Genomic DNA, 115,343 nt, shown 5'->3' on the forward strand with positions numbered 1-115,343 from the left:
CTCCCCTGCTCCCATATCCACCCACCACAGGGGTGTGTCTTTGGAGAAGTATTGCTCGACTGTTGTGGCTAAATGGGCGAAATCTTGTTCTGGAAATAAATCCTGGTAAGTTCGTTGCATGAATTTTACCAGCAGCGATCGCTCTAGTGTTGAGCCGCGACGAATGTAATATCCAGGTAGCAGTTCCTCAGCCAAACTCAGGTTCTTTCACTCCTATGATTGTTGTGTCTCTCAGGACAGCAGAGAGAAAGATCCCATTGGAGGTTGCGAAAACGCAAATAATTCTGCTTCCCCATCGCCCCATCGCCCTATCTCCCCATTTTCTTCAATGGGTGCTGGTGCTGCCATATCGGAGGGGAGAAAAATCCGGGCGCTAACTGCTACTAAAGCAAATACAAATACTAATATTACAAGGAAGGGGAGAATGTACTGACGAAATATAGCCATAATTTTAATTGCCATCGGCTAGGATCTTTTTTAAGAACCCTAGCTGAAGATTTGTGAATTTTTCTTGACTTATTTTAGCGACTTTTGGGACATAGTTAACGTTGATCGCGTTCTAAGTCATCGAGTACTCGCTCGCAATACCAGTTTTCTGGCATCCCTGGATAGTTTTGCTGTGCCTGCTCAAGTAATCGCTCGGCTGCGGCGACATCTCCACCTAACTTAGCAATGAGTTTGTCTTTGAGATGGTTATCAGCTATTTGCTCGTTTACTGGCTCGAATCTTTCTTCTGGTACTACTGGCGCTGGTGATTGTTCTCTGCGTAACTGCCAAAATAAAACGTAATAAAGTGTACCAAAAATTAAAATGAGGCTAAATGTCCCTAAGAGAGTTAGGAGGTTAAACGAGAGAAACCCTAAAACTAACTGTGAGAGAACATAGCCGAGTAACAAGCCGGTGAGTAAGAGAATAAATGTGCCGACAATAATAACTACTTGGTTCCCCATAAATCCTCTTCATCTTCTTCTAGTCCTGGTCTGGATATTGCCACTGGTTTAGGATTCCAGGGGGCAAAGAATGGTAATAGGAGTAGTCCTGGGATAGCAGCAACCATACTGATAATGAAAAATAACGGCCAACCCGTGCTTTTTGCTAAAGAGCCAGCTGGCGCAACTAGAATATCACGACTGACAGCCATAAAACTGGAAAGTAACGCATACTGGGTGGCAGAAAAGCGCTGGTTACACATATTCATCAAAAAAGCCACAAAGGCGGCTGTTCCCAATCCACCACAAAAGTTTTCGATGTTGATGGTTAAGACTAGACCCTGGTAGTTTTGACCGGCTTGTGCCAGTAATAAATAAGCTAAGTTACTGACTGCTTGCAAACCACCAAATACCCAAAGTGAGCGATTAAGACCAATTTTACTTAAAATTGCGCCTCCGCACAAAGTCCCAATTATGGTGGCAATTAACCCCATACCACCTTGAATTGCCCCAATATCAGTTTGGGTAAATCCAGTTTGCAGTAAGAACGGTGTGGACATGTTGTTGACAAAGGAATCGCCCAGTTTGTAAAGGACGATGAATACCAAAATTAAAAAGGCTTGAACTACACCCTGGCGCTGGAAAAATTCCCCAAAAGGTAAAATGACCGCAGCAGCTAAAGATTCTGGTGGGGTGGTTTCTTTAGGTTCTGGTGCAAATAAGGTGGCAATAATCCCTATTACCATGCCGATGGCCATCAATAAGTAAACTGATGACCAAGAGATTCTATCAGCCAGAATTAATGCCAAAGACCCTGTAAGCAATAGTGCTACCCGATAACCTAAGACAAAAACGGCTGCACCTGCGCCTAATTCTAATTTTTCTAGAACATCAGTGCGGTAGGCATCAGCAGCAATATCTTGAGTGGCACTTAAAAAGGCGATCGCTACGGCGTTAATTGCTAAAAATTGTAGTGCTTGACTGGGTTTTTGTACAGCCATGAGAGCGATCGCTATCAATAACCCTATTTGAATGACAATTAACCAGCCGCGCCTTCTACCCAAAATCGGCACAGCGAATCTATCCAGCAAAGGCGACCAGAGAAATTTTAAGGAGTAGGGTAGACCTACCAAGCTAAATAACCCAATGGCTGTTAAATCCACGTTTTCTACGGTCATCCAAGCTTGCAAGGTTCGACTAGTTAAGAACAAAGGCAAACCCGATGAAAAACCGAGTAATAATAATGCTGCCATTTTCCGACTACCGAAAACTTGCAGCAGCGATCGCACTGGGTTCATTTTGTTAAAATTCCTCTCATATCAAAATTTGTTTAATTTAGGATATTTTCAATCCTCCAAGCTAGCAGCCTGGGGCTATACAAACATGACACGTAGCGTCTTCCCGAAAGGAAGGCAGCCTACGCAGGCTAAAATTTTCTTCTGTACTTAGCTGAACATAGAGTTTATCTGTTATCTCGCTTGGCAAGACACAATAGCATACACCGGATAAAAATATGGAAAAATTTCTCCCCCTACTCTCCCAAACTGTAAACTTGATGATCTCTAATCTCTACCCCGTGTACAGCCAGGCATTTTTCCCAACCAGTACGAGTACCGATTTCACTTTTGAGTTTGAGTAGTCCTAATTGCTGTTCTTGTTGCGTGAGTTTAGCAAATTCTGCGTAACGCGGATAGTTGCTAGTCACAAAAGTTTCCTTTCGATGTAATATTGGCGGATTTGCCCTATCTGCATAATCTCGGTGCGTAATATATAAAGTTTTTAAGTCAATGGTAATACTAGCTTTTAAAGCTGGATGGGGGTCATCATCGAAGTCTGGGTAAAACAAATAAGATATTTGTGGTTTGTCAGTATAGTATTTGATTAATGTAGCGCCATCGACACGCCCAATGGTACGGCTAGCACAGCCTTCATAAATTCGTAATAAGGGATCAAGTGCTGCTAATGCCGAAACATGGACATATAAAGCACCTTGTGTATGTTTGCCAATCTTACTTTTTTTACACGCAGTCTGGACAACTTGGGGATTACCTAAACTGAAAAGCTTTTGGTCAGCAACTTGACAAGCTTCTTGATAGCTACCAAAAAAGGCTTTGATATCGTGACGCATTTCTGGTGCTAGCTTTTGCCATGATGGACGTTGATCAAAATGAGTCAGAGCCAGATAAACTTGGATATCTAAAGAACGACGATAGGCGATCGCATCCCATTCGGCTTCATCGGTAGCTTGTAATATGACATTAAAGGCGCGGCGGAAGTTACCAAATTCACTGAGTAATTCTGGTTGATTTGCTAATTCACCCTTAACAGGTAATCTGCCCCGTTTGGTAAAAAAGTCCATCAGTGGTTCCAGTTGTTCTTGGTAATCTTCAAACCGCTTACTAGGTACACGAACTCTAGGTGTAGCAGTGCTAGAAAAGAAGCGAATGGCTTTAAAACTTTCTTTTTCAGCATCATCACGAAAAACAAAATATACACCTAAAGCTACTGGTACTGCATCTACATTGAGTACTTCATCTATGTAAGTTTTAAGTTCTTGTTGTTCGTAATATTTCTGAAAAGTATTGCGGCGAGTCACAATACCATCGCTGTAAGCTATTTGAGTTTTGCTGGAAGCATTAATTAATACTTGTGCGGCGACAATTAAAACTTTTTGGGTAAGTTCCCAGGCGTGAATGAGACTTTGACGGCGTTCCTCTTGGTCTTCGATGACGTTGAGGATATAACCCAAATTAACCACATCGGCGGCGGTGATAGATGCATGGGGAAAATAATACGGGTCCCAGCCAGCACTGGTGTAGCCTAAATTGCCTACTCGCTGCACATCACCACCGTAGCCGCAGCCGTAGTCAAAAAATGAGGTTTCCTGATTGAGGATCGTCCATTCTATTGCCAACCGCACCGGGCGAGATATATCATTGCGAGCGATCGCAGCTCTATGACGCTCAATTTCTAAAGCTTCGGCCATAATATTCAGTTAACAGCCAACAGTTAACTAATATCCTTTCAATTTTTCACCGCTAGTTCAACTAAATCTTCAATTTTCTTGATATTGGGATCACCTGCCAAGTAACCAATACCGCGATGCAAGTGTAGGCGAAATTGGGTGGCTAGGGTTTCTTTATCGGTGGGATAGCCATCATTATGACAGCGTTGCTTCAGTGCGACCAGAAGAATATCAGACATTTCGCCACCAAACACACGCCAAGTCATTTCGACATTACTATCCTGGAGAATGGGGACAGGAGAGGGTGCGGTTGCTTCTGCGAGGGAACGACAAAACGCCCAACGGCATAAGATATTCCATTGGTCAATTTTAGTGTTGCGTTTGAGTTTAAGAAGTTGGTCTTTGGCTGTTTGGGATAGACGAATACGTTCTATAGGTGATTCCATAATAATTAATACTTGAATAATGAGTTTCAAGCAACTTTTGGAGAATTTTTAGAGGATGGTTCTGCTAGAATTGGGTCAATATCTTGGCTTTTGTCTCGTTGGATAAATTCATCAAGTAATTGAAAAAAGTAATCAAATGCAGCTTTTTCATCAATACAAGTGAGTAAAATGATTTTATCCCAAGCGTTAACTGTATGGATAGATAAGCGATTTTGTAACCAAGGTTGAAAGTTTTTATAGAAGTCACTTTCAGCTTCAGTATTAGCAACACCTAATTCAGAACGCGAAAAACGATAACCAAGAATGAACATTCGTAAATTGGTAATTGATGCTGTACCTAAATACAAACTCGGTTTGGTTTTAATTTTTTCGAGTAGGTTAAATAATGCACTCATTGAATCTCATTCCATCAATAATTTTAAAATTCCTCAATAACTTCTACTATAAACTCATTAGATAAAGAGGTAAAATCCTTGAGCCATTCATCTGGTGATAGCCCTTGTTGGGCAAGGTTGTCGAAGATTTTGCCAAAAACTTCAACTCCATAATGTACACCATTTTCAGTAATAGTTTCAGAACAACCCTGTTCTTCCAGGCGATCGCTAAGAATAAAGTCTTCATGATCATACTTGGTTGATAGTCGCCAAAGCTTACCACGAATTTCGCGTTGTTTGAGCCACTGTTTGAGTGTTGTAGCACATTCTTCGCAATGAAGCAGTGGAAATCGAATGACAAGATTACCAATAGCTTCGTGAACTTCTGTAATACTTATATCATCTGAGAAATCATTCAGAAAATACACCTCCTGAAATCAAATACATAATTACCAAAAGTAACCAGATTGTATAGTTGTTTGGCGTTTAGCAGAGTCGTATTTGAGGAGATATTCACGGGCGATCGCTTCATTTTCTCGCAGTGTTTCCACTTCTTTTTTTCCAATCTCCGTATCAGTGGAAAGCAAAATTACTTGATGGCTAGCAGACGGAAAGTAGCGTTCAATGAGGTTTCCTCGGTGGGATGAGTCTAGTCTACCTAGTGGCGTATCGATTGCTACAGGTAGGCGGTGTCCAGAGACTTTGGCTAAACCCCAGAGAAAGGCGATCGCAAGTAGTTGTTTTTCCCCAGCCGAGAGGCGATGTTTAGGAACAGGTTTACCATTTACATCGTAAAGCAAAAGGCTAAAAGTCTTAGTATCAATGGTTATGCGATGCACTAAGTCTGATTTATGGAGGAGATAAAGGAAGCAATTTTTAACTTCTTCCTCTAATTTATTGAGTTTTCTCAATGTTAATTTTTCACGAAAAATCTTGAGTGTATTTTGAACTTTAGCTGCTGAGGTAATAATATGTTCGCTATTTTTATGTTTAATATTTTCTACAGTATAATCACTTAATTCTCTTTTGGTTTTGGCAATAATAGTTTCTAAATCAGCTAATCGACGGCGGATTGTTTCGTAATTTGCTTTAGCTTCAACAACTTGATTTTGTGCAGCTTCTAGTGCGTGACGCAGCTTTGTATAATCTTCTGGTGCTGCTGCTGTTTGCACTTGTCTTTCTAGAGTATGAATTTCTTCTTGTTTATTTTTGAGAATAGCTAATTTCTCTTTTGCAGAAAGTTTAGAATTTTGTAAGTGATAGATGAGATTATCTAGCTGACTTAAAGTTTCATCATCAGCTAATAACCAAGGTGCTTCTGTCTGGATAGTCTTTGCATATAAACTATCTACATCTTGAACTAAAAATGATTGAATTTTTTCAACTTGTGTCGGAGGAATTTCTACTTGATTTAGCCAAGTCAGTAAACGCTGATCTCGCTCAATCAACAAATTTTTGGAAATTTGTACCTGTTGATGACGAAATTCTTTTTCTCCTTGTGTTTGCGCTTGATTAAGCAAATTAGGAATTAATGCCAAAGGTAAAACATCAGCCGCCAATTCACACATTGACTGACGTAATTGTTCAATTTCAGCAGTTTTTGTATCCTGTTGTAATTCTAGTTGATTGCGTTCTGCTGCAATCTTCCCACCTTCAGAAATGAATTTATCAAAGGCTTCTTGCTGCTTTTGTTCTAATTCTTCTATTTGATTTTTGAGAATTTCTAATTTTTCTAATGTTGTTTGATAATCTTGTTGCTGTTGGGTTAGCCTAGTTTCAATTTCTTCTAGGTTTGCTAAATCTTTAATATTACCAACTTCTTTAAGTTTACGGTTAACTAAGATATCTAAATCAACTACTAAACGGTCTGCTAACTCTAAGCCTAAAAGTCCACGAATAGCATCTACTACAACTGGCGGTGGTGTTTCCTGTTCTGCAAGTTCTTTAACTTGTTCACCATCAAATAGAAATAAGTTGGAAATCCCTAATGGTAATAGATTTTCAATATATTCATCCCAGATATTAACTAAAGCATCAGGCCAGGTATCACTGTCACCTAAAATGCCTAATGTATCTTTACCGTCTTTAGGATTTTTTGTCCAACTACGCACAACACGGTATTTTATTGGCTTATCGTTTTCAATATGTTCAAAAAGTAATTCAATCCGCGTGTCTGCAACTGGATCTATTTTACTGTTAACACATTGATTGAGAAAATCGCCATAACTTAAATTACCACGGGTAGAACATTGGGCGCGAGCGCCATAAAGGGCGAGACGAATGGCATCCATCAGGGTAGTTTTTCCGCCGCCATTCATACCACCTAATAGGATAATTGGACGCGAGTTTTCCTCATCAGTTTTTGGGTTAAGATTGATTACTTGTTTGCCACTGTAGGGGCCAAAGTTTTGTAGAACGAGTTCAAGAAATATCATTAATCTGATTGTGGGTTTCTTAAGATACTGGATCGAATTAAAGTAGTTTATTAAATACCGGGCGAATAAAATTCGCGGCTACACAGGCAAAGTCCGCCTCCGCGGACTAAATTCTATACATAATTATTGGTTTACTTGGGAGTTAGTTCCCAGGTGGAAATCATTGATTTTTGGCTATGGTGGATAGCTTGGTTTCTGATGTAATTGGCTATATTATCAATGGCATCGTGACTAACCGTAAAAGCTCCATAGCTACCTTGCCATTTAAAAAACTCACCTGGCTTGATTTCGTGAGTAATAAAATGGGAAGAACTTCCCTTAATTTGTTTAATTACATCCGATATGCTGACAATTGGTGGAAAACCTATTAAGAGATGTACATGATCTTCAATACCACCAATTGCAATTACGGTACATTTTAATTGTTCACATTCCTGAACGATCGCAGCATAAACTAACTTCTGAATATCAGGCGTAATTAGAGGCAATCTATCCCACGTCGCCCAAACATAATGCACATACAATTGCGTAAAACTTGCTCTCATTTTCTTTAACCCACGAAGGTGGGTTTCGTCTGTGTAGCCGCGATTTCCAATCGCCCGGTATCCTATTCTTCTAAATCTTTCTTTTTAAATTTCCTACTTGCCCAAGTTACCTGTTCGTCATTTTCACTTTCACCTTCATCTACCTCATTGATTGCTGCAACATCACCCAAAGTTAACTGCTTAAACTTTTCCTTGAATTTTATAATGTCACCATCAGTAATTGCTTCTCTTAAATCGCGTTTTAAATGAGCATGATCAATTGCATCTTTTTGTGAGCGCGAACTCGTATCAAAACATTTTTCTAGTGTGTTGTATATTCCCGTGCGACGAGCTTTTTTGCGATATTGGTATTCTGTGTCTAATAGCTTTGCCATGAGTTCCAAGTGCATAATATCGCCTTCACAGATTTCTTCTAGTACTGCCCATTCATCTAAACCTAAGAGGCTATAGTCAGCACCAGGACGGGGATCTTGAAATTCTTCGCCAGTCACTTCTTGATAAATACGGGGTAAACTATCATCAAACTCGTGTCTTTCTTCTAGCCAAATGCGACGAATTTCACTCATTTCTTCTAAGGTAATTAGAGTGATGTCGCGCATATTTTCTGGCGCTGTTTGACGAATTTCTTTTTGAACTGTAAGCAGCTTTCTCAACCAATCCTCCCGCGCTTCTTTAATAAATGGGCCAGGAATAGGTTCAATAGATGTCCCATCTTCTAAGTTACGTTCATAAAGTTGGACACCACCATTTCTACGCCGGAAATCTCTTTTATCACGGGTTTCTTCAGCATCTAACTCTTTACGAAAATCAAGTAGAGGTTGCATCCACTCTTTCTCTTCGTCATTTTGAATCATCGCCGCGAGCGATTTATCTTGACTAACCAGCGTGCAAACCCAGCAACCAAAACGAGAGCTACCACAACTAGGGGTAGATGTATCGACAACTAAAGGACATTCATTATCAGCAGAAGCACCTCGATACATGGTAAATAAATCTTTATTGCTGTACCCCCAAGGGTTTTCCCACTGCATGAGATAAATCCAGACTTCATCATTTTGCCAGTCTTCAATGGGGCTATAGACCAAAGAATTTGGCAAGTTCATATTAGGACTGAGGCGATCGCGTACCCGTTGGGCTTCCAATTTCTTCATTCGGCTAGCACGTTTTGTACTTTCAGCTTTGCGAGTACCCAACACAACGATCGCTTCTCCACTAGCTCGGATCACATCACGAATAAAGCGGTTAGAGGGATTAATTTTGAGCCGTTCTGTACACCAGCGAAATTTTCCTCTGGGTGCTGGATAACCTTTACCAATCAAACCTACCCAAAATGTTTCTTTAAAATCTGGTTGTAGCAAATGGGGTTCAAATGGTAATCCTTGCGCTTGGGCTTCAGATTTCATCTGTTTTAGCGAATTGCGTACCCAAGCAGCAACAATAGGATTTTCTACCAGTGTGTCTGTGGTAATCACATATATTGTTTTCGTTCGCTTTTCAGGTGGTAGAGCTGCGATCGCATTCCAAACCAATTGCAGTACACATGAACTATCTTTACCACCTGAATAACCCACAACCCAAGGAATTTCATCCAAACAGTACAACTCTTGAATTTCCGTGGTGAGAGCTTGGATATCTTCCACTAAATCTGCTACAGTACGTTTTTCCTGACCTGTCTTCAAAAATTGCTCCTTTTGAGGAGATCCCAAGACTGCATTTTTCGCTTTATTCTCTGGTTGTTGTGCTGTAGCCATTTCTCTCTTCCCTATCCAAACAAGTATTTTCTTTAATTTTTTTATATAGACGACTGATAAACGCTCCTCAGACCAAAATTTACTGGCACACAAACAAAGTCCGCCAAAGCAGACTTTTTTGAGATTTTACCTGTATTATATATAACCGCAATAACTGAAATTTGCAGTTATTATTTGTTTGAGGATGGACTTTTTAGAATAGCATTTTTTAAAAATTCTTAAAAAATAAATATTCGTACCTAATACTTTAGACAATGTAAACTGCTTTATATTCTCTAGTTTTTAAAAATTAACATGAAAGACTCTAACCCAACGGCTGACATCGCTAGAGAGTACCTGGAACGAGAAAACAAGGAAAAACAGGTACTAGCTTTACTCCTAGAGAAGTTTTTAGGGAGAAAAGATCAGATTCTCGTTCAAAAAACCGAGATGGGTGGTACGGAGGCTTATGTTAGCTCTGTTACCTTGGAATGGTTTGCTGGTCGGGTTCACTTCGCCTCTGGCTTACCTTTGTTTCAAAAAAAGTATAATCCTGAAACTGATAATATCGAGATTGATGCGGATAGTATTGATGAAATTCAGCAGCGTCCCCTTGATTGGTCACGTCAAGCGCCGTTAGTGCAGTATTTAGCGGCTAGACACAACCATAAGTTTCCGCCAGTACTGGTAGTAATTAATCAACCGTGGGTGGATAATCCCAAAGCTGCTGAGTGGGATAGTGAAGGACGCGCCACAAAGTCTACTACTGATTTTATACCCTTAGATAAAGACGCTAAAGTAGGTCTGCTAAATATTTCTGAGGATGATGTAACTATTTATGCGCTAGATGGTCAACACCGATTAATGGGGGTTCAGGGGTTGATGGAGTTAATTAAAACTCGTAAACTCCAGCGCTATAAAAAAGATAAAGCTGCTGATGACAGTTTTATTACAGTCAATGATTTGATAGAAAAGTATCAAGTAGACCTTGCTTACTTGCAAAACTTACCCAAAGAAAAAATTGGTATTGAGTTCATCTGTGCGGTAGCGGCTGGGGAAACTCGCACCGAAGCGAGGCGGAGGGTGAGATCGATTTTTGTTCATGTCAACCTGATGGCTGCGCCTTTGACTAAAGGTCAACTAACACAGTTAAATGAAGATGATGGTTTTGCGATCGTTGCTAGAAAAATTGCAGTTACACATCCACTATTAGAACAACGACAAGAGCGTAAACCACGCGTTAATTGGAATAGTGCAACAGTGGCTTCCAATTCTACCGTTTTGACAACATTGCAAGCTCTGCAAGATATGTCTGAGCGATATTTGGGTCAAAAGTTCCCTCACTGGAAACCTTTGGAGAAAGGTTTAATTCCCATGCGTCCAGAAGATGAAGAACTTGAGCAAGGAATTGAGGAATTTAGCAAGTTATTTGATAATTTGGCTAGTCTTTCCAGTTACAAGATTTTAGAACATGAAGATACACCAGCCTTGCGGCGCTTCAGCTTTGAGAAAGATGGAGGTGAAGGAAATATGCTTTTCCGTCCAGTTGCTCAAGTTGCATTAGCGCAAGCTTTGGGAATTTTGGTATTTAAAAAAGGTTTTTCCTTAGCAGATATTTTTAAGAAACTGCGGAAGTTTGACCAGCAAGGTGGTTTTAGTGGTATGGAGTATCCCCAATCTCTTTGGTATGGGGTTTTGTATGACCCAAATAAAAAGCGAGTACAGGTTGTTGGAAGAGATTTGGCGGCGAAGTTATTGGTTTACATTCTGGGTGGAATTCAAGAACAGATGGAACGTGCTGAACTTCGTAAGGCTTTGGCGGATGCTAGAACTGTGGAAGATAAAACTATAAGTTTTGATGGCAAATTTGTTGAACCCAAGGAAGTAGGATTACCAAATATATTGAACTAGCAAACTTAAGTCAGAATTTTGCAGTGTGGTTTATACCGATGCTACAGTTCACAAGGGTTGCATATCATGTTTGCTAACATCTGCCAATTGGTATAAATATTTATATGGCTCAAACAAACGAGGATAGTAACAATAGTGTTTCGCCAGATATCAAAGCTAATTTTAGTAGCGTGGTTGCGCCACTTTTTTCGGAACATTATCTGGAGTCATGCTATCCAGGGTTGATTTTTCAGCAGGGAAAGCGGACTATGCTGCAAATAAATGTACCAGCTAAACACTTACCTATTCTTCTCCAAGAAAAATCTTCTATTAAAAATAATCCTGATTCAGGCAAGAATCGCCCACTGGTAACAGGTCATGCTCAGGAAATAAAAGATTATATTGTGGAACGCGCTAAAGGTAGCAAACCCTACGTTATAGGAACAATTACAGCCAATGTTGATGAGCAGCTAATTAAAATACACAATTTAGGCAGGGGATTTTGTATAGTCGTTATTCCTAGTGATATTAAATTAGATATTACGGATGGACAGCATAGGAAAAGAGCAATTCAAGAATTGATTTTTAGTGATGAAAGCTACTTAGTTGGTTATGACCAGGTTGCCATCACGCTGATTTTAGAGGGAAACCTGCGCCAGTGCCAAACTGACTTCCGAGATATGGCTCAAACGAAACAACTAGATAAGTCATTATTGTTATCATTCGGTGAGTTTGAAGGTAGAGTTGGTATCACTAAAAATTTGATAGAACAAGTAAGAATGTTTCAGGAAAAAACAAATAAGATTGGGAAAAATGCTAGTCAAAAGTTAATTTACACAACTAATTTTATAGCCCGGTTTGTCAGTTGTGTATTTGCTGAGAATACAAAAGATGAACTCAAAGGGTATGATGTTGATAAAGTTTCTGAAGTTTTATCTGATTCCTTGAATAGGTTTTTCTTAGAATGTAAAGACACAAAGGATATTTCGGAAACACAGACTGACAAGCTGACAATTCATCAAGCGGGTGCATTTAGAGAATCTTCTGTCTTAGGGGTGAGTGCTGGACTCGAAGTATTGGGGCGATTGCTACACTGCATTTATGACGAGGATAATAATTCTTTTGATGAACAAAAAGTTTCACAGCTAGCACAGCTAGACTGGTCACGAAAGAACAGTCTTTGGGAAAATAATCTAGTGAGGAAATCAGCTAGTGGTGACTACGAAATTTTAAATAAACCAACTCCCATATCGGATGCAGTCAAGACAGTAAAAATCAGGCTAGGGTGGATGTAAATCATTACTTACAAGTACCACTTAAAAATCAAGAGAGGAATTTAGTCAGATCAAATTCCTCATCTTGTTGCTCCGTGTGAGTTCGCTCATAACTGAGAAATAATAAAATGCGCTCTGAATAATCTACTGACCCACGCAACTCATTTTGCAATATTTCCAATCCACCATTAGCGTACTCTTCAAATATATGATTACGTTGTCTTTCATATTCTTCTTCGTTAAGCGATAGTGTTTTAATATCTTTAGTTTCATTAATTGCTAATAATTTTATTAAAATATCATTTCCCATTGAGGCAAAATACTCTATTCTGATTGGCGATGGTTCTCTTTTGGAAATTTCCCCCAAAGGAACACGCTTTTTATGCTTTGCACCCAAAGCTGCTGCAAACACAATCACATCAGCAAAAGTATTAAAAGGCCCTGTTCCACCATCTGAAGATGTTAAATCTTTAACCAATTGAGCTTTATCTTTAGCAACCCTGATTCTGCCAGTTTCCGCCATGATCTCAATATCAACATTGTGGCTATTTTAACCGAAAAACCCAAGCGATCGCACATCTTACTGCATTATTTTATACTAGTATGTGGGCGATCGCCTAAAAAAACAAATTATCCACTAACATAGTCCATCCTGGCACTGCGGGTTCAGCTTCAGCCACCTCACCACGGCGATACACTTGCGGTTCTTCAGGATTACTAGCGCGATACACTCTAATAACTTCCTCTTTGAGTACATCTACATCCCAGACTACCAACGTACTCGCTGCAAAATAATCACGGCGTTTACTAGCCATATCTTTCTCAGCCTTATCACCGTAGTCATTTTCACTTCGCACCTCAGCAGCAAACACAGGCGCACCATTAATAAACTTCCCGCCCGTAGGTTTGCCAGTATAAAACGCAGCATCAGGACTTAAAGAACGGCGGTTAGGGAGATTGACAATAAAACCGACATTATCAGGCAAAGCATAACCACTTTTTGTCAGACGTTCATAATCCCGTAGACTTGCATAAATTTCACCACCTGCACGTCCTGGTAAAAATCCAGTTGGAGACATTAGCACCAATTTTCCATTGATAATCTCTGCTTTGCAATTGTCGGGTAAATGGTACAAATCTTCAATAGTTGCTTCAGTTTTAATACTCATAAAACATCTTTTAATTAGTTAGCCATTATCTTGATTTTACGCTCTCTCTCCTCTCCACAGTCTCTGCGCCTCTGCGTTAGCCTGCGGCCGCTACGCGTCTACGGTTTTCCAAAACTTATATTGCAAACTGCACATCTTCGTAAACCAAAGAAATCGGAAAGCTAAAATCAACGCTAGTTAAATGCACTTCTTCCCCTGCTTCATAAGGATGTAACTCCCATAAACCTTTCTCATTTAAACGAAAGCACTCCAAACTCACTTTACTAGCATCAATTAGCACATACTCTTGTAAAGTCACAATTCGGCGATACTGCATAAACTTACCACCCCTGTCATAAGCCTCAGTACTAGGGGAAAGCACCTCAACAATTAAACAAGGATACTGAATAAAATTAATCGCTTGCTTATCTTGGGGATGACAAATTACCATTACATCGGGGTAATGAAAAGGCCCATTTTCCGATACACCTAACTTTGCATCTGCCATAAAAGTACGACACTTACCCCCCCGTAACTGAGTTTTTAACGCCGAAGCTAAATTCAGGGCAATAGTAGTATGGGGAATAGTCCCCCCAGTCATAGCAAACACTTCACCATTAATATATTCGTGCTTAACCTCCTGTCTCTCCTCCCATTCCAAATACTCCTGGGGAGACATATAATTTTGTTCTGGACTTGCAACCATAACCCCACCTCAACAAATACTCACCCATCTCAACTGTACCTAAAAAACCTCCGCGCCTTTGCGCCTCTGCGCCTTGGCGTGAGACATTCACCCCTCCGTCCGCACAGTCAAAACCTGCGGTGGAGTAGCATCAGGAGGATACAAAAAATCCACCTGAACTTGTCGCGTCTCCCCTGCTTGCATCTGCAACCTCACCAAAGGTTCACCCGTTTGTCCCCGTCGCTGTACCAAATGCACATAACGCGTCCTCTCCACACCATTATCATCCGCATAACGCACCCTTACCGTTCCCCGAAAAAAGACCTGTTCCACCCGTGGCCATAAAAACAGTAACCTATCACTACCTCCCTCATCCTTCACAGGAGTTTGCATTGATACACTTACAGTCCGAGTTTGATTGCTAAAATTACGTAAAGGCAAACTCAGATTGTATTCCACACCGTAATTACTGTGAGCAAAATAAGCCGTATCAGCATAGCGTTTCAACATGGTTGCACTTTGAATTTGCCCTGTACTGAGGGTAACTAAATGTATAGTTGCCAAAGGATAAGAAAATTCCTGCCCTGGTTGTGCTATAGTCAAATGCGACACATTGGGATTATCTGTAATTTGGGCTTGCCATTGCGTTCCTTGAGAAACACCAGCCACACGACTAAATACCGTTGGTTCTCTGGGAGGATCGAGAGGAGTCGGAATAGGATCGCGCTTTCCTGCTAAACTGCCATTATCTAGTAATCTTTGCCACTCAGCTAAACTAGGCGGATTGTTACTATTTTGAGATAATTTTGCCAGATAAACTGGGCGATCGCTCTCCAATCGCATCATAGTACTACGGCCGCTAGATGATGGTGCTGGCACCGGAATAGCTAAGTTCGCTAATATTTGGCTGTTTCCTGGTTGTATCACCAATTTTTCTGGAAAACTTGCTTGTCTTATTCCCCGTAAAACATCATTCATTGTTCGACTACCAGGGCCAGCGTAAACTGTACCTTGGGGATTATCTACCATGTCAGGCAAATTAATAAACGGTGCTTCCCTCGTCAGGTAACTAGCAGCTTGTAATACTTGTAAAGTTGCAGGTTCATTTCCGGGATTATGGACAATGATACCTTGGTAAACCGTGCGACTTTGGGCTGGTGTTTCTGCCCTGACAATATGATGGGCGAATATATCAAATCTGCCTTGAAAGGGATAATTTAAATGTGCTTCCGGCGCTTGTTTGCCATGTGGGGGGAAAGTTGATAGCAAAATGCCATCGCTTGTCACTAGTTCTGGACTATTACTATTAAAGGTGGGAATAGTATTGAGTCTTCCTGGTAAACGCCGCACCTCTTGGGGATGTACTGTGATTCCCGCTATATATTGGGGCGGAACAGCATAGATATTTAACGCCCGACACATTAATGCTGCAACTTCCCCTCTAGTAGCACTTTGCTGAGGTTTTAGCTGTTTGACGTGGGGATAATTAACCACAATACTATTGATGGCTGCTTGAGCGATCGCATTTTGGGCATAGTGAGGAATTTGGGCTGCATCATCAAAATACTGTTGTAATGTCTGCACTGGGTTAGACACAGAACTATAATTTTTCGCCCCAGCTAAAACACCGACGATTTGCGCCCTGGGAATTGGCTGATGAGGTTGAAAAATGGCCCCTGGATAACCAGCAAAAAATCCCTTTTGATAAGCACTAGCAATGGCTTGATTTGCCCAATGATTGCTGGGTACATCTTTAAAGTTGATGGCGTTACGCTGCACAGATGCATCGGGGAACGCATTTAACATTAAAACAGCTGCTTCGGCGCGGGTGACAGTTGCATTGGGGCGAAAACTGCCATCCGGGTAGCCTGTAATTAATTTACGTTCTGCCAATTGCTGAAGACAATGATTTGCCCAATGATTTTGGGTGTCAGAAAAGGCCATCGCCCTGGATGGGGATAAAGTTAAAAGTATTGCAAGTATTAGCAGATGCCAAGAAAAAGACTTATCACAACTGTATTGCATCACATTAAATATCTCCCTGTTGGTTCTGAGTTGGGGAAAAAATCGGTAAAGTGATAACAAATTCAGTTCCTTCACCAAGTGTAGAATTTACAGCCAGTGAACCATGATGTTTTTCTACGACAATTTGCCGAGCGATCGCTAGTCCTAAGCCTGTGCCTTTACCAACAATTTTAGTAGTAAATAAATGGTCAAATATTTTTTGTTTAACTTGTTCATTCATCCCAATACCGTTATCAGTAATGGTAATTTGTACTTGGTTGTTGGTGCTTAAAGTTTTAATAGAAATTTGCGGGGGATTAGCTTGGATTACTGCAAAACTGCGTCCGTTGTTCGATTCTTCTAATGCATCAATGGCATTGGCGAGAATATTCATAAATACCTGGTTTAATTGCCCAGGGAAACATTCAATAAGTGGTAAATCACCATATTTTTTGATGACTTCAATGGCTGGATGCTTTTCATTTGCCTTGAGACGGTGTTTCAAAATTAAAATTGTGCTGTCAATACCTTCGTGAATCTTAAATAGCACTTTATAGTCTTTATCGGCGCGGGAAAAAGTGCGGAGACTGGTACTGATATTTTTCAGGCGATCGCAAGCCATTACCATTGAGTCAATCATCTGGGGAAAATCGTCTAAACTATAATCCAAGTCAATTTCTTCGGCATGTTCTAAAATTTCTTCTCCAGGATTAGTTAAAGTTTTCTGATATATTTTTAGGTGATTAACAATATCAGAAAAAGTAGGTTTAGCTTGTTTGAGACTTGCCGAAATAAAACCGAGGGGATTATTCATTTCATGGGCTATCCCTGTAACTAAGTTACCCAGAGCCGACATTTTTTCGCTTTGGACAATTTGCAATTGTGCTTGTTGTAAATCTTGTAATGCTTGTTGGGCTTGTTGGTAAAGTCTGGCATTCTCTAGAGATATTGCAGCTTGCGATGATAGTAAGTTAATTACTTGCAACCCTTCTTGGGTAAATACTCCAGAAGTGATTTGATTTTCCAGATATAAGATACCTACTAAATGCCCTTGGTTCACAATTGGTGTACATAAAACACTTTTTGGTTGATATTTGAGCATATATTCGGCAATTAACCCAGGAATCTCTGTTTGCAAATTGTCAATGACAACTGTTTCTTGGGTATTCTTGACGTAATTAATGATTTTTCTGGGTATATATTCACAAGTATCAATTAATTCTGAAGTTAAAATATTTTGAATTGTACCTTGGGGGTTATTGTCATGACTAATAAAAGTAATTGCTCGTACTTGCCAAGTATTAACTGACAGTAAATCTCGCTTGAGAGTATTCTTTTCTTGGGGAAGAATTAAGATAGTTTTTTTCGCTCCAGAGGTTTCTAGAATTATTTTGGTGAGGTTAGTAATTAATTCATCTAATTCGATACTACTAGATATGGCTTGAGCAGCTTTAAGGACAGAAGTAAAATCAAGAATATTGGAAATACTGCTGCTACCTTGGCTGGAAGTGTCAGTTGTTCTAACCAGAAAAGTCTGGGTAACATTCGCAATAGTTTCTAATGGATTGAGGTTGGTTCGTCGTTGTTGCAGAATGGGTTTGAGAAGTAGGGGATAGCGTTTTTCTAAGACATCTATTTTGGCTTTAGCTCCCCATCGAGCATAGGAATAGTATGCTTCTTGCATATATGTTTGGGCAATTTTTTCTTTACCCCAGTCAAGGTAAAACTTAGCTGCAAGTTCATTGGCTAAGGCTTCTTCTTGGATATAACTATTTTCTTTAGCGTTAGAAATAGCCAGATCATAAAATTCTATCGCCTCAATTTTTCGCTCTAAAACTCGATGTAGTTCGGCTGCAATTAAATAAAATTTGTGCAATTGATTAGCTGGAGCATGATCAGCCCACTTTTTCATCTTTTCTTGATTGGTAGTTACCCGTTCAAGAATGCGTTGTTGTTCTATTTTTGCAACTTGGGAATAAATAGCTAAATTTGCCAGAGAATCATAGGTGTAAAAGACGGGAATTAAAGACAATCCTGTAGCTGCACCTAAGCATGTTTCTAGTGTGCTAGCAGTGGCGATCGCCTGATCAATTTGCCCAAATAGATAACACAGAACTAGTTTACTGACATTAAAGTAGCATAGTGCTGTTTGATTCCCCGCCGCCAAAAAAAGCGGTAGATGCTCTACTTCATTAAAAGTATCACCAGCAAACTGCCAAGCTTCCGAAGAATTACTTAACAAATTTAAAATGGCTTGTTGAAAAATTGCTCCCTGCTTAGATATTGTTTCTTGTTTGAGTTGCACAAATTGGGTACAAATAGCCGCACCCTCTCGACTCAGATCATTCAGTTCTTTGCCGGCAAACCAAGCGTGCATCAGGTAAAGAACGGCACAAATGCCATTCCCAATAGCCGTGGTGACGATTAAATGTAATGTGTCCATCGTCGTGCAATGCTTTGAGAAACTGTGTAATAAAAAAGGGATTACCTTGGGTTTTGCGGTCAATTAATTGCGTTAAGGGATGCGATCGCTCGGTGGCACAATGTAAAGTATCAGCAACTAACTGATTCGTCTCACTCACGGCTAGGGGGGCGAGGGTAATGGTATTAACAGTTTTCCCGGTTTGCTTTAAATCCTCCACCGTCAACATCAAAGGATGTGCAGGCGAAACCTCATTATCTCGATAAGCCCCCAACAACAGCAGATAATTCTGATCCTCCATTAAGAGTTTAATCAAATGCAGCGAAGCCAAATCTGCCCACTGTAAGTCATCGAGAAACATGACTAATGGATGTTCTGCGGTGGTAAAGACGGCAATAAACTTTTGGAATAATAAGTTAAAGCGATTCTGTGCTGCTGTTCCTGATATTTCTGGTGTCGGGGGTTGTTTGCCAATAATTCTTTCTAGTTCCGGAATGACTTCAATCAGCACCTGTCCATTGTCTCCCACCGCTGCGAGAATCTTGGCTCGCCATTGCCCCAATTGCGCGTCAGACTCTGACAACAATTGCCCCATTAAATCCCGCAGGGCTTGGACAAAGGCTGATAAGGGAATATTGCGATTGAATTGGTCAAATTTACCTTTAATAAAATACCCTTGCTGCCGGGTAATTGGTTTGTGGACTTCATTAACAACAGCAGTTTTACCAATGCCGGAAAATCCCGCAATCAGCATCATTTCGGATATGCCATTGGCAGCGCGCTCAAAAGCTTGCAGCAAGGTGGCAACTTCTGGTTCCCGCCCATAGAGTTTTTCGGGAATGAGGAAGCGATCGCACAAATCCCGCTGACCAATGGTAAAGTCTGTAATTTCGCTATTATGTTTTAATTGAGATAAACAATGTTCTAAATCGTGCTTTAATCCCAAAGCACTCTGATACCGATCTTCGGCATTCTTCGCCATGAGTTTCATGACGATATCTGACAATACTTGGGGAATCTTGGCCTTATTACCCAATGCCATCGGTGTTTTGGCAATATGCCAATGTACCAACTCCATCGGATCATCAGAGATAAATGGCAACTCACCGGTTAATAATTCGTAAAATGTCACACCCAGAGAATAAAAATCGCTGCGGTAGTCAATTCCTCGGTTCATTCTGCCAGTTTGTTCTGGGGAAATATAAGCGAGAGTACCTTCTAAAACATTCGGACTTTTAATTTCTGGGGTTTCTTTGGGAAGTAACGAAGCAATACTAAAGTCAATTAGTTGGACTTGTTTGGTTTCTGGATGAATCAGGATATTCGCAGGTTTAATGTCTTTGTGGAGCAGACAATTATGGTGTAAATCGTAGAGAATGTGGCTTAATTGGATGGCGATCGCTAAAAATTCGTCTAGGTGGAGAGTAGTGGTTTTAATATATTCTCGTAAAGAAATTCCCCCGATATCTTCCATCACTAAAATGTAAGCATTACCATAGGTTTCTAATGATAATGGATGAATAATTCCGGGAATATGGAGATTTTTACTAATGGTATATTGGTTACGAAATTGCAATAATTCGTGAAAGCTGGGATATTCACAAATCAAAAGTTTAATCACCACTGCCAGTGTATCTTGTTCTCGGATAGCTCGATATACTCTGGTTCTGGAGCCTGCATACAGTTGAGATGTAATTTGATATCCGGGAATCATGGGGTAAGAATTTAGGGTAGCCATTTATACATACCTCATCTATAAGTTTGTTTTTGCTTGACAAAACTAGTATTCCCATCAAATAGATGTTTACTAACGAAAGGAAATGAGCGTAAATGTGCTGAACAATGGGAGAAGAACTAAGAACTTTACTTACTTATGAATTTCCGTGAAGAATTTAAACTACTACTGCGCGCCCGCTACCCTTTAATTTATATTCCCACTTACGAAGAAGAGCGGGTAGAAACGGCGATTCGGGAAGAAGCCGCCAACCAAGGTAATCGCCCCGTTTACACATGGGATTTTGTGGACGGTTATCAGGGAAACCCCAATGATACTGGTTTTGGTAAACGTAATCCTTTACAAGCTTTAGAATTTATCGAAAAATTACCAGCTTCCGCCCCAGCAGTCTTGATTTTACGAGATTATCACCGCTTCTTAGAAGATGTGGCCATCGCCCGTAAACTCCGCAACTTAGCTAGACTCTTAAAATCCCAGCCGAAAAATATAGTATTGCTATCGCCACGCATTGCGATTCCTGACGATTTAACCGAAGTGCTGACAATTGTAGAGTTTCCCTTACCCGCAGCTTCAGAAATTAAAATTGAAATCGAACGTTTACTGCAAGCTACTGGCAATAACTCCCTTTCTGGCAAGATTTTGGATGACTTGGTGCGCTCTTGTCAAGGTCTATCTATGGAACGCATTCGCCGGGTTTTAGCCAGGGCGATCGCCTCCCACGGAGAATTGCAACCAGAAGACGTAGACTTGGTTTTGGAGGAAAAACGCCAAACTATTCGCCAAACCCAAATCCTGGATTTTTATCCGGCTACTGAGCAAATATCTGATATCGGGGGGTTAGATAACCTCAAAGATTGGTTAATTCGTCGCGGAGGTTCATTTACAGAACGTGCGCGTCAGTATGGATTACCTCATCCCCGTGGTTTAATGTTGGTGGGTATTCAAGGTACTGGTAAATCGTTAACAGCAAAAGCGATCGCCCATCATTGGCATTTACCCCTACTACGTTTAGATGTCGGACGATTATTTGGCGGTTTAGTCGGTGAATCAGAATCCCGCACGCGCCAAATGATTCAAGTAGCTGAAGCCCTCGCCCCCTGTGTATTGTGGATTGATGAAATAGATAAAGCCTTTTCGGGACTGGGTAGCAAAGGTGATGCTGGTACAACTAGCCGCGTATTTGGGACATTTATTAACTGGCTAGCGGAAAAAACCTCACCTGTATTTGTAGTCTCCACTGCTAACAACATCCAAGCCCTACCACCGGAAATGTTACGCAAAGGGCGATTTGATGAAATTTTCTTTGTCGGTTTACCTACCCAAGAAGAGAGAAAAGCCATTTTTAACGTGCATTTATCCCGACTGCGCCCCCATAACTTGAAAGGATATGATATTGAGCGGCTAGCTTATGAAACACCAGACTTTTCTGGCGCCGAAATTGAGCAAACTTTGATTGAAGCAATGCACATTGGATTTAGCCAAAACCGGGATTTCACTACCGATGATATTTTAGAATCAGCCAGTCAAATTATCCCTTTGGCACGAACAGCTGTAGAGCAAATCCAGGAGTTGCAAGAATGGGCTGCGGCTGGAAGGGCGCGTTTAGCCTCAAAACACAGTCCCTTAAGCAATGCTTTCGGTAAACTCAGCTAACGCATCCAGCAATAGCTACAATCAAGAAGTAATTAATCATTCTTACTTATGTCAATAGTCAATTTTTAATCATGAATTATTATTGACTATTGACTACTGGTGATCAGGTTTTAATTATGCTTTCTGGTTTACTAAAGTTTATACTTGGCGTTTTCTTAGCGATCGCAGTTTTAGCCGGTAGCGGTGTTGCAGTTGCACTTTATTTCATGAATCGCAGTTCTACACCACCTCCTAGGCCTCTTTTTGCCAACGATACTCCCTCTTTGGAAATCGCCGCACCCAAAGCCACGGAGGTACAGGCTAGCCCAACCCCCTCTCCTGCTGCTACTCCAACGCCTACCCCCACTCCTACCCCTACAGAAACATTGCCACCAGGAGCTTACCGAGGACGTGTTACTTGGTCTCAAGGCTTAAGTGTGCGCGCTGAACCCAACCAAGATGCTCAACGTGTCGCTGGCGTTGCTTTTGATGAAGAAGTTATTGTCTTAGAAGAAAGTCCAGATAAAAGCTGGCAAAAAATTCGCCTCCAAGGTCAACAAGAAGGTTGGGTAAGAACAGGTAATACTCAACGAATTAATGACTAACTCGTAATCAAGAGGAAACAGGAGTCATGAGAAAGGTTTTCGGCTTGTGTGCAAAACCTTCTCCCTATCTCCCCACCTCTTCCCGATTATGGGGTGCATCAAAATCAATCACCGGGCCTTTGGGTACAATGAGCGTAGGATTCACCTGAGGATGGCTCCTGTAATAATGCCGTTTAATATGGTCAAAATTACAAGTCGCTTTTACCCCTGGCAATTGATAAAGTTCTTTCAAATAATTCCACAAATTAGGATATTCTACAATTCGGTGTAAGTTGCATTTAAAATGCACATAATAAACTGTATCAAACCGCAACAAAGTAGTGAACATACACCAGTCGGCTTCAGTAATTTGATCGCCACAAAGATAGCGTTGTTTTCCTAAAATATTTTCCCAGTCATCAAGAGCCGCAAATAATTCTGTGACTGCTTCATCATAAGCCGACTGAGTAGTGGCAAATCCCGCCCGGTATACACCGTTATTTATTGGTTGATAAATTGCGTCAATAGTCTCGTCAATTATTGTTTGTAAATGTTCTGGATAAAAATTGATATCCTGTTTAGCGAAATCATCAAATTCGGTATCAAACATCCGCATAATTTCACGGGATTCATTATTGACAATTGTCCCTTTTTGCTTATCCCATAATACTGGTACTGTTACCCGTCCACTGTATTTGGAGTCAGCTTTGAGATACAGTTGCCACAGATATTGAGTACCGTTAACCGTATCAGGAATCGCCCCTGGCTCGTCGTTAAATTCCCAACTGTTTTGATCAATTTCTGCTGCAACTACCGATAGCCCAATGACATCTTCTAGTCCCTTTAATTGGCGGATAATTGCCGTCCGACAAGCCCACGGACAAGCCCAAGAAATATACAAATGATAGCGCCCAGGCTCTGCGGGAAAACCACTAGAACCATCGGCAGTAATTTGCTCACGAAAGGTTGTTGATGGACGAATAAATTTACCTTCTGAATCTTCTTGTTCCCTTCTAGATATCCATTGACCATCCTTGAGGATTCCCAAACCCATATCTATACTCCTTTATAAAATGGGGAATTCATGCCGATACTAGCTTCTTGGGTTGTGTAACCATCGAATAGCCTAACAGTGAGATTGCCATTAACCTGTTTAGCAAATGGAATCAATAAATTATAAATATAATTTTGGGCATTTTCTAGAGAATCAAATTCATAGAAACCACCCACAGTATTAGTATTTAACCCACTTAACCAAGTTTTAGATTGTAATCCTGGAAATTTTTTCATTTCTACATTGATAGAAAGCCAATCAATTTCACAAAAAGGAATCGATACTTGATACTCGGCGTATACGAATACTTGACTCATGGCTATGATTCATCTGATCCTAAATTTTGCGGCAATTATCCCTACTCATTGCTGTTAAGGATTTTTGGAACTTTAAAAAATTCGCCTTCTTGTTCAGGCGCACTATTCAGAATGGCTTCTCGCTCAGGATATGGTTGCAACTCATCTTCTCTAGTGACATTGCTGACATCAATTGCCCTTGTTGTTGGGGCCACATCACTAACATCGACTGCATTCAACTGTTCGATATAATCTAAAATACTGCCTAATTGCGTGGTAAATTGCTCTTCTTCTTGTGGTGTTAATTCTAACCGGGCAAGAAGGGCTACTTTGCGGACTTGTTCACGATCAATCATGGTTTTTTCGTTATTAGTGATCAATTATCAGTTATCAGTGGCCAGATATTTTCAGTTTACTGTTCACCGATAACTGACCACTGACTAAAAGAATACGTCAATTTGCATCCGTCCAGTAGTTTTCAGCCAGTTTTGGGCTTCAATGTAGTTATTGGGAGCCATGCGAATAGCTCTAATCCAATAATCGGCGGCTTTGTCAAATAGGGCTTCGCCAGCATCGTTATCCCCTTCTTCCTTAGCTTTTTCGCCTTGATAATGGTAGATGACGGCGATGTTGTTTAAGGCTTGTGGTAACCGGGGGTTAAATTCAATTGCTTGGTGATACATTTCTAATGCCGTTATATGATCACCGTTACTGGCATAGATCAACCCCATATTGTAGAGAATATAACTGCGATCGTAGGTGTCTTCTTCTAGCGTTAGGGCTTCTTCGTAGTAATCCAATGCTTCAGCGTATTCTCCTTCCGCCTGCGCTGACATGCCATCTCGGTAATAGACAAATGCTTCTTTCGCTTTTCTGTTGGCTGGCAGGAGTTTCAGGATGAGATCCGCCATTACTGTAAAGGATTTGTCAACAAAGTTATCGTTTTTTTGTGTTCTTGGCATATTTGCTTCTATGGTTGTGCGGCTATGGATTAATAGTTGGCAATCATTATGCTCAATAGCTAATTTAACTGATTTAGAGGACTGGGGAACTCAGGAATCGGTACGAGCGAAAAAACTTTGCCCCTACTCACCACCCCCCATTTCCCACTCCCTAATACATTCAGGCGTATTATGCCGAGGGTTGTTGACTATAGTACTAACTGGGTATGCCGTCATTGCTTGAGATGGATAAGAACACAATAGCGGCTGTAGTGTTTCACGTGTTTGCATTTGGGGATTTAACCACAAATCGTAATCTTGGGGAGCCAAAATCACTGGCATCCGTTCATGTATGGGTTGCAGTAATTCGTTAGCTGCCGTTGTCAAAATTGTACAAGATGTGATTTCTTCACCTTCAGGCGATCGCCATTTTTCCCACAAACCTGCAAAGCCGAAGGGTTGTCCATCCACAAGACGAAAATAAAACGGCTGTTTTTTACCATTTTGTCTTTGCCATTCAAAAAAGCCATCAGCTAGCACTAAGCAGCGTCGGTGCTTGAAAGCTGAACGAAAAGCTGGTTTTTCGGCAACTGTTTCTGCTCTAGCATTAATTAGCTTCGCTCCCATGCTGGCATCTTTTGCCCATGAAGGAATCAATCCCCAACGTAACTGCTGAAATTCATTGCTACCACTTTCTGGATTATGTAGCACTGTTGCCACTCTTTGCGTAGGTGCAATGTTATATTGGGCGGCTAAATTGGGAATTGACTTTACCTGAAAAAATTCGGCTAATGCTGCTGATGACTGGTTTAAAGTAAATCTTCCACACATAGTTTTATTTTGAAATACTGAATAACCTGAAGTCTTTAAATACAGGCTATAGATAATACTATTGTTTTTTATTTTCTCAGATAATTCTATCTCGTACGTAGACCCATAAAATAAATTAAAATTATCCTGTTTTGTTCAATAAAATCTGTAAAATATTGTAATTTTAGACCATAAGTTATTTCCACTTATTATACTTTTTGATATGGAAACACTACGACTGTATGATTTTTTACCCTCAGGTAATGGCTACAAGATACGTCTTTTATTGACACAAATGGGTATGCCTTTTGAGAGAGTAAATATTAATATTTTAAAGGGAGAAAGTCGAACATCAGAATTTTTAAGTAAAAATCCCAACGGTAAAATACCAGTTTTGGAAATCGAAACAGGTCAATATTTGGCAGAGTCAAATGCCATTTTAGTATATTTGAGTGAATGCACAGAATTTTTACCCTATGATCGTTTTTTAAGGGCGCAAGTATTACAGTGGTTATTTTTTGAACAATATAGCCATGAACCTTTTATTGCTACATCAAGGTTTTGGATTTCTATTTTAGGTAAAGCTGAAGAATATCGCAGAGCCATAGAGCAAAAACGTGAACCAGGTTATGCAGCCTTGAGTGTAATGGAAAACCATTTAATGAAGCACAATTTCTTTGTCGGTGAGCGTTATACTATTGCTGATATTGCGTTATTTGCCTATACTCACGTTGCTGATGAAGGTGGATTTGATTTAACAAAATTTCCGGCTATTCAAGCATGGATAGAACAAGTTAAATCTCAGCCTAGATATATTAGTATTACTCAAGAAAGCAGTTTGATTTACTGAATAGAATATTGGTGTATTTTTAACTGGTGTCTTTTAGGAAAGATTAGCGATCGCTTGATTCAAGAGTTGAGAAAATAATTCACAATCAGGGGAAGAAATACCGTGCATTGCTTCTGCGCGCACTGCTGCGGCAATGGGGGGTAAAGTTGTTTCTAGTTCTCTTCCCGCATCTGTTAGCCATATCCGCCATATCCGGCGATCGTGGAGATCACGTTCTCGACGCACTAGGCCGCGTTCTTCCATGCGATCTAATACACCTGTTAAAGTACCTCCTACCTGTTTGAGTCTGTCGCTAATACTAGACGTAGGTAAACCATCTTCTTGCCACAAACAGCATAATACCAACCAGTGAAATGGCGTGAGTCCAAAGGGTTCTAGCTTTTCAGTAAAATTGCGTCCTAGCAGTTGTGATAACAATTTGATTCTATAACTCAAGTTATGGGGTGCGAGATTATGCTGCCACGACTCTAAATCAGGATCATGATTTGATTGAGACACTGTTTCAGTAATTATTTAGTATACGTAATATTACTATAAGCAGAGTTATCTAACTTGACAATTTCCCTGTTTAATTACTTTACAAGCGATATTCTTGGTGGCATAAACTCTGGAAATTTTATGTTTATTCGCAAAAATTTGCCGGATATACTGAGTTATATTGAGGAGAATCGGCAAGCTTTTACGAAAACGAGGATTTCCACATCACCTGATTGGGAGTGAATTTATGGAACCAGTGACGCTGACGGCCGTTGTAACTGCGATCGCAGCGATCGCAACGACACTTTCGACCAAAGTTTTGGAGAAAACAGGCGAAAATATTGGTGATGCTTTATGGAATTTAATCGAACAGCTCCGTCAGAAGAATAAATTACCATCACTCACCAATGGGTTGGAGGGAAATGAAGCGCAGCGTTTAGATTATGGTCAAGCAGTGTTGGAACTGACAGAAGCAGCGCAAGACCCAGAAATTGCTCAAGCAGTTACGGGAGTGGAAGCAGCAGTGAATCAAGATGAATCTGAGACTGCTAAGGAAATAAAAAACAAAGCAGTAGAAATCTACTCGCACCCTTCAGTTGTCAACAATGCAAAGTTAGCAGATGAGATTAAGAATGTCTTTCAAGGCAATCAATTTAACGCCCCAGTAACTTTTAACTGACTGGAGTCGTCCCCCAGGGAAGATGGGACAAAGTTAACTCCCGATGACTGGCGTGAAATCTGCCGCGAAATACTAACAGAACGGCGTAAGCTGACTACAAATCTTCTGACATCAATAGAAGGAGTCAACCTGCAAGTTGATGATGTTTACGTACCACTGGGATTAGTTGAGCGTAAAAAAGTATCCAAGCGTCAAGGTGATGTTTCTCCAGAACAGGGGTCAGAACTGTACAAGGAGACAGAAATCACCAAAACATTCGAGCATGATGCTTTTCTAGAAGAAGTTCTTAAACAGAAGAACACGCCCAAAAGTCAAGGTAAGCGAATCGCTATCATTGGCGAACCAGGCGCAGGAAAAACAACATTATTACAGCAGATTGCTGATTGGGTATCTCGTGAGATTGAGCAGTCGATTGTCATTTGGGTATCTTTAGCAGATTTGCGAGAGAAAGAACTAAAATCTTATCTGTTTGAGAGTTGGTTGACTCAAGTTGCTGAAAAAACAGGTAAAGCTGAAGCCACCAAGCAACTGAAGGATGATTTTGTTGCTCTGTTTAATCAAAATAATGTGTGGCTACTGCTAGATGGATTAGATGAAATGTCTGCATCTTCAGGTAATCCTCTAACAGAAATTGCCCGACAATTCCGTGAAGCAGGGTTAATTTCTCAAACGCGAATTGTGCTGACCTGTAGGGTTAATCTGTGGGATGGCAGCATTAATAAACTTGATAATTTTGATATCTATCGCACCTTAGATTTTTCTTATCCAAAAGACGTAGAGAAATTTATTGATAAATGGTTCAATAAAGTTGAAATTCCCGAAATTGGGAAGAAGTTATGCACAGCTTTGAAAGAACCGGGGAAAGAACGGATTCAAGATTTAGTAAAAAATCCTCTACGGTTGACGCTGTTATGCTTGAATTGGCAATCAGAAGATGGCAAATTACCCGATACTCAAGCGGGACTCTATCAGCAATTTGTTGATGACTTCTACAAGTGGAAAAAAGAAGAATTTGCTACAAACTCTCACCAGCGTCAGCAACTCAATATCAAATTGGGAGAATTGGCTAAAGAAGCAATAGACAGAGAAGCAACCCGTTTTCGCTTGCGGCAAGATTTTGTTAGTAAGTTTTTGGGCGATGCTGATAATAAAAATTCGCTGTTCAAATTAGCACTAAATCGCGGCTGGTTAAATCAGGTAGGCATAGATATAAATAGAAAACCTGTTTACGCTTTCTTTCATGCGTCATTTCAAGAATACTTTGCTGCTACAGCAATTGATGACTGGCATTTCTTTCTCAACCACATTCTTCACAATTCCAGTCAAGGAATTTATCGCATTTTTGAACCGCAATGGAAACAAACAATATTACTTTGGTTAGGTCGCTCAGAAGAAAATTTAAAACACCAAAAGCAACAGTTTATCGATGCTTTAGTGAACTTCAAAGACGGATTTCTTGAGTGGAATCAAAACTATCTACCCAAAGGATTTTATGGATATCGCGCTTATTTTTTAGCAGCCGCAGGTATTGCTGAGTTTAGAGGTTATTCTAGAGCCGATGAAATAGTAGCGCAAATTGTCAAGTGGCACTTTAGATGGCAGTTTATAGTACCTACTCTGATTAAACAGGAAGCTTGGTCAGCACTGCAACAAACAGACCGTACAAAAGCGATCGCAGCTTTAGTGCAACTACTGCAACCAAAAGATGTTCCCCTTTTAAAAAAACCGATCGCGGCCTTGTTACAAATGCGGCGATTTAAGAATCTGGATAGCAACATCCTTTGGGAAGTAACCCAAAGCTTGGGGGAAATTGGTACAGGTAATGAAATTGCGATTACTGCCTTAGAACAACTGCTGCAATCCAAAAATGTGTATCAATCCACTCGTTTAGATGCGGCAACAAATTTAGTGCTAATCGACCCCAGCAATGAAAATGCAATTGTTACTTTAGTGGAACTGGCGCTATCCCAAAGTATTACACATTATGAGGAGGCAAAAATCTTTCGCGAAATGAAACCCAATAGTGAAAAAGCATTTGCTGCCTTATTACCACTGCTACAATCCCAAGATGTGAAGTATCGTATCCGTTTGTTTTCAGCAGAAAGCTTAGAGAATATTGATACTAGTAACAAAAAAGCGAGACCTTTTTTATTGGAACTTCTGCAATCCAATGTTCAGCAAGACTATACCCATTGGCAAGCGGCAAAAAACTTATTGCGAATAGACCCAGGTCATGAAACAGCTATTACTACTTTATTTCACTTATTATTATCTGAAGATGTAAATTTGGAGGCGGCAGAACTTTTAAGCGAAATCCAATCAGAGAAAGAAAAGGCGATCACTGCTTTATTACAATTCCTGCAATCCCAACATGAGGATGACTACGGCCGTACCTTAGCGGCAGGAAGCTTAGGAAAAATTGATCCTGGTAATAAAATTGCGATTGCAGCCTTAGTACAACTGTTGAATCATGAGGATGGCTACATTCAACTTGGGGCAGCATCTAACTTAAGAAAAATCGCTACAGGAAATGAATTTGCGATTAATAGCTTAGAGCAAGTACTAAAATCTCAAAACTTAAACATCTATACTCGTTGGCTGACAGCAAAAACTTTAGGGCAAATTGACCTAAGAAATGAAAATGCGATCGCTACGTTATTGCAACTTCTAAAATCCCAAGACTCCAATGACTATAATCGTTGGCAGGTAGCAGAAAGTTTGGTGGAAATTGACCCAGGCAATGAAAATGCGAACGCTACTTTATTGCAAGTCCTCAAATCTCTAGATGAGGGTGGTTCTATCAGTAATAGAGCATTACTTAGTATATGCGACTTATGCAAAGGCAATCAAAAATTGATTGCTCAGTTATCCCAAAATTTACACCAATATCCCATTGGTAAGGTGATAGAAATTTTAGGAGACATTGGCACAGGCAATGAAAATGCGATCGCTGCCTTGCTTCAACTACTGCAATCCAAAGATGTTGATGACAGTGGGCATCAGCTGGCGGCATCACAATTATGCAAAATCGGCATAGGCAATGAAAATGCGATCACTGCTTTAGTACAAATGCTGCAATCAACAGATGTGAATAACAGCACTCTTTTGTGGGCAAACATTAGCTTAGAAAAAATTCTACAGGATAACAAGCATTGCTTTGCAGTTGCCAAAGCTTTAAGTAATTATTGGCGAGATGGTAAGTACTATAATATAGCCTTGAAATGCTCCCAGAATATGACTTACTCCGATTTCTATCGAGATTGGCACCAGCAGAATGTTGCTACTCGTGCGATGCGAAGCTTAAATAAAATCCTCTTCACAAGAATAATTTAAGTAATTTTGCACTGCGGTAAGTAACGACAGTTTGCCCCTTCGTTACTCAAACCAATCTTGACCTCCTGGTAATTTCGCTAAGTGATCATCAATAATATCTGGTAGTTCTTTAATTTGATATTTATAAGTTGAATTTAAAATATTTTTCGCAAAAACAATTAATCTTTCCTGATTCAGCCTTTGGATGATTTGACTAGGTTTTAATGTACCTTCATATATTTCTGCACTGGCTGGTCTAATTGCCATTGCTAAGGCTTCTTCTAAATATGTTTGCCATTCATCAGCTTTTATATAGTGGGATGTTTGATTACCTTTAAGATTTAATTTGGCAATTTGAATGATAGAGTCAGAAATAGAAGCAATCCATGAATTGGTTAACCGTTGTTCGATTTGATTTTTAATGAGATGAATAAATAATCTAACTAAAAAAGCTTCTATTTTCCTTAATATTGCCTGTTTACTCATTTCCTCCAAATCATCAATAATCTCTAAGGCATCATCATAACGACCTGCCAATATACTTTGTCTTAATTCTATTAATTCTTGTGTCATACATTAAGATATTTAGCGTACTAATAAAAATTAAATGCCTAATTCAAACTGATCAATAGCTTGAATGTCATCAGAAATATGGACACATTTTTCTAATAAAGCAATATTGAGTCCAGGTAATAATTCACTAGATTGAATCTGTTCATAACCATAAGTATCTATAAATATAGATGGTGTTTCTTCTCGTAAATGATAAAGTTTAAGCCGATTGATTTGCCAAACCCAAACTTCAGTCACTCCTAAGCGGCGGTAAATTTCTAACTTGTCAATGCTACCACTGGTAATGATTACCTCTACAGCTAAGTCTGGGATATCTTTCTTCTCGCCAATGGCGTAGCATTCATCTGGTTCAACTCCAGCTTGCTTGAGTTGTTTTCTAATAGTAGAAATTTCCATTGGATTGAAGCGAATGCGCCTTGAGTAAAGATAGCGTTCTATTAAAATAGCCAAACGTTTTTTGATATTTTCATCTCTGATAGATGGTGACACAATTTCTAAAATTCCATCTAAGTAAGTGACACGGTAGTGAGAGTTATCTTCTAGTTTGGCTAATAAAGCTTCATACTTTTGCCAACTAACGCCACTTGTCACAAATTTTTCCTTTAGGTCACCAGTGGATGCAAATTCTGCATCGTTTAAAAGTTCTTTCAGGCTGCTGACCATGATTTTCTTTCTCCTGGTAAGGCTATGCTGGTTTTTTCGGTCATGCCTTTGGTTTGTTAGTTTAATTATAAATTCAAATTCCCAGTCCACCGCGACTTCTATGCGCCAGGGCTTTTATAATGCTGTTATCCTCGTAACGATACACACAGAACGCCCCTGAAAGACTCATCGCCATGCTTCAGTATCCGAATCTCGAACAAGCGCTGAAATATCACTTCGGTTATGATAACTTTCGCCCTGGACAACGACAAATTATCGAAGATGCGCTGCAAAATCGAGATTTAATGGTGGTGATGCCTACGGGTGGGGGAAAATCTTTGTGTTTTCAGTTACCAGCTTTAATTAAGAAGGGTTTAACGGTGGTGGTGTCGCCGTTAATTGCTTTGATGCAAGACCAGGTGGAATCACTGCGAAATAATAATATTTCGGCAACTTTTCTTAATAGTAGTTTGAATGCCTATAAGGTGCGATCGCGTGAGGAAGCTATTCTTCAGGGTAAGGTAAGATTACTCTACGTTGCGCCCGAACGTCTCTTAAGTGAAAGGTTTCTGCCATTTCTAGATTTAGTCCATCACCAAATTGGCATTTCTACCTTTGCTATTGACGAAGCGCACTGTGTTTCTGAGTGGGGACACGATTTCCGTCCAGAATATCGTCAGTTGAAATCTCTGCGGAAACGTTATGCAGATGTCCCGCTTACTGCCCTCACTGCCACAGCTACAGATCGCGTCCGGAGTGATATCATCCAACAATTGGGATTAAAGCAACCTAGTATTCACATTGCTAGCTTTAATCGACAAAATCTTTATTACGAAGTTCGGACTAAATCTAAGTCTGCTTACGCGGAATTATTAGAACTTGTGAGGGAAATTGATGGTTCGGCAATTATTTATTGTCTAACTCGGAAAAAGGTTGATGAACTCACCTTTAAACTCCAAAATGATAAAGTTGGGGCTTTGTCTTATCATGCTGGTTTAAGTGACGAAGAACGTTCCCAAAACCAAACTCGCTTTATTCGTGATGATGTGCGTGTGATGGTGGCAACAATTGCCTTTGGTATGGGAATTAATAAGCCAGATGTGCGGCTAGTAGTTCATTTTGATTTACCACGTAATTTAGAAAGTTATTATCAAGAATCAGGTAGGGCGGGTAGGGATAGTGAACCTTCGCGTTGTACATTATTTTTCAATTTTAGTGATATTAAAACTATCGAATGGAGTATTAACCAAAAAACTGACCCCCAAGAACAGTTAATCGCCAAGCAACAATTACGTCAGGTAATTGATTACGCTGAAGGTACAGATTGTCGGCGGACAATTCAGCTTGGTTATTTTGGTGAAAGATTCCCGGGTAATTGTGGTAATTGTGATAATTGCCGTTATCCCAAACCAGTACAAGACTGGACAATTGAAGCCATGAAGTTTCTATCTTGTGTGGCGCGTTGTCAGGAAAGATTTGGGATGCTACACATTATTGAGGTGTTGCGGGGTGCAAAAACTCAGAAAATTCTGCAAAATAAACATGATCAACTTTCTACTTACGGTATCGGCAAAGATAGAAGTTTAGATGAATGGCGAATGTTGGGGCGTTCTCTGCTACATCAAGGGTTATTGGAACAAACCAGCGATGGTTACTCGGTTTTGAAACTTAACGCTTTGAGTTGGGAAGTGATGCGAAAACAACGTACAGTTTCCCTTGCTGTTCCCATCGCCCAAAAAATGAGTTTGGTAGAGGGAAGTGAAAAAGCTATTGAGGCAGAAATATTATTGCAGAGGTTGCGATCGCTCCGCAAACAATTGGCCGATGCACAGTCTGTTCCGCCTTATGTTGTGTTTCCCGATTCTACCCTGAAGTTGATGGCCCAGGCACAACCGCAATCTTTAAATGAGTTTGCTAAACTTTCTGGGGTGGGTAGTCACAAACTCGCCCAATATGGGAAGAAGTTTCTCACAGAAATCAAAGCATACCGTCAAGAACAAGGTAAGCCGCAAGTAAAAGAATATTCTACAGATTCTATAGCTTTTAAGAATTTACCTACTGACACTGAGTTGGTGACGTTAAGGTTGCATCAAGAAGGTTTGAGTATTGCCGAAATTGCCCACAAACGTAATCTTAGTCCTTCAACGATTCTCAATCACCTTTCTAAGTTAATGGAGAAAAATCAGGCTGTAGATTTAAATCAGTTGGTTCCGTTAGAACATCAACAAAAAATTTGGCAAGTTTTAGAAGTTCTGGGTGATATTTCTCTAACTCCTGTTAAAGAACAATTGGGTGAAAATTATACTTTTGATGAGATTCGGCTAGTTAGGGAAAAGTGGCGGCGGGAAAATCGCAGTTGATGGCTTTGTTGTTGATGGGGTGAATATCTCACGCAAAGACGCACCAGCGAAGCGTTCGCGGAGCGTGCCGTAGGCTCTAGCACGAAGTGCGTTAGGCGCGAATAAGAAGAAGGAGTTGAAAATGGGCGATCGCCTACACTAAAAGTATATTCTAGGGAACAAGGTCAATTTCTGTTGGCAGTGACTTTTAACCTATTGTTCCCTTTTTTAAGTTTTGCTAAGAATGAGTTGCTGTTTACAGATTTATGATCATGCTGAAAATAAGCGATCGCACGAAGTGCAGCGCCGTAGGCGATCGCCTTTGACAGATGTTAAGCAGCATCCATTACACCAGGGATTTCACTGCTAGACTCTGATGATTGAATTGCCGCCTCTTTAGGTGCTTCGCTTGTAGATTTAGCAGCCATCACAGATAACACTTTAGGTAGGCAAAGACAAACGACTGTATTTAGTAGGGTCAACAATAGACCATCCATGAAATTCATAGATATTATCCTCTTTTTCAAAACAAGCTTTTACTATTTCTTAGTTTGAAGCATAATTGGGCCAACAATTATATATGTAATTTTAATTATCTTTTAGACTATATAAGCGAGATAAATATTATTGATTAATAATATCTATATAGTAACTATCAACTCGAAACATGAAAAAATGGTATCATGAATTTACCGTGTTCAATCATCTAACTACAGTTATAAAACTGTCTATCAAGTAATAAAAAATAAGTAATAGGCAAGCACCTATTACCTATTAACCATATAATCATAGATTAGTCTTCGATTAGCAGATTTATACACTAATCTACCAATGGTTAGATATCTGACAAAAATTTAGTGCCACTAAAAAGCAGCACTATTGAATTAGTTCGTTGGCATATATTTTTCTGGCTGCAAGACAAGTAAGAAGTCGGTACGAATTATGCAGAGATTAGTACCTTCGGGCAACAAACTAACTCGGCGAACATTTGGAACAGAATTGAGGACTGAACTTACAAAATTGGTTACCTGTCAATATGTAAGTCGTACAATAGGGGAAACTGGTAGCTTCGATTTTGTTTGTGCCTGATGCCGAACTTTTTGGCGACGCTTTCGCCGGCTTGGGTTGACGTACCAGAATCATCGAGAGGAATTTGGGCAATGCTAAACAGGCGACAGCATTGACTAGGGTCAGTAGTAAAGCATCCACTAAATTCATAGGTAATCACCCCCGTTGAAAAATAGGTGGTCTCTGTTTTTTGGTTCGCAAAACTTAAGCAACTAAATTATTAGTTAATCTATTGCTCACAGTTTATATAACTTTACTTTAACATAAATTTTTATCAATACAACCGTTGGAGTTGTGAAGTACCTTACACATTCGGCTATGTAGATAATGAGGAGAAGTATTATAGCCTAATAGCAGAAAAATCTGTTAACAATTTAGTTTACTACATTTAGGTGATGTGTTATGACCAACATCCAACCTGCCTCTTCTTATTTATCTAATATTACCAAGCGAGAAAGCCAAGAATTACAGCGTTTGGTAGATTACAGCAATGTGGTTTCACTACCAGAAATTTGGCCCTTGGCAGCCAAGCGATTTGGTGATGTTGTGGCCCTGCATAATCCCCACACTAAACCAGAGGTAAAAATTACTTATGCCCAGCTAGTGGAGCAAATTCAACAATTTGCGGCTGGGTTGCAAGCGTCCGGAGTCCAAGCAGGCGATCGCATTTCTTTAATTGCCGATAATAGTCCCCGATGGTTTATTGCCGATCAAGGTATGATGACGGCTGGGGCGGTGAATGCGGTGCGTAGTTCCCAAGCCGAACGCGAAGAATTACTGTTTATCGTGGCCAATAGCGGTAGTACGGCATTGGTAGTGCAGGATTTAAGCACCCTAGATAAACTGCGTGAACGCCTAGATGATCTGCCCATTCAACTGATTGTCTTACTTTCCGATGAAGCGCCACCAGCAGAAGCTACTCCCAAAGTTGTTAATTTTCCTCAATTGCTAGAAATTGGTGCTAATCATACTCTGGTGCGAGTGCCACAAAAAGCCGATACTTTAGCTACTTTAATTTATACATCAGGCACTACAGGCAAGCCCAAGGGGGTGATGCTGTCTCATAGCAACTTATTACACCAAGTCAAAACCCTGGGTACCATAGTACAACCCCAAGCAGGAGACATCGTTCTCAGTATCCTTCCTTCTTGGCACAGTTACGAACGCAGCGGTGAGTATTTCTTACTTTCTCAAGGTTGTACACAAATTTATACCAACTTGCGTTATGTCAAACAAGATTTAAAAGAATTTAAACCGCATTACATGATAGCTGTCCCGCGTCTCTGGGAATCGATTTATGAAGGCGTGCAAAAGCAGTTCCGCGAACAACCAGCAAGCAAGCAACGCCTGATTAAGTTTTTGTTGGGCATGAGTGAGAAATATGTCAAAGCGCGCAGCATTGCCCACGGATTAAATTTAAATCATCTTCATGCCTCAGGATTGGAGCGATTAACCGCGAATATACTCACATTTGTCTTTTTACCCTTTCATGCACTAGGAGAACGCCTGGTTTATGCCAAAGTGCGCGAAGCCACTGGCGGACGCATCAAGCAAGTAATTAGTGGTGGTGGGGCGTTACCAAGGCACATAGATAACTTTTTTGAAATTATTAATGTCGAGATTTTGCAGGGTTATGGTTTAACAGAAACCTCTCCTGTGACAAATGCGCGGCGTCCTTGGCATAATATGCGGGGTTCATCCGGTCAACCAATTGCCGGCACAGAAGTGAAAATTGTCGATCCGGAAACGAAAACGCCTTTACCTATGGGACAACGCGGTTTGGTGCTATTGAAGGGGCCACAAATCATGCAAGGCTATTACCAGAATCTTGAAGCCACAGCGAAAGTAATTGATCCTGAAGGCTGGTTTAATAGCGGCGATTTGGGTTGGGTCACACCACACAATGATTTAGTGCTGACTGGTAGAGCAAAAGATACAATTGTTTTGACCAACGGGGAAAACATCGAACCGCAACCAATTGAAGATGCCTGTTTGCGATCGCCCTACGTTGATCAAATCATGCTCGTTGGACAAGACCAGCGCAGCATTGGTGCTTTAATTGTGCCTAATATTGAAGCCCTAGAAAAATGGGCAGAAAGTCAAAATCTGCAACTGCGTCCACCAGAAGAAAAACCCTCAGGTTCCAGCACATCTGTTGACCTGGAGAGTAAAATGATCCAGGACTTGTTTCGGCAAGAATTGAATCGGGAAGTGCAAAATCGTCCAGGTTACCGCCCGGATGACCGCATAGGGCCCTTCAGGCTGATTCAAGAGCCGTTTTCTATGGAAAATGGCTTGATGACACAAACACTGAAAATCCGGCGGCACGTGGTTGCAGAACGCTATCGCGATACTATTGACGGAATGTTTACCCGATAATTATTCCACTTGCCAACTATTAGAGTGAACGTGAAACTTTATGGATGTCTCCAACCCTCAACTACTTTTAAAGCGCGTCGTTAACGTCAAAGTCATTGTCACTCCCCTATGGAAAGAGGAAGTACAACAGCAATTGCAAGGCCAGATCAATCAAAGTGATCAGCAACTGCAACAGCTAGATTCTGAAGGACAAAGAGCAATTTCCGCAATTCAAAAGCAGAGTTTACAACCACCCGGCCCCCAAACTCTCCAACAAATTGACAATATCCAACTCCAAGTCAATCAAAAGAAAAGTGAACTGCTAGAGCAAAAAAATCAACTGCTGCAAAACCTCCAGCAAGTACAGTTTCTCGAATTGGATCAAGAAGTCAATCAATTTCAAATGGAAGGCTTTTTCCGGGTGGAAAAGGGTGATAACTTGATTAGCAAAATGCAAGTCGAAATCGTGCTGCGCGATGGCGTTGTCGAAGATATTCGCGGCGATATTTAACAGTTAATTCCTCACACCAACTTGCCTACTGGCAACTTTGAGTTAACCCTTGATAAAGGCGACTCCCAGGGCGACATTGTATCTGGGAGCCAGCCCACACAATTTGCCAGATAGGCGGTGAACTGACTAAGAGCGATCGCCCAAAAGTTGTCATTTCTATGCGATATTTAATTGTATCAACTGCATCGTTTTCATCAGTAGAAGTTTGCGTAATTTTCACTAAAACTTGATTTTGCTCTGGATAAACTACTTCTACCTTACGCTTTCTGTCCGCTGATATTTTATCTTCAACAGCGTTCACGGCTAGGGTAGCCGGATCACTACCATGAAGAGTAGATTTGATGGTTTCTAAAGGTATGTTTTTATACTGATAACGCTCCGGGTGTGTTTTCACATCTTGAGAATGTTGCACAATCGCAACTTGCTGTTGTTGACCATTGCCATTTTCCCCAATCTCGACAGATTGTTGGTGCTGATTGAAATAAAAGTTAGTACCAGCAGTGGCAAAGATACTCAGTACCAGAATTAAAAAAAACTTCCACTTTACTGAAGTCATAAGACTAAACAGAAATTTCCAACGGGTCAAATAAACATTTATAGCAATCCTATTGAAGTTTGGAAAAATTGCGATCGCTATTGCATAGTCAAACACAAATGTTTACAATAGGGGTTTGACAAAAAATGTATATTGTCATAATTAAAGACCTTAATCATATTTTGAAGGTTCCAAGGGTCATTTGTTAATCATCCTTTGGAGAGATGAGGACTATTGGTTGGTCATTGAAAAATTTATTTCCCCCAATCCCCAGTCCACTAAAATAGAAAATCTCAACCCTAAAACTCCTCAGCCGAGATACAATTCGATCTGGCAAAAGCTGTTAAAGTCCATAAACCATTGATTCTAGAACCACCATATGAGCATTCACGAAGTATTTATGCCGGCGCTGAGTTCCACAATGACCGAAGGAAAAATCGTTTCCTGGGTGAAATCGCCAGGCGATAAAGTGGAAAAAGGCGAAACCGTGGTGGTTGTGGAGTCAGATAAGGCAGATATGGATGTGGAATCCTTCTACGAGGGATATCTGGCTCACATCATAGTAGATGCTGGTGACACTGCGCCTGTAGGGTCGGCGATCGCCTACGTAGCCGAAACCGCAGCCGAAATAGAAACCGCCAAGTCTATGGCTAATTCCGGTAGCGCTGCGGCCACTCCCGCCTCCACTCCCGAACCAGTAGCGGCCACCGCCTCTGTAGCGACACCCGCCACCGCTAGTCAAAACGGTTCTAACCATCGAGAAGGAAGACTTGTAGTTTCACCCCGCGCCCGCAAGTTGGCCAAAGAGCTGAAAGTCGATTTAACGAGTCTTAAAGGTAGTGGCCCCTATGGTCGCATAGTCGCTGAAGATGTGGAATCTGTCGTTAATCAAGGCCAACCACCCGCCGCAAAATCCACACCAACATCCCCAATCACCCCAGTACCGGTACCAACACCTGCACCTGCACCTGCACCCGCACCAGTAGCAGTTGTGCCTGGTCAAACAGTTCCTCTAACTACCTTCCAGCAAGCCGTAGTTCGGAACATGGTAGCTACATTATCTGTGCCAGTTTTCCGTGTGAGTTACACAATTACCACCGATGGCTTAGATAAACTTTACAAACAAATTAAATCCAAAGGCGTGACAATGACAGCGCTATTGGCTAAAGCCGTAGCGGTAACATTACAAAAACATCCATTATTAAACGCCAGTTATTCTGAACAAGGCATTGTATATCATTCTGGTATCAACATTGCCGTAGCCGTAGCAATGGATGACGGGGGATTAATTACACCAGTGTTGCAAAATGCAGACATGGTAGATATTTATTCTATTTCCCGCACTTGGAAATCCTTGGTAGAACGTGCTAGAGCAAAACAACTACAACCCGAAGAATACAACAGTGGTACATTTACCCTTTCTAATTTGGGTATGTTTGGTGTTGACACATTTGATGCTATTTTACCTCCCGGACAAGGCTCAATTTTAGCCATCGGTGCATCTCGTCCCCAAGTTGTAGCCACAGGCGATGGTTTATTTGGCTTGCGGCAACAAATGCAGGTAAATATTACTTGTGACCACCGCATTATTTACGGCGCTCATGCTGCGGCCTTCTTGCAAGATTTAGCAAAATTGATTGAAACCAATCCTCAATCTTTAACAATGTAGACCGTGAAAAAGCAGCTTTAAACCTTATCTTTTGGTACAAGATACCAAATTTAATGTAGAGACGTGGCAATGCTGCGTCTCTTTTAATTAGCTAGTTAATAAAGTGGGCATTGCCCACCTCATCAATTCATCCCTTCACACAAATCACTTGCTTTAAAGTGGCTACAACTTCTACCAAATCCGCTTGATTTTCCATAACTTGGTCTATGGGCTTATAAGCACCAGGAATTTCATCCAAAACACCTGTATCTTTGCGGCATTCTACACCCTTGGTTTGCTCAATTAAATCATCAAGTGTATAGGCATTTTTGGCCTTATTTCTAGACATTAAACGCCCTGCACCATGAGAGCAAGAACAGAAACTATGAGCATTACCTTTACCTTTGACAATGAAGGATTTTGCTCCCATTGAACCAGGGATAATGCCATAATCTTCAGTCTGGGCGCGGACTGCACCTTTACGAGTCACATACACATCTTCATCAAAATGCACTTCTTTTTCGGCGTAATTGTGGTGACAATTTACCTGTAATAAAGGTTTAGTTGCTTTTCCACCCGCCAAATGCTTCTCGATGATGTGCTTAAAACGCGCCATCATCACATCACGGTTAAAACGTGCGTAGTCTTGCGCCCACTGCAAATCATGCCAATAAGCTTGAAATTCTGGCGTCCCAGCTACAAAGTAGGATAAATCAGGATCAGGCAATTTATTACCTGCCATTTTAGCCAACTCTTTGGCTGTACTAATATGACACTGGGCTAGCTTATTACCAATATTGCGAGAACCAGAATGCAACATTAACCAAACTTGGTTTTCTGTATCAAGGCATACTTCTATAAAGTGATTTCCTCCGCCAAGAGAACCCATTTGTTTCATGGCTTTGCGTTGCAAATCTTGCACACCTGGATGCAAGTCGGTAAAATCACCCCACCGTTGCCAATTAGTAGCAGATTTTTCTACATCTTTATTTTCATTAAAGCCAGTAGGAATTGCTGCTTCAATATCTAGGCGAATTTTCTTTAATTTGCCTTCGAGTTGTTCACCTGTAAATGGCGTTTTGATGGCGCACATACCGCAGTTATGAACAAATACCCCAGCTTTTAGGGCAAAGTTATGGTACTCCGGCACTGTCAAACAGTAAACATCTTCTGTGTAATTTAAAGGAATTACTGCTACAACTTTGTGATTGCACTGATGTTCTTTCCGGCGATGGTTATGTAATCCAATGGGAGTTTTAATTTCTGCCCCACAAATATCACAAGTATAGTATCGGTTAGCAATTTCCTGTGATTTTGCCCTTCCTTTTTCACTTTTATTGTATTTGACTAAATATTCCTTACCTCGCAAACCGTTCTCTGCAACTGCGTTTCTAAAGTGTTCTGGTTGCTGTTGCATGTACTGAATAATATTTCTGGTTCCTCTCTCTGCATAATATTTATATCCTGCGGGAGTTTGTGCTTTTCGAGACAAAGAAGCTATTCTTTTCTCTTCAAATTCGGGAGACTGCCAATGTTGATTACGTTCTACTAAAGAGCGATGATAAGTAGAATGATCGCGATCGCCCATAAACTCCAAATTATCTGGTCGATTATCAGATTCCTGGAAATTGCGATGATGAATGACTGTTCTTTGTCCCGCAAATTGGGGAATCTTGTTGAGTAAACCAGACCTAGCAATAACCCAATGCGCTTTTTGCCACCTACCAGAGTATGGTTGGGCAATTAAGGTATAGCCATCTTTGTCAGTTTTGGAATAGAAGGGCATTAAGGAAGTCCCAGACGAAAGCAACTGAGCTTCTTGGTAAGAGCCATCCCGCAACATGAACTGGTGATCTGGGGTACAAATAATTTCTTCACCATTATCCAAAATTACTTTTACCAGAGAGGCATTACGTCTGGTCAATTTAGCCGTTGCTGGCGCCGCAACAATTTTTCCTGTGGGGGTACAAGCGTAGACAAAAAACTCTTTCCCCTCAGTGGTTAGGTCTTTCAGACGATAAGACTGACCATCAACTACAGGAATTAAGGTATCTCCCACAAAGCAACCAATATCTACACCGACAGCAGCAGGAATAATTGCCTCTTTGGTAGCAATAACAGAACCAACTAAAGCACCTTTACCTAAGTGAACATCTGGCATCAAGGCGACATGTTTAAACACAAATGGTAGTGATGCTACATTTTTTGCCATCTTGGTTTCATCTGATCCCAAAGGGTGATTTGCCCAAGATAAAACAGGATATGGGGTGGTAATTTCTAACTTTTCGTAGGGCATTTTTTTATGGAGAATAGGGAGTGGGAAGAATAATTTTTAAATTTCAGGTCGTTAAGAATTTTATACTACAAATGTAATACAGGAACTAACTGAGTGTCAAGGCGATCGCCAAAGGTGCAGGCGCAGCCATCGCCTGAAAATGAATTAAAATCTGTAAAGGACATGACTATGGCTAAATCCTAATCCTATGGCAACGCGTCAAAACACCATCTGGGAAAACTTTTTATCGCCTGTAGTACGGCTGTTAATTGATGAGGAGCAGTTGCGGCGTTACGCTAATAGTATTGACTGGGAACAAGCAAGCGATCGCTTTAAACAATCTGATGTCATCATCCCCCCGTACTACAATAACCAACACTTTCACGGCATTGAGGGTGGATATCTCAACCCCAGTGCGGCGGTTTCCTACGATGCCATTACTCAATACGTTCTCCCACCCAGCGAAACTGTAGTACGCCAAGCTTTAATTGATGCTATCAAGGTGAAACCACGGCGCATACTCGATTTAGGCTGCGGTACAGGTACCACAACTTTGATGTTAAAACAGGCTTTTCCCCAAGCCGAAGTTATAGGTTTAGATTTATCACCTTATATGCTGGTGAGGGCAGAAGATAAAGCCAAAAGTGCTGGTTTAGATATACTCTGGCAACATGGCAATGCGGAAACAACTAATTTCCCTGATGCTGCTTTTGATTTAGTAACAGCTTCTTTACTATTTCATGAAACACCAATTGTAGTATGCCGGGCAATTCTACGAGAAAGCTTGAGGTTATTGGTAACTGGTGGGCAAGTATTAATTCTCGATGGTAATCAGAATACCTTACGGCAGTTAGATTGGCTCAATGATGTATTTGAAGAACCATATATTCGTGAGTATGCTGCTGACAATTTAGACGCGCGTATGGGTGCAGAAGGGTTTGAAGCCGTGCGAACTCAAGATGTATGGTGGATCAATCAGCTAACTAGCGGGGTGAAACCAATTTCTCAGGACACTCGCCAGTACACACCAACACCAATAGATCACACAATAGATAATAATGATTTGGAGGACTTTGGATCTCCAGTGTTTGGCATAACGGCATGAGTTTAAAGGCAGTTCTATTTGATTTTAATGGCGTTATCATTAACGATGAGCGCATCCACCTACAACTAATAGATGAGATTCTCATAGAGGAAAATCTACAACCCCAAAAGGTAAGTGAGCGTCAAGCTTCCTTGGGCAGAAGTGATCGCGCTTGTTTTCAAGAACTGCTGACGAATCGCGGTAGAGTAGCTACACAAGAGTATTTAACTCAGTTACTGCACCGTAAAGCCCAAGCTTATGTACAAGAACTCGAAAAACTCGACAAATTACCCTTGTATCCAGGTGTAGAAGATTTAATATATCAGGTGCGTTTGCGTAATCTGCAACTAGGGTTAGTTAGTGGTGCTATTCGTCAGGAAATAGAACTGGTATTGGAACGAGCCAATCTAGCTGAATACTTTACAATTATTGTCGCGGGTGATGATATCACTACCAGTAAACCCCAACCCGATGGTTATTTGCTGGCAGTAGAAAAATTTAACCACAAATATCCCGATTTGCATCTCCAACCACAAGAGTGTCTGGTAATTGAAGATACACTACCGGGAATCCAAGCAGCGAAACAAGCACAAATGCAAGTAGTTGGTGTAGCGCACACATACCCCTTTCATATGCTTCAGCGTTGCTGTAATTGGACTGTAGATTATCTGATTGATTTAGAATTGGAACGAGTCCAGGAAGTTTATTCGCAAAAACAAGTTAAACTTACTGTGCCTGAGTGTTAAGATATGGTATGTGTATCAGAGTGTGTAACTCTGCATTCACAAGGGGAATTAGCTCAGTTGGTAGAGTGCTGCGATCGCACCGCAGAGGTCAGGGGTTCGAGTCTCCTATTCTCCATTTGTACATTAAATAATTATTGTCAGTTTTAAAGAATTTTGTCCAAAACTACACAACTAAAGGGCATAAGTTCCCTATTCTCCTGGCTTTCATCATTATATCAGTGGAGATTACAAGTGGGTGGCGATGCTGCGACAGGCGATCGCTTCTGAGATGGATCGGATTTCGCAACGGTTGACGCTGCGAATTCAGGAGTTGGCGGAACGATATGATATACCTTTGCCACAGTTAACGAGTAAGGTTGAAGAGTTGACGGCTAAGGTTGAGGGGATTTACAGAGAATGGGGTTGCTGTGGTAACAGATAAACAGGAAGCAAACTATAAAATTTATCTTGATGTTTGTTGTCTAAATCGTCCTTTTGATGACTGGATACAAGAGCGAATTCGTTTAGAAGGGGAAGCTATTCTTCGCATTATGGAACGCATTCGCGCTGGAGAATGGCAGCTTGTTACTAGCGAAGCCATCAGTGTGGAGTTAGAGAGAATGCGTAATCTCGACAAATTGGAGAATATATGAAAATTATTAGAATTTGCTGTGATTTCTATCAACATAGATGAAGAGGTGGATTCTCGTTCGCAGCAATTGGAAGGATTAGGTTTTGGCCTTTATGATTCCTTTCATATTGTTTGTGCAGAAGTCGCTCAGGCAGATGTTTTACTTTCTACCGATGACCGTTTACTGAGGAACTCACTACGGCATCAAGGTTTGCTAAAAGTGTCTGTAGATAATCCTGTAACTTGGTTGATGAAAACTTTTTTGAATTAGGAGGATAAATAAATGATGACACCAATTGAATTGAGAAAAAAAGGTTATCAGGTTTTAGTAGAAAATTTGGGTCAAGTTGATGCTATTCGTTTTTTACAACAAGCTGGATGGGGAAGCGGTGACTATACACAAGAAAGAAAGGAAATTTTAGATAGAGTCACAAGAGAAGAGTTTTGGGAAGACCTTAAGCGAATTAGAGAAAGAAAGGTTAAATAATATTTTTGAATGATTGACGCCTAAGATTAAGGAATTGGCAGAACAGTATGATACGCCTTTGCCACAGTTTACGAGTGAGGTGGATGATTTGACAAGTAGGGTTGAGGGGTATCTGCAAAAAATGGGTTTATATGGTAGCTAGTGGTTGGAAAAAAATTCCTTTGGGTGATGTGTTGAAGCTTCAACGTGGTTTCGATCTTCCCCACACTAAGCGTCAACCTGGTGATATTCCTGTAGCAATAAATGAGAATTGGGGAAAATATGAACTCAAGCACCTATGAAAATGACTTTTATGCTTGGACACAAGAACAAGCAGACCTGTTAAAAACAAGACAACTCCATGAAATCGATTGGCAGAATATTGCCGAAGAAATAGAAGACATGGGACGCTCAGAAAAACGACAATTAGAAAGCAGATTAGAAATCTTAATTATGCACCTCTTAAAATGGCAATTTCAGCCTAACTTGCGCTCTCGCAGTTGGCAATTAACCATTAAAGAGCAACGCCTGCGTTTAGAAAAGCTCCTGCAAAAAAACCCTAGTCTTCAACCTCATCTAACTGAAGCCATAGAAGATGTTTATCCTCTGGCTACCATTAGCGCTGAAAGAGAAACGGGATTGTCATCATTTCCCCAAACCTGTCCCTACAAACTCACAGAGATTTTATACCCTGAATTTTTACCAGAGTAAATCATGACACCTTAAATAACTTTCTTAATTACAAATTATTTATGGCGATTTTTTTTGAATTTGAAGCAGATTTTGTTGACTCATTACGTTGTATACCTATGCAGGTACGCTACAAATTAGATACCTGTGGTATCAAATTAAAATTGTCCGATTGGCATCACATGAATCAAGATGAACGTACAGCTTTAGTTGAATTACCTTGTACCACAGAAACAGAAATTAAAGCTTACCAAGACTATCTCCAGCAATTAATTTTAGACCGCACAGGCAAACCAGCGGCAACACTACCGATTGAATCTGAGCCTGCATGGATGGACTCTAGTAATATACCCACTAGTATCCAAGAAAAGGCCCAGGAAATAGGTGTTATCCTCACGCAACAACAGTGGGCAAATTTAAATCCATTACAGCGATTTGCCCTGATTAAACTCAGTCGTTCCGGACATGAAAACAAAAACTTTCCTCAGGCGATCGCAGAATTTAATCTGCGAGAATGAGTCATAATTATTTAGCCAAAGAAAACTAACGTCTGTAGTCTGAGTTACACTTTGTTAACGCTTTGCTATCATCCAGTGGTTTACTCATAAATTTGTGACTAAATATGTGAGGATAACCAAACATGGCTGCCAAAAAAATTTTGATGCTCGTTGGGGACTATGTGGAAGACTACGAAATCATGGTTCCCTTCCAGGCGTTGCAAATGGTAGGACACACCGTCCATGCAGTTTGCCCAGATAAAAAAGCTGGTGACAAGGTGCGAACAGCAGTTCACGACTTTGAAGGAGACCAGACTTACATTGAAAAACCTGGTCACAACTTCACTTTAAACGCCACCTTTGCCGAAGTAGAACCAGAAACCTATGATGCTTTAATTATCCCTGGTGGACGGGCGCCAGAATATATTCGTTTAAATCAGCAGGTACTAGAAATAACTCGTCATTTTTCTCAATTCAATAAGCCCATAGCTGCTATTTGCCACGGTTTACAGTTGTTAGCAGCGGCTGATGTTTTGCAAGGCAAGCGTTGTACTGGCTACCCTGCTTGTAGCCCAGATATCCGTACTGCTGGCGGTATCTACGTTAATATTGCCGTTGATGAGGCTATAGTTGATGGTAACTTAGTGACAGCGCCCGCTTGGCCGGCTCATCCCCGTTGGTTATCAGAATTTCTGAAAGTACTGGGAACTAAAGTTGAGCATCTAGAAATAGCTGCTATCAAATGATGATCGGGAACGGGGAATAGGGAATAGGAAGACAATGTGTGTAATTAATTTTATCTAAGTACTTACTGGTCGTCGAGGCATGGCATCACAGAATATAGATGATCAACTAAAATATTTTTATTGCTGTGCCTCTGACACAAGTTCGTATACAATTTGGAAATGGTCAGTAATCAAAAACAACTGATAGCAAACCGTGGATAATTTTATAAGTTTTGCCAACGATTGAATGTGGCGAATACTACTATTATTTGATCAATTGCTGTAAATTTAATTTGTAGTTGTTTGTCAGGACTATATCACCTATAGACTTTAATCAATACAACTGATAAACAAAGCACAGAAAATTATTCTTACAGCCAGAATGCTTGTCAATATTGAGTTAGGCAATTTTAAATTTTGAATGAGCAAATTTTGAATTTCTTTACAGGAAGTAAAGCTATAGTGTATTTAGCAATGCTGCTGTTGGCGTGGCTAAGATTAAGTTCTAATGCCGAATTATTTTTGATGAATTTGTTTGGAAAGACACTCTAACTCGATGACAGGCAAAAACACAAGACATAATGCATTTCTGCGGCTAGTGTCTGGTAACGTGGCAGCTTTTGGTTCAGAATCTCGCTACTCGCTGCTTACCAGTAAAGAGGTAGTAATTGGACGCGACCCCACCTGCCAAGTTGTCTTGGATGCCATGATGTATCGGATGGTATCTCGCCGTCATGCTGTGGTTCGTCCCCTCTCCTCATCTCCAGATAGTAAATTTAGTTGGGTAATTTGTGATTTAAATAGTGCCAATGGCACTTTTTTAAACGGAAAACGCTTGTCTGGTTGTCAGGAATTACATGCAGGCGATCGCATTTCTCTGGGTTCTGATGGGCCGCAATTTATTTTCGAGTATGATTTGATTTCTCAGCCTACGGTGATGACTAACCAAGTCAAGCCGCTACCATCAGCGTCCAAAACCCACGGACACACTTATTTAAAACAACCTGATTCGGTAAGCTTCACACAACTTTTTCCGATTATTTCCACTGGTAAAGATTTAACTCGTAAAGCCTATCTCATACCAGGAATCCTCACGGTAATATTTGTGGTGCTGATGTTTGCTACTGTCGGTCAGCCCCAAGCTAATCAAGTGATAGTTGCAACTTACATCGCCTCGGCTGCTTACTATTTTGTTTATCAACTTTGCGGTAAGCAAAAGCCTTGGTGGGTACTCATGGGAGCAGCTTTATGCACAACGCTGATTTTGCTGAGTCCCTTGTTGGATTTATTTATCTTTGTGTTTCGCGTTATTCTGCCTGGTAACTTGCCTACACCTCAAGAGCCTATCACCTTTACAGAATTGTTGGTACGGATGTTTTTTGGTGCCGGCTTGATGGAAGAATTACTCAAGGCGTTACCTTTAATTGGGGCATATTTCATCGGTCTGGGTTTACCTTCTCCTTGGCGAGAACGTATCGGTATTTGGGAACCCTTAGATGGTATTCTCCTGGGAACGGCTTCAGCTGTAGGCTTTACCTTGTTGGAAACTCTCGGACAATATGTGCCGGATATTACCCATAATGTCACGCAACAAGTGGGAATAGGCGCGGCTGGCCAATTAGCGGGTTTACAACTGCTAATCCCACGAATTTTAGGTTCTGTGGCCGGGCATATGGCTTATAGTGGCTATCTGGGATATTTTATTGGCTTGGCTGTCCTCAAGCCGCGCATGAGTTGGCAGATTCTTTCTATTGGTTATCTCAGCGCTTCTGCACTTCACGCGTTGTGGAATGCCACAGGATCTATTAACGCTTTACTGTTAGTGGTAGTTGGGGTGTTATCATATGCCTTCTTAATGGCAGCAATTCTTAAGGCCCGGGTATTGTCACCGACGCGATCGCAAAATTTCGCCACCCGCTTCATTGGCCCCAAGTAAGGGCTAGTACCGTTATGGGGAAGTCAAAAGTCAAAAGGCAAAAATAAGAATATCAGAATTGAATGTCAAAATTTCATGATCTCCTCAGGATGTATCGTTTTTGCCTTTTACCTTTTATTTCCTGACTTGAATAGTTGCTGAAATAAATTGACAACCGCTTACTATATCTGGGTTGCATCATTTTATCAATCGTCGTCATTTTGCTAGCTGATTGGAAATTCGACTAATAAAATTCTGATTTATGTCTTCAGATAGATGTGTTTATTTCCACATCAATCTAAGGTGGGGATTATCAGATACTTGTGTATCAAAAATAATCAAAAATTTAAAATCGCAACGTAAAATTATTCGCTGGCAAATACTTGCAGCCAAAAATTACACCAAGCTGTGAGATATGAAAATAGTAGAATAATTAGTCTATTCTTCAGACTGAGAATTTTTTATTTGTCTGAAAGCATAGTAGGCGATCGCTACACTAACTTTTGCTTGTTCCAGTTCCGATAAAGTTGCCCAATCTCGGTTATTCACCTGATTAATAATAGATTTCACATCTCTCGATTCGTTGCTACGCATAGCATAGGCAAAGGGACGTGCTAAAACCAATAGATCGTCTGTGTTCCAAGTAGGTAGAACAGATTGAACACACTGTACTAGTTCTTCGCCGATTGATTGTTGAGTCGCAAAAATTTCTGTAGCTTTTTGGGCGATAGTTTTCAGCCAACCTTGAGGGACATTAGCAGCAAAGGCTGAACTTAAAATCACTTGCAGATGATCCACAACTGATTGATTTGTATTACATTTGTAGTGAGAATTAGTGACAACGTGATCCCATAAGCTGTCTAGATGCCCATAAAAAGCTTCTGATTTTGTTGTTAGTTCTTCGTGGGTCAGTAATTCCTCCATAGCAAACTGCTGTTCTAGTTCGCTAAAATAAGCATCTGACTCATCATCAGCCGGATTCCAAGGATAAGTGCCGTCTTCTGGTTGTAGTAACGTATCTAATAACTCTAATTCCATCTGGGAAGATAAAGCGTTAAAGGTTTTTGATTCGTTATTTTTATTGATCATTTTTTTGTCTCCCGATGAATTATTTATTAGTATTGACAGCTACAACTGTCAAAAGCACATTTCCGCAAAAAATTCAATTTTATCTAAACTTAAAAATAGGTTTTTGAAACTAGCATTATTCAATCCAGATAAATAATGATTTTGTATTGGGTAAACAGACACAGATAAAACAATAAATAGGTTGTACTTTAAGTCCCTTATCCCCAGAGGGGCCCCGAGTTCCCTCCTAAGAATCTTCAATCACAAACTGCCAAATTTCACCACGCGAACTACCAAACTTTAACTGCATTCCCGACTGTAATGGCACTTCCTCGCGGAGGATTTGTTGCCAACCATTAGGGCCTAAACACCAGGTGGTGCCGTAGGTAGAAAAATCTTGGAGATAATAAGTTCTAACTGGAGTAGTACCAGTTAAGGTGTTTCGACATAAAATTTCGGCGTGACGTTTGGAAACCGAGGGTTCGGGGATGACAATATCATTATCTTTCGTGCGACCGATGCGGGTAACTCCAGATCGTAATACCCACGTTTCTCCACCGGATGAAAGCGATCGCAACGAAGCTTGAGGAATTGAGGAATTGAGGTTAGGTAGTACAGTCTCTGGTATTTCTGTAACGCCTTCATCAAAACTCTTAATGAGTTCGCCATCAAAATCTGGATGCAGATACAGCACAGGCAAAGTCCAAGCAGGTTGATTGAACTTATAAAGTGTTAATAACTCTTGTCTAGCTTCTGCTACTGCTTCATCAATTGATTTACGCGATCGCAAAGCCGCAGTAAAGGCCTGAATAAAACTGTGGCTTTCGTGGTCAGCAATTTGATCACGCATTCCCAACACCGCAGGCACACCATGTCGAATCAACACTTCTGCCATACTGCTAGCGGGGATAGCTTGGTGATGACTAGAGGCTGGTTGTGCGCCCCAACAAGCATTAAAAACTGCTAATTTCAACCCACTACGGGTTAAAACTTGGGCTATTTCTATGCCATTCAAGGTCATACCTGGGCGCAACAAAAATAATCCTCCATCTGGGCCTGGTAGTCCATGACCAGCATAAAAGAAAACATTGTATGCCTTAGTTTCTAACTCTTGAATTAACTCTTGTGGTGTTGGTTGCAGAAGTGTCTTGACGTTACAAGGTGCATATCCTTGAAAACTGCGCTGTTCCAGAATTTGTTCTAAAATTATTGCTTCTTGTTCTAATTGCAGATTATCATCATGTCCTAAAACCAGGAGAATATTTAAAGTCTGGTCGGTTCGCAAATACGGTAGGGCTTCAACTTCACTAGTAGTGCGACTAAATAATAAATCTGGTGACAGAGACATTGCCGGCTGTCCAGGTTCGCGCTGCATAATTTCCCAAGGCAAGGCAATAAGATCGGGGTCACGAATTTCTAGGCGAAAGCGCAAACGCCTACGCTGCCCCATAGCCATGCCGCGACTACGTTCGAGACTACCGAGAATCGGCCCATCGAAGACCCAACGCCAGAGATTAATGCCGAGGTATTGCATTAAACGAATACTATAGCTGGTGGTTTGTCCAGAAGGCGGGGCAACCAAGTTGATGGGTGATGGATTTATTTGCCCTTGGTTAGAGCCGGGATGAATATCTAAGCCACTATGACCAGCAAACATCTGCTGCCATTCTTGCCAAACTTGAGTGAGTTCAACAGGCCATACGCAGTCATGCAAAACATAACCACTGGGATAGGGAGCCTTAACCACCCAAATGGCGAAGTTATCTGTGCCAGTGTTGATCAGACGGGCGATCGCCAAGTTTAAGGATGGCATGGATTCATGACACTAAAAGGTAAATACAAATTATTTTCAATTTTCCCAAAATAATTTTCTTTTGGTAAAAAGCTGTTTTGGCAAGTTTTTCATCTGTTTACTAGCTGTATTATTTCAGGTTTTTACTAATTTATCGAGGATCTTAATTAGTTGGATGAGAACGCTACTGTGCATTAGGTACTGGAGTTTGGCTGAAATCAGCATCACAGGGATTATCATGGTCTGGTTGCAAGACAGAAACATCAAAACGTTTTAGTTGAGATAATTCAATTCGCTCTATTGTCTGTGCTTGTGGAGGTTGAGCAACATTAGAATTAACGTCACCTGGAGGAGAACACAGGCGCATCTCCACCCACAAATCTACAGTAGCAGGCTGGGGAATGGGTTGAGTTTCGATTACTTGCCAAAAACTTCCTGGGGGAAATGCTGCGAAATTACCCAAAGGGATGTCACTGTTGGTTTGAATCACCCACCCAGGTTCGAGGTTATTCAGCGATCGCTCTGGAACTGGATTAGAGACAGTGGGTGGTGGAGTTCTCACAGGAAAAATATTTGCAGGCGATCGCAGTAGCATAATCAAGTATCCTAATCCACCAGCTGCGATCGCCAAGATTAACGGCACTATTAAACTTAACGGCAGTCTCGTAATTTTCGTAGGCTGATTTTCGGGCAGGACTTTCGTTTTTTGGTTGGGACTCCCCTCTAGTAATGTTGGTTGCAAGCCTTTAGTTCCAGAACTTGCCACTGGCATCGCCAAAACATCAGGAATGACGGCTTTTACAGTTAACTCTGGTTCTACGTACTTGACTCGATAGTGTATTAACGCCAGCGTGACATTATCATGTCCGTTTTTCGTATTAGCGATTTCTACTAATCTGTCAGCAACCTTCACTAGATCATTTTCACCCGTGAGAATTGGTAAAATTTCTGTTTCCCAATAATCTTCTACGCGGTCAAAATCACTCAATCCATCAGATGTCAGCAAAAAAATCGCATCTTCATCCACAATAAATCGCTGGGAAGTAGGATGTAATGAGGCACTGGAACTCATTCCTAGAGCTTGCACCAGCGAGCCAGCACCACCCTGTTGTACAGCTTCCCGGTAGATAGCATAGCCAAGTCTAACTTCACGAGCCGCCACGTCATCGTCAAGGGTAACTTGATAACAACCGTGATCAGTAATCCAGTAGGCACGACTGTCACCAACGTGAGTAATATAGATTTCGTGGGCAATAGGTAACGCCATCACCAAAGTTGTACCCATGCGTTGGCGGGCATGGCGATTTTCACTATCATTGCGTTGGCTAATTTTATCATTGGCAATAGCTACGGCTTGATCTAAATCAGCCAGCACCAAAGAAGGTTTTAAATGATCGTAGGGAACCGATGTGATTTGCTGTACCTGCTGCTGGATGGTTTCAATGGCTAAATTAGAGGCCACATTACCTCCTTCGTGTCCACCAATGCCATCACAGACAATAGCTAAAGCCGTGGCTTGGGGTGGTTTACTCACAACTGTGCCACTGGCGGGGTAACAGGCATCTTCGTTGCGTTGGCGACTGGGCCCTGTGTCTGTTTTGGTGACGATTTTAATTTTGGGAGTTTGTGAACGTCCTAAGTCTGCCAGTCCTTGATCTAAAACTGTAATTAATACTTCTGTTGAGTTAATTTCTCCCTGAATGAGAAAGTTGCTCAGTTGCTGCAAAAATTCAGCTATGGCTGGTCTGGATTCCGCTTGTAATTTTTGCCAAAATGCACCTAATTGGGGCAAGTCTGGTGCCGTTGCCGCGTCAAAACGCAATTCTAACAAGCGCACTAATGATCCTTCTACCCGCAGTACATAAGGATCTATTAAGCTAGTAGCCACCCCTTCACTTTTTAAAGGTTGCCACAAATTAGCTATCTGCCATAGCCAATTAAGTTGACGCATTGATGTTGCTTGGCGCCAAGCGGTAGTTAACTGGCTACATAGCTGTACTTGTGTGGCTGAAGCATCTGCACATAGGGGCGGCTTCTCTAACAACAAAATCTCTTTACGGGAGTTGCCATCAGCTAGGGGCAATACTCCATATACCTGTGGTACGTTTAAACTGTAAGGAATTAGTCTTAGATAAGCTTTGATACCCTGGGAATTTTCTAACTCAGGTGCATGGGGCAGTAACCCCGGTTTCCTATCTAAAACCACAGATTTAGAAATGACTAAATAGCGATCGGCTAAAATATCTCCAGGGCTACCCACAGTCAAATTTTCGCCCACAACCCAGAGGTAACGTTTGGGAAGAGGTGCAGAGCATCGCTGGCAAAACTTGTGCGTTAAGGGATTCGCAGCCAGACAAGCTTCATTTGGGCAGTAGAGCGTTGCCGCATCATTTTCCATAGTGTTCGCAGTAATCAGCGATTGGCAATTTCTTCAACAGCATTGTTAGCGGTAATCTAAACCGCTGATGTTTCTTCTGGGATTCGATATATCTAACTGGGGATCATGGTTTTAGCCAGCAGACACCAGCGTATATTAATAATTAATTTTCTTACTTATGCAAATAACATACTCCTTAGTCAACCCTACAGCCTAATGATAGCCTCTACTCCTCTATGGCTCTACATTGCCAGAGCGACTAAAACTAAATCTGTCATCAAAGCATAACTCACGCCTAATTGTGGAGAGTGGAGATAAGGGAGAAAGATTTTGTTACTAGACCAAAGTTTACTCCCCTACCCCCTGTTTCTTACTTGACTCTACTAATTTTACTCAACTGCTACTTGGGGTAGACCCATGCTGTAGTTGGTGACGCGAGCCGAGAGATTGTAGCTGATTTCGCCTTTTTGCAGAAGCGATCGCAGATAATGTTCTAAATCTGATCCAATGCGGCGTAAGTTGTAATCTGTGAGGTCTTCACCACTTGATGCTTCTACTAGTTCATCAAACTGGCGATAAACCTTTTGTAGAGCATCTTCGTTCCAATTGAATTCGTTATCTGGGTCGATATCCAACGTTAAGACCTGATTACTAGGAACCAGTTCGCCATCCCGGTCAATTTCTGCCGCAAAAATTCGGATATGCCGGGTTGTGGACTTGAGCAGCATCGGGTTGTCCATAAAAGGGTGTCAGGCTTGATTTAATCACACTGAAATTATATAACTGTAACCGCTATGCATGAAGTGGAATGCCCTCTAATTAAAAGCTTTGAGCAGGGGAGCGGGGGAGTAGGGAGTAGGCTTCGCCGTGAGCGTCAGCCGTTAGCGTAGCTTCCCGAAGGGTACGGGAGTAGGGGGAAGACAACAAATACTATTTGAGTAAATGGGATAATTTATTCTTTGGATATCCCTAACTCTGTGAAAGCATAAATTTATTTATAGCTTTTTTTACATACCATATCTAGAAGAAACTAGGGTGAGAAGTTTGTTGGCAGAGCTTGCTTAGAGTTTTGCAACATCTGTATGCACAAATATTTACTTTTCATGAATTTAATCATCAAAATTTCCTGAATTTTTATAATGAAAAAAAGGTACATCCAGTAATTTTACGTAATGTTGGTACAACCTCCTCTGGCTTTAAACAAATTCAAAAAAACCAGCAATTTCACTTACGTAATAACACCAAAAATTGAGTAACAAGTCAAACTATTCTTGACTGAAAGATAAAGTTGATGTGAAAAGCTTTAAAAAGATTAAACAAGTTCTTACAGAAACTTTATTGTATAGAATCTCAAAAACTGAATAATGGTTATGGTTTACCTAAAGCACATCTGGCTCAGGAAGATCAAGATTTGGCTAGTTGAAGTCTAGCTAAAAAAACGCAAGAGGGTGAATATGGAATACAACTGTTATGGATTGAAGAAAGGTTTATAATTCCAGCACTGTGGATTCAAAAAAAAATCAATGATTTTGCTGGACATATAGTTCCTCACCCTCATGACCACCAAGTAAAGTAATCCTCAAAACTATGAACTCGAAAGCATTACCACGCCAAATAAGTAATATCGAAGTCGGTGTTTATGAATGCGAAATACATCTCAAATTCCGGTTGATTGAGGAAAAAAGTTTATTGGGCGATCGCGAGCAACTATTGCAGGTGCTGCTAGATGCTTTGACTGAAGGTTCTGATGAATTTTTGGAGACGCTACAAGCATCTGTCAAAGCGCAGGAAGTTTCTGAGTTCAAGGCTTCCCCTCAAATGCGCCGTCAACTGATGCGCTTACGCAATGCTGTTGACAATAACGAAAAAGGTTGAGTAGCCGTAATATATTCAACTGGGCAGCCAACGGTAAATTTTTTGATTAGCTGTTTTGCCTCAGTGCGCTCACAAAACATTGGCTTGTGTAAATTCATCCTCAGGTGACAAGCTCAAATTTACTCTGCTCTTTTAAGAAGCCAAAAAAGCATCTACAAGTAGCCTCACCCTTTAGACTACAAAGATTTTGGGGTGTCTACGCCATAGACTAATGCCTTCATTTTAGGGCAGGTGACAGTTTTTGCAGATGGAAATTGCCGTACAAGTGATCTAACCAGGGTTTTGCTTCGATTTATAGAAATACGCAAAGGTCAAAAGTCAAAATAATAAATTGCTCAATAGTCAGACGTTATCAGTAATTTCGGACTATTAGAGACAAAAATACCAGAAAACTAATTAACTAAAATTCATAGAGTAGGCATCTTGTCTCGTCCTATGCAGGCAGGATGCCACAGATTATGGTTTTTTATCATCCTGAAAAGCTTGTCAATTGGCAAGACCATGTTCTAGTGCAAAACGCACCAATTCAGTACGGCTATTAGTGCCAGTTTTGCTGAACAAACGGCTGACGTATTTTTCTACATTCCGGACACTGGTTTCTAAACGTCGGGCAATTTCTTTGTTCATCAATCCTTCAGCTACCAAATTTAAAACACTTTGCTCTCTGGGGGTTAAGTCAATTTTAAATGGCGCTGGTGATTGAGATATGGCATTTCTTTGGGTTAATAATGCTTTAATTTGGGCAATCTGATTAGCTAGTTCAGCAAGATCCGGAGTTTCGCTGTCTTCACTGGTTGTTGGTAGTTTGGCGTTGCGCCGAGATAGTAAGTTTGCTACTATTGCCACCAACTCATCGGGATCAAACGGTTTGGGCAGATATGCATCAACTCCAGCTTGGTAGCCCTGAATGCGATCGCCTGTCATCCCTTTAGCAGTTAAAAATACTACTGGCAATGTTTGAAACCGGGGGTCTTCTCGGAGTTGTTTCAGGAACTGATAGCCATCTATCTGAGGCATCATGATGTCAGAAATCACTAAGTCAGGTGTATTTTGCTGCATCCAATCCCATCCTTCACGGGCGTTACTGGCAACTTGAACGCTGAAGCCGCTTTCTTGTAAATAATCTTTCACGGCTTCCCGCAATCCCGGTTCATCATCTACCAGTAACAATTGTGCTGACATGGCAATTTCCTAAAGTTTACCTTTCTTTAATTTAGCGAAAGTTGGTAGCTCTTGGCTAATAGATAGTGCCAAACTGGTTTTTGATTGAATTTGATTGACATTTTCTAAAGGACTTCCAAAGAATTATCCAATTTACTCAAATAATATTTGTTGTCTTCCCCCTACTCCCTACTCCCTACTCCCTACTCCCCCACAGGGTTAGAAGTCCCTAAAGCCAGTCTATATTTTTGGCATTCTCTGGCAATTTAGCTGTTCTTTGACCAACCGCACGCGCTCTGGCGTTGTATAAACCAATAGGAGTATCTAATAAATCCACAAGGGTGGCTTTACCTGCGATCGCCTGGAGACTATTTTTTGGTACTTCTTTCAATAACCAACGTAATAGCCGATGAATGTATTCTTTGAGTGTGAGTTCTCGCATTAAATCTACACCATGTAGTTCATGCAAATAGCGATTGGAGCGTCCGTAGCGTTGCCATTGACTTTGCAGTTCCTTTAGTGTCGTCCGGTGGCGGTGCTGGATAATTGCATTAGGAGCAAATTCCCAACGCCCCAAATTTTGCTTGAGAATCCGCCAACAAATGTCTGCATCGCCACCAGTGGTCAAATAAGGACGAAATAATCCTGCTTTTTCTAAAGCAATGCGGCGAATAGCTAAATTAGCAGTTTGACCGTAGGGGCAAAAGGGATGGGCAAGAGTGTGCTTTTGGGATAAAGTGTCCTGCTGCTGGGCGTGTTGTTCTAGCAGAGTGTTACCTGGAAGTGCGGCAATTTCACCAGCGACAAGTACCACATCTGGATTGATAAAAGGCTGGATGAGTGAGTGTAGCCATTGTGGTTGGGGATGGCAGTCAGCATCAGTAAAAACGACAATTTCGCCTTTAGCGGCACGGATTCCCGCATTACGGGCAGCATAAGAGCTTTGAATTTGATTTTCGCTGAATACATGAATTATGGGACAACTTTCGGCAGATTGCTTCAGCAAAGTGAAAGTGCGATCGCTGCTATTATTATCCACTAGTAAAAACTCTACCCTGTCTTGGGGGTAGGTTTGAGATAACAGGCAATTGATTAACTCTGGTAAATCTGCTTCACCGTTATAAATGGGAACAACCACGGATACCATTGGCAAGAAGCTGTTGGCAGTGGTTGCATCAATTGACTGATTCATAAATGTGAGATTTTGGGATGGGATTACTTAATTTAGTATTCCCCATCCAAAATTTTGTAACTTTAATATCAGGAGATTTTCGTGACTCCAAAACTCTGGACGAGAGAATACTAATATTAAAATTTTAATTCCCTAGCACCAGCACTGAGAGGTTGATTAGTTGGGCTGATTGGAGGTTGAGCAAAGTTTTTACTGGATAATGCCGCGATCGCCCGGGTATATTGGGGATCGTTTTGAGTTCCTAGTAAATTGGGATTAGACGCCAATTGACGCTCTTGTGCTGCTGTCAACTCTAGTTTGATATCTGGGACAATTCCTTTTTTATTGATATCTGTGCCTTTGGGGGTGTAGTAGTGGGCAATAGTCACTGCCAAACCTGAACCATCTACAAGTTCATGTACAGATTGCACCATTGCTTTGCCAAAGGTTTGACTGCCAATCACTACAGCTCGGTTATTATCCTGGAGCGCCCCTGTGAGGATTTCACTAGCACTAGCTGAATTACCATCTACCAATACTGCCAAGGGCTTTTGTGTCAGAGCGGTGCGATTAGCTCTAGTTACCTCACTACCTCCGGCGCGGTTAACTGTACGGACAATGCCGCCATCATCGAGCCACATCCGGGAAATTTCAATGCTGGCATTTAATAAACCACCAGGATTTCCCCGCAGATCTAAGACAAATGCATCAACATTCTGACTGTTCAAATCACGAATGGCTCGGCGCATTTGGTCGGAGGCATGACTACTAAATTCGCGTAAACTAATGTAACCAACACGACGATTTCCTTCTTGCTGGAGGGTATAGCGGACTGTTGGCACTTCAATGGTCGCCCGTGTCAGCTTCATATCAAAAGCAGTCTGCCCCGTCCGTCCTAGTCGCAGTGTGATGGGAGTACCCGCTTTACCGCGAATCAGTTGGGAGGCATCATCCACCTTCATTTGGGCAGTGGGTTTGCCGTCAATAGCTAAAATTTCATCGCCTGCTTTGATCCCGGCTTTGAGGGCGGGAGAATTCTCTATAGCTTCTAAAACTGTGAGGCGCTGAGTTTTATCATTAATTTCCATGCGAATCCCAATCCCAGACACTTCCCCTGATGTTTGGCTGGTCAAGGATTCATATTGTTTGGGGTCCATAAACCGGGTATAAGGATCTCCCAATGTTTGTAAAGCCTCGCGGATTGCTACATAAGCTTGCTCATTAGAAGAATATTCTTTACTTAACAAGCTCTGTCTAGTGGCTATCCAATCTTGTTGATTAAAATTGCCATCAACATATTCACGATTTACCAATTGCCATACTTGGTCAACTAATGCTTTCGGGCTATCTTGTAGGGCGGCAACAACGCAGCGAGTCCAAGCCGAGCCAAATACGGACATGGTAGCAGTCGTGGCGATCGCTCCACCAATCAAGGCTACTTGGAGGGGCGAGTAACTTTTCGCAGATTGGTTCATGTATATCAGTTGAAATAGTTCTATTGTTGACAGTTTAGCAATCAGGCTTTGGGGAAATTTTAAGTTTTTATACTCAATTTTCAGTTATGTTACTTTCATGCTTTTCTCCTGAAAATTATGCAGAAAATTTTGGGCTAATTTATTAACGATAATTTCTGCGATCGCTAGCTTTTTTTCACAGTCTAAAATAACACTATGAAGCCATTGTGACATTGCTATGACATTATTGTGACACTTTTATCAGTGTCAACTTTACACCCTATATTATTTTTATAAGATAGCACCTCGCTGGTTTAATTGTAGGCCTGATCGACATTATTTAACCAAGCTTTTATTACCTATGTTATGAGACATAAATTTACCAAAACTTCATCAATTTATCTTGGGAGAAAATTCCGTAAACAGTGGCAATTGTTACAAAAAATAACTTGTGGTTTATGCCTAATCTTTGGGTGTTGGCTAATTTTCACTACGATTAACCTAGTTTGGGCATCTTCTCAGCCAACAAGTGCTTTATTTGTGCTGGGTGGTAGTATTCGCCGAGAGATTTATGTTGCCCAAAAAGCCCCCCAAGATCCACAAATTCCTATTTTAATTTCTCAGGGTTCCCCAGACCCCTGCATCTGGCTAATTTTTCAGCGAGAAGCAGCAGCTTTACAAAACGTTTGGTTAGAAAATTGCGCTAATTCCACTTTTGACAATTTTTACTATGGGATTCCCATTTTGCGGCGCTGGAAAGTACATAAGGTAAAACTGATTACTTCGCCAACCCACTTACCTAGAGCTAAATGGATGGCACAAATTCTTTTGGGCGCTCATGGTATTTGGGTAGAGTCAGAGATTGTCCAAGAAGATGGTGTTCCTGGTAACTATGAGTCAGGGCTAAAAACTGGATTAGATGTAACGCGCAGTTTACTGTGGGCTGTATTGAGTCAGGTTGTTCAGCCACAATGCTCAAATGTCACCAGACTGGCTGAAGTGGATATGCAAACTTGGGAGAGTCGGGGTTTTAAGTGTGAACGACAAGGGGGAGTGGGGAGTAGGGAGTAGGGAGTGGGGAGTGGGGAGTGGGGAATGCTTCTTCTTCCTGTTCCCTTTCCTAAGTATTAATTATGGCCATGATGGTAGATAAGGGAACTTCGGCAAAATAATTTTGCTGAAATTGTTCTTCGCTGATGGCGGCTAAAAATTTGGCGATGGCTGCGTCGGTAACATTTTCTGAGGTGGTGGTGGGATGCCAACTAATTTGTAAATCACGATCTTGACGTGTGATGGTGAATCCTAAATGTTTTAAGGCTTTGAGTCCTAAATGTAAGGTTTGGTCACGGATGCCGAGTTTTTCTAATAGTTGGATGCGGGTGACTAATTGATTTGTCCGACTGAGATATTTGGCTAGTCCCACTAGGGTTAACCAAATTTGCCTGGGTGATTGGTGTTGGGGTTTAGTCCAGGCGATCGCAAAGCGCTCCGTAGGAATCGCTAGTTGTGATTGATGGTAACTTAATGTTAGACACCGCCTCCACCATGCGCGGACATCATCCCAGCTAGTAGGACACTCTTGCATTACAAGTGCTGCGTTTTTCGTGCTGATTTCTGAGAATTGCTGATGCCGCCAGTCTAAGATGGGTGCTGAGTTTTCAGTTATGTTAACGTAGCGATCTGGTGCTGATTCCGTAGCCGGACGAACGGCAATTAACCTGATTTCGTAGCGTTTTTTAAAGGTGTTGTAGTCCAGTTCGGCAATGCAATCACACCTACCTATGGGCAGTTCATCTTTATAATGTCCCCACCACACCCCAGGAAAGGGATTTTTCGTAGAATCATCCCGAATGTCAAAGTCGGTTTTGATGTATTGCACCTTTTTGCCTTTCCAATCTTGCTGATTGCGATGCCAAGTATTTTCAAACCAGCAGTTTTCAATCAGCAGTTTTGGTACAGGATTACCCATTCCACAAGGTTCTAGCAGTTTCAATTCTAAAAATAATTCTTTGCCCAAGTCGGCAACTTTGACTGTCAAATCTGCTTGCACAGTTGGTGTGAGAGTGGTAGCGCCTAAAGATTGCCGCAATTGTTGGTTAATCACCGCCGTAAATAAGGGAATATTTTCCACCAACAAACTCAAACCAGCAGCAAAAGGATGTCCACCAAAGCTATGTAAAAGATGAGCTTGCTCTTTTACCAATTGGTATAAATCGACCGCATTGATTGAACGGGCGGAACCACGGGCTAGGGGAGATGAGGGGGGAGATTCTGTGGCTACGTTCTCGGTGCTTAATAAAATTGTGGGACAACCTGTTTCTTGTGCTATTTGCCCAGCCACTAAACCTAATACACCTGTAGGCCATTGGGCATCTTCTAGGACAATGACACTGGTGGTTGATAAGTCTAACTGCGATAGTTTTTGGGCTACTTGCGCTTGGACATCTTTTTGTAAAGACTTGCGGCGGGTGTTGGCTATTTCTGTAACTTCGGCTAGTTGATAGCAATGTTGGGCATCTCGACTAGTTAATAATTCGACGCAGAAACTAGCATCACCTTGGATACGACTCACAGCGTTAATGCGCGGCCCTAAACCAAAGGAAATATCTGTGGGGCGATCGCCATTTCTTTGGCACAATTCTAATAATCGCCCTACCCCTGGCCGTCGTCGTGCTGCTACTGGCTGCTGAAAATCTGCTTGGAGTCTTTGAATGCCCAATTGTGCTAAGTAGCGACAATCTCCACTAAGTTGTACTAAATCAGCAATTAATCCTACTGCTACTAAATCTAATAAATCTTCTAAAGGTTGTTGGGGAACGTCGGGTAATGTTTGATAAAGGGCTTCTACTAATTTAAAAGCTACCGCCACCCCAGAAAGGTGAAATAACTGATGTTCGTTAGATAAATAACGGGGATTAATAATTGCTGTAACTGGTGGGCGTTCTTCAGGTAAAGTGTGGTGGTCTGTAACTATGACATCTATCCCTAACTGTTTGGCATAAATAATTTCTGCAATATTAGTGCTACCAGTGTCACAAGTAACAATTAATGTACAACCTTGTTGATGTAACTTATCAATGCCTGGATAGTTGAGTCCGTGGGATTCTGTGAGGCGATTGGGAATATAGTAAATTAACTGCGTATTTTGATGGAAAAATTGTCCTAAACCATCCCATAAAACAGCAGTAGAAGTTATCCCATCAGCGTCAAAATCTCCCCAAATAGCCAGTTTTTCACCAGCAAGACGAGCCTGTTGCAACCTTTTCATGGCTAGCTGCATTTCTGTCCCAAATTCAAAGGGACTAGCTGGTTGATAAGTTTGATGGTTGATAAAAGCGGCTAATTGTTGATGATCTTTTATTCCCCGTTGCCAGAATAATTGGGCTGCATATCTGCCACTGGATGCAGGCGTATATTTTTTCACCACTTGGACGAACCAATCTGGTGGTTGTTCAGTTGTTGTTAAAATCCATTGCATGATCAACGAACCACAGAGACACAGAGGTCAAAGATCGTAACTTGGGCTGGGAGTAGGGAATAGGGAGTAGGAATATTATGTTTGAACCCAACTTAGTATCAATACAAAAGGGGTACATACATATTACTGCACCCCTACACAAAATCTATATATGCCAAGCTTGTCCTAAGTCTATAGCTGCTTCACTTCCGAAACCAACTTAGAAACCATATCCTTAGCACCACCAAACAGCATTGTAGTTTTATCCTTGTAGAACAACTCATTATCTACACCGGCAAAACCCGTACTCATCCCGCGCTTAATCACAATTGTCTGCTTCGCCCGGTCTACCTCCAAAATCGGCATACCATAAATTGGACTATTTACATCACTACGCGCCGCCGGATTCACTACATCATTAGCCCCAATGACCAAAGCCACATCCGCAGCTTCTAATTGAGGATTGATATCATCCATGTCATACAACTGCGTATAAGCCACATTCGCCTCAGCCAACAACACATTCATGTGACCAGGCATTCTACCAGCAACTGGATGAATGGCATACTTAACATCAACGCCCATGCGTTCTAACTGATCTGCCAATTCCCGAACACTATGCTGTGCTTGGGCCACAGCCATACCATAACCAGGTACAATCACCACGTTACGAGCATAACCCAACATCATTGCGCCTTCTTCAGCGTCGATGCTGCGAACAGTTTGATCACCTGTAGCACCTGTAGCGCCTGTAGCACCACCAGCCACCGCCCCACCAAACGCACCGAATAATACGCTAAATAATGAACGGTTCATCGCCTTACACATAATCTGGGTGAGGATTAAACCAGAAGCCCCCACCAGTGCGCCAGCGATAATCAACATATTGTTCATCACCACAAATCCGGCTGCGGCTGCTGCTATCCCAGATAGGGAGTTTAACAGCGAAATTACCACAGGCATATCCCCCCCACCAATGGGGAGAACGAACATGATACCCAAAACTAAAGAAACTCCCACCACTCCAAAGAATATGGGTAAGCTATCGGGTGTGATGATTAAATAGACACTGCCTACTATATAAGCTGCTAAAAGTAAAAGGTTAAATGGTTGCTGGAAAGGTAATTTAATGGGGGAACCACTGATTAAACCTTGCAATTTGGCAAAGGCGATAAAACTACCAGTTAAGGTGACACCACCGATTAATACATCCAGCAAAATGGAAATGTTGACATCCAGTGGTATGGGTTGAGAACTACCGATTAACCGCCAAAATTCAGCCACAGCAATGAGGGCAGAAGCTGCACCACCCAATCCATTGAGTAAACCCACCATTTGGGGCATTTCCGTCATTTGGACTTTGTAAGCGGCGATCGCACCGATCCCAGCCCCAATGGCCAAGCCGATTAAAATCATTTGGTAGTTTAACACTTGCTGATCCAGCAGTGTCGCCACGATGGCCAGTAGCATTCCCACTGCGGCTATGACATTACCATTCCGTGCTGTAGCTGGGGAACCCAGTTTTTTCAAACCCAGGATGAATAAGGATGCAGCGACTAAGTACGTCAGCTGTATCCCAGTTGGTAAAAAGTCGCTCACGCCTTAATCTCCTTTTTTTTGAACATTTGTAACATCCGATCTGTAACGAGAAAACCACCAACTACGTTAACTGTTGCCAAGACTACAGCAATCAAACCGAGAATCACTGAGACACTTGTCTCTTTAGCACCAGCCGCTACTATTGCTCCCAGTACAGCAATGCCAGAAATTGCATTTGAGCCTGACATTAAGGGTGTGTGTAAAGTCGGTGGTATTTTGTTGATGACTTCAAAGCCGATAAAAGATGCCAGAACAAATACAAACAAAGCTGCAAGTAATGCCTCTGTCATGAAATTAAAACTCCTTGTATGTAAATGAGAGGGGCTAGAGGCTAGAGGTTAAAAACAATGCTTTCTTCCTATCTCCCAGTACCCAGTCCCTAGTCCTTAGTCCCTAGTCCCTAACTAATTGATTATCCACAGCCTGTAGCGCATCCTTTACCCGTTGATTGCGAATTTCACCAGCATGGGTAATGCAAGCCGCATCAACAATATCGTCGGCAAAGTCTACCTGTAAAGCTTTGTCTTTAACTAATAATTGAATCAACGATGTCACGTTTTTGGAATACAACTGACTGGCGTGAACCGGCATGGATGATGGCAAATTGATGGGGCCAATAATTGTCACACCATTCCAAACAATATCTTTGCCGGGTTCTGTGCAGGCGCAGTTACCACCTTGTTCGGCAGCTAAATCGACAATCACTGAACCTGGTTTCATCTGTGCCACCATTTCTTCTGTCACCAGTCTTGGTGCTGTTCTTCCAGGCACTTGGGCTGTAGTAATTACCACATCGGCATTTTTTACGTGTTCGGCCACAACTTCTTGAGTGCGTTGTTTGCTAGCCTCGGAAATTTCTTTAGCGTAGCCACCAGCGGCGGTTGTTTCTTCTTCGAGTTTGACTTCGACGAATTTTGCTCCTAAACTTTGCACTTCTTCTTTGACGGCGGGACGAATATCAAAGGCTTCTACTACTGCACCCAAACGTCTGGCGGTGGCGATCGCTTGCAATCCGGCCACGCCAGCACCCATGATAAATACTTTAGCTGGGGCAATGGTGCCTGCGGCTGTTGTCAGCATGGGGAAATATTTTGGTAATGCAGCTGCGGCAATTAATACTGCCTTATAACCTGCTAATGAAGCTTGCGACGACAAAGCATCCATACTTTGGGCCCTGGTGGTACGGGGGATCATTTCCATACTCAAGGCGGTGATTTTGCGGTTAGCTAGTTGCTGCGCCACAACGGGATTTCCCAAAGGATTGAGAAAGCTGATTAATACAGATCCTTCCCGGAGTAATTCAACTTCTGATCCCCCATTTTCTCGCTCTTGGGGTGGGCTAACTTTCAACAGGATATCTGCTTGGCTCCATAATTGAGCAGTATCACTGATAATTGTCGCTCCTACTGCTTCATAGGCAGAATCGCTAAAAAAAGAGCGCTCTCCTGCACCTGTTTCTACCCATACTTCTAAACCTTGTTTGACTAACCGGGCAACGGTGTCAGGATTTAATGCTACACGACGTTCACAAACTTCTATTTCTTTAGCAACTGCTATTCTCATGAAATCTCCTGGAGATAAATACCTTTATTTCTGGCAAATATGCAATTTTTCCCCTTAGGGATGTCTTTTACTCATCATTTAGGGCAGTATCTGTCTGCGATGGCTTTTTCTAGATAGAATCTTGAATTTTTCTTATACCACTGTTAATTATCTAGACATAGCCTTACTCTGCCACTTGCAGATGTCACACTTGCTGGTAGTTACAAATAGGGTTACATATTGCAAATCCTAAGTTGATTCTCACATTTACATCTTTGTCTTTAGCTTGTTTTAGGGATTGCAAAATTGGACTATTCCTTGCTTATATTTGGCAGCTTGATAATTTCTCAGTTATTTTTTAATGATTGCCGCTTTGATTCAAGCTGGTTTTAATCAATCTATCTCAAGTTAATCGGCGATCGCTGTCTAGTCATCTCAATTTTTATAACAAAAATCTTAAATTAAGATACACTTATACATATTTAGAAACACAATCTCATCCTACTATTTTTCTCTGCAAGTGGCATTTGACGACGGCGCTAGAAAAGTGAGGCTAATTTCCCTAAAGTCTAATCAAGTTTAAATAGATTACATAGTAATATTACTAGCATCTCTCGGTAGTATTGTAACGGCACTTTTCGTTTTCATGACACGTCAGTTGTCAAACAGCCACTAGTAAATTTGATTGACGCAGGCTGAATATGGGTGATTTAAATAACAGACGTAATTTTTTGGTGGAGGAGCGTAACTATGCGATTTGGAATTTCTAGACAACACTTACCTTTAAGACTACTTTCGGCTTTAGCTGTGACTAGCAGTTTACTGGCTGCTTTTCCCGCCATAACTGGAGCGCAAAGCTTACCAGGGTTTACACTATTTAGCGGTGTTAAAAGCGAAAATCAGCTACCTTTTCGGTTAGATTATGGCGGACAAGCTAATGGTTGGGATCGTTACAACCTGAGAATTCCCGCCCAAAGAATGAAATTGGCTGTTGCTCAGTTTGCTGTTACTTACCCAGATTATTATAAAGGAACTTTTGATCCCAATAAAATTGAGGTCAAGTATAAAGGAAAAAACGTGCCATTGGCAGAGGTGAAGTGGAACCAAGAAAGTCGCCTCCTGGAAATCTTTCCCGAAGAGCCAGTACCCGCAGGTGGACTAGTAGAGATAGTCTTCTCTAACGTCCGCAATCCGGCCTTTGGTGGTATGTATCATTTCAACTGTCAAGTTCTTTCCCCAGGGGAAGTGCCAATGCTACGTTACGTAGGAACTTGGATATTGAGCATCTCTTAGGCATTTATTCAGTGGTCAGTTGTTAGTGGCAATTTATGAAGATGCATTGACTTTTGACCACTTTTTTACAACTATATTTACCAATTTGCTGGTAGAGTGATAAAATCATAGATTGTGACTTTTTATAAAAATCGCCTTAGAGGAGAACGATATGCAGAGAACCCTGGGCGGCACTTGCCGTAAGAGAAAAAGAACCTCTGGTTTTCGGGCTAGAATGCGGACACCAGACGGAAGAAACGTGATTAGGGCTAGAAGAAAAAAAGGACGTCATCGTCTGAGCGTCTAGGGCAATTACAGCAAAAATAGCAGATGTGGCTTTGCCCAAAGCGTATCGACTAAAATCGCGCCAAGATTTTCAGGCAGTTTTCCGGGAAGGGATTCGGCGACATAGTTCTCACTTCACATTGAGAGCATTAAAGCCGTCATATTCAAGTAAACATTCTTTGGATGCTACCGCCAACACCAACCAAGAAACTGTCTCAAAACAGGTTGCTAGCAGTAAATTTGGGATTTCGATTAGCACAAAAGTCAGTAAAAGAGCAGTAGTGCGTAACCGAATTAAACGCCAAATTACCTCTGCTTTGCAGCATTTACTGCCGAAATTATCTCCAGGCTGGCGTCTAGTCATTGTTGTCAAACCAACAGCAGCAGAATCTACGTGCGGAAGCCAACAATTTCTGCAAGAATTAGAGCAGTTGTTGGTAAAAGCTGAGGTATTTGATGGGCATTCGTGAAGAAGTTTATTATGAAGGCGGCCCCCATATCGGGGACTTAATCCTCAACGTCTTAATTGGATTCACTGTTGTGGGTCTACCCTTGGCAGTAGGAGCAATTGTTAGAGCATTGTGGCTGCGCTTCCGCATCACTGACCGCCGAATTTCTGTGATTGGGGGTTGGAGAGGACGCGATCGCACTGACATTATTTATTCAGAAGTGGTCAAAATCGTCAAAGTTCCCCGTGGCATTGGCTTTTGGGGAGATATGGTGTTAACGCTAAGAAATGGTAGCCGTCTAGAAATGCGGGCTGTACCCAACTTTCGGGAAACATACGACTACATCAATGAAAGAGTTACAGCTAAAAATCCCCTATATAGCGGTGCTGCTAAGAAGTGATGAGAGTAGGGTGTGGGAGGAATTTTAGATTTTAGATTTTGGATGAAACTGCAATCTAAAATATTAGCTGGGCGGCATACGCTGTGAAGATCGCAAATTCCGATTTCCCACTCCCAATTTTTGAAAGTGCGGCTATCCGTAGCGTAGGATAGTCACAGAGGAATCTTGATTTAGATAAATTAGATTCAGTTCAGTTTACAGTAACTCAGGTTGAATTCAGAATAATGGATTTTGGTATCGGGTTTCTCTCGAACAACGTGATGCTGCCAATCATAGATTTTTTCTATGGAATTGTGCCTAGCTATGGATTGGCGATCGTTGCCTTGACATTGATAATCCGCTTTGCGCTCTATCCCCTGAGTGCTGGTTCAATTCGCAATATGCGAAAGATGCGAATTGTACAACCTCTGATGCAGAAGCGGATGGCAGAAATCAAAGAGCGGTATAAGGATGATCCGCAAAAACAGCAAGAGGAAATGGTGAGTGTCCAAAAAGAATTTGGCAACCCATTGGCAGGATGCTTGCCTTTATTGCTGCAAATGCCAGTTTTGTTGGCACTGTTTGCCACTTTGCGGGGATCGCCTTTTGCTGGTGTGAACTACAGCGTTAACCTGCAAATTTTTCCCTCTGAACAAATCGAACGAATTCAACCCCAAGCCTTTGCTACAGCTCCCCAAAACATCTACATTGCTGATGGGGAACGCACAAGGGTTACAGCTATTCTTCCCGCAGGCAATAAATTAGCCGTGGGAGAACAAACTAAGATTCAATATCAGACTCTAGAAGGTAAACCATTTCAGTTGCTTCTAGCAGAACACCCAGAAAATAATTTGCTTCCTCAATGGAAAATCACCAAAGGCGAAGAAAGAATCAAAATTGATGCTGAGGGCAATATAGAAGCTTTAGAGCCAGGAGATGTGACAATTCAAGGCACAATCCCCGGACTAGCAGCAGATAAAGGATTTCTCTTCATTGATGCCTTAGGTAGAGTTGGCGCCATCGATCCTGACGGTCAAGTCCACTGGGATATTGTCTCGATGATCGTTTTCTTTGGGATCAGCCTTTATGTGAGCCAATTGCTGTCTGGGCAAAATTCCAGTGGTGGTAACCCACAGCAAGATACAGTTAACAAAATCACTCCAGTTATTTTTTCTGGGATGTTTTTGTTCTTCCCCCTACCGGCTGGGGTACTGATGTATATGGTAATTGGTAATATTTTCCAGACACTGCAAACTTATATTCTTTCTCGTGAACCTCTACCAGAGGAACTGCAAAAGATTGTAGCTACTCAGGAGAAAGAAGTAACAGCAGAACAAAAAAGTTTACCATTTGAGCCAAAGAGTTCTAAGAAAAAGACTACAGGTTGATGATGCTCGATAGTCCCATGCAAAGAGGGCAGCAGTGGTTAAAAACACTGCTGCAACTAACTAAAATATCTACTGAGATTAGGGGTGAGTTAAAAGTTTCCCCATTTCAAGATGGCGATTCTCCGGAACCAGATAATTACTGGTTGACCATTGACGAAAGCAATCTCACACCAACACAAATCCAAGTGTTAATTGGCACTGATGGCTCTGCGCTCGATGCGATTCAGTATTTAGCTAATTCTGTACTAAACCTCAGCCAACCCGAAGGGGAGCAAGCTTCTTATACAATTGAATTGAATGGCTACCGCGTTAAAAGAGAAGCGGAAATGCGGGTAATGGCAGAAGCCGCAGCCGATGAAGTCCGTTCTTCTGGTCAAGAAGTGGAAATTAAATCTCTAAGTTCCGCTGAACGGCGACAAATCCATACCTTCTTTAAGGAATTTCAAGATTTAGAAACTTTTAGTCGTGGTAAGGAACCGCATCGTCATCTGGTTGTTCGTCCAGCCGGAACGTTGGAATCATAAACAGTGAGTGCGGTGCAAATACTTAGTGTTGCTAAGAGTTAAACTAAAAATGGATTATTAGCAATCTGCTGATAATTAAAATAAATTTTCGTGATTATGTCTCAATCCTATGGACGCAATTTTTATTCCGCAGCTCACCAAAGCCCCGGAGCGGACAGAGGAACTTCAAGTTAAAGAGTTTCTGCCTGGCCTGGAAACCCTGACACCAGTGCGCGGCCAAGTTCGTGTGCAGCATCATGGGAATTACTTAGAAGTGTCCGGACAAGCCGAAGCAATTGTTACTTGTACTTGCAACCGTTGTTTGCAGCAATATAATCATCGTTTGGCGGTGAATACCAAAGAAGTGATTTGGTTAGATGCTACTGCTAATCAAATACAAGACTTGCCTTTAGAAAGGGAAGTGGTGTTAGAAGATTTGGTAGAAACTCTTTCACCTGATGGTTATTTTTACCCCAGTGAGTGGCTGTATGAGCAGATGTGCTTGGAGTTTCCTCAGCGTCAACTGTGTGACCTCAATTGTCCGGGTATTTTGAGTGGTACTGGTGAAGGTTCAGATAAATCCGTGGATAGTCGTTGGGCTTCTTTAGAGGCATTGAAAAAACAACTTCCAGGATAATAGGACTTACGCACTCGCCACGAAAATCAAGGCTTTGAGATTGCTTCCCTATGGTCGCAATGACGGAAATGCGTGGTTGGTTACGTAAGTCCTGGATAAAAAAGTTTGCTCGTAGTCAGGACTTTAGTCCTATCTTTAACGACTGTAGTCCCTACTACAAACTTAAACTTGAAGTTCCACTTCCATAATCTCGGTATACTCAAACTCATTGGGACTTTGTTTTACCAAAGGATATCTTTCTCCCTCTAGCTCAATATCATCTTGTTCACAATCTGGCTTAGATGAGTAGTAGGTGAGTACATATTCCCTACCAATTCTGTCTGCCATCTCTGTCGCTACTTCACCCCGCCACTGAGTCTTAGTAACTAATACTATTAACTGATTGGCTAATTTGGGAATTGTTCCGGCTATGTGCCGTCGAGAAATTTCATCCAAACTACCAAATGGCGAGTCCATGACAATGGGGAAAGTGCTGCTGTCGGGAAGCATCATCATTTTGCGCTTTTCACTCCACTCCCGCACCTTATCTATAATGCTGGCAATAAAGGATAAACTGAGAATTTGGTTTTCTCCTGTGGAAGCTGCAACCGGTGCTTCTATTCCAGATGTATGTTCTACTAAAGTCAATTCATATTTTTCGCTAATTTTGGGAATATAAGGCGCAAAGGAAATTTCTGTAAATATTTCTTGTACCCGCTTTTCTAGTTGCAGACGAAATTGTTTTTCTTGGCGATTTTTAACTTCTGTTAGTCGTTCAATGGCATCTTGAGTGGCGTTAATTCTTCTCTGTGCTAATGTTTGTCTTTCTTCATTTAATTTCTGTTTGGCGATTTGTTTACCCACAGCATCAATTTCGCTTTTTAAGTGGATTAGTTGCTGCTGATTTGCGCCTTGTTCTCTGTTTAACTCATCAATTTTAGTTTCAATTTCATCTAAGCGTTTTTGCAAGCTACTAATTTCTTCATTGGCATCTTTTCGCAGTCTTTCCTGAATATCATCTAGTTCACCTTCAACTTGGGATATTGTTTGTCTTAATTGATTAATTCTGGCTTGTTCTCTATCCACGGCTTCCCAAAAGCCTACGGCTTGTTTGTCAATTTCGTCTACTTGGGCGCTCATCCGAATGGCTGTTTCTTCCACGGTTGAAGAACTAGCTCTATCTAACCAATTTGTCACATTTGTATGGAAATGAGTTCCCACGTTTAAGTCTGCACCACAAATGCAACGTTGGGATTGCAATAATTCAGTGACAAATTCCCGCGAAATTCCCGAAGTTAACTCACCTCGCTGCTTTAAAGTATCGATTATTTCCCGAAATTGGCCTGTAGTTTCCGATAGCAATACTGTATAAGCCTGTGCAGAGATTAACTTCTTTAGCGCTGCTTTAGTTTTTTTATATTCTTCCTGATTTGCAGTCTTTTGATCTGCTAAATTCTGCCATCTTTCTTGTACTTCCTTGGCAGAAATTAGTTCTTGTAAGCGGTTACTTGTCTCTTTTTTAAAGGTTTGTTGATATTCTAGCTCTTGTTGAATTTCGCTTTGGCGTTTAGTAATATGTTCACTTTCCGATTCTATTTTTTCTTGTTGCCGTAAAAGTTGTTTTGTTTCTGCATCACCAATAGCCTTCAATTCAGTTTCCAGACTTTTTTTAGCTTCTCCCAAATGTTTGATGGAACGGTCAATTACTTCTACGCCCAAGAAGATTTTTGTCGCTTCGGCAATTTCCGCTTTTTTATCAGAACGCACTATTTCTTCAATTCGTTCACCATCGAAGAAAAAATATTGATGCAAACTTGCAGGTAAGATTTGATTAATTATATCTTCTGGTAGTTGGGGCGGTAAATACCATTTGCCATCATCTCCTCCTACCCACATACGTAATTGAGTCTTGCTAGTGGTAAAATCATTGGTATTTTTATAACCCCGACAAGAACGTTGTACTCGGTAACGTTTCCCTTCATGTTCCCAGCCAACTTCTACCCAACATTCTACAGGTTGGCCTGTTTGAGCTTCCGCAATTGACCGCTTATTAACTAGCTGTTCTGTGGAGGCAAAAGCGGCACTAAATTTTTCGTATAATACCCACGTAAAGGCATTTAGGAGACTGGTTTTGCCTGCACCATTATTGCCATGAATAACTGTGGTATTTAGAATATCTCCCACAGCCAAGATAATCTCTGGTGTGGTGCCATAAAAGGAGCGAAAATTACACAGCTTAATTGAAGTCAGCTTCATCTCACCTCTTCCTTGACAATATTCAAAATATCATCGTTAATGTGACCTTTGCTTTTTTTGTCTATTCTGCTTTTCTCTAACTTCCATACCCGCTCAATAATTTGTCGTACTTCTGGCGGTGCGCTGGAAATTGGTTCTTGCACATCATCGATATTTGCCTCTAGTGACATTGCAGCTTGTAAATAAGTTTTCTTTCTATTTTAGCCGTCTCTCACGCTGCGATCGCATCAGTAAAGTCACTATCAGAATTATCTAGATTATTGGGTCAACTTTAGTTGCAAATTACATAAGATATTTTGTAAATTAGCTTTATTTTGTAATAGGTTTTTGATAAAATAAAAGTAAGAAATTTATTATAATGGGATATAAGTCAAATTTTTAAATAAGTTTATATTTCATTATAAAGCTTATAATTATTAACTTATCATATTATGGAAATACAAAATAAAAAATTAACCTTTTTCAACATACTTGAAATAAGAGCGATCACATCACCGTAAAGTGTCAATTGGGTTAGCTTTTCGCTGCCATTGAACAGGCGATCGCCTCTCTAGTTCAGGTAATTGGGGATAACGAGGGCTAATTTGCTATATATCTAATAACCCATAACGCTTTTGTAAATCCAGCAATTTAATTCTGGCTTCGCCTGCATTGTCAGCTAAATCAGCAAACTCCACAAAACGGCGCAACTCTTTTTTTAATAAGTTGCGTTCCACTTCTATGGTTTCTCGATCTAAATCTGGCGGCAAAACAATCATGTCAAAAATGGTGGCGCGTTCCTTACCAATATGCGGACGTAAAACTCGCCCCCGACGCTGAATAAATTGGCGAGGATTTCCCGAACTGGATAAAATCACCGCAGTTTTAATAGCAGGAATATCAACACCCTCATCTAAACAGCGAATAGCTACTAAACCTTGCAAATCGCCACTTTCAAATTGACGACGTAAATTTTCACGTTCTTGTAAAGACGTATGTGCAGTGTAGGTACTGATTCTGTATCCTAGTTCTACTCCTAAAATTTGGGCAACGGCTTTGAGTTGATGTAACGAAGAACGCTGTCCCGCTTCTTGAGAACCATCACTACAATAAAAAAGAGTGTGAGTAGTTTCCCGGCGAGTCGCCATTAAATCTCGCAAAGCAGTTAATTTATTTGCCGCTGCACCAATTAATCTAGCGCGTTGCATGAGTAAAGGTTTTAAATCTTCGTTGTCTTCAAAGTTTTCTGCTGCTTTATTTTCTCGTTCTCGATATAGTAGCGATCGCCCGATTTTTTTAGTCAACTTTAAATAGGCAATACTTTCTGCCTCTGTTAATTCTACAAGTATCGGATAATACAAATAATGTACCAAAGCACCTTGAGCGATGGCATCCCTTAAGGTAAACTCTGGCTGAAGCACCGGGCCAAAATAATCCAATAACGATTGCGTACCGTAATCATCAAAATATCTTTCTGGTGTCGCCGATAAAGCCAACCGTAACCCGACACTGCGCGGTAAATTTTCTTCTAACTTCGGCGCGCCTAAATTATGGGCCTCATCACCAATAATTAAAGTCTTGGGGGGAAAATACTTGAGTTGAGACTGAAACCCATCACCAATTAATGTCGAGTTGGTGGTAATTACCGTAACAAAGTTTTGAGAACCGGAACGCAGATTATAAAGTTGCGTAGACAGCTGACTTTGCCAAGTGCGTAAATTTTCAAAAGCCAAGATAGGTTGTAAATTAAACTTTTCACATTCTCGCGCCCATTGCGTCACCAGATGACGATAGGGACACACCACCAACAACACTTGTAAATTAATCTGCTGATATAATTCACAGGCGATCGCTAATGCTGTAATGGTTTTACCACTACCAGTAGCCATTTTTAGCGTACCTCTGCCATTGTTGGCAAACCAGCTAGTAATAGCCTGTCGCTGATACTGCCGTAGTTGCAGAGATGCAGGCATAATGGGGCATCCTGGTAATGGCTGACGAGTCTGATAACTACCCCTACCTTCCCTAACAAAGGGAAATTTCAGCCTGAAAGTGGGTTGTTGCTGCACCAGATAATTAATCATGAATCATTGGTCATTGAGAAATTAACACTCCCCTGCTCTTTCCCTACTCCCCACTCCCTATTCCCTCCTCCCTATTTAATAACCGCGCCAAACCCCAACCAGAGAACCCTGCACCTCCACCTGCATCGCCAGGACTTCAATCGGGTTGTACTTAGGATTAGCAGGTTTGAGGGTAACGCGATCGCCTTGGCGATAAAAACGTTTTAATGTAGTACCGTAGCCATCAACTCTAGCCGCAACGATGGTACCATTTTTCAACTGATCCGGTTCTGCTACTGGATGCAGAAATACCAAATCTCCATCAGCGATTAAATCTTCAATCATGCTATCGCCAGTTACTCGTAAAGCGTAGCTTTGGGGAGGTAACGAAATATTAGAAAAGTCTAAATGATCTATGGCATCAGTAAAGGGTTCTATTAAACCACCAGCAGCGATTGCGCCTAAAATGGGAATACCTTGCTTAACAGAATGCAAAATCCGAATTGTTCGTGCTTTGCCTTCATTCCAGTCAATATATCCTTTGGTACGTAAATGATCTAAACGACTTTGAATCGGTGCAGGTGATTTTAAATTCATCGCTTGCATCATTTGCCGAATTGAAGGCGAATGTTGATGAATGCGGATGTATTCTACCAACCAATCATAAAGTTCTTGTTGAGCTTCTGTTAGACGTTCCATAAATTTATCGGGAAGTAAATAAAAATGTCTCTAGAACATTAGTACTACAAAAAATCCCGAATAACAAGATATAAAGTAAAAAGATGAAAGGCAAAAGAAAGACTATTCTCATTACTTTTGCCCTGGGAATGTTTACTCTGCCCCTAAAATACTAGCAAGCAAGGCTTTTTGGGCGTGTAAGCGATTTTCCGCTTGTTGCCAAACTCGTGACTGAGAACCTTCTATAACTGCTTCAGTAATTTCTTCACCACGATGGGCTGGTAAGCAGTGTAAAACAATTGCTTCTGGATCAGCAAGACTTAATAACTGTTCAGAAATTTGATATGGTTGGAAAATCGGCAGGCGATCGTTTGCTTCTGTTTCTTGGCCCATACTCGCCCAAACATCGGTATAAAGTACAGCAGATCCCTTAGCTGCTAATTCTGGATCATGAGTCAGGAGAACTTCGGTTTTATTGTTAGCAATTTTTCTTGCTTGTTCTACAATGCCAACATCCGGTTCATATCCATTAGGGATAGCAATTCTCACATTCATTCCGACTAAAGCACAGCCTAACATTAGGGAATTAGCCACATTATTGCCATCGCCTACGTAGGTTAAAGTTAAGCCAGCCAAAGTGCCAAAGCATTCTTGAATTGTCAATAAATCAGCTAAAACCTGACAGGGATGTTCTAAATCTGTCAGGGCATTAATTACAGGACTTTTAGCATAATGAGCAAAAGTTTGTAATTCCTGCTGTGCAAAAGTGCGAATTGCCAAAATATCTAAATATCTATCCAATACCCGCGCTGTATCCTGCACAGGTTCCCCGCGACTAACTTGAGTGACATTTGGATTGAGGTCAATTACCTGTCCACCCAGTTGGTACATTGCCACAGTAAAACTAACTCGTGTGCGAGTAGAAGCTTTAGAGAACAACAAACCCAATACCTTATTACAATGTAATTTCAACTGTTCTGATTTGAGTTGAGTTGCTAATTGCAAGAGTTCTTGAAGTTCCGTTGGACTGAGGTCAGCCAAACCTAATAAATCTCGTCCTATCAACGCTGCCATGCTTGTGATTTGTAAAGAACAATGATAGAGTTCTGTTCCTTTACCTAGCCCTTTCAAAAAAAAATACAGTTTTTACTCTGTATGAGAGATTTTTGCGTCTAGCCCAGGATTTGAATTAGCTTTTGCTATGCATATTAATTTAGCAACTTTACCAGTAATTAAAATCACTAATTTTCTTGGATTTAGCGCCCTTGTAGTACTGACTCAACCATCCACGGGTTCCTAGGCAACGATATCTTGCATTTTTTGCCCTTGACTGTTGACAGGTAAATTATTTATGTTACAATTTAAAATCGGTTGGTGCTTAAAAATAGCATCCATAACCGCCAGCATAGCACAGTGGTAGTGCATCCGACTTGTAATCGGAAGGTCGTCGGTTCAAATCCGACTGCTGGCTTTTTGGTAATAGTAAACTCAGCGAATTTCTTGTAAATTCACAAATTTGCAAAAAAGTAGTAAATGCGTTTTACATCATTTAAGTAGGAGAGTGTCAACTTAATTACTTGCCATTCTGTGGGGTTGCAGATTACAAAGACAGTGGGATGCAGTTGATAATCCTAGTCCTTACTCCCCCTAAATCATGCCCCGTATCTTTGACAACATTAATTTACAACTACTACCTAGTTTACGAGAAACCTTAAAGTTATCTTACAAGGCAGATTTTTGTGTCGGTTACTTTAACTTAAGAGGGTGGCAAAAAATTGATGATTTAATTGCTCAATATGTAGGGGAAACTGGGGCTTGCTGTCGGTTATTGATTGGGATGCAAAATTTACCTAAACAGGAAGTACAAGACTTTTTCACTTTAGGCACGCGTGCAGGCAGAATTGATAATAGTGCTATAGTCCGGTTCAAAAAAAAGGTGGCGGCTGATTTTCGTCAGCAATTAACTATTGGTACACCCACAAATCAAGATGAAGCTGCTTTGCGGCGATTAAGTAACCAGTTAAAACGTAAACAATTAATTATAAAATTATTCCTGCGTTCTTCTCTTCATGCCAAGTTATATCTGGTGCATCGGCAAGATGCAAATACACCAATTGTCGGATTTTTAGGAAGTAGTAATTTAACTTTACCAGGATTGGCTAACCAAGGAGAATTAAATGTTGATATTCTAGATCATGATGCTTGTTTAAAACTGCAAAAATGGTTTGATGATCGTTGGGAAGAATATGGTTGTGTTGATATTTCTCAAGAATTGGCAGAAATTATTGATGCAAGTTGGGCGAGGCCAGAATTAATTCCGCCTCACCATATTTATTTAAAGATGGCTTATCATTTATCTCATGAAGCTATTGCAGGACTGACAGAATTTCGCATTCCCCGTGAGTTTAATAATTTATTTGACTTTCAAAAAGCAGCGGTGCAATTAGCAGCGCGTCATGTGACTAGACGTGGAGGGGTGTTGGTGGGGGATGTGGTGGGTTTGGGTAAGACTTTAATTGGTACAGCGTTAGCGAAAATTCTCCAAGAAGATTGCTTTTTAGAAACTCTGATTATTTGCCCCAGAAATTTAGTCAATATGTGGCAAGAATATGTAGACAAATATCGTTTGTATGCAAAAGTTTTGCCCATTAGTCAGGTGCAGAATCAATTACCCAAACTGCGGCGTTATCGGTTAGTATTAATAGATGAAAGTCATAATTTGCGGAATCGTGAAGGTAAAAGATATCGAGCGATCGCAGAATACATCACAGCCAATGAAAGTAAATGTATTTTACTATCTGCTACACCTTATAATAAAACTTATCTTGACCTTTCTGCCCAGTTGCGCTTATTTGTTCTTGAAGACCAAGACTTAGGATTTCGCCCCGAAAATTTAATTAATCAATTGGGTGGTGGGACACTAGGAGAATTAGAATTTATTAAAAAATATCAATGTTCTGTCAGGTCTTTAGCTGCTTTTGAAAAAAGCGAATATACCGACGACTGGCGAGAATTAATGAAAATTTATATGGTGCGGCGTACCCGGTCATTTATTAAAGATAATTATGCCCACACCGACAGCACAGGACGAAAATATTTAGAATTTGTTGATGGTAGTCGTTCTTATTTCCCAGTTCGCCTTCCTCGGACTCTCAAGTTTCCTTTAGAAAGTAGTGATATTAACCCTTATTCAAATCTATATTCTGCGGCGGTTGTCGAAGTTATTAATCAACTGAATTTACCCCGTTACGGACTAGGTAATTATATAGTGACAAAATCGCCACAATCACCAAGCGAAGCAGAACAGCGACAGCTTAACGCCTTATTTCGTGGTGGACGCAGGTTAATGGGGTTTTCCCGGACTAATTTATTTAAACGTTTAGAAAGTAGCGGTTTTGCCTTTATTCAATCATTAGAACGGCATATTTTACGAAATTTTATTTATTTATATGCTTTGGAACAAGGGCTAGACATTCCCATTGGGACGCAAGATGCAGAACTATTAGATACTCGGAATAACGATGAAGATACTGATTCTGTAGCAGCGAGTTTGTTAGATACAGAAAGTGAAGAGGATGCTGATGATACAGCAGCGGAAAATACAAAATATGAAAAAATTAGTGAAAAAGTATTTCGTCAACAAGCAGAGTTAATTTATCAAGAATATGCTACTCGCTATCAACGCCGCTTTAAGTGGTTGCGTGCGAGTTTATTTGATATCAAAAAACTCAAGCGTGATTTACTAGCAGATGCGAAAGCTTTAATTAATATCCTGCAAAATTATGGGATTTGGCATCCCCAGCAAGATGATAAACTTAACGCTTTAATCCAATTATTAACTATCACTCATCCTGACGAAAAAGTTTTAATTTTTACTCAATTTGCCGATTCAGTCAATTACATCACAGAAAACTTGCAAGCAAGAAATATTACCAAAGTTGCCAAAGTAACTGGTCAATCAAAAGACCCGACGGAATTAACAGGTAAATTTAGTCCTGTGAGTAACGATAAACGCGATGTTGTGACACCTCAAGCAGAATTACGCATTTTAATTGCTACCGATGTCTTAAGTGAAGGACATAACTTACAAGACTGTGCAATTTTGGTAAATTGGGATTTACCTTGGGCAATTATTAGATTAATTCAAAGGGCGGGACGGGTAGATAGAATTGGACAAAATGCAGCCAAGATTCTGTGTTATTCGTTTTTACCAGCCGAGGGTGTGGAACGGATTATTAATTTACGGGGAAGACTCCGCCAGAGGTTACAAGAAAATGCGGAAGTTGTGGGAACTGATGAAGCATTTTTTGAAGATGATGAATCTCAAGTAATTCTAGATTTATATAACGAAAAATCGGGGATTTTAGATGGCGAAGAAGATACAGAAGTAGATTTAACATCTGAAGCATTTCAAATTTGGAAAAAAGCTACAGATAATCATCCGGAATTAAAGAAAATCATTACCGAAATGCCAAATGTAGTTTATTCTACTCGTGAACATCTTCCCCAGCCTGTGCAACCTGAAGGTGTATTGTTATATATGAAAACGGCTGATGGTCATGATTCTTTAATTTATGTTGACAAAGAAGGTAATAGTGTTACTCAGTCACAATTAGCTGTGTTAAAAATGGCAGCTTGTGAAGCTTCTACTCCAGCGATTCCGAGGAATAAACAGCATCACAAGTTAGTTAACAAAGGTGCGGAATTAATTGTGGAAGAAGAGAAAAACTTCGGTGGTCAATTAGGGCGACCTTCTGGGGCGAGGTTCCGTACTTATGAACGGTTGAAAAAGTATGTGCAAGATATGAAAGGGACTTTATTTGTCACTGAGGAATTATTGAAAGCTACTGATGAAATTTACCGTTATCCATTGAGACAATCAGCACTTGATTCTCTCAACCGTCAGTTAAGAAGTGGTGTAAGTAATCAACAATTGGCGGAGTTAGTTGTGGCTATGCGGATGGATGACAGATTGTGTATTGTCAGTGAAGAATTGGAGAAACGGGAACCACAGATTGTTTGTTCTTTGGGGTTATTTCAGCCGTGATGCGTCACAATCAAGAAGGAAAGAATTAAAAAAGTGCCAAAAAGTGCCAAAAAGTGTAATATGAAACAGCCCATTACACAACAATTGTACGAGCAAGATTTTTGCTTATGGTTAGAACATACAGCACAAAATCTCCGTTCTAAAAACTTTGGTGAAATTGAACTTGAGGCGCTAGTAGAGGAAATCGAAGCCTTGGGACGGTCAGAAAAACAGGAATTAGAAAATCGCTTAGATGTCTTACTTGCTCATTTAGTTAAGCGTATATATATTGATAGTGCTTATGATAATCGAGGATGGGAATTAACGATACAAGAACAGCGCAAAGGATTACGGCGACTGTTGAAAAAATCTCCTAGCCTCAAGAATTATTTTGCTGAAGTTTTTGATGAAGTATGGCAAGATGCTTTGTCACAGGTGCAGTTAGAATACCGAAAAGTTTCATTTCCTGATACTTGGGAGTTTGCTTGTGATGTAGATAGTCTACTTTCTACAACTTTTTGGGACACGTCTTCATCCTCTTAATTATACAGCTATAAGTAGAACGACTTGAAAAAACCAAACTATAAAAAAAATTGCATTTGTTTCGTAGTAAGGGCTTCAGCCCTTATTTGAGGACTAAAGTCCTCACTACAAACCTTTAATTATTTACACCATTCTACTTATACGAATATTTACTAGTATTATTTACCACATCCTGATATTGATTGGCTCAAAAGCGCGTACATCTGCTGAACTCAAAATCATGCTCAAGATTTATAACTTATAAAGCATGGTAAAAAATATAACTTCGTCTTTAAGACTGTTCTAAATCTGCATTGTTAGATTTTATCTTGACTTCACCTTTCTCTAGGAACGGCAAATTTACCATGCTCATTTTTTCTGCTAGGTAAATTATGTCATTAAACTTTCAACGCACACGCGATTTACTGAATAAATTTCGATTCAATGATTTATTTGTTGAAGAATTAGGCTGGTCACAACCTGCTAAAAGTAAAGCTATTACTATAGAAGTTGCAGAACAAATATTTCAATATCAATGTATTGCGGAAATTTCTGGGGTGGCGGTGTTTGAGGTGACAGCCGCAGATGGAATAATTCCAGAGGCGAAAGTTCGCAATGCGATTCATAAGGAAATTACGAGTTTAATCGCGGAAAATCTGCTGATTTTTATTGACAAGCAACGCACCCGTAGTCTGTGGTATTGGGTGAAACGAGAAGATAAGAAAACTTTTATTCGTGACCATTTATATGTTAAGGGTCAACCGGGAGATTTATTTTTAAGTAAGCTTGGTTCTTTAGTTATTGATATTACTGAATTAGAAGATGATAATTTATCAGTTGTAGAAATTGCTTATAGGCTACAAAATGCTTTTGATGTTGAACCTGTTACGAAGAAGTTTTATAAGGAGTTTCAAGAACAGCATCAGCAGTTTTTACAGTATGTTCAAGGGATTAATAATGAAACTGATAGACGTTGGTATACTTCGGTAATTCTCAATCGTCTGATGTTTGTCTATTTTCTACAACGTAAGCGTTTTATTGATAATGGTGATTTAGAATATTTACCGAATAAGCTGAAGCAAATGCAGCAACGCGGTGAAAATCTGTTTTATCAAGAGTTTCTCAATGCTTTATTTTTTGAAAGTTTTGCCAAACCAGAAAATGAGCGCGATCGCACTGTTCAGGCATTGGTAGGTAATGTAAAATATCTCAATGGAGGATTATTTCTTAAACATCGCATTGAGCAAGAATATAATATTAGTATTGCGGATGAGGCGTTTGTCAAGGTTTTAGATTTATTTAAACGCTATTCTTGGAATTTGGATGATACCCCAGAGGGTAAGGACGACGAAATAAACCCGGATGTGTTAGGTTATATTTTTGAAAAATACATTAATCAAAAGGCATTTGGTGCTTATTATACCAGACCACAAATTACAGAATATCTATGCGATCGCACTATCCACAAGCTAATCGTAGACAGGGTTAACGCTGCTTTATCGGATGGTTATCAACAGTTTACAGATATCAATGATTTGATTATTAAACTAGATACCAATGTCTGTCGGTTGCTGATTGAAGATATTCTGCCAAATTTATCAATTCTTGACCCGGCTTGTGGTTCTGGTGCATTTTTAGTTGCAGCTATGAAGACTTTAATTCATGTCTACAGTGCTGTAATTGGCATGATTGAATTAATGGATGATGCACATCTCAAAAAATGGCTGCATGAATTTAAACAATCTCGGCAATCTTTATCTTATTACATTAAAAAGCGCATTGTCACTGATAATCTCTATGGTGTGGATATCATGGAGGAAGCAACAGAAATTGCTAAGTTACGTTTATTTTTAGCTTTGGTTTCTGCGGCTGATAAAGTTGATGAATTAGAACCCCTACCGAATATTGATTTTAATATCATGGCGGGTAATTCTCTCATTGGGTTAATGGGGATAGATGCAACAGCTTTTGATACTGTGGGTAAAAGTAAGCAAGGTAATCTGTTACAAGCGTTAGCGGCTAGTAATTATCAGCAAGTTTTAGAAGATAAAAATCAATCAATCGCACTTTATAAGAAACACGCCTTTATCCCTGGTGAAGAAAAACTGGCTGATGGTGAGGTGGGAACTCATCAAGATACGCGATTATTGAATTTACGTAAACATATTGACAATCTCAATCAAGAATCTCAAGGAAAGTTAAATGTTTTGCTGTTGAATGAGTTTAGTCAACGTCTCGGTATTAAGTATGAGGAGGTGCAGTTAACTGGTAAGCCTCAGAAGCGGTTATTAAATATTGATGATATTGCTAAGTTAAAGCCGTTTCACTGGGGTTATCATTTTGACAAGGTTTTACAACGCGGTGGGTTTGATGCAATTATTACTAACCCGCCTTGGGAAGTATTTCAAACTGATGAAAAAGAGTTTTTTCAAAAATATAATAGTTTAATAAAAAAGAAAAAATTGGATATAAAATCTTGGGAAAAACAACGAAAAGAATTATTAAAAGATTCAGAAATTCAGGCTGCTTGGCTAGAATATTGTAGTAGTTACCCACATCTAAGCGCATATTTTAAGAAATCCAAGCAGTATTTTAACCAACGTTCAGAAGTAAATGGTAAAAGTGTAGCGCGGAAAATTAATCTTTACTTTTTGTTTGTAGAACAGTGTTTTAATCTTCTCCGTTCTGGTGGTGAATGCGGAATAGTAGTTCCTAGTGGCATATATACTGATTTAGGAACTAAGCAGTTACGGGAGATGTTGTTTACTCAAACTCAAGTTACTGGTTTATTTTGTTTTGAAAATCGCAAAGAAATATTTGAAGGTGTTCACCGTAGTTTTAAATTTGTTGTCTTGACTTTTATTAAGGGTGGTACAACAACAAATTTTCCATCTGCTTTTATGCGTCTTGATGTTCGGGAATTAGCAAATTTTCCTAATGAAGAAAGTTTGCATATTGATGTAGAGAATGTACGAAGATTTTCACCTAATTCTCTATCAGTGATGGAATTAAAGAATGAAATCGAAATCCAAATTTCTGAAAAAATGCTTCAATTTCAGTTGTTATTAGAAACAATGAATGAGAAGTGGAATATAGTATTTAGACAAGAGTTGAATATGACTAGTGATAGCTACCTATTTAAGCAGCAGCCAGGTAAAGACAGAATACCACTTTATGAAGGAAAGATGATTCATCAATTTACTCATCAGTTTGCTGAACCTAGATATTGGGTTGATGAAAAGGAAGGAAGACAATCTATATTAGGACGAAATGGAATTGATAAAGGTCAAAAATTAGATTATCAAGGTTATCGTTTAGGGTTTCGAGATGTAGCGCGAAATACAGATGTTCGTACAATGATTGCAAGTTTAGTCCCGCCTCATTTCTTTGCTGGAAACACACTTATTTTATCTCAAGCATTTAAAAACTATGATGAATTATTATTTATTAACGCTGTCCTAAATAGCTTTGCTTGTGATTTCGTAATTCGTCAGAAAGTGACAGCACATTGTAATATGTTTTATGTTTACTCACTACCTGTTCCCCGCTTAACATCAGGCGATAAATACTTCTCAGAAATTGTAGAACGTGCTGCTAAACTTATCTGCACAACTCCAGAATTTGACGAACTGGCGCAAGAAGTCGGTCTTGGTTCCCACAAAAACGGCGTGACTGATGAAACAGAACGCGCTCAAATTCGAGCCGAACTTGATGGGATGATAGCTCATCTTTACGGCTTAACTAAAGAGGAATTTGCTTATATTTTGACTACGTTTCCTCTGGTGTCTGATGCGGTAAAAGAAGCAGCATTAAACGCTTATAATTCGTAATTCGTAATTCGTAATTCGTAATTCGTAAATATAATAAGCCCTGGCGATTGAAATCGCGGCTATACAAACAAAGTCCGCCTACGCGGACTAATAGTAAATCAGGGTTTTTCAACCCGCGCAGGCGGGTTTGGTCTGTGTAGATGCGATTTTAATCGCCCGGTACTTTGCTACGCAAAACGCCTTCTCCACTCAACAAAGCAATCCCCAACGTAACAACAACAATCCCCAAAATCTGCATTACATTTACAGTTTCGCTAATTGTAGCCCAAGCTATTAGTGCCGTTAAAGCTGGACTACTTGCACCGATAATAGAAGCCTTAGTTGCGCCAATCATGCGGATTCCTACATTATTGCAAGTGTGTCCGATAAAACTGATTAAACCAGAAAGAATACTGCCAATCCACAAGGGAGTCCAATTCAGTTGAGTACTGGGAAGTGGCCAGAATATTAAGCTAATACCGGCAAGTAATAGGGTACAAGTAAAACTAATCCAGGTAAAGGGAACTGGATGTAAATTTGCTAAACATTTTTGGGCAAAAACCTTATAGAAGGCGTACACAACCCCAGAACCAACACTGGCGACAATACCAGTAGTCAGAGTATCACTACTATAGTTACCAGAAGATTGGGGAATGGTCAAAACTCCACCCCCCAGAATAATTACCATCACCAGCCAACGAAAAAGTGTAGGACGTTCGCCAAAAAATCTCCAAGCCAGCAGCGCCGTAAAAACGGGATAAGTGAAAAAGAGAGTCATAGCAATCCCGGTGGGAATCAAGCCAATACCAATGTAGAGTGCGGCAATATACACAAACATCAGTACCCCACAGACCAATGCTTGGATAAGAACATCCCAACTTTCTCGCCGGAACAACTGACGAAATTCCTTCCCAGCTGATGGATATAACTTAAATGCCAAAGATGCCATCAGTGGAACTACCAACAGCATTCGCATAAACATCAGCAAGAATGAACTCTGTAAATCCGGTTTAACGTATCCACCAAGTAAAAATAAACCCAGCACGAGATGTTCGGAAAACAAAACTCGCACAATAACATTGTGAAACGTCAATACAAAAGCAGATAGTAAAACCGTCAGAATGCCCAACTCGCTAAAAAGGTTTCTTGAGACCTGAATATATTGCAGGACTTACGTAACCAACTACGTATTTTAGTTATTGCGACTGTAGAGAAGCAATCTCAAAGCCTTGATTTTCGTAGCGAGTGCGTAAGTCCTATATTGCTTTCACCACTTTCATTGTAAAAACTCAGCTTACCTCTTGCTTGAAAAATCACCTTCTTGTCATCACCATATTCTTGACCGAGATTATGGTGAATATCTTGCTATTTGATTTAGTTATCTGTAATATCTATGACTAACCAAAAAAAACACTATAACTTGGTCGATTAGCTGTAGATTAAAATAAGGAGCCTAGAATCAGGATGCGGCTGGATAAATGGAATCGATGGAAACCCATGTCTTTAAAAAGTTTTATTTCACTGTTTTTGGTAGCAGTCAGCTTGACTGTAATGACTGCATCTTGCGCTCCTGGTAATGGTGGGGGCGCTTCTGGAAGCAAAGAACTTACCCTAGTCAGCTATGCTGTCACCCGCGCCGCCTATGAAAATATCATTCCCCTATTTACCAAACAGTGGCAAGAAAAAACCGGAGAAACCGTTACCTTTGCCCAAAGCTATGGCGGCTCAGGCTCCCAAACCCGTGCGGTAATTGACGGCTTAGACGCAGACATAGTAGCCCTAGCACTCTCAGCAGACACCTTGCAAATCCAAGAAGCCGGACTGATTCAGCCGGGGTGGGAGAAAAAGACACCCAATGGTGACGGCATTGTCCACCGCTCTGTAGGTGTGATAGTTACCCGTGCTGGAAACCCCAAAAATATTCAAGACTGGGATGACTTAGCCCGTGATGATGTCAGTGTAATCACCGCTAACCCGAAAACCTCTGGTGGCGCTCGTTGGAACTACATGGCCTTGTGGGGAAAGATAACCAAAACAGGTGGTACTGAAGCCCAAGCCAAGGAATTTGTGACTAAAGTCTACGCCAATGTACCAGTGCTACCGAGAGATGCCCGTGAAGCCACTGACGCATTCTTTGTCCAAAATCAGGGAGATGCCCTCATTAACTATGAAAACGAAGTAATCTTAGCTAAACAGCAGGGACAGGACTTACCCTACGTAGTTCCCGATGTGAATATTTCCATCGATAATCCCATTGCCATAGTCGATAGTTATGTTGATAAGCGAGGTAACCGCGAGGTAGCAGAAGCCTTTGTCCAGTTTCTCTTCACCCCTGAAGCCCAGCGCGAATTTGCCAAAGTGGGCTTCCGACCGGTAGTACCAGAAGTAGCCACGGAATTTGCCGATAAATATCCCAAAATCTCTACCCTGTTCACTATCGAAGATTTTGGCGGATGGAATCAAGTTAGTCCCAAATTCTTTGCCGACGGCGCAATCTTTGACGACATCCAGGCTAGTATTGGCCGACGCTAGCGTCTCACTCATATCCACTAAAATCATCAAACAGATGTAAACCATGAAAGCCTTGCTGAATCTAAGTTGTTAAATTGCGAATTGCGTAAAGCCCTAACGGGCATGGCTGCGCTTAGCGCGTTAGCGTGCCGTAGGCTCTATTGCGAATTGCGAATTGCGAATTGCGAATTGCGAATTGCGAATTGCGAATTGGTATTACCCATGACAGTTTCCAACACCCAGTCCACTTTCACCCCTGCGCCCAAAAATTGGCTCAAGCACTTTTCTTTACCGTGGGGGGTTACCCTTACCTATATATCCATCGTCCTCTTGCTGCCTGTAGCTGCCTTGATTCTTCGGGCTACAACTCTTGCACCAGCAGATTTTTGGCGACTGGCCACTACCCCCGTTGCCCTGTCAGCCTACAGCATCACTTTTGGCACCGCCTTATTTGCAGCCGCTATTAACTGTGTGGCTGGTACTGCTACAGCTTGGGTGCTGGTACGCTATGACTTTCCTTTCAAGCGAGTTTTAGATGCAGTAATTGACCTGCCCTTTGCCCTACCCACGGCGGTTGCAGGTATCACCCTGGCCACAGTTTACAGTGAGCAAGGCTGGATTGGCTCGCTGCTTGCACCTTTTGGTATTAGGGTTTCCTTCACTCAGTTAGGGGTGGCGGTAGCGATGGTATTTATTTCCGTCCCCTTCGTTGTTCGCACTGTACAGCCAGTGCTGCAAGAACTTGATTTAAATATCGAAGAAGCTGCCTGGTCTTTAGGGGCTTCCCGGTGGGTAACTTTTTGGCGGGTGATCTTACCGCCACTTATACCAGCTATCCTAACAGGTACAACCCAAGCTTTTGCTAGGGCTGTGGGGGAATATGGCTCTGTAGTCTTGATTGCCGCTAACGTTCCCTTTCAAGATTTAATTGCCCCCATCTTGGTATTCCAGCGCCTGGAACAAAACGACATCGCTGGGGCTACAGCTATTGGCACAGTGCTGCTGCTAATTTCCCTATTGCTGCTGCTGGCAGTGAATTTATTGCAAACTTGGAGGCAACGCTATGGTGCTTGATGTCAAATCTAATCAGTCTTTCCCATCTGGTGGGATAAAGCCCAAGCAGGGCGGAGATTGGGGCAAAACTGTTTTAATTGGGGCAGTGGTGGCTTATTTTGCCCTGATATTGCTGCTTCCCACCCTTTATGTCTTCATTGGAGCCTTTAGCCGGGGTATTGGCCCGTTTTTCGCCACTCTTACCAGCCGTGATTTTATTCAAGCCCTTCGTTTGACGGCATTAGCGGTAGCAGTAGCAGTACCGTTTAACATCGTCTTTGGTCTATGTGCCGCCTGGGTTATTGCCCGCCGTCGATTTCCTGGACGCACTTTGTTACTAAGTATTATTGACTTGCCTTTTTCCATTTCACCCATTGTGGCAGGTTTAATGCTGGTTTCCCTATATGGACGTAATGGGTTACTTGGCCCCTTGCTACAATCCTTAGATATCAGGATTATCTTTGCGTTCCCCGGCATTGCCTTAGCAACTATGTTGGGGGGAATGCCCTTTGTGGCCCGGGAAGTGATTCCAGTATTAGAAGAAGTCGGTACTCAAGAAGAAGAAGCTGCTAAAACTTTGGGTGCTAACGAATGGCAAACTTTCTGGCGAGTGACATTACCTTCTATTCGCTGGGCATTGTTGTATGGCACTATTCTCACCACTGCTCGCGCCATGGGAGAGTATGGTGCTATTGCTGTTGTCTCTAGTAATTTAATTGGCCGTACCCAGACCCTCACCCTATATGTAGAAGGGGCTTATCGTAATTACGATTCCCAAAGTGCCTTTACAGCTTCAGTAGTGTTAGCTGGATTGGCAGCTTTTACACTAGTGATTAAAGAGTTGTTTGAGCGCCGCATCCGGATCAAAAACGAAGGGGAAAGTTAGTACCGCAAGGACGGAAGTCAGCTATTGAACTTTGCGAAAGGGTATCCATATTTACCTCTTGCTGTACTAGGAGCTAGTTCTACCAATTCTCTATTCCTTTCTATGCAATGTCAAAAATTGCACCTATCTACTGACTAATACTAATTAAATAAAGCGATCGCACTCATAGCTGACTTGTCAGTTCGCCGGTTGAGACAACTGTTAGTCAAAACTCCAGTTATCATGGAGATAAAATTATCAATCAGGAGTTTTAACCATGAAACAAACAACTCTTCCTATTAATTTATCTCAAGAAGAAATTAAAGAATTTTGTCAACGTCACTCGATCCGCAAGTTGTCTTTATTTGGTTCAGTATTAAGAGATGATTTTACAAGAGAAAGTGATGTTGATGTTTTAGTAGAATTTGAAGCGGGAAAAACTCCGGGTTTAGCTATTATTACAATGGAAGATGAGTTATCAAATATAATAAATCGCCGGATAGATTTAAGAACAGTAGCAGATTTAAGCCGTTATTTTCGCGGGCAAGTCTTAGCAGAAGCAATGGTTATTTATGAGCAAAATTGATGATTCAACTCGGCTAAAACACATCAGAGATTCGGCAAAAGAGGCGTTATATTTTGTGAATAATCGCACTAGAGAAGATTTAGATCATGAGAGGATGCTATCTTTAGCTTTAGTAAGATTAATTGAAATCATGGGTGAAGCAGCTAATCATGTTTCTGAACCTTGCAAAGCTAAATATTTAAAAATACCTTGGCGCCAAATTATCGGCATGAGAAATCGTATTATTCATGCTTATTTTGATGTAGATTTAGATATTGTCTGGCAAGTAATCACTCAAGATTTAGGTTCACTTTTAATTGAGGTTGAAAAGGCAATTAAAGATTTAGAAACATGAATTATAGGAATAGGGAACATATTACTACTGTAATTGCCTAGACCATCTAATTATTTCTTCAATTTATTTAATCTTCGTTAGCAACTGTTTTCTAGTTGCGACTATTTAGAAAATCTCGAGAACGCAACATCGAAAAAGAATTATTGACAGGCTTAGTTTCTTCAACTGTATATACTTTTGAGGTTTTGTCCTTAATCCAGTTTCATATTTAGGACTTACTCACTCGCTACGAAAATCAAGGCTTTGAGATTGCTACTCTGCGAGAAGCCGCTCCGCGTCTACCCTACGGTCGCAATGACGAAAATACGTGGTTGGTTACGTAAGTCATGATATTATCGAAACTCCTAATTTATTCTCTAGTAATTAATTAAAACCCTAGTTATTCATAGAGGATATTTTTACTGTCAGGATTTTGCTAACTGTTTTGAAGAATGCTACCTTTTTTTGATACTATAGTATCTCTGACTCGTTAGATAACGATTTACGTATGAGCAAAGGTACCCTGTTTGATAAAGTTTGGGACTTACACACTGTTGGGACACTGCCTTCAGGACTAACGCAACTATTTATTGGACTGCACCTGATTCATGAAGTCACCAGTCCCCAAGCCTTTGCTATGTTACGTGAGCGAGGTCTTAAGGTACTGTTTCCAGAACGCACTGTAGCTACAGTTGATCATATTGTGCCTACAGAAAACCAAGCACGGCCATTTACCGACAGCTTGGCAGAAGATATGATTCAAGCGCTGGAGCAAAACTGTCAAGCAAATAATATTACCTTTTATAATATCGGTTCTGGTAGTCAAGGAATAGTCCACGTCATCGCCCCAGAACAAGGACTGACACAGCCAGGAATGACCATCGCCTGTGGAGATAGCCACACATCTAGTCATGGGGCCTTCGGTGCGATCGCCTTTGGTATTGGTACTAGTCAAGTCCGGGACGTTCTCGCTTCTCAAACCTTGGCTTTATCTAAATTAAAAGTCCGCAAAATCGAAGTCAACGGGACTTTGAACCCTGGTGTTTACGCCAAAGATGTGATTTTGCATATCATCCGCACATTGGGTGTCAAAGGTGGCGTAGGTTATGCCTATGAATACGCAGGTACAACCTTTGAACAAATGAACATGGAAGAACGGATGACCGTTTGCAATATGGCCATAGAAGGCGGTGCAAGATGCGGTTACGTCAACCCAGATCAAGTAACTTATGATTACCTCAAAGGTAGAGACTTCGCCCCCAAAGATGCAGATTGGGAAAAAGCCGTGGCTTGGTGGGAATCCATCAAGAGTGATGCTGATGCAGAATATGATGATATTGTAGTATTTGATGCGGCTGATATTCCCCCCACAGTCACCTGGGGAATTACCCCCGGTCAAGGTATTGGTATTGACCAGTTTGTACCCCAGCCTGAAGAACTTCTGGAAGAAGACCGCTTTGTGGCCGAAGAAGCTTACAAATACATGGATTTGTTTCCTGGTCAACCCATAAAAGGCACGAAAATTGATGTCTGCTTTATTGGTAGCTGCACCAACGGCAGAATTAGTGATTTGCGCGAAGCTGCGAAAATTGCCCAAGGTCGCCACGTCGCCGAGGGAGTCAAAGCCTTTGTTGTCCCTGGTTCTGAACGTGTTAAACAAGACGCCGAAGCCGAAGGACTAGACAAAATATTCCAAGAAGCCGGATTTGAGTGGCGTGAACCAGGGTGTTCGATGTGTTTAGCGATGAACCCCGATAAACTCCAGGGAAGACAAATCAGTGCTTCTTCCTCCAACCGCAACTTTAAAGGAAGACAAGGTTCATCCTCTGGACGCACCTTATTAATGAGTCCGGCCATGGTAGCCACAGCAGCTATTAAAGGCGAAGTAGCAGACGTGCGCGAATTGCTGTAATTTGTTCTTTCTTCGTGTCCTCTGCGTCCTTTGCGGTTAATTTTTCATAATTTTGCCCCAATCACAAAGCAATCATTACAGTAAAAACTTAAATCTATGGACAGCAAGGTTAAAACAATTTCCGGACGCGGTATACCTTTAGTGGGCAATGATATAGATACCGATCGCATCATTCCCGCACGATATTTAAAAGCAATTACCTTTGATGGTTTAGGCGAAGGCGCATTTATCGATGACCGCAAAGCCTTAAATGGTGAACATCCCTTTGACCAACCCCAGTATCAAGAAGCCAACATCTTAATAGTTAACCGTAACTTTGGTTGTGGTTCATCACGGGAACATGCACCCCAGGCGATCGCTAAATGGGGAATCCAAGCTTTAATCGGTGAAAGCTTTGCGGAAATCTTTTTTGGTAACTGTGTCGCAATGGGTATACCTTGTCTCACAGGCGATGCAGCCACGGTTAAACAACTGCAATCACTTGTAGCCGCCAATCCCCAAGCTAACGTGACTATCAATCTAGAAACGCTGCAAGTGCAAGTTGATAATTATACTGCCGCAGTTACCATGAATGAAGGCACAAGAAGCACATTCATTGCTGGGACTTGGGATGCTTGCGGTCAGTTAGTAGCTAATGCTGACCAAGTTCGGGCGACAGCTGCTAAATTACCTTATGTGTGTTGGGCCAGTTAGCTTTTTTTTGAATAAAAAACTGCTCCTGTGAGAATCTTAAACAAGAGCGGTTTTTTTAATATAAAAAATAATAATTATTCAATATGTGATTAATAACCTACAATCGCAGGTGGTGTTGTGTCCGTTGAATTGGATATTGCAGATACTGGTGCAAGTTGATTAGTTGTAGGATTATATTGATATTGACCTGCGGGAATTGCACCATTGGGAGTAATGCAAACTGTGTCATTACCCAAACCGTAAATAAATACAAGTTCTGGTTTACAACCTACTCTTGTCCATCCCCATTTAGATAATTTTTCTACTACGGCATTATCACCATGAGCAATTTGCGGGGCAGTATCAAAACTTGTATTTGTGTCACTATAAATCTCTCCATTAGATTCAAAATTCTGGCTAGAAGTTTCAGGATTGTTTGATTGATTTTGTTGACTATTTCTGTGTTGAATATCTGTCTTAATTACGTCGCCGACTGTTTGAATCAGTGTATTCCATACTGATGAAGAATCAGATTTTTGCTCTTGTTCATAATTATTATCTTCAATAATTGCGCCTTCTGAATCAATTTCTTCTGGTGTTTCTGTTTCAGTTAATGGTAATCCAAGCTGCAATTTTTGAATACCTGGAATATTAGGTAAGGAATTTTTTAAAACATTATTTATGCGAAATTGAGCATTAGCAGTTTCAACTCCCACACAAGTTACAATAGATGTTGGTAATGCAAGTCCTAAAACTATGCCAGCGGTAAATTTTTTCCAGTTCATCTTCAATCTCCTTTGGGGTTTTCAACCTTGACACTGACTTATAAGATTGGCTCGTTTTTTTTATGCAGTGTCTGAAAATTGTTGAGGAACTTACTACTCTAATTGAGGGTCTGAGATTGAGCAAAAACCGTTAAAGATGGTTGACAGCGATTAGCCTGAATCTTAAATAAAAAGCTAAGAGCATTGAATACAAGGAAAATCTTAGTAAAAAAAAGACGTAAATTATATGAATAATAGTATTTATTTGTCAAGCTGATTTATACTGGGTGTATGATTCACTTGTCAGATTTTGCCAATGCAATTTCTATTGATGAAGCAAACTCAAGTGCTGATTCACCTGACAAAAGATAGTAACGGCATACAGCCACAGGCTTTACTTACATTTTGCACCTTGCTCAGAAGTGGTCTTAATAAGACACACTACTTAAATTAAAGGCTGAAAATACTGTTAATACTTACTTTCAGCCGTGCGATCGCCTAAATATTTCTGCTTTTTTAGTTTCCCCAATTAAAAGTGAGTTTTTGTATGCCTAATGGTCCTTTGAGCGAACAACCTCGTAACCAACGAGCAACTGTAATTCGTACAAGTAATGAGTTTGTTTTACTAGAATGGCTCAAAGCTAACGGTCGTTTAATCCCACGTGAACCTCAAGAACCTTCGTTTCTCAGTCAAGTAGAAGAAGTCTCTGAGATGATAGACCTGGATGATATCCCCTATGACCACGATGATGATGACTCTGATGTAGAATTAGATGACTGATGATTAATGATATTCTCCAAAGCGATTTGTAAGTCTTTTGTCAAATTGCTGGTAGCCTGACGAGATGCATGGCGATCGCCTTGAGAGTTTTTCCAGCGTTCAGTGGCAGAAATTGGTTCACCGATAATGATGCTAGCTTTTCGCAAACCTAAACGCGGTCGCCCTGGTAATGTTGTGTCTTGAATGCGAGACAGCATATCAAACATTAGTAATGCTGTTTCGGCATATTTATCAGCCGTTGGTTGTTCTTGAAGAGAATTGGCTGTGACGGCGATAAAACTTTCAACTATTCGCATATGTCGTATCCGTAAGTCTGCTTCTTGAGCAACCCAGTCTGCTAACCCATGTTTGAAGGGCGGTAAAGCGTTGATGTCTGGTATATCATCCCGGTAAATGTAATTCCAACTCGCTTCTTCTAATCGCCGACAACGGTCAATAAAGTTTCCTTGGCCTTGAATCCCAAAATATTGTTCGGTAACTTGTAAAGCTTTATCCATTAAACGATGCAATCTGGCAATTAAAACTTCATTAGCATTGGCAGATTCATCTGTATCGATGGTTTTAGGTATGTCTTGATGATAAAAGCGGCGATAAAACTCTTCCATTTCTGTAATCAGATATTCACCCAGACGACAGATACGTTGATGATATCTTTGTTCTGAGCTAGCGATCGCACCTTCATCCATTGCTTGTAAACCGCTATCTGCTTCTAATTTACTCAATAACCCATCCAACTTTGACCAAGGTGGTTCAACGTAGCGATATTGAATACCTACAGGTACAATCAAAACTTCCTCCGAACGTCCGGCTTTGTGCAAATCTTCCGCACACCAGAACCCTAGTTGAGAAACACCAGGTTCTAAAGGACTAACAATATCACTATGACCATTATTGCCTCCTTCGGGAGCCACGGCGATGGGCATTTCCGCATTAGCAAACAAATCTCTTGCTGTTTGGATAGCTTGTCTATCGAGTCGCCGTCCCCGACGAATTGGTACACCCCCAAATCTAGAAAACAACCAACCTAGCCAGTTTCCCGCCCATATAGTCATTCCTCGGTCATAGAGAAAGTGACTGTGAATAGGTTCTTGTAACTTGATACCTTGCTGACGGGCCACTTTGGGCAAAATATAAGCCAGCAAATACTGCATACAAAGGGGATCTTCCACCTCTGGATGACGAAAGGCAATTAAAAAACGAATTTTACCAGCCTGGAATTGCTGATATAGTTTGACTAAAGTTTCCACATTTTGGGCATCAATCTGGACAATACCAGCAGGTAGCCAAGGTCTGGTGCGAAACCGTAGCACAACAGGCAGCAACCACCGAAAAATTTGCAGTATAACAGGGTTAAAGTGTGGGGGCAGAAATTTTAGTGGTGGTTGGGTAGAGCGAATTGATTTAGGCAAGTTACTCTCCAAATAAAAGGGACTGGGGATAAAGCTCCTGATTTCGTGCAATATCTAATTATCCATACTAGTGAACGTAAAATGAATACACCAAAAGACGCACGACAATACGCACCAGCTACTCAGCGCAATCGTGAAGCCATTCTGGAGATACTTTTACAAGTTTTACCTGCGAGTGGTACTATTTTAGAAGTAGCAAGTGGCACTGGAGAACACTCAGTATTTTTTGCCCCACACTTAGCTCCTCGTAAATGGCTACCTTCTGATCAAAATCCGCAATTACGAGCCAGCATTACGGCTTGGGCTGAAGAATGTTCTGCTGACAATCTCTATCTACCAAGGGAACTTGATGCAAGTATGCCAGTTTGGCCAGTAGAGAAAGATGCATCACTAGATTCACCTATTGTAGCCATAGTTAACATTAATATGATTCATATTTCACCTTGGTCAGCCTGTTTGGGATTGATGGCGGGTGCGGGAAGGATTTTACCTCCTGGTGGCATCCTTTATTTATATGGGCCATACAAACAAGGTGGAGAACATACTGCACCCAGTAATGCAAGTTTTGATCAGTCCTTACAGGCACAAAATCCTGAGTGGGGTGTACGAAATTTAGAAGATGTAATTGCCGCAGCTAACAACCAAAAGTTGCAGTTACAAGCAACTTACCAAATGCCAGCAAACAACCTTTCTGTAGTATTTAAACGTTCTTAACGCTCTTCTACGACTCTGGGGAGAGAATAATCTAGGCGATTAGAAATCGCGGCTACACAAACAAAGTCCGCCTGCGCGGACTAACGTCAAAATAGGGTTTCAAATTTAATCTGACGAGAGTAATGAAAAAGCACTAATAATGGAGATTAGCAGACTCGAACTGCTGACATCCTGCTTGCAAAGCAGGCGCTCTACCAACTGAGCTAAACCCCCGTAAAATAAAAAAGGCAGGTAATTTATTTTCCCTCGTCATTGTAACTGAATATTGTGCCGTTTTCAAGACATGAAGCCAGAAAATATCCAACAAGTTGTGGCAACACTTTATAAATTTGTGAGGCTGCCCGATTTTGCCGAAAAACAAGACTCCCTGTTGTCTTTCTGCCAAGCACAAGCTGTCAAGGGGACAATTTTGTTGGCAGCAGAAGGTATTAACGGCACGATCGCAGGTTCACGCCAGGCAATTGATTCTGTTTTGGCTTTTTTGCGTTCTGACCCCCAGTTGGCAGATTTAGAACATAAAGAGTCATACACGGAAAGACAGCCATTTGAGCGCATGAAGGTGCGGTTGAAACAAGAAATTGTGACGATGGGTTTGCCAGAGGTTGACCCCAATCACCATGTGGGTACTTATGTTAGTCCCCAGGAATGGAATGATTTAATTGCTGATCCTGACGTAATTGTGATTGACACTCGTAATGATTATGAAGTGAATATCGGTACGTTTCAGAAGGCGCAGAACCCACAAACTAAATCATTTCGAGAATTTCCCGAATATGTAAGTCACAACCTCGACCCCAATCAACATAAAAAAGTCGCCTTGTTTTGTACTGGTGGTATTCGCTGTGAAAAAGCCACATCTTTCATGCTGTCCCAAGGCTTTGCCGAGGTTTATCACCTCAAAGGTGGGATTCTCAAATATTTAGAGGAAATCCCAGCAGAACAAAGTTTATGGCAAGGTGAATGTTTTGTGTTCGATGAACGGATAACTGTGGGTCATGGCTTAGAAAAAGGTAGTCATGAGTTGTGCTTTTGTTGTGGTCATCCGATTTCGGACGCAGATAAAGCATCTCCCAAGTACGAAGAGGGGATTTCTTGTGCTTACTGTTTTGATAGTTTGACTGAAGAAAAAAGAGCGCGTCAACAGGAAAAATGGAAACAGTACCAATTAATGCTTTCGCGCCAGGGTTAAACCATCAGCAATGGGTATTAAACTCAGACTAACTCGCTGGTCTTGATGTAGTTTCTCATTGAAGGCGCGAATCTTGGTGGTGCGATTGTCTTGGATTTCCGGGTCTGCAACCTTCCCTGACCAAAGGACATTATCGATGGCAATTAATCCACCTGGACGGACTAATTGTAGCGATCTCTCATAATAACCCTCATAATTACTCTTGTCGGCATCGATGAAGGCAAAGTCAAAAGAGCCTGTTTCACCTGCGGCTAGTAACTTATCTAATGTCTCCATTGCGGGGGCGATGTGCAGGTCAATTTTATCGGAAACCCCTGCTTGTTGCCAATAACGTCGAGCGATCGCCGTAAATTCTTCGCTGACATCACAAGCGACTACTTTACCTTCTGGCGGTAAGGCTAAAGCGACAACCAAGGAACTATAGCCTGTAAATACGCCTACTTCCAACGTTTTCTTAGCCCCAATTAATTGCACCAGCAATGCCATAAATTGTCCCTGTTCGGGAGCAATTTGCATCATAGCCATGGGATGCTGGGCTGTTTCTTGACGCAATTGAGCTAAAATTTCTGGTTCTCGCAAAGATACCGACAGTAAATATTCATATAGCTGTGGTTCGAGTCCTAACGTTTGATTTGTCATAAGAAATGGCAGTAGGTCAGGGAAGAACCCTATATTAAATCACACTGTTGCTCAATTCATGTGCAGTTTTGTCCCTCAAGGGTAGGAAATTCGATATTTAATGTAATAATAGATACTTGATTCTATGTATAAATCTGTATTCCACATCACAATGAAATCACTTTATTATTATTAATTGATTTTATGTCTTAAGGTTGAGTAAATTTGATTTGTCTTTCCATCTCCAGAACGATAAATTTCCTTAACTTAAATAGTTAACTTAAAAGCAGATGAACAGGATAAATCCTGACATTCCCAGAGAGTTGTGTACTTGTTTTCAGTGGTCAGATTAAGAGCGTGTGTCAGGTGTGAGGATAAATAGGTTAGTAAGTTTGGCTTACATCCGGGGTATAAAGTATCCAAACTTGCAAATTGTAAGTTGGAATTTAAAGCATAAGTTAAACCTTGGATTGAATTATCGATCCAAGGTTTGCTTTTATGAATTGATCAGTAGAGTTTGAGTCATCGATTTACAAGAAAAAAATCATTATGCCAAAAGAAACATTACAACCACCACAGCAGCAAGAATTACCAGGAAAAGAATCAGAAATGCAGCCCAAGCCTAAGGCTGATGATGAGCAGTATCAAGGCAGCGGGAAATTAAAAAATAAAGTAGCATTAATCACAGGTGGAGATAGTGGTATTGGTCGTGCTGTGGCCATAGCTTTTGCTAAAGAAGGCGCAGATGTAGCGATTATTTACCTAGCAGAACACGACGATGCTAAAGAAACAAAAGATTTGGTAGAAGAACAAGGACGTCGTGCAGTAGCTATCGCAGGTGACATTACCGATGAAAAATTTTGTCAGCACGCTGTACAGCAAACTGTAGATGAATTTGGCAAACTAGACCTTCTGATTAATAACGCGGCTGAACAACATCCCCAAGAAAACATCGAAGACATTAGTAAAGAGCAATTAGAGCGCACTTTCAGCACTAATATTTTCTCGATGTTTTATCTAACTAAAGCAGCGATGAAACATTTACACGAAGGTAGTGCCATCATTAACACTACATCGGTAACAGCTTATAAAGGTAGTCCCCAACTCCTTGATTACTCTTCAACTAAAGGTGCAATTGTCGCTTTTACGCGTTCCTTATCGCAAAATTTGGTATCCAAAGGGATTCGGGTGAATGCTGTAGCACCGGGCCCTATTTGGACACCTTTAATTCCGGCAACTTTTCCCGAAGATAAAGTGGCAAATTTTGGTAAACAAGTACCAATGCAACGAGCCGGACAACCAGAAGAAGTTGCTCCCAGCTATGTATTTTTAGCTTCTGATGACTCTTCTTATATGACTGTTCAAGTATTACATCCCAATGGTGGAACAGTCGTTAACGGCTAAATTAAATAATTGAGGATTTGAAAATCGCGCCCCTGATTAATTAGGGGCGCAGATTGTCATTCAAAAGTCAAAATAGTAGTCTATATGGTAAGCTTAGTCTTCCATATGATGGATGTTTTTATATTAAATAACTGTTAGTCTAGCTAACGACAAACCAGTAACAAATTACAACCAAGACTTATGACATCTCCAAAACCATTGCATGGCACTGAACTAGTGGATTGTGCTAGAGCAAATGCCAAGCAGGGAATTGAAACTGCTGCTTATCAATGTGGCTATGGCGATGATATTAATACTTTTGCCAGAGAACTGAGACAAGCTTGTGAAAAAATGAATTTACAAGTTAAAGAACTAAGTGAATTAATCACTGACCAGGATATGCTCCTGGAATTAGGTACTGGAGAAATTGTGGCTCCAGATACACCTTCGGAATTGTAAAAATTAAGATTTAAGATTAATGAGTTTTAAATATAAAACATATTTAACTCATAACTTACAATCTCAAAATAAACCGCGCCAAATTAAAGTAAATTAGCACACCCAGGACATCGACGGCTGTAGTAATAAATGGTGCTGACATTAATGCAGGGTCTAAGCGGAGAGCGCGGAATAAAAATGGCAGTGCTGAACCAGAGACAGAAGCAATTATAGAAATAGCTACCAAACTGCTGCCTACAGTGATTGCCACCTCTAAGTTTCCTTGCAAAAAGAATGCCCAAATTGTGGCAATACTACCTAACATTACTCCCAAAAACATCCCCGCGATCGCTTCTCTACCAATTACCTGCAAAGGCCCCAGGGCGCGGATTTCGTCGGTACTCATACCGCGAATTACTACTGTAGAAGATTGGGCCCCCACGTTCCCGCCAGTACCCGTCAACAAAGGAATAAACGCTGTCAGGATTACCACTTGTTTTAAAAGGTCTTCCTGTGACTTAATAATTATGCCAGTGAATGTATTAGTTATCAGCAAGACAAACAACCACACCACCCGTTTGCGGGCGACTTGCAGTAAACTCATCTGAAAATAATTATCACCATCAGACTGCACACCACCACCCAAGGCGTAAATATCCTCTGTGTTTTCCCGTTGCAGAATATCAATCACATCATCGACAGTGACAATACCGACTAAACGCTGTTCTCTATCCACCACAGGCACAGCCAAAAAGTCATATCTTTGAATTAATCTCGCCACTTCTTCTTGGTCTGTATCTGTGTTCACGAATACCACTTCACGGGTCATGATATCGCCAATCATTTGTTCAGGCTGAGATAATACCAATTCCCGCAATGATACAATCCCTGTCAAGCGTCTAGCGCTATCAGTAACGTAAAGGTAATAAATAATCTCACTGATGTTAGCGAGAGTACGAATCCGGTCTAATGCCTGAGATACCGTAAAATTTTCTTTGAGATAAATTAATTCTGGCGTCATGATGCGCCCAGCTGTATTAGCTTCATAGCCTAAAAGCTGGGCTGTGGCTTGACGTTCCGCCGGACTCAGTTGTTCTAGCAAGCGGTTTACAACTTTGGCAGGTAATTCATCAAATAACCGTGCGCGGTCATCCGGAGACATTTTATCTACAATGTCACGCACATCTTGACTTTTGAGTTCGGCAATTAAATGTTCTTGCACACTGTAGTCGAGATATTCATAAACCTCGATAGCCTCAGCCTTGGGAAGCAAACGGAAAACCAAAGCGTGCATTGCTTCTGGTAACCCTTCAATAGCCTCAGCAATATCCGCAGCCTGTACAGGTACGAGAATAGATTTTGCTCCCTGCAAATCTCCTGCTTCTAGCAGCATTTGCAGCTGAGTTCGCACTAAATCTCGCAATTCTCTATGTGAGACATTTTGGAGGGGTGGGTTGAAATTGTTGTCTTCAGTCAAAGTTTACTTTCCTCGGCCAATTTGAACAAGGTTGCTGCCATTAGTCTAGGGGAAAGTGGCAAGATGTTACCTCAAACTGATGATTTTTCTTTTACCTTAAGAGAATTTGGTGAGCAATCCTCAGATTTTTTTAGTCCGTGGTGTCAAAAGTGTCTGCCGATAGGTATCTTCTGCCTTCTTAATTGCTTCCGCTTGAGTGGGATAAGGATGAATCACGTGAACCTATTTTATGCACAATTACCGTTGTCACTTCCGAGATCATTTCACCTGCATGACTAGCGACAATAGTGGCACCAATAATTTCATCAGTACCCTTTTTGTGGTGAAGCTTCAAAAATCCATCGGTTTCACCATCTGCGATCGCTCGGTCTACACTGTTAAAATCAATCTTGATGGTTTCTACGTCAATGCCCAATTTCTGCGCCCAAGCTATATCTGCATTCAAAAATAGAGCGATCGCTACTCCCACCAATATTAATAAACTCTCTTTAAATAGCCTAGAATTGACCACAAATTGCTTTTTCATAATCACACAATTTAAAATGATTTATTTAGTTCGTAGTGAGGAATTTAGTCCTCATTTACCTCATTTACTTCATTTACCATAGTTTCAGCTAAAGCCTTTTGAGCAACTCTTGTCACATAAATAGTTATAGCTACAGTAGCAATCAATCCAACTATTTGCATTACCCATTGCCCAATTTGAGCTTCGGGATTAGTTGGCTGATAATCCCTATTTAGCATCGCCAAATCGCCAGCCAGAGAACCCATATAAACGTACATCACTGTACCCGGAAAAATACCCAAAGAACCTAATATATAATCTTTGAGAGAAACCTGTGTCACCCCAAAAGCATAATTTAATAAATTAAATGGAAAGATGGGACATAAACGAGTCAGTAAGACAATTTTCCAGCCCTCTTTGGCAACTGCTAAATTAATTGCTTTAAATTTAGGATGTTTGTCAATCTGTCGAGACACCCAATCACGAGATAGGTAACGTCCCACAACAAAAGCTAAAATGGCCCCGATAATTGCCGCAACTAATACATATATAGACCCCCAAAATATGCCAAACAAGCAACCACCTTTTAGGGTTAGCAAGGAACCCGGTATAAAAAGTAAAGTTGCCAAGTTGTAAATAAACATAAAACCAATAGGGCCCAAAACACCCAGATTTTGCACCCAAATGATTGCATTATGTAAAATTACTGGAATATTGACGTATTGGGCTAGGAAAATCAGGGTAATAATGAGAAAACTAATTATTAAAAATTTGAGTGTACGATTTGTTCGGGGCTTGGGCTTTTGAACCATTTAATGTACCTGAGTTTAATGTACCTGAGTTTTTCATCACTATCTGCTATTAATATACGAAGCTGATATGAGAAACAGCTGAAAATTTCTGAAGTTTTTCCCGACGAGTGACAAATGCGTTCAGGTGAAACACCAAGGAAATAAGCAGTAATTACTATCTGATTCAGTACGGTAGTTTGCAAATGTAGGTTCTGCCACCATTTACGATGGGAAGCATGAGATTTACAGACTTTGTTTGGAAGTGTCTCCTACATGACTGAAACCTGCTGATTTTGCTTCAGCAAGAGCAAAAGTTTGTGAATAATTTCTTAATTTAATTAACTGTGGATGGTTATTCCTGAGAATATACTTACTGTACGAACGTTGTAATACTTTCTACAAGTAGTAATTGAGTACTATACTAAAGGACTTAGCGGAGAATGTCTAAAAATAAGAACTTGAGTTTGATGATTGCCGCATTTATACTAATGGGATTAAGTACCGCACCAATCAATGCTCTAGAACAACGTCAATATCCAGACATCCCTATAGATGAGTTAGTTAAAGAAACAATGCAATTTGCTGCCCTTGGCACCGAACAGATGAATGTGGTATGGTATCTGCCATTAGAAATGTTTGGTGCGCCTCCTCAACCAGTACTCATAATTGCAGTTGTGAAAGCAAAAATTATATCTCCTGACAGTTATAAATTTGCTTCTGAAGCCGAAACTCAAAGAGGGTTAACAGTTACATATACTAACTCTAGTGGTAAATCTATAAATTTGGTTCCAGCATCGAAAAATTCTGATGTTGATCTGTTCATAAAGGAAATAAAACCTTTCATGTCCCAGTTTGCGGGTAAGTTTGGTGAAGGAATATGGTTTTTTACATATCAAAATGTTGATGATGCTGGTAAAAAAATCGTCTCACCATATGAGCTTGGAAAACTGAATGTTTCTTTCAATGGCAAAAGTGCTACTCCACAACCTGAATCGACAATAGAGTTCCCGCTAAATTCACTCTTTGTCCCCAGGATATGTCCTAACGGTAAACCTGCCCACATATCCTGGAAATATTGTCCGTGGGATGGTACACCACTGAGCAATACAATTAAAAATTAATTAATTCAGGTTCCAATTACCTAAATTTATTTATGGTGATTGGAATTTTGACTTTTGATTTCCAAGGTAACGGTTAGCCCGTTTAAATCCTCCTAAATTTTTCCCGACGATACCAGCTACGGAGGCGTTCAGGTGACACACCGAGAAAATAAGCAATAATAACTATTTGATTAAGTAAGGTAGTATGAAACACCCCTTTTCGCAACCATCTACGAGCAGACGTAACAACTGGAACTTGAATAATAGCAATTTTACCAGTAAGTTTTAAGCGGCGTATCAGTTCAAAGTCTTCCATAATAGGCAAATCTGGGAATTGACCTATTTCTTGAAATACTGCTTTGGTTAAAAATATTGCTTGGTCACCATAAGGCATTTGGCAAAAACGCGATCGCACGTTGACTCCCCATTCTACCCATCGCAATGCTAAATGAGGGGCATCAATCCGCAAGGTGAAGGCACCAGCCACAATCCCTGGTTGTTTTAGGGCCGTGCAAATCATCTGCTCAAATCCAGGTGGTAAGCGCGTATCTGCATGGAGAAACAACAAAATATCCCCACTTGCAGCCATAGCACCCGCATTCATTTGATTAGCACGCCCAGGGATAGATGAGATAACTTTTACACCCAATGACTCAGCTATGCTGACAGTTTCATCTTGTGAGCCACCATCTACCACAATTACTTCTACATTAGTACTCGGTTGCGTACAGGCGATAGCGGCTGCAATATTTCCCGCTTCGTTAAGAGTCGCAATAATGATGGAAATGCTCACAGATGATGTCACATGGAATTTGTACAACTTATTGTTGCATAAAGGCTATAGCAATCCTCAGTGATTTGTAAACAGCAAGAGGCTCAGATCCCCTTTTTCTTTAAGAAGTCGGAGATTTTGATGTTCGTAACGTATTTAAACAGAAGTAGTTACCAATTGTGTGCTATGGGGATTTTTGAGAAGTTTTGCTGCTTCTATTATTAACTGATTTCCGGATTGAGGCTTTTGAATATAAGTTTGAAAACCACATTTTTTAGCTTTTTCATACACTTTGTATTGAGAAATGCCAGTAAAAATGATTGTGGGAATTTCTCTTTTTTGGGGGGAAGCAAGTGTTTTGATTTTCTCTAGTAACCAATAGCCATCTTCTCCTGGCATCGTAATGTCGCTAATTAAGAGGTCTAGATGACAATGTTCAATTATCTCAACTGCTTCTAAGGCACTGGAAGCTGTCCTGATATTAATCCCATAGGAGGCAAACATCTCGGTAATTAAAAACAGAATCTTCTGATCATCATCCACTACCAGAATTGTTACTGCTTTAAAGATATCTAAGTCTATTTTCTCTGATTCCAAATGGGACTTATCACAATTATTGGATGCATTCATGTTATTCATGGATTTTATTTAAAGCTAAAATTTTTATCCCTGACAATGAGCTATTTGCTGCTAAGTATTCAATGAATGGGTGTTTGATTTCTTCAACCAATGAATTATTTCTGCCAATGTTGACTAGGTTTTCTATCATGAAAACTAATTTATCCAAGTCAATTGGTTTGAGTAAATATCCTTCAAACTCTACATCGGGAATTTGTTCAATGGTACCCGTGGTAGATGTTGAAGTCACAATAATTGGAATATGATTCCTATTGTCTGCTTCCATAGCAGTCAATTTATTAAGCAAAGCATAGACACTTTCACCTAAAAATCTTATTTCACATACCAGGATGTGAGGCACAAACCAAGTCAGAATTTCTACAGCTTCCTGTATGGAGCTAGAGGAGATGACATTGCCACTCAAGTCTTCGAGTAAAAAGGTGTACAGATCCCTACTATCGCAATCATTATCGACAATCAGTATTCGCACACCTGCGAGTATCCCAAGTTTAAAAGGACAGTTATTGATGAAGTTCATAACCAAACCTGGCATTGCAAAAATAGAATGATTTTTTTAGGGAACAATCGGGGCTGTTTCTGACTACGATTGTGGGTCAATCAAGATGATAAATCTATGCCTGTAATATGACAGAGTGTTGTTTGATTTTTGTTAAGTCTTGTTTGATTTAATCTATGAATGATTGACTACGACATAAAACGTATTCCAACCATTTTTGTAGCACCCGATCGCTTGACTTTTAAGACAATCGCTACCCCTAAATTTATCAAAACCATTCTAAGTTTTATGGAGTCAGAGTAATAGAAGCGCGCTATTGCCATTCTCGATCTTCCAGTTCTTTTTGAGACAATAGTAAGGTGGCTTCAATTTCTTGCCTGATGGCGGGTGTCACTTCACAACTACTATGCAAACAATCGAGCAGTAACTGATTGGCATCGTAGTAACTTTGTAACACTTGCTGTTGCTCAGAACTAAACTGCCAATGCAAGTTGATATTGCGATAACTAATGATTGTCGTCTTTAACTGTTCAGCCCAAACTGAATAGTTGGTTTCCCACCATATCTGAAACCGTTCTTGAGTTTGCTGAGAATTGGGAAATTGATCAGAGAGTTGTTGCAAGGATTTATGAAGTCCAGTATCCAGAACAATGCCCAGAATGTTGGATAAAGCATCTCCACAGGCGTGAGCGTGGGCAAAGTCTTGGCTATAGTCAATAGCACATTCCAGCAGTAGGTTATCTAAAGCTGCATCCAAAAACATCCCTTGGTCAAGGCTGGCGGCTAAGGTAAAGTGAGAAGCCATGCGAGGATTCCGACTCAAAGCTAGGTAAAATGCTCGCACTGTTGCACCTTTTCGTTCCGTGGGAAGAGTCCGGGATTTTTGGCTAGCCCAGGTCAAAAACTCTTGTAAATAAGGGTCTTGGGCAACCAGTGTATCAATTTGCTGTTTCATTAACTGTACTAAACCATCCGCACTCCGCAGCATGGTAGCTGTTAACAAAAATATTTCGCGCCAGTGGGGGTCGGTAATGTGACTAACCAGTCCTCCGAGAGCTTGCTCTAATGCTTGGAGGTTATGGCTGGCAACAATTTTTCTGGCTGTGAAGTATTCTTGAAATGCTAGATAGGAGAAGGAGAAAATTCCCCGCGCCCGTTCTGCTAGTAGCCCATGTTGAGCTTCAATTGCCTTGAGTGCTGCTTCGCTTTCTATTTGTAATTCATCTGCATCCATTGGTATGCTGGTCAGATTCTGAATATAGTCACCAATATATTGCTCAACGATGCGTTGCTCAAAAAAGTACTGACCCTCCTCAAATGTCGCTGCGGCAATTTGACTAAACAACTTGATTTTTTGCGGTAATAAAAATCCTCGATAGATGTCATCCCGTTCAATACCTCTAGCTTCATCCCATTTGCCCAAAAGCAGATCAAGTCCTTGTTTATAAAAGTCAGTGCGCTGGGTGGGAAATTTGTCTTGACCGTGAAACACCCAGCAGGCAAGATGCAGAAACAGCGGCGTGACTAAGAGTTGACGGAATTGCCAGTTTTCCGGTAAGTCTAATTTCTGAATAAACTCAACAGACTGTGCTTGTCCATCTTCAGTGTTTGTTTTGGTAAATGCCACAAACCATTTTTGTGCGAAGGCAATAATTTGTTCTTGGGTAAAGGGGGCAATTTCTACATCAGTAAAGCCCCGCAGTCTCAGCTTTTGAGCGGCTGTTCGACAGGTGGCTACAAACTGGTTTTTGTGATACTTGTCTGAAAATCTGCGAATTTCTTTTAAAACAGCATTGCTTTGTTGGTTAAGAATTTCATCCATCCCATCTAGCAATAATAAAACTCTGCCAGCACTAAGTAAGGTTTCAATAACTGATAACTCGGAAATTCCAGAGGCGCGAAATTCTTGGTAAATATAATTGAATAAGCTGAACTCACCCCTGGCTATAGATTCTTCCGCAAAATTCCTCAGTGAGATGAAGATAGGAACTTGGTGAGCGGCAAATTCTCCTCGGTTACACTGAATAGCCAGATGTTGTAAAAATGTGGTTTTCCCCACGCCCGGCTTGCCTAGCATCCTTAGTTTGGAGTAGGTTTCCACTGCTTGCATACCCGGTATTTGTGCCTGGGAAACTTCCCCTACACCAATGCGGTCAACTTGCATTGGAGTCAGGTTTTGCAAGTTAGAAATATCTACACTGCGGAGGCTTTCGATTTCTTCCAAAATATTGACATCAATATATATGTCATCAATACTTACGGGATGGCTGATGTCTAATAATTGCAAGATACCACACTGGTCTTGAATTTTATCTCGACGTTGCGATCGCACTTGTCGTACCAAGGCATCAATATTTAAGACAGTAGCCTGAGCAAGTTCTTCTGGTGCCAAAAATTCTGCTGGAGGATTGGAGGCAATCTCTCGCCAATCGAGTTCCAAGACTTCACATATTTGAATAAATGTCAACCGTTCAATTGGCTGTCCAGAGAAAAACCGCCAAATGGGTTGTCTAGTCTTTAAGTTAACTTCCGTCGCTAAGTTTTCTTGTGTCCAACCTTTACGGGCAAATGCTTTTTTAGCTTGTTGAATCCCGATGGATGATGCTTGGAGCGATCGCTTTACCATGAAACAAAAGTTTTGCTCCTTAAATCAATCAATCAAATTTTTGTTAATAATTTAACTTTAAACCTTTTTTTATGCTGTCTTACTTTGGCTTGGCTAAAGTTATACAAAATCCTTCAATGATATTCTCATTTGATTAAAATCAAACTAACACAAATCATCAATTTGGGTAATTAACCCTTTCAATCCCTAATGAATCCCAGCATTAGATACTTAATTACGAATAAAAGGGGAATTTTGTTAAATATATTAATTGATGTAACAAACTCAAGCATTATAAATTGATTTTATACATTTGCCATTTTTAGAATTAAAATACCCCCTTCTGCCTAGATAACCTATGGTGTACACACAAATCATCTGATCCCCCTAAATCCACGCCACTTGCTACAAGTCGGCAGATCTGCCCAACGCAGTGGCTCCTCTTATCAAGGGGGATTTTAATAAATTCCCCCCTTTTGAAGGGGGGTTAGGGGGGATCGAAACGCTGTTAGGCAGCTTGATCACACTTGTGTGTACAGCGTAGGACTAGATAACAGAAAGGGGGTAGATTGTTGGCGCGGTAGTTTAATACCCGCCTTCTTCTTCGTATTCTGGTTGTCTTTCTTTGACTTTTTTGGGAATATTCACAGGCTGTGGTGGTGTATCATCCCAAGCATCGCCTTCTACATCGTCGTAATCATCATACTCGTCAGCATAAGGCTTGCCGTAGGGCTGGGGATCATATCTGGGTGGTTCTTGATATCTATCCCTACCAGTTGCCTCACTCCAGTTGTCTTCTTCCTCTTCTTCTGCATATTGAATGGATTCGTATTGCCTGGCCCGCATTACTTCACGCCTGGGCAATTCTTCTTCCACATAGTCTTCAGTCCATTCTTCCTCTACTACGGGTTCAGGAGCGCGGACTCTGGCTCTGGGCGGTTGTAGTGGCACTCCGCTGGGTAACTGATTCGCTGGTGAAACTGTGCGAGGCGCAGAATAGCCGTATTCTTCTTCTGCATCTCGTTCCCACGGGGCTTTACCGATACCCAAGCGTTCTAGTACACCAACTGTTAACTGGTTAACTCGTTCTTCGGCTCCTTCAAATACAATCAGCCGACTGGGGCCTGTGCTGACGATTTCCTCAACGGAGAACTCGTATGTACTCAAAAATTGGTCGGGAATTTGGGGTAACCCTAAAGAAGCGATGACGATGGAATGAATTTTCCCTGTTTCGCCATCAAACCTGAAGCCGCGCACCCTGCCTAAAACTTCACCTGTTTCTGTAATTACTTCCCAGTTAATCAGGTTACTTAAGGTTTCAACTTCGATGTCTTCTATGGCATCTTCGTTGTCAACTAAAACTACATCACCAATTTGGTTGATGGTGCTGAGGTACATATAGCGTGGCAGTCCCGAAACGGAGATCAGGCTGTCTCGCAAACCAAGAGCCACAACCTCTCTTTGATCAATATCAACCCAAACTTGATTGACGACGCCTAGCCGCTTGCCGTTGTCGCGGGTAATCACCTGGGTGTTCAATATGTCGGAACGCCTAATTATCTGTTCAGAGGTCATTCTATACCGAGTCCTGATCTCGAATCCGGTTTATCTATACACTATTATTAACAAAATCTCAAGCAGATGTATTGGATGATTGTAATTTAATACCCAAAACTTGAGTGTAAGCTCCTCTTGCTTGAGTAACGCCAATGGTGCGTTCGGCTGATTCTATCATCGGACGACGCAAACTCACAACTATAAATTGCGCTTGTTGTGCCTGTTGTTTAATCATTTTAGCTAATCGTTCTACGTTTGCTCCATCTAAAAACATATCAACTTCGTCAAAGGCATAAAATGGCGAGGGACGATAACGTTGCAAGGCAAAGATAAAACTCAAGGCTGTGAGGGATTTTTCGCCCCCGGACATGGAAGCGAGACGCTGTACTGGTTTACCTTTGGGGTGGGCGACTAAATTCAAGCCACTACTAAAGGGATCTTCAGGATCTTCTAGTTGCAAATAGCCGTCACCGTCGGAAAGAGTGGCAAAAATAGATTGAAAGTTTTCATTAACTGCGTCGAAGGCTTCTTTAAATGCCAGTTGTCGCAAAGTCGTAAAGTTTTCAATGCGTAACAATAATTCGGTGCGTTCTGCTTCTAAGGTTTCTAGCTTTTGGGTGAGTTCCTGGAGGCGGTTTTGGGTGCGTTCGTATTCTTCCAATGCCAACATATTCACAGGTTCCATTGCCTGTAAGCGTTTGCTGAGGCTTCGCAGTTCTTTTTGCAATTCTTCTAAATCTACCTGGTCTGGTACATCTGGTAAAGGATTGGGTAATTCTGCCCCAGCTTCCCGAAATTGATTTTGTAATATTTCTAAATCTTCTCGCCGCTTTTGTTGGGTTTCTTGGAGTTTTTGGATTTCCCATTCCAATTGTTGTTGACGTAGAAGTTGCGATCGCACTTCTTGTTCTGTAGCGTCACGTTTTTGTTTTTCTGCGCCTAAATTCTGTTCCATTTGGCTCAAATTGGCCTTGATTTCGGCTATTTGATTGCTGAAGCTGCCTTCCTGATTGCTGAGGGAATTTAGTTGATTTTGTTGGCTTTCTTGCCCTTGCTGATATTGAATAATTCTTTGTTCAGCTTCTTGGCTGCGTTCTTGTAACCGCTGCTGCTGATTTTCCAAATTTTTTAATCTTTGCTCGGCATCCCTTAATGCGCCTTCTTTTTGTTGTAATTGTTGCTCTTGAATTTTAATGGTTGCCTGAATTTGTTGCCATTCACTAGGAGTTTGGGACGATTCCAACTCTGCTAAAGCTTGTCGCAATTGTTGCAACTCATTTTCTTGTCCTGGTAATTCCCGATCTAAAACTTCTAACCGGGATTGAGCCGTGGTGAATTTTTCACTGTTTTGGGCAAGTTGCGATCGCGTGTTTTCTAATTGCGTCGTTAAACCTTTAATATCTTTCTGCAACTGTTCTAATTGCAATTGCTGTTCCCGCCGCGCCTGTCTAGCTTCTGCGAGTCCTTGGGTATTTTGTTTGGTTCTGGCTACTAAAGAGGCGATCGCTTCTGTACAACGGTCTAAAATACGTTCAATATCCACCAAGCGACTTTTCAAACTGGCTACTTCCTGAGATTCCCCAGCTTCCCCCTTACCAAACCGCAACGACGAACGCTGGTTACTGCTACCACCAGTCATGGCCCCACTAGTTTCCAACAATTCACCGTCTAAGGTAACAATGCGATATAGCCCGATATTTTGCCGCGCCTGTTGAATATTGGTAAATACAACTGTATTGCCGAACACATAACTAAACACATCTTGATAACGGCGATCGCACTCAATTAAATTCACAGCATAGTTAACAAAGCCGTTGGCATAACGCAGCGTCGCATCTTGGGTAAACTTGGGTGCGCGAATTTTAGTTAACGGTAAAAAAGTCGCCCTACCAGCACGTTTTTGTTTGAGTAATTCAATCCCGGCTGCGGCTACACTGTCATCTTCCACCACAATATGTCCCAACCGCCCACCAGCCGCAATTTCCAAAGCTAACTGATAGCGGGGTTCCACTGTTCCTAACTGTACAACTAAACCACAAAGCCCAGGCAATCCCGATTGTAAAATCACCTTACTAGCTTGGGTTCCCTGTACCTCCTGCTGGGCTTGGGCTTGTGCTTCTAACTTATCCAACTGGCGTTGTTTTTCCCGCTGTTCCTGCAACAGACGCTTTTGAGTTTCCTGTTGTATTTGCAGTTCCTGTTCCGTCGCTGAGAGATTTTCGGCTAAATTTTGGATGGGTTCACTAGAGGCGTTAAATTCCGCTTCCACGCGACTACATTCAGCTTGCTTCTCGGCTAATTCCGGTTCTAAAGTAGCAATTAGCTGAGTTTGTTCTGTAATTAGCTGCTGTAACTGATGATTACGTTCTGTGAGTTGTGCTTGTTCCGTGCGTTGCGGTTCCAGAGTTTGCAGCAAAGATTCAATTTGGCGATTGAAAGCCGTTTGTTGCTGTACCCAAGCTTCCGAAGCCGAAGCGATGGCTGCTGCTGCTTCGCGGGAAGCATCTAAAGCTTGTTGGGCTTCATTTCTTTGTTGCTGACAATAAACAATAGATTGCCTTTCTACAACCTGCGTTTGGGCAATTTCCGTCAAAGAATGCTGATGTTGTTGAATTTCCTGCTGAGTTTGCGCCAACCGCTGCACAGTTTCTTGGATAGCCGATTGTAATTCCGTTTGTCGCCGCTGGAGTAGTTTGCGTTCCGCCTCCTGCGTCGCCAGGGTAGATTGTACCGCCAACAATTCCTCTTCACCCAAGGCCTTCACATGGGCATTGAGTTCTTCTAATTCCGCCGTTTTCTGGGCAATTTCCCCATTCAGGGTAGTCAGTTGGGTAGTTAATTCACTAAAACTGCGATCGCCTGCTTGAAGTTCCCCAATCAACTTTTCCTGTTGTGCTTGGAGCGATCGCCAAGATAAAACCGCCTCCCAAGATTGCTTAGAGAGAAATTCCGTACGCAATTTTTGATACTTTTCCGCCTTAGCCCGATCCTGAGACAAGCGATCGCGCTGTGCAGTTAATTCCGTCTCAATAATCCGACAACTATCTTCCTTCTCCTTCACCTCATCCAGAGTTTTCTTCGCTTGGATAATCTTGCGATCGTACGCCGCCACCCCAGCCAACTCATCAATAATTTCCCGACGTTCCCTAGCATTCATCGAGATAATACTAGTCACATCCCCTTGCAGCACCACATTATACCCTTCAGGATAAATCCGCAGATTACTGAGTTCCTCATGCAACTCAGTCATAGTACAAGGCGAACCATTGATATAGTAATTCGACGTATAAGTTCCCTGGTGAGTTACCCGCAACCGTCTAGTAACACTCCACTCAGTGGGGGAGTCGGGAGTAGGGAGTGGGGAGTGGGGGCTTTCTTCACTTTCCTCACTTTCCTCACTTTGCGCTTCTGCGGTTTTGCGTGAAACATCCTCCCCCGACAAATCAAAAGTCACCGTCACACTAGCCTCAATCGAAGCCCGTCCCCTAGACGTTTGGTTATTATTTACCAAATCCGGTAACCTATCCGCCCGCATTCCCTTAGAACTAGAAAGTCCCAAACAAAACAGCAAAG

Annotated in this window: 100 protein-coding genes, 3 tRNA genes and 4 pseudogenes (1 of these 107 running past the window's edge); 49 read left to right on the forward strand and 58 right to left on the reverse strand. The window is 41.1% G+C overall.

Going from position 1 to position 115,343, the window contains the following annotated elements; all coding sequences use genetic code 11:
• The 11 genes and pseudogenes from ACM0OS_RS00605 to dndC all read right to left on the reverse strand — a co-directional run.
• Positions 1–195, reverse strand: a pseudogene (locus tag ACM0OS_RS00605) (GNAT family N-acetyltransferase); the annotation flags it as partial.
• A 36-nt stretch (positions 196–231) separates the two neighbouring features.
• Entirely contained in the window at positions 232–447 is a 216-nt protein-coding gene (locus ACM0OS_RS00610; RefSeq protein ID WP_414541309.1) for a hypothetical protein, read from the reverse strand.
• 95 nt (positions 448–542) lie between these two features.
• Entirely contained in the window at positions 543–950 is a 408-nt protein-coding gene (locus tag ACM0OS_RS00615; protein WP_414541215.1) for an ABC transporter permease, read from the reverse strand.
• A complete protein-coding gene (locus ACM0OS_RS00620; RefSeq protein ID WP_414541216.1) occupies positions 935–2,227 on the reverse strand; it encodes an AmpG family muropeptide MFS transporter in 1,293 nt (430 codons plus the stop codon). The genes ACM0OS_RS00615 and ACM0OS_RS00620 overlap by 16 nt, the downstream gene beginning before the upstream one ends.
• 233 nt (positions 2,228–2,460) lie before the next feature.
• On the reverse strand, positions 2,461–3,915 hold the full coding sequence (locus tag ACM0OS_RS00625) for a DNA phosphorothioation-associated putative methyltransferase (RefSeq protein ID WP_414541217.1): 1,455 nt from the start codon (positions 3,913–3,915) through the stop codon (positions 2,461–2,463).
• A 38-nt stretch (positions 3,916–3,953) separates the two neighbouring features.
• Positions 3,954–4,340: a DNA sulfur modification protein DndE gene (gene dndE / locus ACM0OS_RS00630; RefSeq protein WP_414541310.1), complete on the reverse strand. Its 387-nt coding sequence runs from the start codon at positions 4,338–4,340 to the stop codon at positions 3,954–3,956.
• Positions 4,341–4,366: 26 nt separating this feature from the next.
• Positions 4,367–4,735 carry a hypothetical protein gene (locus ACM0OS_RS00635; protein WP_414541218.1) on the reverse strand — a complete coding sequence of 123 codons (369 nt, stop codon included), beginning with the start codon at positions 4,733–4,735 and terminating at the stop codon, positions 4,367–4,369.
• Between the two features lie 23 nt (positions 4,736–4,758).
• Entirely contained in the window at positions 4,759–5,142 is a 384-nt protein-coding gene (locus ACM0OS_RS00640; RefSeq protein WP_414541219.1) for a papain fold toxin domain-containing protein, read from the reverse strand.
• Between the two features lie 21 nt (positions 5,143–5,163).
• Positions 5,164–7,149: a DNA sulfur modification protein DndD gene (gene dndD, locus ACM0OS_RS00645; protein WP_414541220.1), complete on the reverse strand. Its 1,986-nt coding sequence runs from the start codon at positions 7,147–7,149 to the stop codon at positions 5,164–5,166.
• Between the two features lie 131 nt (positions 7,150–7,280).
• On the reverse strand, positions 7,281–7,694 hold the full coding sequence (tnpA, locus tag ACM0OS_RS00650; RefSeq protein WP_414541221.1) for an IS200/IS605 family transposase: 414 nt from the start codon (positions 7,692–7,694) through the stop codon (positions 7,281–7,283).
• A 62-nt stretch (positions 7,695–7,756) separates the two neighbouring features.
• Positions 7,757–9,445: a DNA phosphorothioation system sulfurtransferase DndC gene (gene dndC, locus ACM0OS_RS00655; protein WP_414541222.1), complete on the reverse strand. Its 1,689-nt coding sequence runs from the start codon at positions 9,443–9,445 to the stop codon at positions 7,757–7,759.
• Positions 9,446–9,739: 294 nt separating this feature from the next.
• On the opposite strand from dndC, the gene ACM0OS_RS00660 reads away from it, so the two are divergent.
• Positions 9,740–11,335, forward strand: a complete 1,596-nt coding sequence (locus ACM0OS_RS00660; protein ID WP_414541223.1) for a DGQHR domain-containing protein — start codon at positions 9,740–9,742, stop codon at positions 11,333–11,335.
• A gap of 104 nt (positions 11,336–11,439) precedes the next feature.
• On the forward strand, positions 11,440–12,609 hold the full coding sequence (locus ACM0OS_RS00665; RefSeq protein ID WP_414541224.1) for a DNA sulfur modification protein DndB: 1,170 nt from the start codon (positions 11,440–11,442) through the stop codon (positions 12,607–12,609).
• Positions 12,610–12,637: 28 nt separating this feature from the next.
• On the opposite strand, the gene ACM0OS_RS00670 is transcribed toward ACM0OS_RS00665, so the two are convergent.
• From ACM0OS_RS00670 to ACM0OS_RS00690, 5 genes and pseudogenes are all read right to left on the reverse strand, one after another.
• On the reverse strand, positions 12,638–13,111 hold the full coding sequence (locus ACM0OS_RS00670) for a DNA phosphorothioation-associated protein 4 (RefSeq protein ID WP_414541225.1): 474 nt from the start codon (positions 13,109–13,111) through the stop codon (positions 12,638–12,640).
• A gap of 94 nt (positions 13,112–13,205) precedes the next feature.
• Positions 13,206–13,757, reverse strand: a complete 552-nt coding sequence (locus tag ACM0OS_RS00675; protein WP_414541226.1) for a Uma2 family endonuclease — start codon at positions 13,755–13,757, stop codon at positions 13,206–13,208.
• 115 nt (positions 13,758–13,872) lie between these two features.
• The gene (locus ACM0OS_RS00680) at positions 13,873–14,442 is read right to left on the reverse strand and encodes a Uma2 family endonuclease (RefSeq protein ID WP_414541227.1); all 570 of its coding nucleotides are present in this window, start codon (positions 14,440–14,442) and stop codon (positions 13,873–13,875) included.
• Between the two features lie 87 nt (positions 14,443–14,529).
• Complete coding sequence (locus tag ACM0OS_RS00685; RefSeq protein ID WP_414541311.1) at positions 14,530–16,446, reverse strand: DUF3370 family protein; 1,917 nt, start codon at positions 16,444–16,446, stop codon at positions 14,530–14,532.
• Positions 16,447–16,486: 40 nt separating this feature from the next.
• Positions 16,487–20,585, reverse strand: a pseudogene (locus ACM0OS_RS00690) (ATP-binding protein); the annotation flags it as partial.
• A gap of 135 nt (positions 20,586–20,720) precedes the next feature.
• On the opposite strand from ACM0OS_RS00690, the gene ACM0OS_RS00695 reads away from it, so the two are divergent.
• Together ACM0OS_RS00695 and ACM0OS_RS00700 are read left to right on the forward strand one after the other, a co-directional pair.
• On the forward strand, positions 20,721–22,235 hold the full coding sequence (locus ACM0OS_RS00695) for an AAA family ATPase (protein WP_414541228.1): 1,515 nt from the start codon (positions 20,721–20,723) through the stop codon (positions 22,233–22,235).
• Positions 22,236–22,351: 116 nt separating this feature from the next.
• Positions 22,352–22,819 (forward strand): SH3 domain-containing protein, encoded by a 468-nt coding sequence (locus ACM0OS_RS00700; protein WP_414541229.1) that lies wholly within the window; start codon positions 22,352–22,354, stop codon positions 22,817–22,819.
• 64 nt (positions 22,820–22,883) lie between these two features.
• Here the strand turns inward: ACM0OS_RS00700 and ACM0OS_RS00705 are convergent, their stop codons facing one another.
• From ACM0OS_RS00705 to ACM0OS_RS00725, 5 genes are all read right to left on the reverse strand, one after another.
• A complete protein-coding gene (locus tag ACM0OS_RS00705; protein ID WP_414541230.1) occupies positions 22,884–23,852 on the reverse strand; it encodes a glutathione S-transferase family protein in 969 nt (322 codons plus the stop codon).
• A gap of 2 nt (positions 23,853–23,854) precedes the next feature.
• Complete coding sequence (locus ACM0OS_RS00710) at positions 23,855–24,169, reverse strand: hypothetical protein (protein ID WP_414541231.1); 315 nt, start codon at positions 24,167–24,169, stop codon at positions 23,855–23,857.
• A gap of 41 nt (positions 24,170–24,210) precedes the next feature.
• On the reverse strand, positions 24,211–24,504 hold the full coding sequence (gatC, locus tag ACM0OS_RS00715) for an Asp-tRNA(Asn)/Glu-tRNA(Gln) amidotransferase subunit GatC (RefSeq protein WP_414541232.1): 294 nt from the start codon (positions 24,502–24,504) through the stop codon (positions 24,211–24,213).
• Between the two features lie 84 nt (positions 24,505–24,588).
• Positions 24,589–25,110 (reverse strand): photosystem I assembly protein Ycf3, encoded by a 522-nt coding sequence (locus ACM0OS_RS00720; RefSeq protein ID WP_414541233.1) that lies wholly within the window; start codon positions 25,108–25,110, stop codon positions 24,589–24,591.
• A gap of 123 nt (positions 25,111–25,233) precedes the next feature.
• Positions 25,234–25,920, reverse strand: coding sequence for an SOS response-associated peptidase (locus ACM0OS_RS00725; protein ID WP_414541234.1), 687 nt, complete (start codon positions 25,918–25,920; stop codon positions 25,234–25,236).
• Between the two features lie 202 nt (positions 25,921–26,122).
• On the opposite strand from ACM0OS_RS00725, the gene ACM0OS_RS00730 reads away from it, so the two are divergent.
• Positions 26,123–26,749, forward strand: coding sequence for a glutathione S-transferase family protein (locus tag ACM0OS_RS00730; protein WP_414541235.1), 627 nt, complete (start codon positions 26,123–26,125; stop codon positions 26,747–26,749).
• A gap of 33 nt (positions 26,750–26,782) precedes the next feature.
• Here the strand turns inward: ACM0OS_RS00730 and ACM0OS_RS00735 are convergent, their stop codons facing one another.
• Entirely contained in the window at positions 26,783–27,247 is a 465-nt protein-coding gene (locus ACM0OS_RS00735; RefSeq protein ID WP_414541236.1) for a MarR family winged helix-turn-helix transcriptional regulator, read from the reverse strand.
• A 226-nt stretch (positions 27,248–27,473) separates the two neighbouring features.
• Here ACM0OS_RS00735 and ACM0OS_RS00740 point away from each other — a divergent pair, with 226 nt between their 5' ends.
• Together ACM0OS_RS00740 and ACM0OS_RS00745 are read left to right on the forward strand one after the other, a co-directional pair.
• Positions 27,474–27,905, forward strand: coding sequence for a hypothetical protein (locus ACM0OS_RS00740; RefSeq protein WP_414541237.1), 432 nt, complete (start codon positions 27,474–27,476; stop codon positions 27,903–27,905).
• Between the two features lie 156 nt (positions 27,906–28,061).
• Positions 28,062–31,238: an NACHT domain-containing protein gene (locus tag ACM0OS_RS00745; RefSeq protein WP_414541312.1), complete on the forward strand. Its 3,177-nt coding sequence runs from the start codon at positions 28,062–28,064 to the stop codon at positions 31,236–31,238.
• 42 nt (positions 31,239–31,280) lie between these two features.
• On the opposite strand, the gene ACM0OS_RS00750 is transcribed toward ACM0OS_RS00745, so the two are convergent.
• On the reverse strand, positions 31,281–31,790 hold the full coding sequence (locus ACM0OS_RS00750) for a DUF29 family protein (protein WP_414541238.1): 510 nt from the start codon (positions 31,788–31,790) through the stop codon (positions 31,281–31,283).
• A gap of 30 nt (positions 31,791–31,820) precedes the next feature.
• On the reverse strand, positions 31,821–32,453 hold the full coding sequence (locus ACM0OS_RS00755; RefSeq protein ID WP_414541239.1) for a Uma2 family endonuclease: 633 nt from the start codon (positions 32,451–32,453) through the stop codon (positions 31,821–31,823).
• 173 nt (positions 32,454–32,626) lie between these two features.
• Between ACM0OS_RS00755 and recQ the strand changes: the two genes are divergently transcribed.
• Complete coding sequence (gene recQ / locus ACM0OS_RS00760) at positions 32,627–34,792, forward strand: DNA helicase RecQ (RefSeq protein ID WP_414541240.1); 2,166 nt, start codon at positions 32,627–32,629, stop codon at positions 34,790–34,792.
• 311 nt (positions 34,793–35,103) lie between these two features.
• Here the strand turns inward: recQ and ACM0OS_RS00765 are convergent, their stop codons facing one another.
• Positions 35,104–35,277, reverse strand: coding sequence for a hypothetical protein (locus ACM0OS_RS00765; RefSeq protein ID WP_414541241.1), 174 nt, complete (start codon positions 35,275–35,277; stop codon positions 35,104–35,106).
• 964 nt (positions 35,278–36,241) lie between these two features.
• On the opposite strand from ACM0OS_RS00765, the gene ACM0OS_RS00770 reads away from it, so the two are divergent.
• Positions 36,242–38,218, forward strand: coding sequence for an AMP-dependent synthetase/ligase (locus ACM0OS_RS00770; protein ID WP_414541242.1), 1,977 nt, complete (start codon positions 36,242–36,244; stop codon positions 38,216–38,218).
• A gap of 40 nt (positions 38,219–38,258) precedes the next feature.
• Entirely contained in the window at positions 38,259–38,708 is a 450-nt protein-coding gene (locus ACM0OS_RS00775) for a YlqD family protein (RefSeq protein ID WP_414541243.1), read from the forward strand.
• Positions 38,709–38,733: 25 nt separating this feature from the next.
• Here ACM0OS_RS00775 and ACM0OS_RS00780 read toward each other — a convergent pair whose 3' ends face one another.
• Complete coding sequence (locus ACM0OS_RS00780; protein ID WP_414541244.1) at positions 38,734–39,264, reverse strand: hypothetical protein; 531 nt, start codon at positions 39,262–39,264, stop codon at positions 38,734–38,736.
• A 358-nt stretch (positions 39,265–39,622) separates the two neighbouring features.
• Here ACM0OS_RS00780 and ACM0OS_RS00785 point away from each other — a divergent pair, with 358 nt between their 5' ends.
• The gene (locus tag ACM0OS_RS00785; RefSeq protein WP_414541245.1) at positions 39,623–40,912 is read left to right on the forward strand and encodes a dihydrolipoamide acetyltransferase family protein; all 1,290 of its coding nucleotides are present in this window, start codon (positions 39,623–39,625) and stop codon (positions 40,910–40,912) included.
• Between the two features lie 127 nt (positions 40,913–41,039).
• Here the strand turns inward: ACM0OS_RS00785 and ACM0OS_RS00790 are convergent, their stop codons facing one another.
• Positions 41,040–42,950: an RtcB family protein gene (locus ACM0OS_RS00790; RefSeq protein ID WP_414541313.1), complete on the reverse strand. Its 1,911-nt coding sequence runs from the start codon at positions 42,948–42,950 to the stop codon at positions 41,040–41,042.
• A gap of 3 nt (positions 42,951–42,953) precedes the next feature.
• Positions 42,954–43,187: pseudogene (locus ACM0OS_RS00795) on the reverse strand (RtcB family protein); the annotation flags it as partial.
• Between the two features lie 187 nt (positions 43,188–43,374).
• On the opposite strand from ACM0OS_RS00795, the gene ACM0OS_RS00800 reads away from it, so the two are divergent.
• The 12 genes from ACM0OS_RS00800 (at position 43,375) to ACM0OS_RS00855 (ending at position 49,920) form a co-directional block, all read left to right on the forward strand.
• A complete protein-coding gene (locus ACM0OS_RS00800; RefSeq protein WP_414541246.1) occupies positions 43,375–44,271 on the forward strand; it encodes a class I SAM-dependent methyltransferase in 897 nt (298 codons plus the stop codon).
• Positions 44,268–44,996: an HAD family hydrolase gene (locus tag ACM0OS_RS00805; RefSeq protein WP_414541247.1), complete on the forward strand. Its 729-nt coding sequence runs from the start codon at positions 44,268–44,270 to the stop codon at positions 44,994–44,996. Before ACM0OS_RS00800 ends, ACM0OS_RS00805 begins: the two co-directional genes overlap by 4 nt.
• 42 nt (positions 44,997–45,038) lie before the next feature.
• Positions 45,039–45,111, forward strand: a tRNA-Ala gene (locus ACM0OS_RS00810).
• 120 nt (positions 45,112–45,231) lie between these two features.
• On the forward strand, positions 45,232–45,417 hold the full coding sequence (locus ACM0OS_RS00815) for a hypothetical protein (RefSeq protein ID WP_414541248.1): 186 nt from the start codon (positions 45,232–45,234) through the stop codon (positions 45,415–45,417).
• Positions 45,404–45,628, forward strand: coding sequence for a hypothetical protein (locus tag ACM0OS_RS00820; protein ID WP_414541249.1), 225 nt, complete (start codon positions 45,404–45,406; stop codon positions 45,626–45,628). The genes ACM0OS_RS00815 and ACM0OS_RS00820 overlap by 14 nt, the downstream gene beginning before the upstream one ends.
• Positions 45,629–45,646: 18 nt before the next feature.
• Positions 45,647–45,877: a hypothetical protein gene (locus ACM0OS_RS00825; protein WP_414541250.1), complete on the forward strand. Its 231-nt coding sequence runs from the start codon at positions 45,647–45,649 to the stop codon at positions 45,875–45,877.
• 12 nt (positions 45,878–45,889) lie between these two features.
• Complete coding sequence (locus tag ACM0OS_RS00830) at positions 45,890–46,093, forward strand: hypothetical protein (protein ID WP_414541251.1); 204 nt, start codon at positions 45,890–45,892, stop codon at positions 46,091–46,093.
• A 131-nt stretch (positions 46,094–46,224) separates the two neighbouring features.
• On the forward strand, positions 46,225–46,374 hold the full coding sequence (locus ACM0OS_RS00835; protein ID WP_414541252.1) for a hypothetical protein: 150 nt from the start codon (positions 46,225–46,227) through the stop codon (positions 46,372–46,374).
• Positions 46,355–46,783 carry a DUF29 domain-containing protein gene (locus tag ACM0OS_RS00840; RefSeq protein ID WP_414541253.1) on the forward strand — a complete coding sequence of 143 codons (429 nt, stop codon included), beginning with the start codon at positions 46,355–46,357 and terminating at the stop codon, positions 46,781–46,783. The genes ACM0OS_RS00835 and ACM0OS_RS00840 overlap by 20 nt, the downstream gene beginning before the upstream one ends.
• 41 nt (positions 46,784–46,824) lie before the next feature.
• A complete protein-coding gene (locus ACM0OS_RS00845; protein WP_414541254.1) occupies positions 46,825–47,280 on the forward strand; it encodes a nitrate reductase associated protein in 456 nt (151 codons plus the stop codon).
• Positions 47,281–47,402: 122 nt separating this feature from the next.
• The gene (locus ACM0OS_RS00850) at positions 47,403–48,005 is read left to right on the forward strand and encodes a DJ-1/PfpI family protein (protein ID WP_414541255.1); all 603 of its coding nucleotides are present in this window, start codon (positions 47,403–47,405) and stop codon (positions 48,003–48,005) included.
• Positions 48,006–48,540: 535 nt separating this feature from the next.
• Positions 48,541–49,920 carry a PrsW family glutamic-type intramembrane protease gene (locus ACM0OS_RS00855; protein ID WP_414541256.1) on the forward strand — a complete coding sequence of 460 codons (1,380 nt, stop codon included), beginning with the start codon at positions 48,541–48,543 and terminating at the stop codon, positions 49,918–49,920.
• A 417-nt stretch (positions 49,921–50,337) separates the two neighbouring features.
• Here the strand turns inward: ACM0OS_RS00855 and ACM0OS_RS00860 are convergent, their stop codons facing one another.
• From ACM0OS_RS00860 to ACM0OS_RS00875, 4 genes are all read right to left on the reverse strand, one after another.
• Positions 50,338–50,988 carry a hypothetical protein gene (locus tag ACM0OS_RS00860; RefSeq protein ID WP_414541257.1) on the reverse strand — a complete coding sequence of 217 codons (651 nt, stop codon included), beginning with the start codon at positions 50,986–50,988 and terminating at the stop codon, positions 50,338–50,340.
• Positions 50,989–51,214: 226 nt separating this feature from the next.
• Positions 51,215–52,780, reverse strand: coding sequence for a CHAT domain-containing protein (locus ACM0OS_RS00865; RefSeq protein WP_414541258.1), 1,566 nt, complete (start codon positions 52,778–52,780; stop codon positions 51,215–51,217).
• Between the two features lie 163 nt (positions 52,781–52,943).
• Complete coding sequence (locus ACM0OS_RS00870) at positions 52,944–55,157, reverse strand: PP2C family protein-serine/threonine phosphatase (protein WP_414541259.1); 2,214 nt, start codon at positions 55,155–55,157, stop codon at positions 52,944–52,946.
• Between the two features lie 368 nt (positions 55,158–55,525).
• A complete protein-coding gene (locus tag ACM0OS_RS00875) occupies positions 55,526–55,876 on the reverse strand; it encodes an NAD(P)H-quinone oxidoreductase subunit M (protein ID WP_414541260.1) in 351 nt (116 codons plus the stop codon).
• 847 nt (positions 55,877–56,723) lie between these two features.
• On the opposite strand from ACM0OS_RS00875, the gene ACM0OS_RS00880 reads away from it, so the two are divergent.
• Positions 56,724–57,011, forward strand: coding sequence for an Npun_R1517 family heterocyst differentiation transcriptional regulator (locus tag ACM0OS_RS00880; protein WP_414541261.1), 288 nt, complete (start codon positions 56,724–56,726; stop codon positions 57,009–57,011).
• A gap of 486 nt (positions 57,012–57,497) precedes the next feature.
• Here ACM0OS_RS00880 and ACM0OS_RS00885 read toward each other — a convergent pair whose 3' ends face one another.
• The 3 genes from ACM0OS_RS00885 to ctpB form a co-directional block, all read right to left on the reverse strand.
• Complete coding sequence (locus ACM0OS_RS00885; protein ID WP_414541262.1) at positions 57,498–58,193, reverse strand: response regulator; 696 nt, start codon at positions 58,191–58,193, stop codon at positions 57,498–57,500.
• Between the two features lie 208 nt (positions 58,194–58,401).
• Positions 58,402–59,364, reverse strand: coding sequence for a glycosyltransferase (locus tag ACM0OS_RS00890; RefSeq protein ID WP_414541263.1), 963 nt, complete (start codon positions 59,362–59,364; stop codon positions 58,402–58,404).
• Positions 59,365–59,480: 116 nt separating this feature from the next.
• Complete coding sequence (gene ctpB, locus ACM0OS_RS00895; RefSeq protein WP_414541264.1) at positions 59,481–60,818, reverse strand: carboxyl-terminal processing protease CtpB; 1,338 nt, start codon at positions 60,816–60,818, stop codon at positions 59,481–59,483.
• 345 nt (positions 60,819–61,163) lie between these two features.
• Between ctpB and ACM0OS_RS00900 the strand changes: the two genes are divergently transcribed.
• Positions 61,164–61,868: a YdcF family protein gene (locus tag ACM0OS_RS00900; RefSeq protein ID WP_414541265.1), complete on the forward strand. Its 705-nt coding sequence runs from the start codon at positions 61,164–61,166 to the stop codon at positions 61,866–61,868.
• Between the two features lie 49 nt (positions 61,869–61,917).
• Here ACM0OS_RS00900 and recJ read toward each other — a convergent pair whose 3' ends face one another.
• The 4 genes from recJ to ACM0OS_RS00920 form a co-directional block, all read right to left on the reverse strand.
• Positions 61,918–64,275, reverse strand: coding sequence for a single-stranded-DNA-specific exonuclease RecJ (recJ, locus tag ACM0OS_RS00905; RefSeq protein WP_414541266.1), 2,358 nt, complete (start codon positions 64,273–64,275; stop codon positions 61,918–61,920).
• Between the two features lie 171 nt (positions 64,276–64,446).
• Complete coding sequence (locus ACM0OS_RS00910) at positions 64,447–65,853, reverse strand: NAD(P)(+) transhydrogenase (Re/Si-specific) subunit beta (RefSeq protein WP_414541267.1); 1,407 nt, start codon at positions 65,851–65,853, stop codon at positions 64,447–64,449.
• On the reverse strand, positions 65,850–66,143 hold the full coding sequence (locus tag ACM0OS_RS00915; RefSeq protein WP_414541268.1) for an NAD(P) transhydrogenase subunit alpha: 294 nt from the start codon (positions 66,141–66,143) through the stop codon (positions 65,850–65,852). The genes ACM0OS_RS00910 and ACM0OS_RS00915 overlap by 4 nt, the downstream gene beginning before the upstream one ends.
• A gap of 103 nt (positions 66,144–66,246) precedes the next feature.
• Positions 66,247–67,416 carry a Re/Si-specific NAD(P)(+) transhydrogenase subunit alpha gene (locus ACM0OS_RS00920; RefSeq protein WP_414541269.1) on the reverse strand — a complete coding sequence of 390 codons (1,170 nt, stop codon included), beginning with the start codon at positions 67,414–67,416 and terminating at the stop codon, positions 66,247–66,249.
• Between the two features lie 729 nt (positions 67,417–68,145).
• Here ACM0OS_RS00920 and ACM0OS_RS00925 point away from each other — a divergent pair.
• The 7 genes from ACM0OS_RS00925 (at position 68,146) to ACM0OS_RS00955 (ending at position 72,308) form a co-directional block, all read left to right on the forward strand.
• On the forward strand, positions 68,146–68,688 hold the full coding sequence (locus ACM0OS_RS00925; protein WP_414541270.1) for a DUF2808 domain-containing protein: 543 nt from the start codon (positions 68,146–68,148) through the stop codon (positions 68,686–68,688).
• Positions 68,689–68,839: 151 nt separating this feature from the next.
• On the forward strand, positions 68,840–68,974 hold the full coding sequence (gene rpmH, locus ACM0OS_RS00930) for a 50S ribosomal protein L34 (RefSeq protein ID WP_088242947.1): 135 nt from the start codon (positions 68,840–68,842) through the stop codon (positions 68,972–68,974).
• Between the two features lie 25 nt (positions 68,975–68,999).
• Positions 69,000–69,422 carry a ribonuclease P protein component gene (gene rnpA / locus ACM0OS_RS00935; protein WP_414541271.1) on the forward strand — a complete coding sequence of 141 codons (423 nt, stop codon included), beginning with the start codon at positions 69,000–69,002 and terminating at the stop codon, positions 69,420–69,422.
• Positions 69,409–69,801: a PH domain-containing protein gene (locus ACM0OS_RS00940; RefSeq protein WP_414541272.1), complete on the forward strand. Its 393-nt coding sequence runs from the start codon at positions 69,409–69,411 to the stop codon at positions 69,799–69,801. The genes rnpA and ACM0OS_RS00940 overlap by 14 nt, the downstream gene beginning before the upstream one ends.
• Positions 69,802–70,025: 224 nt before the next feature.
• Entirely contained in the window at positions 70,026–71,168 is a 1,143-nt protein-coding gene (yidC, locus tag ACM0OS_RS00945; RefSeq protein ID WP_414541273.1) for a membrane protein insertase YidC, read from the forward strand.
• Positions 71,168–71,692: a protein jag gene (locus ACM0OS_RS00950; protein ID WP_414541274.1), complete on the forward strand. Its 525-nt coding sequence runs from the start codon at positions 71,168–71,170 to the stop codon at positions 71,690–71,692. The genes yidC and ACM0OS_RS00950 overlap by 1 nt, the downstream gene beginning before the upstream one ends.
• Positions 71,693–71,801: 109 nt before the next feature.
• Complete coding sequence (locus ACM0OS_RS00955; RefSeq protein ID WP_414541275.1) at positions 71,802–72,308, forward strand: YceD family protein; 507 nt, start codon at positions 71,802–71,804, stop codon at positions 72,306–72,308.
• Positions 72,309–72,470: 162 nt separating this feature from the next.
• Here the strand turns inward: ACM0OS_RS00955 and ACM0OS_RS00960 are convergent, their stop codons facing one another.
• The 5 genes from ACM0OS_RS00960 to argF all read right to left on the reverse strand — a co-directional run bounded on the left by ACM0OS_RS00960 (position 72,471) and on the right by argF (position 78,337).
• Positions 72,471–74,543, reverse strand: coding sequence for an AAA family ATPase (locus ACM0OS_RS00960; RefSeq protein WP_414541276.1), 2,073 nt, complete (start codon positions 74,541–74,543; stop codon positions 72,471–72,473).
• Entirely contained in the window at positions 74,540–74,713 is a 174-nt protein-coding gene (locus ACM0OS_RS00965) for a hypothetical protein (RefSeq protein WP_414541277.1), read from the reverse strand. The genes ACM0OS_RS00960 and ACM0OS_RS00965 overlap by 4 nt, the downstream gene beginning before the upstream one ends.
• Before the next feature lie 417 nt (positions 74,714–75,130).
• On the reverse strand, positions 75,131–76,606 hold the full coding sequence (locus ACM0OS_RS00970) for a DNA phosphorothioation system restriction enzyme (RefSeq protein WP_414541278.1): 1,476 nt from the start codon (positions 76,604–76,606) through the stop codon (positions 75,131–75,133).
• Between the two features lie 75 nt (positions 76,607–76,681).
• Positions 76,682–77,284 (reverse strand): transcriptional repressor LexA, encoded by a 603-nt coding sequence (gene lexA, locus ACM0OS_RS00975; RefSeq protein ID WP_414541279.1) that lies wholly within the window; start codon positions 77,282–77,284, stop codon positions 76,682–76,684.
• Positions 77,285–77,416: 132 nt separating this feature from the next.
• A complete protein-coding gene (gene argF, locus ACM0OS_RS00980) occupies positions 77,417–78,337 on the reverse strand; it encodes an ornithine carbamoyltransferase (protein WP_414541280.1) in 921 nt (306 codons plus the stop codon).
• Positions 78,338–78,662: 325 nt separating this feature from the next.
• Here argF and ACM0OS_RS00985 point away from each other — a divergent pair.
• The 4 genes from ACM0OS_RS00985 (at position 78,663) to ACM0OS_RS01000 (ending at position 86,641) form a co-directional block, all read left to right on the forward strand.
• Positions 78,663–78,734, forward strand: a tRNA-Thr gene (locus ACM0OS_RS00985).
• Positions 78,735–78,917: 183 nt separating this feature from the next.
• Complete coding sequence (locus tag ACM0OS_RS00990) at positions 78,918–82,310, forward strand: helicase-related protein (RefSeq protein ID WP_414541281.1); 3,393 nt, start codon at positions 78,918–78,920, stop codon at positions 82,308–82,310.
• A gap of 60 nt (positions 82,311–82,370) precedes the next feature.
• Entirely contained in the window at positions 82,371–82,832 is a 462-nt protein-coding gene (locus ACM0OS_RS00995; protein ID WP_414541282.1) for a DUF29 domain-containing protein, read from the forward strand.
• A 371-nt stretch (positions 82,833–83,203) separates the two neighbouring features.
• Complete coding sequence (locus ACM0OS_RS01000; RefSeq protein WP_414541283.1) at positions 83,204–86,641, forward strand: Eco57I restriction-modification methylase domain-containing protein; 3,438 nt, start codon at positions 83,204–83,206, stop codon at positions 86,639–86,641.
• A 148-nt stretch (positions 86,642–86,789) separates the two neighbouring features.
• Here ACM0OS_RS01000 and ACM0OS_RS01005 read toward each other — a convergent pair whose 3' ends face one another.
• Complete coding sequence (locus tag ACM0OS_RS01005; RefSeq protein WP_414541284.1) at positions 86,790–87,692, reverse strand: DMT family transporter; 903 nt, start codon at positions 87,690–87,692, stop codon at positions 86,790–86,792.
• A 392-nt stretch (positions 87,693–88,084) separates the two neighbouring features.
• Between ACM0OS_RS01005 and ACM0OS_RS01010 the strand changes: the two genes are divergently transcribed.
• The 7 genes from ACM0OS_RS01010 (at position 88,085) to leuD (ending at position 94,553) form a co-directional block, all read left to right on the forward strand.
• The gene (locus ACM0OS_RS01010; RefSeq protein WP_414541285.1) at positions 88,085–89,152 is read left to right on the forward strand and encodes a sulfate ABC transporter substrate-binding protein; all 1,068 of its coding nucleotides are present in this window, start codon (positions 88,085–88,087) and stop codon (positions 89,150–89,152) included.
• A gap of 201 nt (positions 89,153–89,353) precedes the next feature.
• Positions 89,354–90,205: a sulfate ABC transporter permease subunit CysT gene (gene cysT, locus ACM0OS_RS01015; protein WP_414541286.1), complete on the forward strand. Its 852-nt coding sequence runs from the start codon at positions 89,354–89,356 to the stop codon at positions 90,203–90,205.
• Positions 90,195–91,070 (forward strand): sulfate ABC transporter permease subunit CysW, encoded by an 876-nt coding sequence (gene cysW / locus ACM0OS_RS01020; RefSeq protein ID WP_414541287.1) that lies wholly within the window; start codon positions 90,195–90,197, stop codon positions 91,068–91,070. The genes cysT and cysW overlap by 11 nt, the downstream gene beginning before the upstream one ends.
• A gap of 256 nt (positions 91,071–91,326) precedes the next feature.
• Positions 91,327–91,635: a nucleotidyltransferase family protein gene (locus ACM0OS_RS01025; RefSeq protein ID WP_414541288.1), complete on the forward strand. Its 309-nt coding sequence runs from the start codon at positions 91,327–91,329 to the stop codon at positions 91,633–91,635.
• Entirely contained in the window at positions 91,622–91,969 is a 348-nt protein-coding gene (locus ACM0OS_RS01030; RefSeq protein ID WP_414541289.1) for a DUF86 domain-containing protein, read from the forward strand. Before ACM0OS_RS01025 ends, ACM0OS_RS01030 begins: the two co-directional genes overlap by 14 nt.
• 487 nt (positions 91,970–92,456) lie before the next feature.
• The gene (gene leuC / locus ACM0OS_RS01035; protein ID WP_414541290.1) at positions 92,457–93,860 is read left to right on the forward strand and encodes a 3-isopropylmalate dehydratase large subunit; all 1,404 of its coding nucleotides are present in this window, start codon (positions 92,457–92,459) and stop codon (positions 93,858–93,860) included.
• A 96-nt stretch (positions 93,861–93,956) separates the two neighbouring features.
• The gene (gene leuD / locus ACM0OS_RS01040; protein ID WP_414541291.1) at positions 93,957–94,553 is read left to right on the forward strand and encodes a 3-isopropylmalate dehydratase small subunit; all 597 of its coding nucleotides are present in this window, start codon (positions 93,957–93,959) and stop codon (positions 94,551–94,553) included.
• Positions 94,554–94,642: 89 nt separating this feature from the next.
• Here the strand turns inward: leuD and ACM0OS_RS01045 are convergent, their stop codons facing one another.
• A complete protein-coding gene (locus ACM0OS_RS01045; RefSeq protein WP_414541292.1) occupies positions 94,643–95,317 on the reverse strand; it encodes a hypothetical protein in 675 nt (224 codons plus the stop codon).
• Between the two features lie 526 nt (positions 95,318–95,843).
• On the opposite strand from ACM0OS_RS01045, the gene ACM0OS_RS01050 reads away from it, so the two are divergent.
• The gene (locus ACM0OS_RS01050) at positions 95,844–96,077 is read left to right on the forward strand and encodes a DUF3134 domain-containing protein (RefSeq protein WP_414541293.1); all 234 of its coding nucleotides are present in this window, start codon (positions 95,844–95,846) and stop codon (positions 96,075–96,077) included.
• Here the strand turns inward: ACM0OS_RS01050 and ACM0OS_RS01055 are convergent.
• Positions 96,032–97,486, reverse strand: a complete 1,455-nt coding sequence (locus tag ACM0OS_RS01055; protein WP_414541294.1) for a 1-acyl-sn-glycerol-3-phosphate acyltransferase — start codon at positions 97,484–97,486, stop codon at positions 96,032–96,034. The genes ACM0OS_RS01050 and ACM0OS_RS01055 overlap by 46 nt on opposite strands.
• A gap of 81 nt (positions 97,487–97,567) precedes the next feature.
• On the opposite strand from ACM0OS_RS01055, the gene ACM0OS_RS01060 reads away from it, so the two are divergent.
• Complete coding sequence (locus tag ACM0OS_RS01060; RefSeq protein ID WP_414541295.1) at positions 97,568–98,200, forward strand: DUF938 domain-containing protein; 633 nt, start codon at positions 97,568–97,570, stop codon at positions 98,198–98,200.
• 140 nt (positions 98,201–98,340) lie between these two features.
• Here ACM0OS_RS01060 and ACM0OS_RS01065 read toward each other — a convergent pair.
• Positions 98,341–98,413 (reverse strand) — tRNA-Ala (locus ACM0OS_RS01065).
• A gap of 70 nt (positions 98,414–98,483) precedes the next feature.
• Between ACM0OS_RS01065 and ACM0OS_RS01070 the strand changes: the two genes are divergently transcribed.
• Positions 98,484–99,389, forward strand: a complete 906-nt coding sequence (locus ACM0OS_RS01070) for a rhodanese-related sulfurtransferase (RefSeq protein WP_414541296.1) — start codon at positions 98,484–98,486, stop codon at positions 99,387–99,389.
• Here ACM0OS_RS01070 and ACM0OS_RS01075 read toward each other — a convergent pair.
• Positions 99,366–100,028, reverse strand: coding sequence for a class I SAM-dependent methyltransferase (locus ACM0OS_RS01075; RefSeq protein WP_414541297.1), 663 nt, complete (start codon positions 100,026–100,028; stop codon positions 99,366–99,368). The genes ACM0OS_RS01070 and ACM0OS_RS01075 overlap by 24 nt on opposite strands.
• 528 nt (positions 100,029–100,556) lie before the next feature.
• On the opposite strand from ACM0OS_RS01075, the gene ACM0OS_RS01080 reads away from it, so the two are divergent.
• Positions 100,557–101,411: an SDR family oxidoreductase gene (locus tag ACM0OS_RS01080; RefSeq protein WP_414541298.1), complete on the forward strand. Its 855-nt coding sequence runs from the start codon at positions 100,557–100,559 to the stop codon at positions 101,409–101,411.
• Between the two features lie 180 nt (positions 101,412–101,591).
• Positions 101,592–101,849 (forward strand): hypothetical protein, encoded by a 258-nt coding sequence (locus ACM0OS_RS01085; protein ID WP_414541299.1) that lies wholly within the window; start codon positions 101,592–101,594, stop codon positions 101,847–101,849.
• Between the two features lie 55 nt (positions 101,850–101,904).
• Here the strand turns inward: ACM0OS_RS01085 and mgtE are convergent, their stop codons facing one another.
• From mgtE to ACM0OS_RS01100, 3 genes and pseudogenes are all read right to left on the reverse strand, one after another.
• On the reverse strand, positions 101,905–103,305 hold the full coding sequence (gene mgtE / locus ACM0OS_RS01090; protein ID WP_414541300.1) for a magnesium transporter: 1,401 nt from the start codon (positions 103,303–103,305) through the stop codon (positions 101,905–101,907).
• Between the two features lie 120 nt (positions 103,306–103,425).
• Positions 103,426–103,729 (reverse strand): annotated as a pseudogene (locus tag ACM0OS_RS01095) (FAD-containing oxidoreductase); the annotation flags it as partial.
• 146 nt (positions 103,730–103,875) lie between these two features.
• Positions 103,876–104,622 carry a TVP38/TMEM64 family protein gene (locus ACM0OS_RS01100; RefSeq protein WP_414541301.1) on the reverse strand — a complete coding sequence of 249 codons (747 nt, stop codon included), beginning with the start codon at positions 104,620–104,622 and terminating at the stop codon, positions 103,876–103,878.
• A gap of 419 nt (positions 104,623–105,041) precedes the next feature.
• Between ACM0OS_RS01100 and ACM0OS_RS01105 the strand changes: the two genes are divergently transcribed.
• Complete coding sequence (locus tag ACM0OS_RS01105) at positions 105,042–105,722, forward strand: hypothetical protein (protein ID WP_414541302.1); 681 nt, start codon at positions 105,042–105,044, stop codon at positions 105,720–105,722.
• An 82-nt stretch (positions 105,723–105,804) separates the two neighbouring features.
• On the opposite strand, the gene ACM0OS_RS01110 is transcribed toward ACM0OS_RS01105, so the two are convergent.
• The 6 genes from ACM0OS_RS01110 to smc all read right to left on the reverse strand — a co-directional run.
• Positions 105,805–106,506: a TIGR04283 family arsenosugar biosynthesis glycosyltransferase gene (locus ACM0OS_RS01110; protein ID WP_414541303.1), complete on the reverse strand. Its 702-nt coding sequence runs from the start codon at positions 106,504–106,506 to the stop codon at positions 105,805–105,807.
• Between the two features lie 123 nt (positions 106,507–106,629).
• Positions 106,630–107,103 (reverse strand): response regulator, encoded by a 474-nt coding sequence (locus ACM0OS_RS01115; protein WP_414541304.1) that lies wholly within the window; start codon positions 107,101–107,103, stop codon positions 106,630–106,632.
• Position 107,104: 1 nt separating this feature from the next.
• On the reverse strand, positions 107,105–107,629 hold the full coding sequence (locus ACM0OS_RS01120) for a response regulator (protein ID WP_414541305.1): 525 nt from the start codon (positions 107,627–107,629) through the stop codon (positions 107,105–107,107).
• Positions 107,630–107,921: 292 nt separating this feature from the next.
• A complete protein-coding gene (locus tag ACM0OS_RS01125) occupies positions 107,922–110,234 on the reverse strand; it encodes an NACHT domain-containing protein (protein WP_414541306.1) in 2,313 nt (770 codons plus the stop codon).
• A 564-nt stretch (positions 110,235–110,798) separates the two neighbouring features.
• The gene (locus ACM0OS_RS01130) at positions 110,799–111,788 is read right to left on the reverse strand and encodes a PRC-barrel domain-containing protein (RefSeq protein WP_414541307.1); all 990 of its coding nucleotides are present in this window, start codon (positions 111,786–111,788) and stop codon (positions 110,799–110,801) included.
• Between the two features lie 58 nt (positions 111,789–111,846).
• Positions 111,847–115,343, reverse strand: the 3' portion of a protein-coding gene (gene smc, locus ACM0OS_RS01135) for a chromosome segregation protein SMC (RefSeq protein WP_414541308.1). Its footprint extends 130 nt past the window's final position; the window shows 3,497 of its 3,627 coding nt (coding positions 131–3,627); the start codon falls outside the window, past its right edge — the gene reads right to left on this strand; its stop codon occupies positions 111,847–111,849.

Origin of the sequence: Nostoc sp. CCY0012 (genome assembly GCF_963920855.1) — a bacterium.
In the GTDB taxonomy this organism is placed as follows: domain Bacteria; phylum Cyanobacteriota; class Cyanobacteriia; order Cyanobacteriales; family Nostocaceae; genus Cyanocohniella.

Coding starts and splice junctions, on each gene's coding strand:
- ACM0OS_RS00610 (WP_414541309.1), bottom strand. CDS start 447: ATGGCTATATTTCGTCAGTACATTCTCCCCTTCCTTGTAATATTAGTA.
- ACM0OS_RS00615 (WP_414541215.1), bottom strand. CDS start 950: ATGGGGAACCAAGTAGTTATTATTGTCGGCACATTTATTCTCTTACTC.
- ACM0OS_RS00620 (WP_414541216.1), bottom strand. CDS start 2,227: ATGAACCCAGTGCGATCGCTGCTGCAAGTTTTCGGTAGTCGGAAAATG.
- ACM0OS_RS00625 (WP_414541217.1), bottom strand. CDS start 3,915: ATGGCCGAAGCTTTAGAAATTGAGCGTCATAGAGCTGCGATCGCTCGC.
- dndE (WP_414541310.1), bottom strand. CDS start 4,340: ATGGAATCACCTATAGAACGTATTCGTCTATCCCAAACAGCCAAAGAC.
- ACM0OS_RS00635 (WP_414541218.1), bottom strand. CDS start 4,735: ATGAGTGCATTATTTAACCTACTCGAAAAAATTAAAACCAAACCGAGT.
- dndD (WP_414541220.1), bottom strand. CDS start 7,149: ATGATATTTCTTGAACTCGTTCTACAAAACTTTGGCCCCTACAGTGGC.
- tnpA (WP_414541221.1), bottom strand. CDS start 7,694: ATGAGAGCAAGTTTTACGCAATTGTATGTGCATTATGTTTGGGCGACG.
- dndC (WP_414541222.1), bottom strand. CDS start 9,445: ATGGCTACAGCACAACAACCAGAGAATAAAGCGAAAAATGCAGTCTTG.
- ACM0OS_RS00660 (WP_414541223.1), top strand. CDS start 9,740: ATGAAAGACTCTAACCCAACGGCTGACATCGCTAGAGAGTACCTGGAA.
- ACM0OS_RS00665 (WP_414541224.1), top strand. CDS start 11,440: ATGGCTCAAACAAACGAGGATAGTAACAATAGTGTTTCGCCAGATATC.
- ACM0OS_RS00670 (WP_414541225.1), bottom strand. CDS start 13,111: ATGGCGGAAACTGGCAGAATCAGGGTTGCTAAAGATAAAGCTCAATTG.
- ACM0OS_RS00675 (WP_414541226.1), bottom strand. CDS start 13,757: ATGAGTATTAAAACTGAAGCAACTATTGAAGATTTGTACCATTTACCC.
- ACM0OS_RS00680 (WP_414541227.1), bottom strand. CDS start 14,442: ATGGTTGCAAGTCCAGAACAAAATTATATGTCTCCCCAGGAGTATTTG.
- ACM0OS_RS00685 (WP_414541311.1), bottom strand. CDS start 16,446: ATGCAATACAGTTGTGATAAGTCTTTTTCTTGGCATCTGCTAATACTT.
- ACM0OS_RS00695 (WP_414541228.1), top strand. CDS start 20,721: ATGAATTTCCGTGAAGAATTTAAACTACTACTGCGCGCCCGCTACCCT.
- ACM0OS_RS00700 (WP_414541229.1), top strand. CDS start 22,352: ATGCTTTCTGGTTTACTAAAGTTTATACTTGGCGTTTTCTTAGCGATC.
- ACM0OS_RS00705 (WP_414541230.1), bottom strand. CDS start 23,852: ATGGGTTTGGGAATCCTCAAGGATGGTCAATGGATATCTAGAAGGGAA.
- ACM0OS_RS00710 (WP_414541231.1), bottom strand. CDS start 24,169: ATGAGTCAAGTATTCGTATACGCCGAGTATCAAGTATCGATTCCTTTT.
- gatC (WP_414541232.1), bottom strand. CDS start 24,504: ATGATTGATCGTGAACAAGTCCGCAAAGTAGCCCTTCTTGCCCGGTTA.
- ACM0OS_RS00720 (WP_414541233.1), bottom strand. CDS start 25,110: ATGCCAAGAACACAAAAAAACGATAACTTTGTTGACAAATCCTTTACA.
- ACM0OS_RS00725 (WP_414541234.1), bottom strand. CDS start 25,920: ATGTGTGGAAGATTTACTTTAAACCAGTCATCAGCAGCATTAGCCGAA.
- ACM0OS_RS00730 (WP_414541235.1), top strand. CDS start 26,123: ATGGAAACACTACGACTGTATGATTTTTTACCCTCAGGTAATGGCTAC.
- ACM0OS_RS00740 (WP_414541237.1), top strand. CDS start 27,474: ATGGAACCAGTGACGCTGACGGCCGTTGTAACTGCGATCGCAGCGATC.
- ACM0OS_RS00750 (WP_414541238.1), bottom strand. CDS start 31,790: ATGACACAAGAATTAATAGAATTAAGACAAAGTATATTGGCAGGTCGT.
- ACM0OS_RS00755 (WP_414541239.1), bottom strand. CDS start 32,453: ATGGTCAGCAGCCTGAAAGAACTTTTAAACGATGCAGAATTTGCATCC.
- recQ (WP_414541240.1), top strand. CDS start 32,627: ATGCTTCAGTATCCGAATCTCGAACAAGCGCTGAAATATCACTTCGGT.
- ACM0OS_RS00765 (WP_414541241.1), bottom strand. CDS start 35,277: ATGAATTTCATGGATGGTCTATTGTTGACCCTACTAAATACAGTCGTT.
- ACM0OS_RS00770 (WP_414541242.1), top strand. CDS start 36,242: ATGACCAACATCCAACCTGCCTCTTCTTATTTATCTAATATTACCAAG.
- ACM0OS_RS00775 (WP_414541243.1), top strand. CDS start 38,259: ATGGATGTCTCCAACCCTCAACTACTTTTAAAGCGCGTCGTTAACGTC.
- ACM0OS_RS00780 (WP_414541244.1), bottom strand. CDS start 39,264: ATGACTTCAGTAAAGTGGAAGTTTTTTTTAATTCTGGTACTGAGTATC.
- ACM0OS_RS00785 (WP_414541245.1), top strand. CDS start 39,623: ATGAGCATTCACGAAGTATTTATGCCGGCGCTGAGTTCCACAATGACC.
- ACM0OS_RS00800 (WP_414541246.1), top strand. CDS start 43,375: ATGGCAACGCGTCAAAACACCATCTGGGAAAACTTTTTATCGCCTGTA.
- ACM0OS_RS00805 (WP_414541247.1), top strand. CDS start 44,268: ATGAGTTTAAAGGCAGTTCTATTTGATTTTAATGGCGTTATCATTAAC.
- ACM0OS_RS00830 (WP_414541251.1), top strand. CDS start 45,890: ATGATGACACCAATTGAATTGAGAAAAAAAGGTTATCAGGTTTTAGTA.
- ACM0OS_RS00835 (WP_414541252.1), top strand. CDS start 46,225: ATGGTAGCTAGTGGTTGGAAAAAAATTCCTTTGGGTGATGTGTTGAAG.
- ACM0OS_RS00840 (WP_414541253.1), top strand. CDS start 46,355: ATGAACTCAAGCACCTATGAAAATGACTTTTATGCTTGGACACAAGAA.
- ACM0OS_RS00845 (WP_414541254.1), top strand. CDS start 46,825: ATGGCGATTTTTTTTGAATTTGAAGCAGATTTTGTTGACTCATTACGT.
- ACM0OS_RS00850 (WP_414541255.1), top strand. CDS start 47,403: ATGGCTGCCAAAAAAATTTTGATGCTCGTTGGGGACTATGTGGAAGAC.
- ACM0OS_RS00855 (WP_414541256.1), top strand. CDS start 48,541: ATGACAGGCAAAAACACAAGACATAATGCATTTCTGCGGCTAGTGTCT.
- ACM0OS_RS00860 (WP_414541257.1), bottom strand. CDS start 50,988: ATGATCAATAAAAATAACGAATCAAAAACCTTTAACGCTTTATCTTCC.
- ACM0OS_RS00865 (WP_414541258.1), bottom strand. CDS start 52,780: ATGCCATCCTTAAACTTGGCGATCGCCCGTCTGATCAACACTGGCACA.
- ACM0OS_RS00870 (WP_414541259.1), bottom strand. CDS start 55,157: ATGGAAAATGATGCGGCAACGCTCTACTGCCCAAATGAAGCTTGTCTG.
- ACM0OS_RS00875 (WP_414541260.1), bottom strand. CDS start 55,876: ATGGACAACCCGATGCTGCTCAAGTCCACAACCCGGCATATCCGAATT.
- ACM0OS_RS00880 (WP_414541261.1), top strand. CDS start 56,724: ATGAACTCGAAAGCATTACCACGCCAAATAAGTAATATCGAAGTCGGT.
- ACM0OS_RS00885 (WP_414541262.1), bottom strand. CDS start 58,193: ATGTCAGCACAATTGTTACTGGTAGATGATGAACCGGGATTGCGGGAA.
- ACM0OS_RS00890 (WP_414541263.1), bottom strand. CDS start 59,364: ATGAATCAGTCAATTGATGCAACCACTGCCAACAGCTTCTTGCCAATG.
- ctpB (WP_414541264.1), bottom strand. CDS start 60,818: ATGAACCAATCTGCGAAAAGTTACTCGCCCCTCCAAGTAGCCTTGATT.
- ACM0OS_RS00900 (WP_414541265.1), top strand. CDS start 61,164: ATGAGACATAAATTTACCAAAACTTCATCAATTTATCTTGGGAGAAAA.
- recJ (WP_414541266.1), bottom strand. CDS start 64,275: ATGCAATGGATTTTAACAACAACTGAACAACCACCAGATTGGTTCGTC.
- ACM0OS_RS00915 (WP_414541268.1), bottom strand. CDS start 66,143: ATGACAGAGGCATTACTTGCAGCTTTGTTTGTATTTGTTCTGGCATCT.
- ACM0OS_RS00920 (WP_414541269.1), bottom strand. CDS start 67,416: ATGAGAATAGCAGTTGCTAAAGAAATAGAAGTTTGTGAACGTCGTGTA.
- ACM0OS_RS00925 (WP_414541270.1), top strand. CDS start 68,146: ATGCGATTTGGAATTTCTAGACAACACTTACCTTTAAGACTACTTTCG.
- rpmH (WP_088242947.1), top strand. CDS start 68,840: ATGCAGAGAACCCTGGGCGGCACTTGCCGTAAGAGAAAAAGAACCTCT.
- ACM0OS_RS00940 (WP_414541272.1), top strand. CDS start 69,409: ATGGGCATTCGTGAAGAAGTTTATTATGAAGGCGGCCCCCATATCGGG.
- yidC (WP_414541273.1), top strand. CDS start 70,026: ATGGATTTTGGTATCGGGTTTCTCTCGAACAACGTGATGCTGCCAATC.
- ACM0OS_RS00950 (WP_414541274.1), top strand. CDS start 71,168: ATGATGCTCGATAGTCCCATGCAAAGAGGGCAGCAGTGGTTAAAAACA.
- ACM0OS_RS00955 (WP_414541275.1), top strand. CDS start 71,802: ATGGACGCAATTTTTATTCCGCAGCTCACCAAAGCCCCGGAGCGGACA.
- ACM0OS_RS00960 (WP_414541276.1), bottom strand. CDS start 74,543: ATGAAGCTGACTTCAATTAAGCTGTGTAATTTTCGCTCCTTTTATGGC.
- ACM0OS_RS00965 (WP_414541277.1), bottom strand. CDS start 74,713: ATGTCACTAGAGGCAAATATCGATGATGTGCAAGAACCAATTTCCAGC.
- ACM0OS_RS00970 (WP_414541278.1), bottom strand. CDS start 76,606: ATGATTAATTATCTGGTGCAGCAACAACCCACTTTCAGGCTGAAATTT.
- lexA (WP_414541279.1), bottom strand. CDS start 77,284: ATGGAACGTCTAACAGAAGCTCAACAAGAACTTTATGATTGGTTGGTA.
- argF (WP_414541280.1), bottom strand. CDS start 78,337: ATGGCAGCGTTGATAGGACGAGATTTATTAGGTTTGGCTGACCTCAGT.
- ACM0OS_RS00990 (WP_414541281.1), top strand. CDS start 78,918: ATGCCCCGTATCTTTGACAACATTAATTTACAACTACTACCTAGTTTA.
- ACM0OS_RS00995 (WP_414541282.1), top strand. CDS start 82,371: ATGAAACAGCCCATTACACAACAATTGTACGAGCAAGATTTTTGCTTA.
- ACM0OS_RS01000 (WP_414541283.1), top strand. CDS start 83,204: ATGTCATTAAACTTTCAACGCACACGCGATTTACTGAATAAATTTCGA.
- ACM0OS_RS01010 (WP_414541285.1), top strand. CDS start 88,085: ATGCGGCTGGATAAATGGAATCGATGGAAACCCATGTCTTTAAAAAGT.
- cysT (WP_414541286.1), top strand. CDS start 89,354: ATGACAGTTTCCAACACCCAGTCCACTTTCACCCCTGCGCCCAAAAAT.
- cysW (WP_414541287.1), top strand. CDS start 90,195: ATGGTGCTTGATGTCAAATCTAATCAGTCTTTCCCATCTGGTGGGATA.
- ACM0OS_RS01025 (WP_414541288.1), top strand. CDS start 91,327: ATGAAACAAACAACTCTTCCTATTAATTTATCTCAAGAAGAAATTAAA.
- ACM0OS_RS01030 (WP_414541289.1), top strand. CDS start 91,622: ATGAGCAAAATTGATGATTCAACTCGGCTAAAACACATCAGAGATTCG.
- leuC (WP_414541290.1), top strand. CDS start 92,457: ATGAGCAAAGGTACCCTGTTTGATAAAGTTTGGGACTTACACACTGTT.
- leuD (WP_414541291.1), top strand. CDS start 93,957: ATGGACAGCAAGGTTAAAACAATTTCCGGACGCGGTATACCTTTAGTG.
- ACM0OS_RS01045 (WP_414541292.1), bottom strand. CDS start 95,317: ATGAACTGGAAAAAATTTACCGCTGGCATAGTTTTAGGACTTGCATTA.
- ACM0OS_RS01050 (WP_414541293.1), top strand. CDS start 95,844: ATGCCTAATGGTCCTTTGAGCGAACAACCTCGTAACCAACGAGCAACT.
- ACM0OS_RS01060 (WP_414541295.1), top strand. CDS start 97,568: ATGAATACACCAAAAGACGCACGACAATACGCACCAGCTACTCAGCGC.
- ACM0OS_RS01070 (WP_414541296.1), top strand. CDS start 98,484: ATGAAGCCAGAAAATATCCAACAAGTTGTGGCAACACTTTATAAATTT.
- ACM0OS_RS01075 (WP_414541297.1), bottom strand. CDS start 100,028: ATGACAAATCAAACGTTAGGACTCGAACCACAGCTATATGAATATTTA.
- ACM0OS_RS01080 (WP_414541298.1), top strand. CDS start 100,557: ATGCCAAAAGAAACATTACAACCACCACAGCAGCAAGAATTACCAGGA.
- ACM0OS_RS01085 (WP_414541299.1), top strand. CDS start 101,592: ATGACATCTCCAAAACCATTGCATGGCACTGAACTAGTGGATTGTGCT.
- ACM0OS_RS01100 (WP_414541301.1), bottom strand. CDS start 104,622: ATGGTTCAAAAGCCCAAGCCCCGAACAAATCGTACACTCAAATTTTTA.
- ACM0OS_RS01105 (WP_414541302.1), top strand. CDS start 105,042: ATGTCTAAAAATAAGAACTTGAGTTTGATGATTGCCGCATTTATACTA.
- ACM0OS_RS01115 (WP_414541304.1), bottom strand. CDS start 107,103: ATGAATGCATCCAATAATTGTGATAAGTCCCATTTGGAATCAGAGAAA.
- ACM0OS_RS01120 (WP_414541305.1), bottom strand. CDS start 107,629: ATGAACTTCATCAATAACTGTCCTTTTAAACTTGGGATACTCGCAGGT.
- ACM0OS_RS01125 (WP_414541306.1), bottom strand. CDS start 110,234: ATGGTAAAGCGATCGCTCCAAGCATCATCCATCGGGATTCAACAAGCT.
- ACM0OS_RS01130 (WP_414541307.1), bottom strand. CDS start 111,788: ATGACCTCTGAACAGATAATTAGGCGTTCCGACATATTGAACACCCAG.